Annotated in this window: 121 protein-coding genes, 1 tRNA gene and 6 pseudogenes (2 of these 128 cut by a window edge); 54 read left to right on the top strand and 74 right to left on the bottom strand. The window is 53.9% G+C overall.

What is annotated here, in order from left to right:
- A protein-coding gene (locus HB779_RS14280; protein WP_188343009.1) for a DsbA family oxidoreductase crosses the window boundary here: on the bottom strand, positions 1–265 show its 5' portion. It extends 401 nt beyond the left edge of the window; 265 of the gene's 666 nt are visible here — the first part of the coding sequence; it begins with the start codon at positions 263–265; its stop codon lies beyond the left edge, outside the window.
- Positions 266–274: 9 nt separating this feature from the next.
- Positions 275–1,999 (bottom strand): ABC transporter substrate-binding protein, encoded by a 1,725-nt coding sequence (locus tag HB779_RS14275; RefSeq protein WP_371823929.1) that lies wholly within the window; start codon positions 1,997–1,999, stop codon positions 275–277.
- Between the two features lie 366 nt (positions 2,000–2,365).
- Here HB779_RS14275 and HB779_RS14270 point away from each other — a divergent pair, with 366 nt between their 5' ends.
- Positions 2,366–2,986, top strand: coding sequence for an invasion associated locus B family protein (locus HB779_RS14270; protein ID WP_188343008.1), 621 nt, complete (start codon positions 2,366–2,368; stop codon positions 2,984–2,986).
- A 57-nt stretch (positions 2,987–3,043) separates the two neighbouring features.
- On the opposite strand, the gene hspQ is transcribed toward HB779_RS14270, so the two are convergent.
- Positions 3,044–3,382, bottom strand: coding sequence for a heat shock protein HspQ (gene hspQ, locus HB779_RS14265; RefSeq protein WP_188343007.1), 339 nt, complete (start codon positions 3,380–3,382; stop codon positions 3,044–3,046).
- 102 nt (positions 3,383–3,484) lie between these two features.
- On the opposite strand from hspQ, the gene HB779_RS14260 reads away from it, so the two are divergent.
- From HB779_RS14260 to HB779_RS14250, 3 genes are all read left to right on the top strand, one after another.
- Positions 3,485–4,432, top strand: coding sequence for an AEC family transporter (locus tag HB779_RS14260; protein WP_188343006.1), 948 nt, complete (start codon positions 3,485–3,487; stop codon positions 4,430–4,432).
- Between the two features lie 49 nt (positions 4,433–4,481).
- A complete protein-coding gene (locus HB779_RS14255) occupies positions 4,482–5,123 on the top strand; it encodes a methyltransferase (protein WP_244642372.1) in 642 nt (213 codons plus the stop codon).
- A gap of 137 nt (positions 5,124–5,260) precedes the next feature.
- Positions 5,261–6,607, top strand: a complete 1,347-nt coding sequence (locus tag HB779_RS14250) for an Nramp family divalent metal transporter (protein WP_188343005.1) — start codon at positions 5,261–5,263, stop codon at positions 6,605–6,607.
- Here the strand turns inward: HB779_RS14250 and HB779_RS14245 are convergent.
- A complete protein-coding gene (locus HB779_RS14245; RefSeq protein ID WP_188343004.1) occupies positions 6,604–7,803 on the bottom strand; it encodes a UbiH/UbiF family hydroxylase in 1,200 nt (399 codons plus the stop codon). The genes HB779_RS14250 and HB779_RS14245 overlap by 4 nt on opposite strands.
- Before the next feature lie 152 nt (positions 7,804–7,955).
- Between HB779_RS14245 and pcsA the strand changes: the two genes are divergently transcribed.
- The 6 genes from pcsA to HB779_RS14215 all read left to right on the top strand — a co-directional run bounded on the left by pcsA (position 7,956) and on the right by HB779_RS14215 (position 14,546).
- The gene (gene pcsA, locus HB779_RS14240) at positions 7,956–8,708 is read left to right on the top strand and encodes a phosphatidylcholine synthase (protein WP_188343003.1); all 753 of its coding nucleotides are present in this window, start codon (positions 7,956–7,958) and stop codon (positions 8,706–8,708) included.
- Positions 8,708–9,685, top strand: a complete 978-nt coding sequence (locus HB779_RS14235) for a quinone oxidoreductase (RefSeq protein WP_188343002.1) — start codon at positions 8,708–8,710, stop codon at positions 9,683–9,685. The genes pcsA and HB779_RS14235 overlap by 1 nt, the downstream gene beginning before the upstream one ends.
- Before the next feature lie 141 nt (positions 9,686–9,826).
- Positions 9,827–11,410 (top strand): ABC transporter ATP-binding protein, encoded by a 1,584-nt coding sequence (locus tag HB779_RS14230; RefSeq protein ID WP_188343001.1) that lies wholly within the window; start codon positions 9,827–9,829, stop codon positions 11,408–11,410.
- Entirely contained in the window at positions 11,410–12,501 is a 1,092-nt protein-coding gene (locus HB779_RS14225; RefSeq protein WP_188343000.1) for an ABC transporter permease, read from the top strand. Before HB779_RS14230 ends, HB779_RS14225 begins: the two co-directional genes overlap by 1 nt.
- Before the next feature lie 3 nt (positions 12,502–12,504).
- Entirely contained in the window at positions 12,505–13,425 is a 921-nt protein-coding gene (locus HB779_RS14220; RefSeq protein WP_188342999.1) for an ABC transporter permease, read from the top strand.
- Positions 13,426–13,478: 53 nt separating this feature from the next.
- Entirely contained in the window at positions 13,479–14,546 is a 1,068-nt protein-coding gene (locus HB779_RS14215) for a BMP family ABC transporter substrate-binding protein (RefSeq protein ID WP_188342998.1), read from the top strand.
- A gap of 66 nt (positions 14,547–14,612) precedes the next feature.
- On the opposite strand, the gene bfr is transcribed toward HB779_RS14215, so the two are convergent.
- The 12 genes and pseudogenes from bfr to HB779_RS14155 all read right to left on the bottom strand — a co-directional run bounded on the left by bfr (position 14,613) and on the right by HB779_RS14155 (position 19,699).
- Positions 14,613–15,098: a bacterioferritin gene (gene bfr, locus HB779_RS14210; RefSeq protein WP_182551885.1), complete on the bottom strand. Its 486-nt coding sequence runs from the start codon at positions 15,096–15,098 to the stop codon at positions 14,613–14,615.
- Positions 15,064–15,375 (bottom strand): (2Fe-2S)-binding protein, encoded by a 312-nt coding sequence (locus HB779_RS14205; RefSeq protein WP_188342997.1) that lies wholly within the window; start codon positions 15,373–15,375, stop codon positions 15,064–15,066. The genes bfr and HB779_RS14205 overlap by 35 nt, the downstream gene beginning before the upstream one ends.
- A gap of 423 nt (positions 15,376–15,798) precedes the next feature.
- A pseudogene (locus tag HB779_RS14200) lies at positions 15,799–16,114 on the bottom strand (antibiotic biosynthesis monooxygenase).
- Positions 16,115–16,189: 75 nt separating this feature from the next.
- Positions 16,190–16,651, bottom strand: a complete 462-nt coding sequence (rirA, locus tag HB779_RS14195) for an iron-responsive transcriptional regulator RirA (protein ID WP_188342996.1) — start codon at positions 16,649–16,651, stop codon at positions 16,190–16,192.
- 145 nt (positions 16,652–16,796) lie between these two features.
- Entirely contained in the window at positions 16,797–17,042 is a 246-nt protein-coding gene (locus HB779_RS14190) for a hypothetical protein (RefSeq protein WP_091876864.1), read from the bottom strand.
- Positions 17,043–17,355: 313 nt separating this feature from the next.
- A complete protein-coding gene (locus tag HB779_RS14185; protein WP_188342995.1) occupies positions 17,356–17,664 on the bottom strand; it encodes a hypothetical protein in 309 nt (102 codons plus the stop codon).
- Between the two features lie 83 nt (positions 17,665–17,747).
- Entirely contained in the window at positions 17,748–17,987 is a 240-nt protein-coding gene (locus HB779_RS14180; protein ID WP_188342994.1) for a hypothetical protein, read from the bottom strand.
- Between the two features lie 101 nt (positions 17,988–18,088).
- Positions 18,089–18,451, bottom strand: coding sequence for a putative quinol monooxygenase (locus tag HB779_RS14175; protein WP_188342993.1), 363 nt, complete (start codon positions 18,449–18,451; stop codon positions 18,089–18,091).
- 126 nt (positions 18,452–18,577) lie between these two features.
- Positions 18,578–18,757: a hypothetical protein gene (locus HB779_RS14170; protein WP_188342992.1), complete on the bottom strand. Its 180-nt coding sequence runs from the start codon at positions 18,755–18,757 to the stop codon at positions 18,578–18,580.
- A 205-nt stretch (positions 18,758–18,962) separates the two neighbouring features.
- Positions 18,963–19,121 carry a hypothetical protein gene (locus tag HB779_RS14165; RefSeq protein WP_188342991.1) on the bottom strand — a complete coding sequence of 53 codons (159 nt, stop codon included), beginning with the start codon at positions 19,119–19,121 and terminating at the stop codon, positions 18,963–18,965.
- Positions 19,122–19,303: 182 nt separating this feature from the next.
- Positions 19,304–19,495, bottom strand: a complete 192-nt coding sequence (locus HB779_RS14160) for a hypothetical protein (RefSeq protein WP_188342990.1) — start codon at positions 19,493–19,495, stop codon at positions 19,304–19,306.
- A gap of 48 nt (positions 19,496–19,543) precedes the next feature.
- A complete protein-coding gene (locus HB779_RS14155; RefSeq protein ID WP_188342989.1) occupies positions 19,544–19,699 on the bottom strand; it encodes a hypothetical protein in 156 nt (51 codons plus the stop codon).
- Positions 19,700–20,301: 602 nt separating this feature from the next.
- Between HB779_RS14155 and HB779_RS14150 the strand changes: the two genes are divergently transcribed.
- The gene (locus HB779_RS14150) at positions 20,302–20,841 is read left to right on the top strand and encodes a flavin reductase family protein (RefSeq protein WP_188345934.1); all 540 of its coding nucleotides are present in this window, start codon (positions 20,302–20,304) and stop codon (positions 20,839–20,841) included.
- A gap of 5 nt (positions 20,842–20,846) precedes the next feature.
- Here the strand turns inward: HB779_RS14150 and HB779_RS14145 are convergent, their stop codons facing one another.
- The 12 genes from HB779_RS14145 to HB779_RS14095 all read right to left on the bottom strand — a co-directional run bounded on the left by HB779_RS14145 (position 20,847) and on the right by HB779_RS14095 (position 30,056).
- On the bottom strand, positions 20,847–21,092 hold the full coding sequence (locus HB779_RS14145) for a hypothetical protein (protein ID WP_188342988.1): 246 nt from the start codon (positions 21,090–21,092) through the stop codon (positions 20,847–20,849).
- A gap of 109 nt (positions 21,093–21,201) precedes the next feature.
- Positions 21,202–21,618 carry an SMR family transporter gene (locus HB779_RS14140; RefSeq protein ID WP_188342987.1) on the bottom strand — a complete coding sequence of 139 codons (417 nt, stop codon included), beginning with the start codon at positions 21,616–21,618 and terminating at the stop codon, positions 21,202–21,204.
- On the bottom strand, positions 21,615–22,793 hold the full coding sequence (locus HB779_RS14135; protein ID WP_188342986.1) for a GNAT family N-acetyltransferase: 1,179 nt from the start codon (positions 22,791–22,793) through the stop codon (positions 21,615–21,617). The genes HB779_RS14140 and HB779_RS14135 overlap by 4 nt, the downstream gene beginning before the upstream one ends.
- A complete protein-coding gene (locus tag HB779_RS14130; protein ID WP_244642371.1) occupies positions 22,774–23,592 on the bottom strand; it encodes a carboxylesterase in 819 nt (272 codons plus the stop codon). The genes HB779_RS14135 and HB779_RS14130 overlap by 20 nt, the downstream gene beginning before the upstream one ends.
- The gene (locus tag HB779_RS14125; protein ID WP_188342985.1) at positions 23,579–24,454 is read right to left on the bottom strand and encodes a fatty acid desaturase; all 876 of its coding nucleotides are present in this window, start codon (positions 24,452–24,454) and stop codon (positions 23,579–23,581) included. Before HB779_RS14125 ends, HB779_RS14130 begins: the two co-directional genes overlap by 14 nt.
- Positions 24,451–24,804, bottom strand: coding sequence for an EamA family transporter (locus HB779_RS14120; protein WP_188345932.1), 354 nt, complete (start codon positions 24,802–24,804; stop codon positions 24,451–24,453). Before HB779_RS14120 ends, HB779_RS14125 begins: the two co-directional genes overlap by 4 nt.
- 11 nt (positions 24,805–24,815) lie before the next feature.
- Positions 24,816–25,769: an arginase family protein gene (locus HB779_RS14115; protein WP_188342984.1), complete on the bottom strand. Its 954-nt coding sequence runs from the start codon at positions 25,767–25,769 to the stop codon at positions 24,816–24,818.
- 4 nt (positions 25,770–25,773) lie between these two features.
- The gene (locus HB779_RS14110; RefSeq protein WP_188342983.1) at positions 25,774–27,195 is read right to left on the bottom strand and encodes an aspartate aminotransferase family protein; all 1,422 of its coding nucleotides are present in this window, start codon (positions 27,193–27,195) and stop codon (positions 25,774–25,776) included.
- Between the two features lie 23 nt (positions 27,196–27,218).
- Entirely contained in the window at positions 27,219–27,902 is a 684-nt protein-coding gene (locus HB779_RS14105; protein ID WP_188342982.1) for an MtnX-like HAD-IB family phosphatase, read from the bottom strand.
- A 123-nt stretch (positions 27,903–28,025) separates the two neighbouring features.
- The gene (locus HB779_RS25765; RefSeq protein WP_371823859.1) at positions 28,026–28,646 is read right to left on the bottom strand and encodes a sensor histidine kinase; all 621 of its coding nucleotides are present in this window, start codon (positions 28,644–28,646) and stop codon (positions 28,026–28,028) included.
- 16 nt (positions 28,647–28,662) lie between these two features.
- The gene (locus tag HB779_RS25760; protein WP_371823858.1) at positions 28,663–29,403 is read right to left on the bottom strand and encodes a sensor histidine kinase N-terminal domain-containing protein; all 741 of its coding nucleotides are present in this window, start codon (positions 29,401–29,403) and stop codon (positions 28,663–28,665) included.
- A complete protein-coding gene (locus tag HB779_RS14095) occupies positions 29,400–30,056 on the bottom strand; it encodes a response regulator transcription factor (RefSeq protein ID WP_188342981.1) in 657 nt (218 codons plus the stop codon). The genes HB779_RS25760 and HB779_RS14095 overlap by 4 nt, the downstream gene beginning before the upstream one ends.
- A 286-nt stretch (positions 30,057–30,342) precedes the next feature.
- Between HB779_RS14095 and HB779_RS14090 the strand changes: the two genes are divergently transcribed.
- On the top strand, positions 30,343–30,714 hold the full coding sequence (locus HB779_RS14090) for a hypothetical protein (RefSeq protein ID WP_188342980.1): 372 nt from the start codon (positions 30,343–30,345) through the stop codon (positions 30,712–30,714).
- Between the two features lie 74 nt (positions 30,715–30,788).
- On the opposite strand, the gene HB779_RS14085 is transcribed toward HB779_RS14090, so the two are convergent.
- Positions 30,789–31,808, bottom strand: coding sequence for a Tim44 domain-containing protein (locus HB779_RS14085; RefSeq protein ID WP_188342979.1), 1,020 nt, complete (start codon positions 31,806–31,808; stop codon positions 30,789–30,791).
- Between the two features lie 229 nt (positions 31,809–32,037).
- Here HB779_RS14085 and HB779_RS14080 point away from each other — a divergent pair, with 229 nt between their 5' ends.
- From HB779_RS14080 to HB779_RS14060, 5 genes are all read left to right on the top strand, one after another.
- Entirely contained in the window at positions 32,038–32,589 is a 552-nt protein-coding gene (locus tag HB779_RS14080; protein WP_244642653.1) for a tetratricopeptide repeat protein, read from the top strand.
- A 60-nt stretch (positions 32,590–32,649) separates the two neighbouring features.
- The gene (locus tag HB779_RS14075; RefSeq protein WP_188342978.1) at positions 32,650–33,258 is read left to right on the top strand and encodes an RNA polymerase sigma factor; all 609 of its coding nucleotides are present in this window, start codon (positions 32,650–32,652) and stop codon (positions 33,256–33,258) included.
- Positions 33,258–34,061 carry an anti-sigma factor gene (locus tag HB779_RS14070; RefSeq protein ID WP_244642369.1) on the top strand — a complete coding sequence of 268 codons (804 nt, stop codon included), beginning with the start codon at positions 33,258–33,260 and terminating at the stop codon, positions 34,059–34,061. Before HB779_RS14075 ends, HB779_RS14070 begins: the two co-directional genes overlap by 1 nt.
- A gap of 113 nt (positions 34,062–34,174) precedes the next feature.
- Positions 34,175–35,428: a cyclopropane-fatty-acyl-phospholipid synthase family protein gene (locus tag HB779_RS14065; protein ID WP_188342977.1), complete on the top strand. Its 1,254-nt coding sequence runs from the start codon at positions 34,175–34,177 to the stop codon at positions 35,426–35,428.
- A 180-nt stretch (positions 35,429–35,608) separates the two neighbouring features.
- The gene (locus HB779_RS14060) at positions 35,609–36,586 is read left to right on the top strand and encodes a GAF domain-containing protein (protein ID WP_188342976.1); all 978 of its coding nucleotides are present in this window, start codon (positions 35,609–35,611) and stop codon (positions 36,584–36,586) included.
- Positions 36,587–36,999: 413 nt separating this feature from the next.
- Here the strand turns inward: HB779_RS14060 and HB779_RS14055 are convergent, their stop codons facing one another.
- Positions 37,000–37,884, bottom strand: a complete 885-nt coding sequence (locus HB779_RS14055; RefSeq protein WP_188342975.1) for a LysR family transcriptional regulator — start codon at positions 37,882–37,884, stop codon at positions 37,000–37,002.
- An 88-nt stretch (positions 37,885–37,972) separates the two neighbouring features.
- Here HB779_RS14055 and HB779_RS14050 point away from each other — a divergent pair, with 88 nt between their 5' ends.
- The 3 genes from HB779_RS14050 (at position 37,973) to HB779_RS14040 (ending at position 38,803) form a co-directional block, all read left to right on the top strand.
- A complete protein-coding gene (locus HB779_RS14050; RefSeq protein ID WP_188342974.1) occupies positions 37,973–38,146 on the top strand; it encodes a hypothetical protein in 174 nt (57 codons plus the stop codon).
- Positions 38,147–38,418: 272 nt separating this feature from the next.
- Positions 38,419–38,509, top strand: a tRNA-Ser gene (locus tag HB779_RS14045).
- A gap of 99 nt (positions 38,510–38,608) precedes the next feature.
- The gene (locus HB779_RS14040) at positions 38,609–38,803 is read left to right on the top strand and encodes a hypothetical protein (RefSeq protein WP_188342973.1); all 195 of its coding nucleotides are present in this window, start codon (positions 38,609–38,611) and stop codon (positions 38,801–38,803) included.
- Positions 38,804–39,015: 212 nt separating this feature from the next.
- Here HB779_RS14040 and HB779_RS14035 read toward each other — a convergent pair whose 3' ends face one another.
- From HB779_RS14035 to HB779_RS14020, 4 genes are all read right to left on the bottom strand, one after another.
- On the bottom strand, positions 39,016–39,216 hold the full coding sequence (locus tag HB779_RS14035; RefSeq protein WP_188342972.1) for a hypothetical protein: 201 nt from the start codon (positions 39,214–39,216) through the stop codon (positions 39,016–39,018).
- Positions 39,217–39,227: 11 nt separating this feature from the next.
- Positions 39,228–39,920, bottom strand: a complete 693-nt coding sequence (locus tag HB779_RS14030) for a sensor histidine kinase (RefSeq protein WP_188342971.1) — start codon at positions 39,918–39,920, stop codon at positions 39,228–39,230.
- A gap of 533 nt (positions 39,921–40,453) precedes the next feature.
- Positions 40,454–40,798, bottom strand: coding sequence for a VanZ family protein (locus HB779_RS14025; protein WP_244642368.1), 345 nt, complete (start codon positions 40,796–40,798; stop codon positions 40,454–40,456).
- Between the two features lie 89 nt (positions 40,799–40,887).
- Positions 40,888–41,406 carry a DedA family protein gene (locus HB779_RS14020; RefSeq protein WP_188342969.1) on the bottom strand — a complete coding sequence of 173 codons (519 nt, stop codon included), beginning with the start codon at positions 41,404–41,406 and terminating at the stop codon, positions 40,888–40,890.
- 769 nt (positions 41,407–42,175) lie between these two features.
- On the opposite strand from HB779_RS14020, the gene HB779_RS25660 reads away from it, so the two are divergent.
- The 9 genes and pseudogenes from HB779_RS25660 to HB779_RS13975 form a co-directional block, all read left to right on the top strand.
- Positions 42,176–43,471 carry a septal ring lytic transglycosylase RlpA family protein gene (locus HB779_RS25660; RefSeq protein ID WP_188342968.1) on the top strand — a complete coding sequence of 432 codons (1,296 nt, stop codon included), beginning with the start codon at positions 42,176–42,178 and terminating at the stop codon, positions 43,469–43,471.
- A complete protein-coding gene (locus HB779_RS14010; RefSeq protein WP_244642367.1) occupies positions 43,440–44,669 on the top strand; it encodes a D-alanyl-D-alanine carboxypeptidase family protein in 1,230 nt (409 codons plus the stop codon). The genes HB779_RS25660 and HB779_RS14010 overlap by 32 nt, the downstream gene beginning before the upstream one ends.
- A gap of 53 nt (positions 44,670–44,722) precedes the next feature.
- Positions 44,723–45,427 carry a dTMP kinase gene (gene tmk, locus HB779_RS14005; RefSeq protein ID WP_188342967.1) on the top strand — a complete coding sequence of 235 codons (705 nt, stop codon included), beginning with the start codon at positions 44,723–44,725 and terminating at the stop codon, positions 45,425–45,427.
- Complete coding sequence (locus tag HB779_RS14000; RefSeq protein WP_188342966.1) at positions 45,424–46,482, top strand: DNA polymerase III subunit delta'; 1,059 nt, start codon at positions 45,424–45,426, stop codon at positions 46,480–46,482. The genes tmk and HB779_RS14000 overlap by 4 nt, the downstream gene beginning before the upstream one ends.
- 94 nt (positions 46,483–46,576) lie before the next feature.
- Positions 46,577–48,128: pseudogene (gene metG, locus HB779_RS13995) on the top strand (methionine--tRNA ligase).
- Between the two features lie 18 nt (positions 48,129–48,146).
- Positions 48,147–48,935, top strand: coding sequence for a TatD family hydrolase (locus HB779_RS13990; RefSeq protein ID WP_188342965.1), 789 nt, complete (start codon positions 48,147–48,149; stop codon positions 48,933–48,935).
- Positions 48,928–49,737 (top strand): MBL fold metallo-hydrolase, encoded by an 810-nt coding sequence (locus tag HB779_RS13985; RefSeq protein WP_188342964.1) that lies wholly within the window; start codon positions 48,928–48,930, stop codon positions 49,735–49,737. The genes HB779_RS13990 and HB779_RS13985 overlap by 8 nt, the downstream gene beginning before the upstream one ends.
- Positions 49,734–50,204, top strand: a complete 471-nt coding sequence (locus HB779_RS13980) for a YbaK/EbsC family protein (RefSeq protein WP_188342963.1) — start codon at positions 49,734–49,736, stop codon at positions 50,202–50,204. Before HB779_RS13985 ends, HB779_RS13980 begins: the two co-directional genes overlap by 4 nt.
- A gap of 133 nt (positions 50,205–50,337) precedes the next feature.
- Positions 50,338–50,853, top strand: a pseudogene (locus HB779_RS13975) (IS30 family transposase); the annotation flags it as partial.
- Positions 50,854–50,896: 43 nt separating this feature from the next.
- On the opposite strand, the pseudogene HB779_RS13970 reads toward HB779_RS13975, so the two are convergent.
- Positions 50,897–51,368 (bottom strand): annotated as a pseudogene (locus tag HB779_RS13970) (GFA family protein).
- A 472-nt stretch (positions 51,369–51,840) separates the two neighbouring features.
- Here HB779_RS13970 and HB779_RS13965 point away from each other — a divergent pair.
- The 4 genes from HB779_RS13965 (at position 51,841) to mazG (ending at position 56,148) form a co-directional block, all read left to right on the top strand.
- On the top strand, positions 51,841–53,709 hold the full coding sequence (locus tag HB779_RS13965) for a hypothetical protein (RefSeq protein WP_188342962.1): 1,869 nt from the start codon (positions 51,841–51,843) through the stop codon (positions 53,707–53,709).
- Positions 53,710–53,887: 178 nt separating this feature from the next.
- On the top strand, positions 53,888–54,910 hold the full coding sequence (locus tag HB779_RS13960; RefSeq protein WP_188342961.1) for a hypothetical protein: 1,023 nt from the start codon (positions 53,888–53,890) through the stop codon (positions 54,908–54,910).
- A 78-nt stretch (positions 54,911–54,988) separates the two neighbouring features.
- The gene (locus tag HB779_RS13955) at positions 54,989–55,225 is read left to right on the top strand and encodes a hypothetical protein (protein WP_188342960.1); all 237 of its coding nucleotides are present in this window, start codon (positions 54,989–54,991) and stop codon (positions 55,223–55,225) included.
- Between the two features lie 101 nt (positions 55,226–55,326).
- On the top strand, positions 55,327–56,148 hold the full coding sequence (gene mazG / locus HB779_RS13950; RefSeq protein ID WP_188342959.1) for a nucleoside triphosphate pyrophosphohydrolase: 822 nt from the start codon (positions 55,327–55,329) through the stop codon (positions 56,146–56,148).
- A gap of 19 nt (positions 56,149–56,167) precedes the next feature.
- Here mazG and HB779_RS13945 read toward each other — a convergent pair whose 3' ends face one another.
- The 13 genes and pseudogenes from HB779_RS13945 to HB779_RS13885 form a co-directional block, all read right to left on the bottom strand.
- Positions 56,168–56,881 carry an HAD family phosphatase gene (locus HB779_RS13945; RefSeq protein ID WP_188342958.1) on the bottom strand — a complete coding sequence of 238 codons (714 nt, stop codon included), beginning with the start codon at positions 56,879–56,881 and terminating at the stop codon, positions 56,168–56,170.
- Between the two features lie 22 nt (positions 56,882–56,903).
- Entirely contained in the window at positions 56,904–58,274 is a 1,371-nt protein-coding gene (gene hflX / locus HB779_RS13940) for a GTPase HflX (RefSeq protein ID WP_244642650.1), read from the bottom strand.
- Between the two features lie 53 nt (positions 58,275–58,327).
- Positions 58,328–58,573: an RNA chaperone Hfq gene (hfq, locus tag HB779_RS13935; protein WP_091885912.1), complete on the bottom strand. Its 246-nt coding sequence runs from the start codon at positions 58,571–58,573 to the stop codon at positions 58,328–58,330.
- Positions 58,574–58,693: 120 nt separating this feature from the next.
- The gene (locus HB779_RS13930) at positions 58,694–59,560 is read right to left on the bottom strand and encodes a D-amino-acid transaminase (RefSeq protein ID WP_188342956.1); all 867 of its coding nucleotides are present in this window, start codon (positions 59,558–59,560) and stop codon (positions 58,694–58,696) included.
- A 12-nt stretch (positions 59,561–59,572) separates the two neighbouring features.
- The gene (locus tag HB779_RS13925; RefSeq protein WP_188342955.1) at positions 59,573–60,676 is read right to left on the bottom strand and encodes a lactonase family protein; all 1,104 of its coding nucleotides are present in this window, start codon (positions 60,674–60,676) and stop codon (positions 59,573–59,575) included.
- A gap of 8 nt (positions 60,677–60,684) precedes the next feature.
- Complete coding sequence (locus HB779_RS13920; protein ID WP_188342954.1) at positions 60,685–61,449, bottom strand: MBL fold metallo-hydrolase; 765 nt, start codon at positions 61,447–61,449, stop codon at positions 60,685–60,687.
- A 23-nt stretch (positions 61,450–61,472) separates the two neighbouring features.
- Positions 61,473–62,849: a Trk system potassium transporter TrkA gene (gene trkA, locus HB779_RS13915; protein WP_188342953.1), complete on the bottom strand. Its 1,377-nt coding sequence runs from the start codon at positions 62,847–62,849 to the stop codon at positions 61,473–61,475.
- The gene (locus tag HB779_RS13910) at positions 62,849–63,253 is read right to left on the bottom strand and encodes a RidA family protein (RefSeq protein ID WP_188342952.1); all 405 of its coding nucleotides are present in this window, start codon (positions 63,251–63,253) and stop codon (positions 62,849–62,851) included. The genes trkA and HB779_RS13910 overlap by 1 nt, the downstream gene beginning before the upstream one ends.
- Positions 63,254–63,376: 123 nt before the next feature.
- Positions 63,377–64,738: a sigma-54 dependent transcriptional regulator gene (locus HB779_RS13905; protein ID WP_188342951.1), complete on the bottom strand. Its 1,362-nt coding sequence runs from the start codon at positions 64,736–64,738 to the stop codon at positions 63,377–63,379.
- Positions 64,728–67,004, bottom strand: a complete 2,277-nt coding sequence (locus tag HB779_RS13900) for a PAS domain-containing sensor histidine kinase (RefSeq protein ID WP_188342950.1) — start codon at positions 67,002–67,004, stop codon at positions 64,728–64,730. Before HB779_RS13900 ends, HB779_RS13905 begins: the two co-directional genes overlap by 11 nt.
- Positions 67,005–67,096: 92 nt before the next feature.
- A pseudogene (locus tag HB779_RS13895) lies at positions 67,097–67,497 on the bottom strand (nuclear transport factor 2 family protein).
- A 382-nt stretch (positions 67,498–67,879) separates the two neighbouring features.
- Positions 67,880–69,064, bottom strand: a complete 1,185-nt coding sequence (locus HB779_RS13890) for a Hint domain-containing protein (RefSeq protein WP_188342949.1) — start codon at positions 69,062–69,064, stop codon at positions 67,880–67,882.
- 60 nt (positions 69,065–69,124) lie between these two features.
- Positions 69,125–69,829: an outer membrane protein gene (locus tag HB779_RS13885; protein ID WP_188342948.1), complete on the bottom strand. Its 705-nt coding sequence runs from the start codon at positions 69,827–69,829 to the stop codon at positions 69,125–69,127.
- Positions 69,830–70,197: 368 nt separating this feature from the next.
- On the opposite strand from HB779_RS13885, the gene HB779_RS13880 reads away from it, so the two are divergent.
- Entirely contained in the window at positions 70,198–71,157 is a 960-nt protein-coding gene (locus tag HB779_RS13880) for a helix-turn-helix transcriptional regulator (protein WP_188342947.1), read from the top strand.
- A 32-nt stretch (positions 71,158–71,189) separates the two neighbouring features.
- On the opposite strand, the gene HB779_RS13875 is transcribed toward HB779_RS13880, so the two are convergent.
- Positions 71,190–72,470 carry a hemolysin family protein gene (locus HB779_RS13875; RefSeq protein WP_188342946.1) on the bottom strand — a complete coding sequence of 427 codons (1,281 nt, stop codon included), beginning with the start codon at positions 72,468–72,470 and terminating at the stop codon, positions 71,190–71,192.
- A 266-nt stretch (positions 72,471–72,736) separates the two neighbouring features.
- Between HB779_RS13875 and HB779_RS13870 the strand changes: the two genes are divergently transcribed.
- Genes HB779_RS13870 through HB779_RS13860 form a run of 3 tightly spaced genes read left to right on the top strand, consistent with a single transcriptional unit; the run spans position 72,737 to position 74,251 of the window.
- Positions 72,737–73,462, top strand: coding sequence for a hypothetical protein (locus HB779_RS13870; protein WP_244642366.1), 726 nt, complete (start codon positions 72,737–72,739; stop codon positions 73,460–73,462).
- 22 nt (positions 73,463–73,484) lie between these two features.
- Complete coding sequence (locus HB779_RS13865) at positions 73,485–73,961, top strand: DUF2127 domain-containing protein (protein ID WP_188342945.1); 477 nt, start codon at positions 73,485–73,487, stop codon at positions 73,959–73,961.
- 5 nt (positions 73,962–73,966) lie between these two features.
- On the top strand, positions 73,967–74,251 hold the full coding sequence (locus HB779_RS13860) for a hypothetical protein (RefSeq protein WP_188342944.1): 285 nt from the start codon (positions 73,967–73,969) through the stop codon (positions 74,249–74,251).
- 70 nt (positions 74,252–74,321) lie between these two features.
- Here HB779_RS13860 and HB779_RS13855 read toward each other — a convergent pair whose 3' ends face one another.
- The 4 genes from HB779_RS13855 to HB779_RS13840 all read right to left on the bottom strand — a co-directional run bounded on the left by HB779_RS13855 (position 74,322) and on the right by HB779_RS13840 (position 78,686).
- Complete coding sequence (locus HB779_RS13855) at positions 74,322–74,675, bottom strand: DUF1428 domain-containing protein (RefSeq protein WP_188342943.1); 354 nt, start codon at positions 74,673–74,675, stop codon at positions 74,322–74,324.
- Between the two features lie 146 nt (positions 74,676–74,821).
- The gene (locus HB779_RS13850; protein WP_244642648.1) at positions 74,822–75,721 is read right to left on the bottom strand and encodes a substrate-binding domain-containing protein; all 900 of its coding nucleotides are present in this window, start codon (positions 75,719–75,721) and stop codon (positions 74,822–74,824) included.
- A 122-nt stretch (positions 75,722–75,843) separates the two neighbouring features.
- Complete coding sequence (locus tag HB779_RS13845) at positions 75,844–77,160, bottom strand: ABC transporter permease (protein ID WP_371823857.1); 1,317 nt, start codon at positions 77,158–77,160, stop codon at positions 75,844–75,846.
- Entirely contained in the window at positions 77,157–78,686 is a 1,530-nt protein-coding gene (locus HB779_RS13840; protein WP_371823928.1) for a sugar ABC transporter ATP-binding protein, read from the bottom strand. Before HB779_RS13840 ends, HB779_RS13845 begins: the two co-directional genes overlap by 4 nt.
- A gap of 95 nt (positions 78,687–78,781) precedes the next feature.
- Here HB779_RS13840 and HB779_RS13835 point away from each other — a divergent pair, with 95 nt between their 5' ends.
- Positions 78,782–79,555 carry a GntR family transcriptional regulator gene (locus tag HB779_RS13835; protein ID WP_188342940.1) on the top strand — a complete coding sequence of 258 codons (774 nt, stop codon included), beginning with the start codon at positions 78,782–78,784 and terminating at the stop codon, positions 79,553–79,555.
- A gap of 25 nt (positions 79,556–79,580) precedes the next feature.
- Here the strand turns inward: HB779_RS13835 and HB779_RS13830 are convergent, their stop codons facing one another.
- Positions 79,581–80,225, bottom strand: coding sequence for a VOC family protein (locus HB779_RS13830; protein ID WP_188342939.1), 645 nt, complete (start codon positions 80,223–80,225; stop codon positions 79,581–79,583).
- 215 nt (positions 80,226–80,440) lie between these two features.
- Here HB779_RS13830 and HB779_RS13825 point away from each other — a divergent pair, with 215 nt between their 5' ends.
- The gene (locus HB779_RS13825) at positions 80,441–81,760 is read left to right on the top strand and encodes a hypothetical protein (RefSeq protein ID WP_188342938.1); all 1,320 of its coding nucleotides are present in this window, start codon (positions 80,441–80,443) and stop codon (positions 81,758–81,760) included.
- 47 nt (positions 81,761–81,807) lie between these two features.
- Here HB779_RS13825 and HB779_RS13820 read toward each other — a convergent pair whose 3' ends face one another.
- Positions 81,808–82,101: a hypothetical protein gene (locus tag HB779_RS13820; protein WP_188342937.1), complete on the bottom strand. Its 294-nt coding sequence runs from the start codon at positions 82,099–82,101 to the stop codon at positions 81,808–81,810.
- Between the two features lie 301 nt (positions 82,102–82,402).
- Between HB779_RS13820 and HB779_RS13815 the strand changes: the two genes are divergently transcribed.
- The 4 genes and pseudogenes from HB779_RS13815 to HB779_RS13800 all read left to right on the top strand — a co-directional run bounded on the left by HB779_RS13815 (position 82,403) and on the right by HB779_RS13800 (position 86,783).
- Positions 82,403–83,413 carry an iron ABC transporter substrate-binding protein gene (locus HB779_RS13815; RefSeq protein ID WP_188342936.1) on the top strand — a complete coding sequence of 337 codons (1,011 nt, stop codon included), beginning with the start codon at positions 82,403–82,405 and terminating at the stop codon, positions 83,411–83,413.
- Between the two features lie 194 nt (positions 83,414–83,607).
- Positions 83,608–85,150 (top strand): annotated as a pseudogene (locus HB779_RS13810) (ABC transporter permease).
- On the top strand, positions 85,147–86,214 hold the full coding sequence (locus HB779_RS13805) for an ABC transporter ATP-binding protein (RefSeq protein ID WP_188342935.1): 1,068 nt from the start codon (positions 85,147–85,149) through the stop codon (positions 86,212–86,214). The pseudogene HB779_RS13810 and the gene HB779_RS13805 overlap by 4 nt, the downstream one beginning before the upstream one ends.
- 56 nt (positions 86,215–86,270) lie before the next feature.
- The gene (locus HB779_RS13800) at positions 86,271–86,783 is read left to right on the top strand and encodes a DUF1993 family protein (RefSeq protein WP_188342934.1); all 513 of its coding nucleotides are present in this window, start codon (positions 86,271–86,273) and stop codon (positions 86,781–86,783) included.
- 10 nt (positions 86,784–86,793) lie between these two features.
- Here HB779_RS13800 and HB779_RS13795 read toward each other — a convergent pair whose 3' ends face one another.
- Positions 86,794–87,156: a DUF6481 family protein gene (locus HB779_RS13795; RefSeq protein ID WP_188342933.1), complete on the bottom strand. Its 363-nt coding sequence runs from the start codon at positions 87,154–87,156 to the stop codon at positions 86,794–86,796.
- A 309-nt stretch (positions 87,157–87,465) separates the two neighbouring features.
- Between HB779_RS13795 and HB779_RS13790 the strand changes: the two genes are divergently transcribed.
- On the top strand, positions 87,466–87,792 hold the full coding sequence (locus HB779_RS13790; protein WP_188342932.1) for a hypothetical protein: 327 nt from the start codon (positions 87,466–87,468) through the stop codon (positions 87,790–87,792).
- A gap of 23 nt (positions 87,793–87,815) precedes the next feature.
- Here HB779_RS13790 and HB779_RS13785 read toward each other — a convergent pair whose 3' ends face one another.
- From HB779_RS13785 to HB779_RS13775, 3 genes are all read right to left on the bottom strand, one after another.
- A complete protein-coding gene (locus HB779_RS13785) occupies positions 87,816–88,736 on the bottom strand; it encodes a helix-turn-helix domain-containing GNAT family N-acetyltransferase (protein ID WP_188342931.1) in 921 nt (306 codons plus the stop codon).
- A gap of 103 nt (positions 88,737–88,839) precedes the next feature.
- Complete coding sequence (locus HB779_RS13780; protein WP_188342930.1) at positions 88,840–90,615, bottom strand: serine hydrolase; 1,776 nt, start codon at positions 90,613–90,615, stop codon at positions 88,840–88,842.
- A gap of 165 nt (positions 90,616–90,780) precedes the next feature.
- Positions 90,781–90,990 (bottom strand): molybdopterin-binding protein, encoded by a 210-nt coding sequence (locus HB779_RS13775; protein ID WP_188342929.1) that lies wholly within the window; start codon positions 90,988–90,990, stop codon positions 90,781–90,783.
- A gap of 292 nt (positions 90,991–91,282) precedes the next feature.
- Here HB779_RS13775 and HB779_RS13770 point away from each other — a divergent pair, with 292 nt between their 5' ends.
- From HB779_RS13770 to HB779_RS13755, 4 genes are all read left to right on the top strand, one after another.
- Complete coding sequence (locus HB779_RS13770; protein WP_244642647.1) at positions 91,283–92,032, top strand: transporter substrate-binding domain-containing protein; 750 nt, start codon at positions 91,283–91,285, stop codon at positions 92,030–92,032.
- A gap of 69 nt (positions 92,033–92,101) precedes the next feature.
- A complete protein-coding gene (locus HB779_RS13765) occupies positions 92,102–92,773 on the top strand; it encodes an amino acid ABC transporter permease (protein WP_188342927.1) in 672 nt (223 codons plus the stop codon).
- The gene (locus HB779_RS13760) at positions 92,770–93,429 is read left to right on the top strand and encodes an amino acid ABC transporter permease (RefSeq protein ID WP_188342926.1); all 660 of its coding nucleotides are present in this window, start codon (positions 92,770–92,772) and stop codon (positions 93,427–93,429) included. The genes HB779_RS13765 and HB779_RS13760 overlap by 4 nt, the downstream gene beginning before the upstream one ends.
- Positions 93,407–94,132 carry an amino acid ABC transporter ATP-binding protein gene (locus HB779_RS13755; protein WP_188342925.1) on the top strand — a complete coding sequence of 242 codons (726 nt, stop codon included), beginning with the start codon at positions 93,407–93,409 and terminating at the stop codon, positions 94,130–94,132. Before HB779_RS13760 ends, HB779_RS13755 begins: the two co-directional genes overlap by 23 nt.
- A 55-nt stretch (positions 94,133–94,187) precedes the next feature.
- On the opposite strand, the gene HB779_RS13750 is transcribed toward HB779_RS13755, so the two are convergent.
- From HB779_RS13750 to HB779_RS13740, 3 genes are all read right to left on the bottom strand, one after another.
- Positions 94,188–95,063, bottom strand: coding sequence for an aldo/keto reductase (locus tag HB779_RS13750; protein ID WP_188342924.1), 876 nt, complete (start codon positions 95,061–95,063; stop codon positions 94,188–94,190).
- 166 nt (positions 95,064–95,229) lie between these two features.
- Positions 95,230–96,810 (bottom strand): bifunctional diguanylate cyclase/phosphodiesterase, encoded by a 1,581-nt coding sequence (locus HB779_RS13745; protein WP_188342923.1) that lies wholly within the window; start codon positions 96,808–96,810, stop codon positions 95,230–95,232.
- Between the two features lie 161 nt (positions 96,811–96,971).
- Positions 96,972–98,225: a hypothetical protein gene (locus HB779_RS13740; RefSeq protein WP_244642365.1), complete on the bottom strand. Its 1,254-nt coding sequence runs from the start codon at positions 98,223–98,225 to the stop codon at positions 96,972–96,974.
- A gap of 261 nt (positions 98,226–98,486) precedes the next feature.
- Between HB779_RS13740 and HB779_RS13735 the strand changes: the two genes are divergently transcribed.
- Entirely contained in the window at positions 98,487–99,209 is a 723-nt protein-coding gene (locus tag HB779_RS13735) for a class I SAM-dependent methyltransferase (protein ID WP_188342922.1), read from the top strand.
- A 10-nt stretch (positions 99,210–99,219) separates the two neighbouring features.
- On the opposite strand, the gene HB779_RS13730 is transcribed toward HB779_RS13735, so the two are convergent.
- The 5 genes from HB779_RS13730 to HB779_RS25750 form a co-directional block, all read right to left on the bottom strand.
- Positions 99,220–99,495, bottom strand: coding sequence for a hypothetical protein (locus HB779_RS13730; protein ID WP_188342921.1), 276 nt, complete (start codon positions 99,493–99,495; stop codon positions 99,220–99,222).
- Between the two features lie 416 nt (positions 99,496–99,911).
- The gene (gene copD / locus HB779_RS13725; protein ID WP_188342920.1) at positions 99,912–100,796 is read right to left on the bottom strand and encodes a copper homeostasis membrane protein CopD; all 885 of its coding nucleotides are present in this window, start codon (positions 100,794–100,796) and stop codon (positions 99,912–99,914) included.
- A complete protein-coding gene (gene copC, locus HB779_RS13720) occupies positions 100,796–101,167 on the bottom strand; it encodes a copper homeostasis periplasmic binding protein CopC (RefSeq protein ID WP_188342919.1) in 372 nt (123 codons plus the stop codon). Before copC ends, copD begins: the two co-directional genes overlap by 1 nt.
- A gap of 98 nt (positions 101,168–101,265) precedes the next feature.
- Positions 101,266–101,580 (bottom strand): histidine phosphatase family protein, encoded by a 315-nt coding sequence (locus HB779_RS25755; RefSeq protein ID WP_371823856.1) that lies wholly within the window; start codon positions 101,578–101,580, stop codon positions 101,266–101,268.
- Positions 101,468–101,896, bottom strand: a complete 429-nt coding sequence (locus HB779_RS25750; protein ID WP_371823855.1) for a histidine phosphatase family protein — start codon at positions 101,894–101,896, stop codon at positions 101,468–101,470. The genes HB779_RS25755 and HB779_RS25750 overlap by 113 nt, the downstream gene beginning before the upstream one ends.
- Positions 101,897–102,074: 178 nt before the next feature.
- On the opposite strand from HB779_RS25750, the gene HB779_RS13710 reads away from it, so the two are divergent.
- The 4 genes from HB779_RS13710 (at position 102,075) to HB779_RS13695 (ending at position 104,258) form a co-directional block, all read left to right on the top strand.
- The gene (locus tag HB779_RS13710) at positions 102,075–102,284 is read left to right on the top strand and encodes a CbtB-domain containing protein (protein WP_188342918.1); all 210 of its coding nucleotides are present in this window, start codon (positions 102,075–102,077) and stop codon (positions 102,282–102,284) included.
- Positions 102,285–102,296: 12 nt separating this feature from the next.
- Entirely contained in the window at positions 102,297–103,037 is a 741-nt protein-coding gene (locus HB779_RS13705; RefSeq protein ID WP_188342917.1) for a CbtA family protein, read from the top strand.
- Positions 103,038–103,159: 122 nt separating this feature from the next.
- A complete protein-coding gene (locus HB779_RS13700) occupies positions 103,160–103,792 on the top strand; it encodes a hypothetical protein (protein WP_188342916.1) in 633 nt (210 codons plus the stop codon).
- A 115-nt stretch (positions 103,793–103,907) separates the two neighbouring features.
- Complete coding sequence (locus HB779_RS13695; RefSeq protein ID WP_188342915.1) at positions 103,908–104,258, top strand: DMT family protein; 351 nt, start codon at positions 103,908–103,910, stop codon at positions 104,256–104,258.
- A gap of 16 nt (positions 104,259–104,274) precedes the next feature.
- Here HB779_RS13695 and HB779_RS13690 read toward each other — a convergent pair whose 3' ends face one another.
- The 3 genes from HB779_RS13690 to HB779_RS13680 all read right to left on the bottom strand — a co-directional run bounded on the left by HB779_RS13690 (position 104,275) and on the right by HB779_RS13680 (position 107,369).
- Positions 104,275–105,291, bottom strand: coding sequence for a hypothetical protein (locus tag HB779_RS13690; protein WP_371823854.1), 1,017 nt, complete (start codon positions 105,289–105,291; stop codon positions 104,275–104,277).
- A 190-nt stretch (positions 105,292–105,481) separates the two neighbouring features.
- Positions 105,482–105,940 (bottom strand): hypothetical protein, encoded by a 459-nt coding sequence (locus HB779_RS13685; RefSeq protein ID WP_188342914.1) that lies wholly within the window; start codon positions 105,938–105,940, stop codon positions 105,482–105,484.
- A 19-nt stretch (positions 105,941–105,959) separates the two neighbouring features.
- The gene (locus HB779_RS13680; RefSeq protein WP_188342913.1) at positions 105,960–107,369 is read right to left on the bottom strand and encodes a peptidase; all 1,410 of its coding nucleotides are present in this window, start codon (positions 107,367–107,369) and stop codon (positions 105,960–105,962) included.
- On the opposite strand from HB779_RS13680, the gene HB779_RS13675 reads away from it, so the two are divergent.
- A protein-coding gene (locus HB779_RS13675; RefSeq protein ID WP_188342757.1) for an IS3 family transposase occupies positions 107,352–108,511 on the top strand; the annotation gives its coding sequence in 2 pieces (ribosomal slippage) (positions 107,352–107,616 and positions 107,616–108,511; 1,161 coding nt in all). The two genes, HB779_RS13680 and HB779_RS13675, sit on opposite strands and share 18 nt — an antisense overlap.
- Positions 108,512–108,513: 2 nt before the next feature.
- On the opposite strand, the gene HB779_RS13670 is transcribed toward HB779_RS13675, so the two are convergent.
- From HB779_RS13670 to ntrC, 4 genes are all read right to left on the bottom strand, one after another.
- Entirely contained in the window at positions 108,514–109,056 is a 543-nt protein-coding gene (locus HB779_RS13670) for a hypothetical protein (protein ID WP_188342912.1), read from the bottom strand.
- Between the two features lie 502 nt (positions 109,057–109,558).
- Positions 109,559–110,314 carry an FkbM family methyltransferase gene (locus HB779_RS13665; RefSeq protein WP_188342911.1) on the bottom strand — a complete coding sequence of 252 codons (756 nt, stop codon included), beginning with the start codon at positions 110,312–110,314 and terminating at the stop codon, positions 109,559–109,561.
- 509 nt (positions 110,315–110,823) lie between these two features.
- Positions 110,824–112,191: a hypothetical protein gene (locus HB779_RS13660; RefSeq protein ID WP_210302592.1), complete on the bottom strand. Its 1,368-nt coding sequence runs from the start codon at positions 112,189–112,191 to the stop codon at positions 110,824–110,826.
- Between the two features lie 372 nt (positions 112,192–112,563).
- Positions 112,564–113,200 carry the 3' end of a nitrogen regulation protein NR(I) gene (ntrC, locus tag HB779_RS13655; protein WP_188342909.1) on the bottom strand. It continues 830 nt past the right edge of the window, so 637 of the gene's 1,467 nt are visible here — the last part of the coding sequence; its start codon lies beyond the right edge, outside the window; it ends in the stop codon at positions 112,564–112,566.

Below are 113,200 nucleotides of genomic sequence, written 5' to 3'. Positions count from 1 at the left end.
CGATGCCTTCTTCCTTACCAAGTTCAATCAATTGCTGATGAACCTCAAAAATTCGGTCTGAATTGCCGAATTTCTCGGTCATGTACTTGTTGCGGTCCTTGCCTTGGCGCGGAAGAGTCGGGTCCAATTGATAGGGTCGCCAGTTCACGGTCACATCCAGCTCAGGATTGAGCGCGAGGGCGCGTTCAAGCCGCTTGCGTCCGACAAAACACCACGGGCACACAACATCCGACACCACATCGATCGTGAATTTCTTCTCGGTCATGATTTCAACCTATCGTTTGTCCGACCACCAGGTGGAAAGCTGGTAGCCAATGAGGGACGTTTTGTCCGGATGTTTCAGATAAGCCCAATGGGCAATCCATTGCTCAGGCTGGTAGTAAATGGGAACCATATAATGGCCGGAGATCAACACCCTGTCGAGGGCGCGAACAATGCTGGTGAATTCTTCCGGTTGGCGCGCTGCGAGCATCTTGTCGATAAGTGTATCCACTGCAGGGTCGGCGACGCCGGCATAGTTGAAGCTCCCTTCGATGTCCTTCGATTGGCTGCCCCAGCGGGCATATTGCTCATATCCCGGTGAGAGCGTGCCCAAATAGGCGCCGAGAATGACGTCATAATCAAAGGTCTGCAGGCGTTTCTGATATTGGGCATCATCAACGGTGCGGACTGTCACGCCAATGCCAAGGCGTTCCAACGTCCGTTTATAGGCGATACCCAGACGTTCTTCCGCCACGGAGCGCGTCAAAATCTCGAAATTGAGGGGATTACCCTTTGGATCGAGCATCTGCTCGTCCTTGATCGAGTAACCACGGCTGATCAACAGATCGTAAGCGCGTTTCATCTCCTTGCGGTCGCGGCCCGAACCATCGGTTGAAGCGGGCTCGTAGGTCCCATCCATGACTTCAGGAAGAACAGCATCGGGGAACTGCGCGAGAATGGCGCGTTCCGTAGCATCTGCAGCTATTCCAAGAGCTGACAAGTCCGAACCCTGCCAATAGCTGCCAAGTCGTTGATAGCGCCCGGCATAAAGATTGCGATTGGTCCATTCGAAATCAAACATCAGAGCCAGCGCTTCGCGCACAGTCCTGTCCTTGAATTCGTCACGGCGCGTATTGAAGGTAAAACCATAGAAGTTCGAAGGTGATTTGGTTTTGAATGTCTCTTTGACTACACGGCCATCATTAAATGCCGGAAAGCCATAGGAGGATGCCCATTTATTGGGATCGCCCTCGGCGAAAACGTCAAAGACACCTTTCTTGAAGGCCTCGAACTGCGCCTGCAGATTGCGGAAATATTCGACACTGATCGTGTCGTAATTGTTGAAACCGCGACGGCTCGGCAAATCTGCGGCCCAATAATTCGGATCGCGCTTGAAAACGATGCGCTGTCCCGGTTGCACCTGAGATACGACATAAGGACCGCTTCCAATCGGAATATTGAGTGGTGACCGGTCAAAATTTTCGGCATCGACGGCGTGTTTGGGCAAAACCGGCATGAGCGCAAGGACCAGCGGAAACTCGCGGTTTGCCTGATCGTTGAATGTGATGCGCACACCATGCTCGCCGACCTTCTCTATCTTGGAGATCAGTTTCATGCGCGTATTAAAAGGTGGGCGACCCTTTTGTGTCAGGATGTCAAAGGTGAATATGACATCGTCCGGTGTCACCGATTGACCATCCGACCATTTTGCCTTGGGGTTGAGGGTAAATTCCACCCAGGTACGGTCAGCGTCGGTCTCGACCTTTTCAGCGAGCAGCCCATACATTGTAAATGGCTCGTCTGCACTGCGCTGCATCAATGACTCATACACAAGATTGCCGAATTCCGGATCGCCAAACATGCCACGAGCATAGGTACGCATGCTTTTAACGAGAAACGGATTCAGACTGTCAAACGTACCGACCACGCCGTAGGTGATCGCGCCGCCTTTCGGTGCGTCGGGATTCACATAGGGGAAGTACTGATAATCTGCGGGCAGGGCGGGTTCGCCGCGCATGGCGATTCCATGTTTTGGCTCGGCAATGGCACCACTCGTTACAAAACAAGTGACGGCCAGCAGCGCCAGAATCTGGAAACTTTTCTTCAGCATCGTTTCAACCTTGCCTTCCCTTGGCAGCATTTCACCTTGATTCGCCCACAAGATTACCATCTCGTGACGATTCTACGGCCTAAGGGGTGTAATCACGTTCGTGAAATCGCAACAGAGGTAAAAGTAGTCTGGATTTGCATTAACATGCAGTGTAACACGGCGTTCGAGACGAAGGGTCACTCTGTTGCCTTATTTGGTAACCAAGCCAGATAGAACAATTCTGAGTGATTAAGATACACTTCGGATAAGTGCGCTGAAAGGAACCAGTTGACCATGTCCAACCCGAAGACATTCGCTGCAACCGCATCTATTGCGGGTGCAATTGCATTACTCGCCGCCGCGGCAGTACCAGCATCAGCCCAGCAGCAGAGAACGCCGCAGGGTTGGTTCAAGGTTTGCTCCAAGCAGGAAGAAAACGATATCTGCAACACGCAGAATATTGTTACGGCTGATAGCGGCCAGCTGCTGACAGCGGTCAACCTCATAGAAATCAAAGGCAAGGTAAATCGCAAGATTTTCCAGGTCTCCGTCCCGACTGGCCGTCTGATCCCTCCGGGTGTTGGTCTGCAGATTAATGGCGGCAAGGTTCAGAAGATCGATTTCGCCATTTGCTTCCCGGATCGCTGCATCTCGGAAGTTGCCATGTCTGACGAACTGGTTGCATCCTTCAAAAAGGGTGCCCAGCTGACACTGACCTCGGTTAACTTCCAGAACAAGCCAAACCCGATCACGGTCGCTTTGACCGGCTTCAGCCAGGCTTTTGACGGCCCGGGCCTGCAGCAGTCGGAAATCGAAGATCGCCAGAAGACACTTCAGGAAGAAGTCCAGAAGCGTCAGAAGGAATTCGAAGACAAGATGAAAGCCGAGCAGGCGAAAGCCAAGTCCGGCAACTAATCGGATTGTGGACAAAGAAAAAGGGACGCTTCAGCGTCCCTTTTTTATTGCTGCAAATCAGTTGATATGCGGGCTCTTCACCCGGTAGACGCCGTTTTGCGGCTTTTCGAACATGTCCTTGATCTGGGGATGGCGTAGTGGCACACCCGTCGTGTCAGGAACAAGGTTCTGTTCCGAGACATAGGCCACATATTCACTATCGGCATTTTCAGCAAAGAGATGGTAAAAGGGCTGGTCTCTGCGGGGCCGGATATCTTCCGGGATGGACTGGTACCATTCCTCGGTATTGTTGAATTCAGGATCGACGTCGAAAATAACGCCGCGAAAAGCGAATATCCGGTGGCTTACCACCTGACCGATCTGAAATTTTGCGTGGCGTATTTGTTTCATCATCACCAATCATTATAGATATCAGAGACATACCTGTCTCTATCAATTCGTGCGGCCACTTCTGGCATCAAGCCATGTCCGGACGCGTTCCAATGGTCAAAGCTCGTCATGCTCAGTGTCTTCAACCTTGTTCTTCCGTTCTTCGGCCTGATCTTTCTGGGATTCATTGTTGCAAGGATTAGCCGGCAGCCGCTTGAAGCCTTGGGATGGATGAATGTTTTCATTGTCTATGTGGCGTTGCCCGCATTGTTTTTCCAGATCCTCTCAAAAACACCCGTCGCCGAACTGAAGCAATGGGCATTTATCATCGGATGCACTGCATCAACATTTTGTGTTTTTCTGGCGATGTTCCTGATTGCCTATGTCAGGACCCGCAAGATTGACGAAAGCACCATTCAGGGGTTGGCGGCTGCCTATGGCAATATCGGCTATATGGGCCCGGGACTGGCCATCATGGCCTTTGGCGCGCCAGCTGCTGTTCCGGTCGCCTTGATCTTCTGTTTTGATAACACGCTGCACTTCGTTATGGCGCCGTTGATGATGGCGCTTTCAGGCAAGGAAAAACGGCGGCCGCATGAGCTGGTGGCGAGTGTTCTGGGCAAGATATTCCTGCATCCATTCATCATTGCGACCATTCTCGGCGTTGCTGCGGCGATTGCTGGTTTCGAGCCGCCAGCGTCCATCGACAAGCTGATAGACCTTCTTGCGAAGGCCGCCGCGCCATGCGCATTGTTTGCTATGGGTGTGACACTAGCCTTACGTCCGTTGAAACGTGTGCCGCCGGAGCTTTATCTCATCGTACCGATCAAGCTGATTTTTCAGCCTTTGCTGATTTATGGCTTCTTGCGCCTTGCCGGTGATTTCCCGCCTGTCTGGATTTATACCGCAATGCTGCTGGCGGCGTTGCCAACGGCCACCAACGTTTTTGTCATTGCGCAGCAATATGGGGTCTGGGTGGAACGTGCATCGAGCAGTATTCTGGCTACGACCCTGTTCTCAGTGGTGACATTGACCTTGTGGCTCTATGTCATGACACATGGGCTAATACCGCTTTGAGAGTAGCATCAGCCGACATGACAATGAGCGCGACACATCTGGAGTATGATTGCTGATCGATCCCAAGGAATTCATCCGGGCGAACATGCCCGTCCTGCCTGTTCCATCGCTTCCGGAAATTGTTCTTCATAGCGCAACACCGGCGAGCGGGCTTCGCCGTCTTATCGCCTCGGATGATAATCCTGATCCGGAGCCGCCGTACTGGGCTTATCATTGGGCTGGAGGCGCGGTTCTTGCGCGTTACTTCCTTGATCATCCTGCGGTTGTGAGAGGCAAGCGTGTGCTGGATCTTGGTTCCGGTTCGGGAGTGGTTGGCATTGCAGCGGCAAAGGCCGGAGCCATCCTCGTTATAGCGGCGGATACAGATCAAAACGCCGGTGTTGCACAACAACTCAATGCTTCACTGAATGGTGTCCGTATGACGTCGATACACGCTGATCTGACGACTGGTCCCGCACTCGACGCAGATATTATCGCTGTCGGTGATCTGTTTTATGCGCCTGATCTTGCGGAACGTGTCCTTGGCTTTCTTGATCGCTCTCTGGTGGCAGGAAGCATGGTTCTGATCGGCGATCCCGGCAGGGCATATCTCCCGAACGACCGGCTCCAGTGCATTGCCGAATATGCTGTGCCGGATTTCGGACAGGTGAGAGATGCCACCGTGAACGCAAGTGTGTTCGCGCTGATTTAAGGCAATCCAGTAACAATCGGTATGCCGATATGGGCTGTTTCGTCGCAGCGGGGCTTTCTCCGGCGCTACTTGTACGATAACGCGTTCTGTAGTTTATTAGTTGCAAATGATTTGCAATTGCGATGAGAGGGTAGTTCATGGATTCCTTGCGGCAGGCAGCCGATACCGATGAAGGCTGGCGGCGCGAACGCGGCGATGCATCGCTTTCCGATGTGCATCGTTCCATTGCCGTAAGAACGGCGGGGCCGGGATGGCGCAGGGCTGCAGCCTTTGTCGGACCGGGATATCTGGTTGCCGTTGGCTATATGGATCCGGGAAACTGGGCGACGTCGCTCGCTGGCGGGTCGAAATTCGGCTACACGCTTCTGGTCGTTGCGCTGATCTCCAACCTCATGGCCGTCGTGTTGCAGGCGCTTTGCGCCCGTCTGGCTATCGGCTCGGGCAGGGACCTTGCGCAGGCCTGCCGGGACGCTTTTCCAAGACCGGTTGCTTACACACTATGGTTCATGGCGGAAGTGGCTATCATTGCCACAGATATTGCCGAGGTTATCGGTACAGCGATCGGCCTTAATCTGATCTTTGGCATACCGCTGGAGATTGGCGTTCTGATCACGGCTCTGGATGTTTTCCTGATCCTTTACCTGCAGAAATTGGGTTTCCGCTGGGTTGAGGCATTGATCATTACCCTGCTTGGCGTGATCGCTCTTTGCTTCGGCATCCAGATCTTTCTGGCCGATCCTGATTGGGCGGCTGTGATCAAGGGATTTGCCCCGACAACTGAAATCGTCACGAATCCGGAAATGCTTTATCTGGCACTGGGTATTCTCGGCGCGACCGTCATGCCGCATAATCTTTACTTGCATTCCGGCATCATCCAGACCCGCGACTACGGTCATACCGTACCGGAAAAGCGGCAGGCATTGAAATATGCGACGTGGGATTCAACAATTGCGCTGACATTTGCACTCTTGATCAATGCCGCCATCCTTATTCTGGCTGCCGCAACCTTCAATAAAACGGGCCAGACAGAAGTTGCGGAACTGGGCCAGGCACATTCGCTGCTTGCTCCATTGCTGGGCTGGGCATTCGCGCCGACACTGTTCGGTATCGCCTTGCTGTGCTGCGGTGTGAATTCGACCGTCACCGCGACCTTGGCTGGTCAGATCGTGATGGAAGGCTTTCTGAAGATGAAGCTGGCACCGTGGCTGCGCCGGTTGATTACGCGAGCCATTGCTATCGTTCCCGCCGTCATCGTAACGATCTGGTACGGCGACAGCGGAACGGCCAAGCTTCTGATCCTGACACAGGTCGTGCTCAGCCTTCAGTTGTCCTTTGCCGTGTTCCCGCTCGTTATCTTTACCGCCAGTAAGACAAAGATGGGTGCTTTGGTTTCGCCAAAATGGCTGACCGCTCTTGCCATGTTCATTGCTGTGGTGATTGCAGTGCTCAACATCAAGCTGCTGATGGACTTCGTTCTCGTCTAAACTCGATCAGCCTCCCGGCGCGGCCAGCGAAAGCCGCTGCCGGGGCGCAGACCTTCGCGCATGACAAAGCTGCGCAGGGGCGAGAATACGCGCAAAAGCTCAAGCCCGCCGCTGCGCACCATCTGTACCGGCAGGAAATCCGACAGCAAGGATCTGTTCAATGCGTCGACGGCGCCAGTGCGGGCAATAATATCCGGGCTGCGCTTGCGATTATAGGTCGAGATGATCTGGGCCGAGCCAAGATCGGTCTCATCAGCGGGAAGCGTTTCCAGTAGTATTTCCACGTCGCGAACACCCAGATTGAGGCCCTGCGCGCCAATGGGCGGAAAAACATGGGCAGATTCGCCTGCAAGAAAGACCCTGTTTCGGGCAAAGGATGTGGGCACAAGGCCTGACAGCGGCCAGCCCTGCGGCGCCACGTCCACGGTGACGGCGCCAAGCATGGATTGCATACGCTCTTCAACCCGGTTTGCGAGCTGTTCAAGGCTCAATTCAAGCAATTCGGCGGCGTGAGCGGGTGTGGTGACCCAGACAAGGCTGGAGCGCTTTCCTGCAAGCGGCACAATCGTGAAAGGTCCGTACTCCGTATGAAATTCCGTTGAAATATCATGATGTTCGCGTGTATGGCTAAAGCTCAGGACAATGGCTGTTTGGTTATATTGCCATGTGCGGGCTGAGATCCCTGCAGCTTCGCGGGCAAGCGACGAGCGCCCGTCGGCGGCAATCACGATATTGGCGCTGAACATTGAGCCATCGCTGGCTTCCACCGCCATGGCAGCTTCCACGGAATGGTAGCGCATTGCGGAAGCCGCGACATGCCGGACGGATGATTGTTTCAGCGCTTCATTGAGTACGGAGGTCAGCGTCGCGTTGTAAATATTGTAGCCGAAGGCTGGTTCATCGATTTCGCTGGCCTCGAATGTCACGGCGGGGCTGCGAACCAGACGGTTGGTTCCATCGAGAATGCGCATCGAATGGATCGGTGCGGCGTGGGGTTCGATCTTGTCCCATAGGCCAATGCGTTGCAGAAAACGGATTGCCGGCATCATGAGAGCTGTTGTGCGTCTATCGGAGCCATCCGGAACGACACCCAGGCTGATAACGTTGTCAAAGCTTTGGCCAAGGGCGATGGCTGCGATCAAACCGACGTGTCCAGTACCTGCAACAACAATCGGGTCCGTTCGTGTGCTGGTCATCATCTATCTCCGCTTTCTGGCTTTCAACAGCTTATATCAACATCATTGCTTGCGCTTTGAGCCATTTTCAAGAAAAGCTGCTCGCAAATCGTTCGTCATGCATAATATAGCGGCGAACGAAATGATTATCATGCAGCAGATTGGCGCGGACCGTGAAAAAACCAACTTTGCCTAGGGGTGTTAAGCCCAAAAAAGTAACGGCACCCCAAGCCAAGGCATTCTCCGTTCATTTGTTGACAGCCTCAGGTTCTTTCCTGGCATTTCTGTCAGTGGTTGCGGCCAGCGAGCAAAGCTGGACGGCCATGTTCTGGTGGCTGGGGCTGGCGCTATTTGTCGATGGTATCGACGGCCCGATCGCCCGTAAGCTCGAAGTCAAATATGTGTTGCCGAACTGGTCCGGCGAACTGCTCGATAACATCATCGACTATATGACTTATGTGCTTATCCCGGCTTTTGCGCTGTATCAGCGCGGGTTTATGGGCGAAGGATTATCGTTTCTGGCTGCGGCGATCATCGTTGTGTCAAGCGCGATTTACTATGCCGATACGGGCATGAAGACGAAGGAAAACTTCTTCAAAGGCTTTCCGGTTGTCTGGAACATGCTGGTTTTCACATTGTTTATCGTCAAGCCGGGCGAATGGGTGGCATTCGCCATTGTTCTTGCCGCAGCAATAGTTTCGTTTCTGCCGATTTATTTCCTGCATCCAGTACGGGTGCAGCGCCTGCGGCCATTGAACCTCACGATCTTTTTCCTTTGGTGTGCCTTCGGAATCGTTTCATTGTACCAGCATCTCGACTCGCCGCTGTGGCTGCGTGTTGGTATTTCGGTCACCGGTATCTATCTGTTTCTGATCGGTGCAGTGATGCAGGCGTTTCCCAATCTCGGACGTACGGAGAAGGCATAATGGTCAAAGCGGTTCGTATCCATCAGACAGGTGGCCCGGAAGTTCTTACCTATGAGGAAATCGATATCGGTGCTCCGGGTCCAGGTGAGGTAAGGGTACGCAACGAAGCCATTGGCCTTAATTTTATCGACGTTTATTATCGCACCGGACTTTATCCGGCTCCAGGCGGTTTGCCGCTGATTCCGGGTAATGAAGGGGCGGGAATTGTTGTCGCCGTCGGATCAGGTGTGACCGACTGGAAGGCGGGCGACCGCGTCGCTTACGTCAATCCAATTGGCGCTTACGCGGAAGAACGCATCATGCCTGCCGATCGTCTTGTCAGGGTTCCCGATGCAATTTCGCTGCAGCTTGCCGGTTCGATGATGCTGAAGGGTATGACCGCGTATTATCTGCTGCGCGAAACATTCCCGGTCAAAAAAGGCGACACAATCCTGTTTCACGCTGCCGCGGGCGGTGTCGGCCAGATTGCCGGCCAATGGGCCAAGCATCTGGGTGCGACCGTCATCGGCACTGCGGGCTCGCCAGAAAAGGTCAAGCTGGCTCTCGAAAATGGCTTTGACCATGTCATCAACTATCGCACAGAGGATTTTGTCGACCGGGTCAAGGAAATCACCGGCGGCAAGGGCGTTGACGTTGTCTATGATTCTGTCGGCAAGGATACATTTGACGGCTCGCTCGACTGTTTGCGCCCGCGCGGTATGATTGTCTGCTTTGGTCAGTCCTCTGGCCCGGTTGCACCGTTTGATCTTGGCATCCTTTCGCGCAAGGGTGCGCTGTATCTGACCCGTCCCACCCTGTTTGTGTATGTCGCTGCGCGTGCGGCGCTGGAAAATGCTGCCCGCGAGCTTTTTGCGCAGGTGGAAAGCGGTGCCGTGCGCATTGATATCGGCCAGACCTATGCGCTCAAGGATGTTGCAACGGCCCATCGTGATCTTGAAGCGCGCAAAACAACGGGTACCACGGTGCTTATTCCTTAAGCCGTTGAAAGAGATGCTTGAATAATGTGCGCAAAAGGCCGCAACCGCCGGTTTTGCACTTCCCAAATTGATACTGCCCGACATAGGATCAAAAACGGTTAGGGACACCCAAGAAATAATCGTCCTGGGCCGTGGGGAACTATGACAAGCATAACCAATAAGAACGGGGCTGGGCGTCCACTTCTGGAAGCAAGCAAGCTCACAAAAATTTTCGGCTCTCTCAAAGCCTGCGACGGGATCGATCTCAGTATCGGTACTGGCGAAATTCATGCACTTTTGGGTGAGAATGGCGCGGGCAAATCAACGCTCGTGAAGATGCTGTTTGGGGCTTTGCAACCAACCTCCGGCGATATCGGCTGGAAGGGCAACCCCGTTACCGTTTCCAACCCTGCCATGGCAAGATCGCTGGGTATTGGTATGGTTTTCCAGCACTTTTCACTGTTTGACGCGTTGACTGCGGCGGAGAATATCGCCCTGTCGTTGGATGAGAAGACCGATCTCAACACGATTGCTGCGCGAGCGCGGCAGATCGGCCAAACTTATGGTCTGCCTGTCGATCCTGATGCACTGGTCGGTGATCTTTCAGTGGGCGAGCGCCAGCGCATCGAGATCATCCGCTGTCTGTTGCAGAACCCGGATCTTATTATTCTGGACGAGCCAACGTCGGTACTGACTCCGCAGGAAGCAGACCTGCTATTCGTAACGCTTGAGCGCCTGAGGTCGGAGGGAAAGTCGATCCTCTATATCAGCCATCGGCTGGAAGAGGTGCGGCGCCTGTGTGATCGTGCCACGGTACTCCGTCACGGCAAGGTTGTAGGCCAATGTGATCCGCGCAAGGAAACGGCCGGCTCATTGGCGCGGTTGATGGTGGGTAGCGATATTCATGTCATTGAACGTCAGCCAGTCGTTGCCGCATCGACAGGGCCAAATAACTTGCTCGAGGTGAACGGTCTGTCGCAGAAGCCACGCGGACCCTTTTCCGTGTCGCTGCACGATATCCGTCTTTCGGTACAGGCTGGCGAAATCTTCGGCATTGCCGGTGTTGCGGGCAATGGGCAGGGCGAGCTGTTCGAGGCCATCTCAGGCGAAGTTTTGCAGGAGCGCCCGGACATTATTCGTATTCGCGGCAAGGACGCAGGACTTTCCGGTATTTCGGCACGGCGCAAGCTCGGTGCAGCCTTTGTGCCGGAAGAGCGGCTTGGGCATGGTGCAGTCCCTGACATGCCACTGACCGACAATCTGCTGCTATCGCGCTATTCGACAGATGGAAAAGTCTTTCTGGCCGGCGGGCTTTTGAAGCTGTTGCAGCAATCCAGCCTGACGTTGGCGGCAAAGCGTATTATCGCGCAGATGGATGTGCGCAAAAGTGCAGAAAACCCAGATGCATCAGCACTTTCGGGCGGAAACCTGCAAAAATTTCTCATTGGACGCGAACTGGATCGCAACCCTTCCGTGATGGTGGTCAATCAGCCGACATGGGGTGTGGATGCGGGTGCTGCGGCCCATATCCGTCAAGCACTGGTTGATCTGGCCCGTGGTGGTTCGGCAGTTATTGTCATCAGCCAGGATCTGGATGAATTGTTTGAAATTTCCGACCGGATCGCCGCCATGGTGCATGGACGATTGTCGGAGGCAGTGCCAATTGAAGCGATGAACATGGAACGTGTTGGATTGATGATGGGCGGCGCGGATACGTCCAACCAGCCAAGCGCGGGAGCGGCTTGATGCGGGTTGAACTGGTTAAACGTCCGCAACACTCAGCGCTGTTCAGCGCCTTGTCGCCGTTCATTGCCTTGTTTCTGACATTGATTGCCGGAGCGATCCTGTTTTCGATCCTTGGCAAAAACCCGGTCTCGGCGCTGTATTACTATTTCGTCGAACCATTGACCGAGGTTTGGTCGTGGCATGAACTGCTGGTCAAGGCTGCACCACTGATCCTCATTGCTGTCGGATTGTCTGTCTGCTTCCTCTCCAACAACTGGAACATCGGTGCAGAGGGGCAGTTGATCATGGGCGGTATCGCCGGATCGATCCTGCCTGTTGTTTTTCCGGATTTTCAGGGCTGGTACGTGTTGCCGGTCATGCTGCTGCTCGGGATGGCGGGCGGGATGGCCTATGCAACAATCCCCGCTTTTCTCAAAGTGCGGTTCAACACCAATGAAATCCTCACCAGCCTGATGCTGGTCTATGTGGCGCAACTGTTCCTCGACTGGATCGTGCGGGGACCATGGCGCAACCCGCAAGGGTTTAACTTCCCGGAGACGGTACAGTTCAATGACAGCGCCATCCTGCCGGCAATCTGGGCTGACTCGGGCCGGGCGCATTGGGGTTTCATTCTGGCAGTGGTTGCAGCGCTGCTGGTCTGGTTCATGTTGTCGCGCACGCTGAGTGGCTTTGAAGTCAAGGTGCTTGGCCGCAGCGCGCGGGCAGGGCGTTTTGCCGGTTTCAGCGCGGGGCGTCTGACTTTCTTCGCGTTTCTGGTTTCTGGAGCATTGGCTGGTCTTGCAGGTATTGCCGAGGTTTCCGGCGCGGTCGGTCAGTTGCGCACGTCGATTTCACCCGGCTATGGCTTTACCGCGATCATCGTCGCCTTCCTTGGCCGGCTCAATCCGCTTGGCATTGTCGCTGCCGGACTGGTGTTGGCTCTGTCCTATCTGGGCGGTGAAGCGGCGCAGGTTTCGCTCGGCATTTCGGAAAAGTCCGCCCGCATCTTTCAGGGCATTATCCTGTTTTTTGTGCTGGCGAGTGACACGCTCATCTATTACCGCATCCGTTTCGTCACCCGGCACAGCGATGCCGCAGCAAAGGGGGCTTAAGGGATGGGAATGTTTGAAGCCATACTTCTGACCGTTGCCACGGCCGCCACGCCGCTGCTGATCGCAGCCATGGGCGAATTGGTGGTGGAACGCTCCGGTGTTCTCAACCTCGGGGTCGAAGGCATGATGATCATGGGGGCGGTTGCCGGATTTGGTGTTGCGCAAATGACCGGATCCGCATGGCTCGGCATGTTAGCCGCCATTCTGGCTGGCGCAGCCTTTTCGCTGCTGTTCGGTTTTTTGACCCTGACGCTTGTGACCAATCAGGTAGCCACGGGCCTGGCGCTGACGTTGCTCGGGCTTGGCGCATCCGCGATGATCGGCGAAAGCTTCGTCGGATTGCCGGGCGTGCGCATGCAATCGCTCAATATTCCATTTTTGAGCGATCTGCCGGTTGTCGGCAAACTTCTGTTTGGACAGGACCCGATTTTTTACATCTCTATCCTGCTGACCATCGGGGTGACCTGGTTCCTGTTCCGCACCCGCGCGGGTCTGACATTGCGTGCTGTTGGTGATAATCACACATCTGCACATGCACTTGGCGTGCGGGTCGTGCGCGTGCGCTATCTCGCGGTCATGTTTGGGGGAGCTTGCGCCGGGCTCGCCGGTGCGCAACTATCCCTCGTCTATGTGCCGCAATGGGTTGAAAACATGACGTCGGGCCGGGGATGGATCGCACTTGCATTGGTCGTGTTCGCATCGTGGCGGCCATGGCGTATCCTTGCCGGTGCCTATCTCTTCGGTGCGGTGACAATCGGCCAGTTGCATGCGCAGGCACTGGGGATCGGCATACCCTCACAATTCATGTCTTCGCTGCCGTATCTGGCAACGATCATTGTTCTTGTTCTGATTTCGCGGAACAAGCGGCTGACACTGATGAATACGCCGACATCACTCGGCAAACCCTTCGTGCCCGACCGTTAAGGTCGGGTGGGGACAAAAAACAGGCATTTCGTTTAACAGAGAGGTGAACACGAATGAAAAAACTGCTTATGGCGCTGACAATGGCTGCCAGCTTTGCTGTCGCAGGCTCGGCGCATTCTGCGGAAAAGCTGAAAGTGGGCTTTATCTATATCGGACCGCCCGGTGATTTCGGCTGGACCTACCAGCACGATCAGGGCCGCAAGGAAATGGAAAAAGCCCTTGGCGACAAGGTCGAGACAACCTTCCTTGAAAGCGTACCGGAGGGCGCCGATGCAGAACGGTCCATCGAGCGGCTGGCTCGCGCTGGCAATACGCTGATTTTCACGACATCGTTCGGCTATATGGATGCGACGATCAAGGTTGCGCAGAAATTCCCGAAGGTAAAGTTTGAGCATGCGACCGGCTACAAGACAGCCGACAACGTTGCCGTGTACAATTCGCGCTTCTATGAAGGCCGTTATGTGCAGGGCGTGATCGCTGCCAAGATGTCGAAGGCTGGCGTTGCCGGTTACATCGGTTCGTTCCCGATCCCGGAAGTGGTGCAGGGCATCAATTCCTTCATGCTCGGCGCTCAGTCAGTCAATCCGAATTTCAAGGTCAAGGTCATTTGGGCCAATTCCTGGTTCGATCCGGGCAAGGAAGCCGATGCTGCCAAGGCTCTGGTTGATCAGGGTGTCGACATCATCACCCAGCACACGGATTCGACTGCACCTATGCAGGTTGCTGCGGAACGCAAGATCAAGGCGTTCGGTCAGGCTTCCGACATGATCAAATTCGGTCCTGAAACCCAGCTGACATCGATCGTCGACAATTGGGGCCCTTATTACATCGAGCGGGCGAAGGCCGTGCTGGATGGCACATGGAAAACCCACAATGTTTTCCACGGCATGCACGAAAATCTTGTCGTTATGGCGCCCTATACCAACATGCCTGACGATGTGAAGAAGCTGGCCGAGGAAACACAGGCCAAGATCACATCCGGCGCTTTGAAGCCTTTCACAGGCCCAATCAAGAAGCAGGACGGTTCGGAATGGCTGAAGGCTGGCGAAACAGCTGATGACAAGACCATTCTCAGCATGAACTTCTATGTTGCGGGTGTGGATGACAAGCTGCCGCAATAGGATTTGACTGATCCAACAGAAAAGGGCGCCAGTGGCGCCCTTTTTATTGACGTGAAAGCGTTTTGCTTATTCAGCAGCGTCAGCTGACACAGCATTCAGCTGGCCATAGTTCTCGACGCCGATACGGCCGAGCAGGTCCAGCTGGGTTTCGAGGAAGTCGATGTGACCTTCTTCGTCCTTAAGCAAGGAGTCGAACAGTTCCTTGGTGACATAGTCACCCAGTTCGGAACAAATCTCGCGCGACTTCTTGTAGGACTTCACGGCGTCATATTCACCGGCAAGATCCGCTTCGAGAACTTCTTTGATGTTCTGGCCGATGCGCAATGCGCCGATCGACTGTAGATTTGGATGACCTTCGAGGAAAATGATGCGCTCGATGATTTTGTCAGCGTGCTGCATTTCTTCAATGGATTCAGCGCGCTCTTTCTTGGCAAGCGCCTTGTAACCCCAATCGTCCAGAAGGCGATAGTGCAGCCAGTACTGATTGACTGCTCCCAACTCGAGAAACAGTGCTTCGTTAAGCCGCTCGATGACCTTTTTGTCGCCTTTCATGCCGTGAACTCCCGTATTCGTGACGCAATGCCCGCACACGATCAATAAACGAGACAGCATCAGAATCGTTTGAACCGTGGCGGAGGTGATATTCTTCCGTCACCTTTATGATGGTTTCAACGACATTTGGGAAGCAGCCGCAGCAGCGGCCGCGCTTATGCATGGCATGGTAGACTTTTGCCGGGACAATGAGTTGCCACGAATCAATATCGAGAAGTTCAATAATAGTATTCTCGATTTCTTTTTGGGTGATTATATTGCAATGGCATACGAGCATGTTGTCTACGCGCCGTATTCTGAAGAATATGCCTCCGCATTTCCTGACGTCTTTACAGACGCAAGACTTGCGGTGATCGCAAAAATTGTGGCGCTTCGTTCAGGTAAACCAGGGATTACTAGCCCATGATTTGAAAATACTATCGAACCAGACAAAGGTTCCTCCAATCGCAAGGGTTCAAGGCCCCAACATTAAAGGTTATGCGTTTTTCGCTACGCTGGTTCTATAAGACCGGTTTGTTCGAATTCTGTCAAATGCCGGCTGCTGAATATGCCGTGATATCAATAACTTAGAATAATTCTAAACTAGGAAAATAATATAACCAATTCAATCATGTTTGGTTATTTATGTGTTTTTAGCCGGCACTCTTTTGTGCCGGTTTGATGTGTGTCAAAACGTCTCATTTGTCGCAAAAAGACTAAATCAGGCGCCTTCAACCACGGAGAATCCCTCGAACTGCGGGTGGCCGATATAGCTCGGCTTCGAGATCTCCCGCTTTATGATGGGCGGCGCGGAAATGTTCTGATTGAGTCCAGGCGGTAAAATCTGCCTGTGTGCTCCAGACCGTATGAGAAGCGTAGAGCGTATATTTCTCGTCTTCGTTCTGCGCGCCACGCAGCAGGTGAAACTCGACAAAACCCGGAACTTCAGCCAGACGAGATTCCCGCGATTTCCAAACATTTTCAAATGTTTCTTCAGAACCGAATTGGATCTTGAAGCGATTCATCGCGATATACATGCTGCAAACTCCTGTTTTCACAATAAAAAACTGACGACGCCCGCATTCCGGTCGTCGTCAGCGCCTTGAAAGGGATTAGCTCGCAGCTGCGAGGCGCGGCGCCAGATTATCGATGCCGAGCAAGGCACGTACGTCGCGGGTTTTAACGATATCATCGATTGAATATTGAGCGAGCACTTCGAAGAAGGCATTTAAGGCCTTGCGCAGGGCGGCATTGAGACCGCAACTGTCGATCAGCGGGCATTCGGCAGCATCATTCTCGAAGCATTCCGCCATCGCAAAATTCTCCTCGGTCACACGCACCACATCAAACAGCGTGATGTCCTTGGCAGGCTTGCCAAGCTTCACACCACCATTGCGGCCGCGCACTGTCTCGATGAAACCATTTTCAACAAGCGGCTGCAGGATCTTGAAGAGGAACAGTTCGGATACCGTATAGGCGTGAGCAATCTCCGCAATCCTGCTGAGATTGCCGTCATTGGCGGCACAATACATCAGGATACGGATGGCGTAATTGGTCTGGCGGGTCAGTCGCATGGGAATATCTCTCTTAAACCTGATATCAGGGCATGCTTACGGGAACATGACTCTACTTTAGAATTATTCTTGATAAAGTAAATAATAATATGAAAGACATTATCATATTTTAAGGTGGCCCGGTGACGCGGACCAGTCATGATATTTAACGTACGAGGACGACGATCGACGCAGTGATAAAACCGGCTGCAACAAGCAGCAGAAACCCATAAACCCGCGGTTTATCGAAGAGGACCGCAAAGCCCGCTGCCCAGACGACGACAGCAGCCGAGAGCGCATAGAGAAATCCGGCTTTATGAACCCAGGCAATATGGACGGCCATAAGGCCACCGATGATAAGGGCACCGAATACGACCATCAAAGCCAGTGCGTATTTCTCGAAATTATCCATTCAGGTAGCTCGCTCTCAACACCCCAGTGCAGAATCAAGGGGCTTAGTCTCACTCTAAAACCCGATCGGTGCCGATCAAGTCGATGTTTCAGTCTTTCATAGATGTTCCGTCCTTCGCGTGCAACAGAAGACCCGTTCAAGTCTCGTCATATGCGCAGTTCTGATGCCGAAAAGACAATAAAAAAGGCCGGGATATCCCGACCTTTCCAGACTTGGTTCAACGCGAGTGCCAGTACATCCGTGGTCAAAGGCGGAACCGAGTTCTTGATACTTAAGTAAGAACCAGCGTTCCTTATTTCAAGGGCCTGACCGGTCAGCGGCGATATGCACTGAGGCCGGCGAGCAAGCCAATGCCGGCGATCGCGGAAATCACAGCAACCGTAACAAGCGGGTTTTCCTTGGCTTTATCGGCAACAACCTGTGCCTCTTCGCCAACATAACGGGCAGCTTTGCGGCCATGTTTCTTTACCGTGTCATAGGTCGAATTTGCCTGATCGAGCAGATCATAGCCCTGATCTGACAGGGATTGAGTGATCCCTGTAAGCTCCTTGCGCAAGGCTGCAATCTGGCTTTCCAGATCGCCTTCAACTGCGTCGCGGGCCTTTGATACGTTCGTTGCCATTCGAGAATTCCTTTCATTTCATGTGCAAGGAACAACGGGGCAGGCGGGGTTTGGTTCCAGTTGCGGGCGAAAAACCGGCGCTATTATTTCCAGCAGCCGTTGGATTGACCGTTGAGATTGTGTGAATCGATATCGATGCCCGCTGAAAAATCATTGCGTGCGAGATAGACCGCCGTTTCCGGTTTGATCCTGATCCGGTTCCAGCCAGCGCATTTGGAAGAGCCCGAAGGTCTTGAGCTTTCATCCATCCAGCGCATAGCGCCGCAATTGGCAATGCCGAGCAGCGCCGGAAGAAGGATTGCAAGTGCCAGTCTATTCTTCACATTGAACCTTCTGTCCGAAATGGCTTCGGCTGGTGATATAAAAGAGGTGTTGTTCATCGCACATTCCCAGCGCTCAACGCTATTCGACGTTAGGCCAAACATTAATCGTCATTGCTGGCGTTTAGTTCCATCGTCGTCATGCCTTCGGCAGGTTTTGCACTCAGCGATTGCGCCAGTATCAACCGGCTGGACTTGAGCAACGGCGCATTCGCGGCGCGGACTTTGGGTATGCGCGGATTGTTTTCATGGGCACGAACTGCAGCCTCGTTGGCATAGAGTTCGTTGACCATGACTTTATTGGGAATGGGTGTGCCATCACGCTCGATGGGTTTGATGACTTCAAAGCGCAGACAACCTGCCTCTTCTTCCAAAGTCTTTCTGGCGTGTTCGCGGATAAGCGTGGTGAATTCTTCTTCGCAACCGTCATTCGTTTCGAATTCAACAATGATTGTAAGCTCGGTCATTAAAAATCAGGCCTCCCATGTCCCATCCATCGGTTCTATCAGCCGCATTCTGACAAATCCAGACATGAGATGCGATGAAGGGCGACTAATGCCTTGTAAAACCTCAAGGTCGGGGCCAGAGCCCTGCTAGTTCTTTTGGGCAAAAACCAGAACGACAACGCCGATGATAATAGTCACCAAGCCAATATAGAGCCAGCGGGTTTGCCCCACCATAAAACTGCCACCAATGATACTAAGGCCCTGCAGTGCCCAGACCGCACCGGCGATCATCAAAAGGATCGCAATAATTGTGAGAATTATTTTCATCGTCAGTTGCTTTCCACAAGCAAAACCCCTGCCGAAACGGTAGGGGTTTCACGGGTTGAGGCTTGATTTGGCTCTAACAAACTGGACTCTGGATAAAAATATCGCGCATCGTTTCAGTGCGGCGCAGGCTCAAGGTACCGCTACACTCAACTTGCGAAAACTTTAACATAGCCACCTTTCAATTCAAAGATGGAATGGTCTTTCGTCAGTTCACTTTTGCTTTCAAGCGGGCGACTTCATCCTCAAGCTGGCGGATGCGATCCTCCAAGGCATTGATTGCCTTGAATACTCCAACACCCATGCTTTTAAAGTCACTGCGATGGATTGCAGTCTCAATGGCTTGTTTGGCGCTATCGATGGACATTGTTTTCTCCGTTCGAACTGTTCTGAACAACAATGCTAATACAAAAAGCCCAATCCTCAAGGGGTATGAGGATTGGGCTGTGTTGGCTTGTGGGGTAAAGCCAAGACTGGTCTGGGGAAACCAGTACCCACGAAATGGTTTTGCAAGCGATTGGTTCCACGGCGGAGGAAAATATTTTTGCCCTATGAAATGGGGCTGACCTTAGTCCACGAGTTCGAGGCTCGGGTAATCCGCGTAACCCTTGGCATCAGACGGTAGTCGGTGGATTTGTCCGCTGCAGCGAGCGGGGCATTGATGTGCCAGCGCTGCGGCAAATCGGGACTGGCAATGAAGGCCTCGCCAAAGGCAATGAGATCAGCCGTGCCGTTTGCCAAAGCGGTTTCGGCATAGTCGCGTTAATACCTGAAAGGCGCCGGGTTTGCCTATGCAGGCAACAGATTGAACAGGACGGCAAGATGAAACGCAAAGGCAGCGGTGAAAACCACGACGATGGCGGCCCGATCTTTCCTCTCGCTCAAGGTGCGGCGAAAACCGGTAGCTGGCGCGTTGCGAGCGGTTGAAAAATCTGTTGAAGCCATCGGGAGTTTTCTCTCTATGCAGGGATGGCTGATCATCTTTCATTTTAAAGACGATTAACACGATAGAGATTATAATTCCGGCGCGGCGACGGGAACGGTTTTGCGTTCAAGGCAAAGACGGCGAAATTAAATTCTCCAGAGCATCACTCTGTTGCGATTGGAGGAATTATCCCACTCAAAATGCTTGAACGGAAAACACTTGGATTTGGTGCAGAATCCGTCAACCAAATGCAACCTGATGTTGATCCTCCATGCGGCGACAATCGACACAGATCCGGTCGTGATTTTGCGGATTTTAGATTTGGTTTCTCGAAAATGAGCAAAATCCCAAAACAAAATTGCCGAATGGTCAGGGCTAGAGCAAAGTACAATCTGGTTTACGGGCATACGAATGTGCTGCAATGCGGATGTGAACAATAGTGCGCTTTGGTGTCTGCGATGATTGAAACTGAGCGCATGCGTTCTCATGTAAAACTGGTCCCTGTCTGTTGGCCAAGATCTGATGATCGGGCTTCCCGCACACTGACTGCAATGATCCTTCTGCCGCTCGAGGTTCTGCCTTTTACGGTGCCTGCCGGAGCGATTGAATGAATGAGGAAAATATGTCCGTCTTTCAGACCGGGGCGCGTGCCGCCCACCATGAACTGACCGTGGAAGCTGATTTGTTCAAGGATTCGATGCGGCACCTCGCGGGTGCGGTCAGCGTCATCACTGTCGGTCGCGGCAGTGATAGGACCGGCTTCACAGCAACTTCCGTTTCCTCGCTGGCAATTGATCCGCCTTCGGTGATTGTCAGCCTCAATCGCGATTCCTCGTCATGGCCGGTGCTACAGCGCCACGGAAGCTTTTGTGTCAATGTTCTGGCGCATGACCAGCGGCATGTGGCGGACAGTTTTGCCGGACGCGGCGGTCGCAAGGGCATCGAGCGTTATCAGGATGGTGAGTGGCAGGAATTGGCCACAGGCACGCTGGCGCTGAAGAATGCACTGACAGTTCTCGATTGCGAGCTGGATGATGCGATTGAGCGGCATTCCCATGGCATTCTGATCGGCCGGGTTCGCGCCATTACGTTGCGCCAGAATGCCGAGCCGCTCTTGTATTGGCACTGCGCTTACCGGCACATTACCTCACCGGTCGAATGATTTCCTCAGGTGACGATGGCGGTAATCGAACAACCGACAAGAACAATGGTTGCTACCAGGATAAGCCCATACAGCTTGGGCTGATTAAAAACGACGGCGAAACCGAGGAAAAAGGCCCCGCACGCGGCCAGGATGGCATACAGGAACGCGTGCATATCGCCCGATGCGATTGAAAACGCCATCAGCCCGGCAAGCACCAGCACGCCAAATGCAATGAAGATCCAGGTTGCAAAGGTTTCGTAGCGATCCATCGTCTGCATTCCTATGCGCGTATGCGTTCTTTTCATGGCAGATTACATCGAAATAGGAGTTCGCAGTCAATTTGGATTGGGGAGATGAGCAAAAGTAATTGCTCAAAATTCAGGATAATTTGTGGGGCAATGCACGGGGCAGGTGCGGTTCAACCGCCTTTTGTTCACCCGATGCCGTTCCGATCAGCCAGACGCCTATCAGAATCAACGTGCTGCCAATAACCTGTAACAGTGAGATGTCTTCCTTGAAGATAATCCAGCTGGTCGCGAGGATCATGACATAGCTGATACCCGTCAGGGGAAATGCCTTGCTCAGGTCAAGCTCAGCCAACGCCTGCAGCCAAAAGACGAAACAGACGGCTTCAGCCGCAATGGCGGCGAGCATCCACGGCGAGGTGGCGGCATGAATAAGCCATGCCATATCAAAACCAAGTCCGGTCATCTGTTCTGCGGCCAGTTTGATGAAGACCTGAAACAGCGTGTTCAGAATGGGTATCGCGAACCAGACGAGATTGAGCGGTTTCATGACGCGTCCTTCAGGGTCTCGTCTGCAGCAAACAGCGGCGAGGCAAGGCGCAACGCCCATTGGACGACCGGGTTACGGTGTTTGAAATACATCGTATTGCGGGTGAGCTGACTGCCGAGACGGATCTTGTTCTCATAATAGGCCTGCCCGCTTTGATAGCGTGTCATCCCCTGTTCGAGGCAATGGCGCAGGTTGGTGAACCAGCTCAGATAGTACAGATTGTGGGCACGGCCTTCGGCACTGTTCATGCAAAAGAATTTGTCGATCAGCGTGTTCTCATTGTGCACAAGCAGATTGCAGGCAAGCAACTGGTCGCCGACATAATAAAATGTGCAAAAAGACCGCCCGTGCATCTGCCGCAGAATACCGGCAAAATATTCCGGCGTCAGCTCTTCGAACTGCCATTCGCTGCGGTTGCGCGTATCATGATACAGCGCCATGACCTGCGGCAACAAATCACCGAAATCGGCTTTGTTTTCGATCCGGACGTGGTCAAAGGACTTCATTTTCCGGCGCATATCCTTGCGTGTACCGGAAGATAAGCGGGCCATATAGGTATCGATGGAGTCAAAATCTACATTGAGCCAGGCTGTCGGCAGGCCGGGAATACCAGCGAAAGCGCGGCTGTTAAAAACAGCTTCAAAGGTTTTCGTCACAGGCTCCGGTACATCCTTGATGCCAATCAGTGAACAGCCATTGGTCCTGGCATAGTGTTCGAAACCTGAGAGCAGCAGGGAAAACAGATCGCTCTTGCGCCGCTCAAGCACGGATGGATGAAAACCGGCAACGCCATTTTCGGTGCAGGGCGAGCCAAGGCATGCCAGTTTGAGCGTTAAAAACCGCGTAAAGTGCTGTCTTATCCGACGAAGGATTTGCCGTAAGCGGCCTTCCTCCAGTGTCGTATCAAGCTGATAGTCCGTGAGAAATGCAGGCATAGCGGCGAGCAATCGGCCATTTTCAACCACGGTGACATAGCGGAATGCAAAACCGGCAATTCCTGCGTCTTCAATGGCGAGCAGGCAATCGTAGTCTTCCACCTCATCGGCAAAACACGCATTCCATGCTTCGCTGCCGATGTCGCGGATCGATTCAAACACGCGCGTCTGCGCTACTGCGCTCAGCTTTGACGAAACTGGAGCGAACTGCAAAGCGTGATCATGCATAGGCTGGAGCATTGTTTGCCTCAAAAAATTCAGCTGTATAATCGCCGACCTTCTGACGTTGCCGGTCGACATGGATCATGTGATAGCTGTCTTCGATCCATTTTAACTCATGCGGCGCGCCAATATGACGGCTGATGTAGCGGGCATGGTTGGGGCTGCTCAAATCGTCTTCTGTCGCATGCAGGATCAGCGTCGGCGTGCGCATGTGCGGCAGGTTCTTTTTGACCTCCTTGCCCAGCCGGTACATCTCGACAATACCTTTGCCGGGAAACTGATCGATAATGCCTTCCGCTTCCATGCTTTCCATCATGCGCCGGATGCGCTCGTCTTTGATGCCGAGTGCCGAGGTTTCATCGAAGCTCAAACGGGCGACCGGAGGAATGTACGACAGCAATTCAATGAACGGCGAAAGCAGCCAGTAATAAAAAGGCACATTCCAGCCATCATAATGGAAGCAGGGCGAATAGATCGCCACTGCTTTGAGGCTCTGCGGGTTCCGGTGGGCCGCCATCATCGACAATTTGCCGCCAATACAAATTCCGGCGGCGAATGTCTGATCCGTATAAGGCGCGAACTTTTGCGTGGCCTGTTCCACGCTTTCAAGCCAATCCTGCCAGCGGCTGCGCACCAGCGTGGCTTTATCGACGCCATGTCCGGCGAGCAGCGGTGCGTAGACGCTGTAACCTTTGCGATTCAGCTGCCGTGCCAACATCTTCATTTCGGCCGGCGCACCCGTCAAACCGTGAATGAGCAGCACGCCTTTGCCATTTGAGCCTTCAAGGAAATAGCTCAATCCATCAGACATCTGCATCGATGATATCCAATTCACGATTTTCCTTGGCCATGAAACCAAGCGCGTGGCACGTGCTGATGACGTGTACGCCAGCTTTATCCTGCTCTTCCTTGATCTGCTCGTGGAAGGTCCGCAGCTTCGTCCAATGGGTTTTGGGGCGATAGTGATGTTCGGCGTGATAACCGTTGCCAAACCATAGCCAGTTGTAGAATGCATTGTGGCTGCTGACGCCCCACGCAATGGGTTCCTCGGGATCACCATGCAGATGTTCGTAATAGCCGTTCAGCGAGGACAGGCAGTTTCCCAGATAATAGAAGGGAACGAAGAACAGCATGGCCTTCCAATCGTAGAGGAAGCCAAGGGCGGCTACGGCCAAGAATGCATAGAGTTCGAAACGTCCCCATTTGGCGTCGAACGGGCGGTTTTTGGCAATGGCCTTGTGAATGTCGCCGAGATTGTCCCGGAAAAAACTTACAAACGTGTAGGACCAGACATTTTCCGGCTCGCCATTCTTGCCGTGACGATAGATTGACAGCCAGTCAATGGTTTCACCCTTTTCATTCGGGCGGTCACTGTTGCCGGAATGATGGCGCATATGAATCCACTGATAGTAAGTTTGGGAAAAACCGATGGTGATGGATTCAATTAAGCTGAACGCATAGTTCATCCAGCGCTGCTTGAAATAGGGTGTATGGATGAAGTTGTGCGAGATGCTGTTGATGTTCCAGGAAATGGAAACAGCATAAAGTGAGCCAAGCACGACCGAAAGCCATAGCGGGCGGCTTTCAAAGCCGACGACGAGGTATACGTTGAAAAGAAGGTGCGCGATTGCTGCCAGTACGGGCGCAATGTCCCACCTTGTATGAGCGAAAAGCTTCATAATCCTGTTGCTCCTACACAAGCCACGCCGGCGGTGATGAACAGCACGCCGGCTGCGTGGCGAAGATTGATTTTTTCTCTGAATATCCATGCTCCAGCGAGCACGATGACGACATAGCTCAAGGCCATCAGCGGAAAAGCGATGGAAAGCGGGACATGTTCCAGTACGATCGTCCAGCCGACGAGTTCCATTCCCCAGAAGATAACGCCGAGCCATGTCATCGGTTTGACAAGCGCGGCCATCAAAGTCTCATCGTCGGCAGAATGTTTGAAACAGACTTCGCGCGCTGTTTCCGTCAAAACGCAGAAAGCGATGAGAGCCAGCATTGGGCCGGTGAGGGTGCCAGTCATGAGAGTTTCGGTCATGCCATTGCCTCAGACAGAACTTCGAGCAATGCATGATTGGCGGAACTGTTGATGTTGGTTGTTTTGCGCGGATCAGGCCTTGAATGCGGCTGATCAATGAGGATTTCCGCGTTCTTGGTGAACCGTGTCCAGAGATTTCCCGTATAGGACGGGATTGAATAGTCCCCAGTCACGTCAGCACCAATGATCTGATGACGTTTGCTGATCTCGGTGATCAGTGACAGCACATAGGGGAGGCGCATTCTGCCCTGATCCCAATTGGTAACGGCATCTTCACGGGCAAGGACATCTTTGTCGATTGTCAGATAGACGGCTTTGGTTTTGATGCGTGACAAGAGTTGGTCGATGAAATTCTGCTCACCGACTTCAGCAATTGTTTTCCAGTTCAGCGCACCGTCTTTCTGTTCGTAGCTGGCGCCCTGACCATATTCCTTGCGAACCCGGCTCGGCGCATGTTCATAGGGGTAAAGTTCGAGCCGTCCTGAAGCCAGCAGGGACAGGTTGGCGCCTTTGCGCTCCGGGCTTTTCAGATCGCTGCTGCAAACACCGACAGTCACGATTTTTTCGAGACTGCGATGCTGCAAAGCGCGGTTTATCCACGAGCCGCAATGCATGCCGTTGTTGAAATGCACCCAGTCCGGATGGTTATCAAAATGGATGAGTGTGGCGGGTTCCGGATTGTTCCCCAGCGCCGCTGCAACCAGAAGCGCCGTTATATGATGGAAATCACCGGATCCCATAAACGACAAATGCGGTGTCTTGCCCTTGCCGACAATATGCCGGGTAAGGCAGTTGCTCAGCTTGTCCAGGGATTGCTGATTGCCCCAGAGACGCACGGCACGGCCATGATCTTCTGCACAGATCTGGCGCGCGCCTGTTCGCATACAGGCGCGCACGAAGTCTGGTTGCAACTCCAGCGCATCATCAAGGTGAAGAAGGAGGAGTTGCATCCGATTATCTCTTGGCTGCACGAACGAACAGCTGATCAAGCAGGTTAAGCGCCAGATCGATTTCTTCGCGGGTAATCAGGAGATTTGGAGCGAGGGTAATGACGTTCTTGTAGTAGCCGCCCACGTCAAGCACGAGGCCGTACTTCTTCGCGCCAACCAGCAGGTCGCCCTTCATGCCTTCATCGGCCATCCAGTCGAGCGTAGCTTTGTCGGGCGTATAGCCGTCTTCCTTGCAGATCTCGACACGCAGTGCGAGGCCAAGACCATCAACATCACCGATGGTGGGATGACGCTTCTGCAATTCTTTCAGACCGTCGAGGAAATAGGCACCTTTTTCCATAACAGCGGCACCGAAGTCTTCTTCTTCGAGCATTTTCATGGTTTCGAGCGCGACCGCGGTACCCATCGGGTTGCTGGCAAACGTGGAATGGGTGGAACCGGGCGGGAAAATGCCTGGATTGATCATTTCTTCCTTGGCCCAGACACCGGAGAGCGGGTTCAGACCATTGGTGATGGCCTTGCCGAAGACCAGCGCGTCTGGCGTTACGCCAAAATGTTCGATGGACCACAATTTGCCTGTGCGGTAAACGCCCATCTGGATTTCGTCGACAACCATCAGAATGCCGTGGTCATCCAGAACCTTCTTCAATTCCTTGAAGAAGTTCATTGGTGGAATGACATAGCCGCCTGTGCCCTGAATTGGCTCGACGTAGAACGCGGCGTATTCAGCCTTGCCGGTCTTTGGGTCCCAAACGCCGTTATACTCGCTTTCGAACAGGCGTGCGAATTTCTGCACGCAGTAGTGACCGTATTCTTCCTTGCTCATGCCCTTGGGGCCGCGGAAGTGATAGGGGAATTCGATAAACTGGGCACGGTCGCCGAAATGGCCGTAGCGGCGGCGATAACGATAGCTGGATGTGATGGCCGAGGCGCCGAGCGTACGGCCGTGATAGCCGCCTTCGAAGGCAAACATCAGGCTCTTGCCGCCAGTATAGTTACGCACCAGTTTGAGAGAGTCTTCGACTGCCTGCGAACCGCCGACATTGAAATGCACGCGGCCCTTGGCACCAAACTTGCGCTCGGCATCCTTGGCAATCATTGCAGCCAGTTCGACCTTCTCGCGGTGCAGATACTGCGAGGCAACCTGGGGCAGGGTGTCCAGCTGACGGTGTGCGGCAGCGTTCAAACGCGGGTTGCGGTAGCCGAAGTTGACGGCCGAGTACCACATCTGCAGATCAAGGAACGGCGTGTCTGCGGCATCGTAAACATAGGAGCCTTCGCAACGCTCGAAAAACATTGGATGGTCGGTGTAGTGAACCGTATCGCCATGCGAGCAGTATTCCTGCTCAAGGGCACGCAGCTCGGCTTCTGACGTCTGCTGCGACGCCGCATTGTCATTCTGCTGGATAGCAAGGTTGGTTTTCATGAAGATTCTCTTTGGTTGGTTTGTTACGCCGTGGCGTAGCGGGGAGCGCTCGGTTGCCGGCGATTGAAATCAGGCAGCGCGTTTTTCAGGCTTTGGGTAAGGTCGGAGAAATTCTGATAGCCGACGAACGGAATAGCCCGTTCGGCGCAGAATTCGGCAAGCTTGTCTTTGGCAAAGACGAGCTCCGGCTTGTCGGAAACACAGAAGTCGGAGCGGCCGTCGCCGATATAAACACGCATATCGAAAGATTCGACCGACCGGCATTTGCAGACACCGGCGGCTGACGAACAATCGATATCGCTGTAAGGCGAACTCAATTCATAGCGTGTATGGCCATTGATACCGCTGATCGTCAGTTTGTTGGCGATAACGGGCAGATAGTCGAGATTGTGCCGGGCGAGGATGCGCTTGATGAAATAATCAACGCCATCGCTGATAATGGTGACCGGAATGCCCTGCGCCCAGCAAAAATCGATGAAGGCAGGGAAGGTCGGGTCGATGGCAATGCCATCAAGCGTATTGTCCAGTTCCTGGCGGGTGGCCTGAATCAGGGCAATCTGACGCGACATGCATTCCGCAGAGCCGATAAGACCCTGCTTCCATTGCTGTTCGATATCTTCCCATTTCGGGCTGGCCAATCGCTCAAGAATGAAATCTGTGGCGTCTTCGAGGGAAATGGTCCCGTCGAAATCACAAAAAACATGCATGCAGACACTCCTCGTGTGAACGTGGAGCAGCTTCTAGCATTCAGGACTGATTGCTAAATTATGCGAAAATGATGCCAAACTGAAATCGGCACAGGCGAAATTAACCATTTTCGCAAATGGAAATTATGCTTTTGGTAGAAGTACTTCTACGAGCAAACCGTTGCCGGATGCGGGGGACTTGAGAGCAATGCTGCCCGACAGACGTTTGATAATATCAGCCACGATCGTCAACCCGAGACCGGTACCCTCAATCTGCGGCGTATCAATGCGGTAGAATCGCTGAAACACCGCTTCCCGGTGATGTTCTGCGATGCCTGGCCCGCTATCGGAAATAGACAGGCGCCAGAAATTGTTGGCAAGCGTGATCGCAACACGAATACGTCCGCCGGATGGTGTGTATTTGACCGCGTTTTCAATGAGATTGCTGGTCATCAGGCGCAGCAATGGCTCATCTGCCCGCACTTCTGCTTTCTCGTCGCCCTCAAGCGACATATCGAGCTGTTTGGCCGTCACGAGGTTTCCCATTTCGGCTACAACGGATGCCACAGTACTGTAGAGGGCAACGGGCTGTAGCTGCATGGGCTGATGACTAACACGCGCAGCACGCAGTAATTGCTCGATGAGATAGGTCGCCTTTTCATTGCTGATGACCAGATCATTGATGATTGACTGGCGTTCTTTCTCACTGTCCGCTTGCGCCAGCATCTGCAACAGAAGCTTCAGGGCAGCTTGCGGTGTCCGCAACTGGTGAGCCGCGTGATCAGCAAAACGGCGCTCGGCTTTCAGCGAGATCGTCGAGATTTTCCAGAAGCTGATTGATCGAGCGGCCCAGCGGCGACAGGTCTCTTGGCAGGGTACCGACCGGAATGGCGGACAAATCATCGGGCGACCGGCTGCGGATTTGCTGCACGAGCATATGGATCGTGCTGAGGCCGCTATTAATGCCGAACCAGATCAATAGACTGATCAGGGGAATAAGGATAAGCAGCGGGAAAATGAGATTCAGCAGAATATTGGACACAAGCGTTTCGCGCATGGCCACTTTCTCGGCCACTTCAATGACGATGTGCGTGTCTGGAATGGGAAGAGAGTAGATGCGCCAATGTTCACTGTCATAGCGAACTGTTGTGAATCCTGCTTTCTGCAAAGGAATTTCCGCCGGAAATGTTGATCCGGAAAACAGAACGATCTTGTTGTCCTTCCAGGCACGGAACATATGCGCATCGGCATAGTCATCCGCGTCTTCATTCAGTGCGAGCTGATTGCCCATGCTGAAATCGATGTCACCGATCTGCGTGGCGGGCCCGCCATTATCATCGTTAAACTGCTTGTTGAGCAGAACCCAGAGCACATTGGCATCGTTGATCAGCTGGGCGTCATAGACATTGTTGATTTCGCGCGTGGCGCTGTTGAAGGCGAAGCCGCCGATAACGGCCATGGTGACAAGGATTGTCGGTGTAATGCGAAAGAACAGTTTCCGGGTAAGGGTGGGCCTGCTCATGCGTCCACCATATAACCCACACCACGGATGGATTTGATGAAATCACTGCCAAGTTTCTTACGCAGGTTATAGATCGTGACCTCGGTCGTGTTGCTCTCGACAGCGCTTTCGGCGCTATAAAGCGCATATTCGATGTCGCTTTTGGTGACATATTTGCCCGCGCGCTCCATCAGAAGCTTCAGAAGCTGGAACTCCTTTGCGGTCATCATGACCTGTGTTGAAGCTTTCCGCACCACCTTGGCAGCCGGATCCACTTCCACATCGGAGCAGCGCAGAATGGTGTCAATACGGCCTTCGCGCCGACGGACCAATGCGCGCAACCGCGCCAGCAATTCATCCAGATCGAACGGTTTGACGAGATAGTCATCGGCGCCGCTGTCCAGACCTTCCACCTTGTGCAAGGGCGTATCGCGTGCCGTCAGCAGCAGAATGGGAACAAGGTTCTTGTCGCGTCGCGCGGCTTTGAGCACCTCAAGACCACTCATCTTTGGCAGGTTGACGTCAAGAATAACCACGGCAAAACTTGAATCCTGCAGCGCAGCCAGCCCGGATTCACCGTCCTGCATCCAGTCAACGCCATAGGCATGCTTCTCCAGCGCCTTCTTCAGTGAAGAGCCAAGCATCATATCGTCTTCAACAAGCAGCAGTCGCATTTTCGGATCAATACTTTTGCACGTTGGGAATGGGATCGTTTTTCAATGGAGGCAGATAATATTCAATTTCGTCTTTTTCAGGCACACATCTTTGCTCCATAAGAGCCTCGAAAATCAATACGCTGTTTTTGCAAGCTTACAAATCGTTGCAATCCTTGATCTGCGCTTCTTCAACCTGCCTCAATTCGGATCAGAATTGATTGCATCGTCATCATGGGCGAACATCGTTCGTCTAAAAGGTAAAGTTCGGCGTTCTGCCGGTAAAACCGGTTAGGGAGTGAAATCAATGAAAACACTGCTAATTGCAATGAGTCTTCTGGCTGCCACGACCCTGTCTGCTTACGCTGCTGAACCAGCGAAAATGGTTGAAACGAAGCTTGGCAAGGTCCTTGCTACTGAAAAGGGCATGACGCTCTACAGTTTTGACAAGGATACAAAAGGCAAATCCAACTGTGACGAAAAATGTCTGAAGAACTGGCCGGCATTTCCCGCCGATGCCAAGGCGAAAGCCGACGGCAAATGGTCACTCGTCAAGGATAGCGCAGGCAAAGACATGTGGGCCTATGACGGCAAACCACTTTACACGTTCGCCAAAGACACCAAAGCGGGTGAGACAACCGGTGACGGCGTCGGTGGCGTCTGGCACGTGGTGAAATAAGCTTTCAAACGCATTCGGCGCAGAAGAGGTTCTCCTGCGCCGAATTCCAAGTCTATGAATGAGCTGGGGTTGCTTTAAGCAGCCTGAATGGCCGAAAGCTTCCAATCATCACCATCCTTGCGCACGAACGTCCAAACTTCTGTGGATTCGGATGCTTTGGTATTGTCGCCATGGACAAGCTTACCCGTCGTCCGGTCGAGCATGGCGTCTACACTCGAGTAGCGCATTGCAAGCGTCGCGAATTCCGCATTACCCTCACGCCAGGATTCAGCAATGTCACCCTGCAGCAGTTTGACATCCGAAACGCTGTTGCGCACGCCATTCGTGGCATTTTCACCCAGCTCTTCCGCGAGATACGACATGGCTTCTGGCGTGGTGAGAGCGCGGAGAGCTGCGTAGTTTTCCTTGCCATAGGCGGTTTGTACATCGGTCAGCAGTTCTTCGAACTTATTGAGATCCTTCTCAGATAGTCCAAGCTCGTCGGTGGACTTTGAAGCCACTTGTGCCGGGCGCGGCGCGGCTGCCGGACCTGAGCCAAAGCCCGAACCTCCGCCCGATCCAATTGTTGGAATACGGAAGGATGACGATGTTGACTGGTCCGCCTGCCGGCCAAAACCCTGGCTCGAAGATGGGCCGGATGCCGTCGCCAGGGGCGACTGTTGACGCCGGGCAAAAAAGCGCATTGCCAGCATGACGGCGCCGATCACAAGGCCAATCTGCAACAGCATGGCGAGGAAGCCGAAGCCGCCGCCAAATCCGCTACCCAGCAATGTGCCGATGAGGCCACCGACCAGCAGACCGCCGATCATTGAACGGCCGAAGCCGCCGAACAGGCCGGGACGCTGTGCGTTCATCTGTGGCTGCATGGCCGATGGCTGGCTCGCCTGCGGTGTCATGGAACGCTCAATGGGCGCGGCTGTTGATGGAGCCGTGCGTGTGGTTGCGGGCGCATCGAACGTGCGCGAGCCACGGCTGCCAAATCCGCCACCACCGGCCCGCCGGGCATCAGCAATATCGAAAGCGCTCAGAGTGACAGCCAGGGCCAAGGTGATCAAGACGACGATGCGAATGACGCGGGAAACGGTACCAGACATAAATTTCTCCTGTTACGAGTTCGGCAAATTTGAACGCGCACGTCGCATATAGAAAGCACTGGTAACAATTTTAAGTACCGGCTGTGCTGAAACAGCCAACTTTGATGTGAAAACACCGATTCTTTTGAAATTTTATTCCCAGCAACAAAAATGCTGGCTGTACCGAATAAGTTCTGCATCTGGGGTGTTCTCTCTTCGCAAACCCATTCTTGCAGGAGCGAACACCATGATGAACACAGGCAAAATGCTATCCGGTGCCGGGATCTATCCAGCACTCATGCTCGGCGCATGCCTTGCAATCGCAACGTTCTCCAGCCCGGTCTATGCGGCAGGCGAAGATACAAGCACAACGCCGACTTGCCCGAAGGGCGAGGTCTGGAATCCCAAGACAAAGAAATGCGTCAAGCAGGAGGGAAGTTTGCTTCCGGACTCTGACCTGACAACTTATGCCTATGCGCTTGGCAAAAGCTGGCGCTATGAAGAAGCCCTTGCTGTGCTTGATACGTTGAAAAATCCCAACACCGCCATCGCACTGAATTATCGCGGCTATTTTACCCGCAAGCTCGGACGTACCGATGAAGGCATTGGTTATTACATGAAATCGGTTCAGCTTGATCCGCAATACGCCAAGGTTCGCGAATATCTCGGTGAAGCCTACGTGATCAAAGGTCAGATTGATCTGGCCAAGGAACAGCTTGGGATGATCAAAGGTATCTGCGGAACCAATTGCGAGGAATATCGCGATCTGGCGGAAGCTATTGAAACGCCTTCGAAAATCTGAAGGAACCCGCGACCCTGAGCAGGGGCAACGATAATCATGGCAATTCAGAACGGATTTATTATGTCTGTCGCATATTTGGTCGTTTCTGCTTATAGTTGTGTGACACGAAATACAAAGTCACCGGACCGTGTTTCCCGGTCCGGGACGGAGGCGATGATCGCAAACGAACAGGAAATCAGGGCAGGGCTTAGCCAGTACCTTACGCGGCTCTGGCGCTATGCGGTGGTATTATCGCATCAGCGTGACGTAGCGGATGATCTGGTTCAGGCGACCTGTGTGCGGGCGCTGGAGCGTGCAAGCCAATTTGTGCCTGGCACACGGCTCGACCGGTGGCTCTTTTCCATCCTGCATTCGATCTGGCTCAATGAAGTTCGCTCGCGGCGTGTGCGCATGGGGCAGGGCTTTGTCGATGCGGATGAGTCATTGGTCTTTGATGGGGCAAGGGATACGGAAACCCATATATTTGCCAATCAGGTGCTGCGGCAGGTTCAGGCATTGCCGGAAGCACAGAGAACAGTGGTTTTTCTCGCCTATGTCGAAGAACTTTCCTATCGCGAAGTTGCCGACCTTCTGGAAATACCAATCGGCACCGTGATGAGCCGTCTGGCAGCGGCGCGGGCAAAACTGGCCGCATCGGCCGGAGTGAATGCATTGGAGGGCAAGGGATAATGACCGAACCCAGCCGCGATACCGTGCCCAGCGACGAGATACTGGTGGCGTTTCTGGATGGAGAGCTCGATCCGGACAAGCGCAGTCAGCTTGAGCACCTCGTTGAGACGGATGAAGCCGTTGCCGAGCGCATGAGCTTTCTTGCCTCCAGCAACCTGCCATTCCGTGACGCATTCGAGCCATTGCTGCACAAGGCACCCAAGGCTGAACTTGAAACGATGCTTGCTGATGTTCTGCCACCCCTGCCGGTTAAAGAACAGGCGCGTGGCTGGAGCCGTCGCAGTTTCCTGGCCGCTTGCGTTGGTTTCATCGCCGTGGGAATCGCCGCGGACCGCACATTTCTCGGCGTTCAAGCCAGCCTGCGGGATGAGCCTGATGGAAGTGACTGGCGTTCTGCTGTGGCGCAATACATGTCGCTTTATACGGCGGATACGCTCGGAACCGGCCCCGTTGATGTCGCGCTACAGACCAGTCAGTTGCGTACGGTCGGGTCAAAACTTGGCCTGACATTGACTCCGGATCAGGTGCAACTGCCGGGTGCAACGCTTAAACGCGCCTGGATGCTGGCCTATGAGGGCAAGGCGCTGGCGCAAATCACCTATCTCGACGCCAATCAGGCGCCGATGGCCCTGTGCATCGTCCAATCGCCGAAAGGCGCAAAGGCTCCGGAGATAGAACAACGTCATGGTATGAATGTCGTCTATTGGTCATCGCCCACACATGCCTTCATGCTGATCGGCAAGGAGCCGCTTGAAGACATCAAGGCGATGAGCGAAGAGCTGCGCCGTTCGATTACCGTGTAATGCAACAGCGTGCTCCAGTGGTCCGCCATTTCAGTTTCGCATCATACTCACGTAATCCTGCAATCATGATTGAGTGCTAGAAGCGCCACACAGTTTGCATCAGGAGTGTCTGCATGCTTGTATCCTTTGCGGACAAAATCCTTCGCGCCGCTTTCTCCCGTATCGTGACCAAAGGTTCGTTGACCATTCTGACGGCAAGCGGTGCACGGCTTGTGTTCGGTGATGGAACCGGCGAGCCCGTGACGGTTCGCTTTACCGATACGCGCGCGCAATGGGCATTCCTTCGGGATGCGGACATGCAGCTCGGCGAGCTTTACATGGACAAGCGTTTCATCGTTGACGAGGGTACGATCTACGATTTCCTGTGTCTGGTCCTGCGCGAGGCGCAAAACACCACCCATCCACTGCCCACGCGGATTATCGATGCGGTGCGCGCGCGTTTTCGCGGATTCAGACAGCGTAATCTTCCTGCCCGCTCCAAGCGCAATGTCGCGCATCACTATGATCTGGATGGCCGGCTCTATGGCCTGTTTCTGGATGCCGACCGGCAATATTCCTGTGCCTATTTCGAACATCCGGAGCAAAGCCTCGAAGATGCGCAGCTGGCAAAGAAACGCCATTTGGCTGCAAAGCTTCTGGTTGAGCCGGAAAGCCGCGTCCTTGATATCGGTTGCGGCTGGGGCGGTCTGGCATTGCATTTGGCAGCCGAAGCCTCCGCAGGGCAGGTGCTGGGTATTACTCTTTCAGAAGAGCAGCTGGAATTTGCCCAGAACCGGGTTGGAACCAAGAATTATGCGGGCCGCGTGAATTTCGCCTTGCAGGATTATCGCAGTCTCAAGGGAACTTTCGACCGTATCGTTTCTGTCGGTATGTTCGAACATGTCGGTGCCGCATCGTATGGGCAGTTTTTCAACAAATGCGCAGACCTGCTTGATGAAAATGGCGTGATGGTTCTCCATACCATTGGCTGCTCCGCCACGCCCGGCTTCACCACTCCGTGGCTCGACAAATATATTTTCCCGGGCGGCTACATTCCTTCATTGTCCGAAATCCTGCCGGAAGTGGAGAAAGCCGGTTTGATGGTCAATGACGTGGAAATCCTGCGTCTGCATTATGCTTCGACCCTTTCCGCATGGCGCGAGCGGTTCATGGCCCATTGGCAGGACGCAGCAGAGCTCTACGACGAGCGGTTTTGCCGGATGTGGGAATTCTATCTCGCAGCAGCAGAGTCAGCATTCCGTTATGAAGACCTCGTGGTTTTCCAGCTGCAACTGACGAAAAAGAACGATATTGTTCCGTTGACCCGCGATTATATCGGCGCTCATGAACAAAGCAGTGCAAAAATCTTGCATGCAGTGGCCAGCTGAAACCCGTATTTGGACCGATCCAAAGCGCCAATGACCGGTTATGACTATTTATTGACGTAACCCATGTCGTTTTTTGCAGGACATTGCCCGAATGACCTTCATATATTAGCCGAAAGTGTGGACTTGACCGTGGGGATAGCTCGCCCATAGTCTGGACCGTACTCGGCCTCGGAGGGGACCATGGTAACGCTGCAAGGCGGTTTGCACGCTGAACAGATTGAATCAGCGCTTTCTTCTGGTAACGCCGCCGCGCAATCGGCTCTGATCGCATCCTGGCGGCGGTCGATGCGCCTCTATGGCCTCAATCCGGTTGAAGGCAAGGGTCCCAATGTTGTCACGGATTATGAACTGAATCAGGCGCGTGAACGGCTGGGTTCGCTGATCATGACGGCGCAATCCAGTCTTGACCGGCTTTACGCAGCCGTCGGCGGCGCTGGCTGCTGCATTCTGTTGGCCGACAAGAACAGTGTGCCGGTGGATCGACGTGGCTATGTCGGCGATGACGAAACCTTTTACAGAATGGGCTTGTGGACGGGCTCCGTCTGGAGCGAGGAATGCGAGGGAACAAATGGTATTGGCACAGCGATTGCTGAACAACGCGGGCTGACCATTCATCGCGATCAGCATTTTCGCAGTAAAAACACGGCGCTATCCTGCACAACTGCACCAATATTTGATCATCGTGGCCGGCTGGTTGCAGTCATTGACGTCTCATCCGCCCGGCATGATCTCACCGATGATTTTGTCAGATTGATCTCCATTGCCGTTACCGATGCGGCGCGGCGTGTCGAGGCGGAAAATTTTCGCCTGGCGTTTCCCAAAGCCCGTATTCTTCTGGCGCCTCCGGGCGACGGCGGCATGAGTGAGCGGGCGATGAATGCGCTGATCGCGGTTGATGAAGATGATCTGGTTATCGGCGCGTCACGTTCAGCGCGCCAGATTCTTGGATTGACCGATGAATCGCTCAGTGCATCCTTGCCGGCAGCAGATCTCCTCGGCCAACATCAGTCTGCCGCACGTGATTTCGCCACGGCGGAGCGTGGTGCTATTCAACGGGCATTGGCGCGTACCGGCGGGAATGTATCGGCCGCAGCGACTGAGATGGGCATTAGCCGCGCCACTTTGCACCGGAAACTGAAACGGCTCGGCCTTTCCTGATCCATTTTTTGATTATTTTGCCTCTATTTGTCGCAAATCTGCGACAGATCGCGAAAACGCGTGAAATTACGGGGCTGACACACTGTAAATACTGGGTAATTCTCTGGGTAACGCCGCAGAGTCGGTGATAATTATGCTGGGAGAATTTAAAACGGGGTGGATCCAACCAATGCCGGAACCACGTTCGGGAACGTCATGGCAAATCCCTAGAACAGGCGACCCGCCAATATCCGGGTTGGGGCGTTGTTCGATGCCATATTCGTTTCAGATCATCGGGTGGCAGTGCGTCAGGTAACCGCACATTTTCCCTTATTTTGCCAATGCGGGCATCGTCTTTGCTACGCGGGTGGAAACAACAGAATTCCAACAGGCAGGCTCCTGACCAGGGCTTGCTTCGTCGGTGGCGCTGACCTTCATCCAGCGCCACCGGCGGCCTCTGCCCAAGGTTTTTGACCGCCTAAAAGGCCGGCATTTCCCTTGAGAAAATCTGTCATGCGATTAACAACCGTCCTGATCTCGGGTCTGTGCCTGTCTTCATTGTTCATGACAATCCATTGGCGATGACGCAGTTCGCTGATTTCTTCACCGGCGCGTTGCAGACGGGGGTCACGATCACCGACGAAGCATGGCAGGACACCCATTCCTGCACCTGCGGCTATAAGGTCTCTCAGCGCCCAGGGACGATTGACTGTAGCCGTGACCGCTCCATGAACATGGGGCCAACGCAAATAGGCGGAAATCGCATCTTCTTCTCTCAACGCAACCCAGCGTCCGTGTGTTGCCGGATCGCTATTTCTGGCGCGATAGGCGGCATAAGCCACATCCGGAACCTTGATTGAAGCCAGATTTGTTTCCTCTGGTTCAAATGCCCGAATGCCGATATCGCTCGTTCGGTGAGACAGACTTGCCCGCTGTTCGGATATGAAAAGATCGATGCGAAACTTATCGGTTGCATTGCAGATGGAGGAAAAGTTTTCACTCAAAAAAGAAGCGATCCAGGTGCCGGCAGAGATCCGAACCAGCACCGACCCGCGATAATCCTGCCGCCAGCTATCAATCTTGCGGGCGGCGCCTTCCATTTCCTTGAGCCGCTCATAAAGCGCATTGCCGTCTTCAGTCAGCGCATAACCGGACTGGCTGCGGATGAAGAGCGAACATTCCATCTCCCGTTCAAAATCCAGCATGCGCCGGCCAATGGTGGCACCGCTCAGACCAGTTGCCGTAGCAGCCGCTGTCAGTCCGCCGTGCCGCGCAACGCTCAGAAATATCTGATAGGCATCCCAGGTGATGTTTTTCATTTGTGAAAGACGTAACGCATTCTTGCAGATTCAGAACATGATTTTTTGTGTGTAATTAAAGGGATGGTTCCAGGAAGGAAACATCACCATGCACGATATATTCATTCTCCAGATTATCAAACTCATGAAACGCCACCCCGCACCCGACAGAGATTCGCGCTACGCCGAAGACCGGTTTTACGAAGCGTTCGGCCATGAGCCGTTGTCGCAGCATCGCCTTTGGAAACAATTTGCCACTCTTGTGACGCTCATCAGAAATTAAGGCAAAACAATTCAAGGGGTAGGGACTGTCAAGTCCGAATACTGGTTATCGCAAGGCGGGGTCCGTAACCATTTGATCCGAGGTGCAGTTGCTGGATAGGCCGCGCTTCACGCCGGTCCGGCAGCTGCCGTTTTCCGGCGATTCCAACACGCTACAGAACATCATCGACACAGCTGGTTGACGGCGCAATGCGAATAGTTATAAAGGCGTCCGAATACCTCGGGCGCTTGCAGCAAATGAACCGGTTTGCTGAAACTTGCAGCGCCTGCGATGGAGGGGTGGCCGAGCGGTTTAAGGCACCGGTCTTGAAAACCGGCGTAGGTGAGAGCCTACCGTGGGTTCAGAATCCCACCCCCTCCGCCATTTCCTTTTTCTGAGCTTAATGGCCACAAGCCTTTGAAAGTTTGCGGGTGAATATCGTCGCCACTTCCATTGTTCTGCCTGAGAGCGTATTAAGCGCGCATGTCCAGCCAATTATCCTCGTTAGAGAACGCCACCAAATACCTCACGCCTGCCGACAAGGATCAGTTCTTTAGGATCAAACGTGAGATGGAAAAGGCCGGTGCTTCCAAGAAAAGCATCGAAGAGCGCCTGCATGCCTTTATGTGGGAAGTCGTTGAGTCCGACGATGAGGATGAAGACGAAGGAGACGCATAAGCTCTGCCTGCTTCAGCGCTTGGCACGCATTTCATGGTATCGGGGAGAGTGAGGCCCGGCCATGGGTGATGGGGGGAATATCGCCGGGCCTCGCGTTGTCCGAAGGAGACAACGCCCGGTTGATATCAAAGGAAGCTGAGCAGAAGATTATGCCAACATGATGCGAAACTGAGGTGGAAATTTGCCATCTTGGTAAAGCGCAGTAATCGCTCTTATGGCCTATGACCTTTATTGCGCAGGATTTCGTATTCCGCACGCAAGGCATCCCGTTCGCGTTTTAAATTGGTGATTTCTTTATCCTGCGCCCGGATTGCCGCTGCAGCTATGTTCAGCAAATGGCTGACGCCAAGAGAAACGGCCGCGTCTTCGAGTGCGAACATCTCAAGATCATCCGCCAGCAACTGATCGCTCATTTGCACCATTCCTATGCAAGCCGCAAAGGCATTGTCAGCAACGCGCGAAACCGTGATGGCGACACGGGTCCGGCCACCAATGTACCCGCCTGCGGAAAGCGGGTCTGAATCCGGTGAGCAACGTTCAATAGGCCGATCCCGAGGCCCTGTCTTTCAGTTCCGCCACGTTTGCCGATGGTTCTGGAGCTGTTCTCGACCAACAGTTTGAGGGATTGTCCCTCCTGGGAGGCGCTAATGGTGATCTCTAAATTCCCGGAAAAACCCAGACCATGTTTCACCGCGTTTTCGACCAGTGGCTGCAGAATAAGACTGGGAACCAGAGCATTCTCAAGCTCGTGCGGAACATGCAATGTGACTTTCATGCGATCTGAAAACCGCTCGTTCTCAATCTTGAGATATTCAGCCTGGAGTGCCAGTTCATCGGCGAGCGGAAGGTCGCGCAGGGGATCAAGCTCCAGTGTTGTACGCAGAAATGATGAAAGCGACATAATCATTCGGCTTGCACTGGCAGGCGAGCCTTCTTCGATCAGTCCGACAACGGAATTCAGGGTATTGAAAAGGAAATGCGGATTGATCTGATAGTGCAGCGCTTGCATTTTCGCATTCAACGCCTCTTCGCGCGATGCCGCCAGCCGCCGCTCGTGCGCACGTATTTCCAGATTATAGAGATAGGCGACAAAAAAGCAGGACCAGCCAAAGAACAATGACAGACCGTAAAACAGCGTGTAGCTGAAATTCGCCAGATCGTACTGAATGGAAATAGGGGGGATTGAAGCGGGTAAAAAGGTAGTAGTCGAGCGCGGTTGTCATTGTTGAAGCGCCAATAGACACCAGGAAACAGATAAATATCTGAACGACGAGATTTATGTTGCGCAAGATCACTATGAGATAGGTGATTATTGCGGTCAAAAAAATCGAAGCACAGGTCAAAACAACCTTCACGAGAAGGAAATCCATCGGGTTGAGACCGAGCATGCTCCATATCAGGCTGCACAGAACTGACTCCGTTAGCCAGAAGCCGATAATAAGCAAAAAGGTAGTACGGAACATGTCGTGTATTCCGCCGAAAAGATCTTTCATATCGATTGCTCCCCGCCAGTTTCGCAAAACAGCGCGCCACCTGCACGGCTTTTGTATTTCTACTCGGTCACGCAATCAACCATGCTGAACCATTGTTGCCGGCGCCAGCGGGCGGGGTAACGATCGTTTGTTCAAAATCAAGGAGTTAGCAGTAAACTTACTTGGTTTGTCGATGGCCTATCAAGATGTGAATGATGGCGGCCGAGATTACTCCGGCAAAGCCGCCTGCGGCTTTCACCACGGCATCAAGCAATCTGGCATGTCTTGTCGGTGCCAGCATCTGCGCAAGTTCGAAGGCAAAAGCCGCGCCAATGACCAATGTCAGGATCAAAATCCAGTGCCGGGGATAGGCGATTGCAAAGACAAATCCCATGACGGCAAATGCAAGAAAACGCTCGACATTCACAGGCAAACCGCTGTCAGGCCGCAGATTGATGGGATCGACGGTGACGAAAAGGATGGCCGCGAACAATAGCCAGGCAATGATTTGTGCAAGCTTCATAGAGTCCCAATACTGCATTCGCGGCGTTGTTCCAATCACGATCCTGTCAAGAATTGGATCACGGAATACGAATCCGGCCCGGCCGATGTCTAAAGATATTGCCGCAGGGCGAGCGCACCGGGTGCAAGCAGCACAAAGGCCCAAAGGAATGCAGAGGAAATGTTCGCCAGCTGGAACTTGATCGAGGGCATTGCAAAGATCCCGGCGAGAAGTGGTACGACAGCCCGCAATGGTCCAAAAAATCTGCCGATAAACACCGCCCAAGCGCCCCAGTGGTCGCAAAAATCTTGACCCTTGGCTACCATTTCAGGATTACGCGACAGCGGCCAGATTTGTGTTGCCCGCCCCTTGAGACGGAAACCAATGGAATAGGAAAGCCAATCGCCTGCGGCTGCACCCAGCGAGGCACCGATCCAGATCGGAATGAAATCAAGTCCGCTCACACCGACAATGGCGCCTATGCCGATCAGGATACCCCAGCCGGGTACCAACAGCGAAATGAAGGCCATGGACTCCGAGAATGCCACGAGGAACGTAATATAGGGCGCCCATTCGGAATGCTGGCGCGTGAACGAAATTGCATCGGTAACGAGAGTTTCAATGTTCATTTGAAGCGATAGCCATCAAGGTTTGCGTAATTGAATGAAGCAAGGGAACGGTATGATTTGAAATAAGGGCAGAGTCAGGACGAATAATCAGCGGACCGCATTATTACGGACTGCCACATCCGATGAACAGGGGATTGTTGAGGGTCCGGATACGCGATGGTTTTTCCCGCGAAGCCGCATCGGCGCAAGATCGCCACCTTGCCAATCAACTGCAAGCTTATGTTTAAGGCGATTCCTTGCCGATAGGCTGGGTACAATTGGTAAAAACTCTTCCGTTGATGTCGGAAGGGTTATCGCAATAAACCAGCGGGCTGATATGACCTGAAGCGGCGCAGCTTGTCATGAGCAAAAGGGTCAAAATGACTGCCGGGAGGTGCCTTGGCATTTGCTACGTCCTTACCGGTTTCCGGGGTTGGAGGAACAGATTGAGATGATCGTCGCCGGTGACTTTCAGATGAGAGATAAGGATAGACCGGACCGGGCTCAATGCCGGCCAATACAGTCTTTGAATCCGCAGCACATAAAATGTGATTGCAGGAAAATGTCCTGTTAACCAAAGTCACCTGAACTCAGCAATATCAACCTATTCTGTTAAGGTGCTGTCAACCTATCGGTGACAGTTATAGAACTGGTGCAATACTCCATGATGGGTTCTGGAATTGTGCCGCGTTCTTGTTGAGTATCGATGTGTAAACGTGTGGGGACGGCGTTCAGCCGGTAATTTGCATTGTCAAAGGCCAAAGCTTTTCGAATTGCCGGAGTTGTAGCGATGGGCGCCTTGATGGCTGCCTGCGCATCCTCGCCCAAGGTAAAAGTTGGCAAGCGCTCCCACGGCAAGGAATATTTCGCTGAATCGGAATATGGCGTCAAAGCCAGTCCGCGTGTTGTCACGGATTTTCGCAATATGCCGCGCGGCGGCGGCCGGGATCAGTTGGGTCGACCCTATCAGGTTCGCGGCAAGTGGTATTACCCCAAAGAAGAACCCGGCTATAAACGTCAGGGTCTCGCATCCTGGTACGGTTCGGCCTTTCACGGCCGCTTGACCGCCAATGGCGAAGTCTATGACATGAACCACCTGTCGGCAGCGCATCCGACCATGCCTTTGCCGAGCTATGCGCGCGTCACCAATCTTGCCAATGGCAGTTCGGTCATCGTGCGTGTCAATGATCGCGGGCCTTATCACAGCAATCGCGTCATCGACCTGTCGCAGAAGGCCGCGACCATGCTGGATTATCAGCATACCGGTACGGCCGATGTGAAGGTCGAGTATGTCGGGCGGGCCCCGCTGGAAGGCCGTGACGACGCGTTTCTTCTGGCCTCCTATCGTGGCCCCGGTGCGCCCGATCCTTGGGGGCAGCCTGCATCCGGCGTGATGATTGCCATGAACGGGTCAACGCCGACGCAGCGTAATACCGTCGCCATACCGGGTATGCGGCAGCCGCGTGTTGCGGGCGTTCAGGTTGCCAGTCTGGATGTTCAGCCGGTATCGTTCAACGATCAGGCTGCCAATCTCGGTGCGCCAATGCCACGGCAGTCACAACAGCAGATGCAACAGGCACCGGCTGAAATGCAGGGCTCTGCAGCGCCATTCAACTACGGCGCAGATCCGGTCCTGCCGATGGTCGGCCCCTATATTGATGACAAGCCGGCGATGCTGCTCGGGTCGTATAAGGGCACCACCAAGCGCGTAACACCATTTGCCAGCTCCTATGCTGACGAGCGCATAGCCAGTGCCAATGCTACGGCCGATGCCATGAACAGCCTGATTTCACCCGTGTCGTTGTCCGATGCGTGGAAGGTTCAGAATAAATTGGACAATGTCACGGCACCGGCCGGTGAATATGTCGATGTCGGCCTCTTCAAGGACAAGAGCACGGCTGCCCGTGTGATGGCCGCTTTGACGCCATTGGGTAAGGTCGATCTTTCCGAAGTCAACAGCCCCGAAGGTATGCGCGTCGCGTTGATTGCCCGTGCCAAAACAACAAAGACCACTGACGCGCTGCTGCAAGCCGCCTGGAAGGCGGGGGCAGGTGATGCCTTTGTCGTTCGCGATGATGGCAATTGATTTTCCGCACCATAGGAATTCTTTGAAACTGCCGTTCCGTATGCTTGCCGCAGGCATCGTTGCCGTTTTTGCATTTTCGGCTGCGGCACACGCGCAGGAAACGTTGTTCGATACGAAAGCCAAGCAAGCTTTGATGCTTGAAGATCAGACCGGTTCAATTCTTTATGCCAAGGCGCCCGATACATTGATCGAGCCGGCAGCTCTGGCCAAGCTGATGACCATGGAACTGGTGTTTCACCAGCTGAAAACCGGCAAGATTGCGATGGATACCCAATATGTCGTCAGCGAGAATGCCTGGCGGACGGGTGGGGCGCCTTCCGGCGGTTCGACCATGTTTGCCAAGCTCAAATCCTCAATCAGTGTTGGCGATCTCGTTCAGGGCGTTATCGTGCAGTCCGCCAATGACGGTTGCATTATTCTGGCGGAAGGCATTGCCGGATCAGAGTCGAATTTCGCCACCATGATGAATGAGCGGGCCAAGGAGATTGGCCTTACCAGCTCGACATTCCGCAATTCGACCGGGTTGCCCGATCCGCAACAGAAAGTGTCATTGACGGATCTCGTCACACTGGCCCGCTACATCAAACACGAATATCCGGAATATTACCGCACCTACGCGCAGGAGAGCTTTACCTGGAACAATATTTTCCAGCGCAACCGAAATCCGCTGCTGCGTTTGGACATCGGCGCTGACGGCATGGGTACGGGCTATACGGAACAGTCCGGCTATGGCCTTGTCGGTTCTGCTGAACACAATGGCCGCCGTTATATCGTCGCCTTGAGCGGCCTTGCCAGTGACAAGGAACGAGCCGAAGAAGCCAAGAAGGTTTTCGAATGGGCGTATAATGCCTTTGAGGAAATCAGCATCTTTGCCGAAGGCGAGACTGTGGGCGAGGCCAGCGTGTTTGGCGGCGTCAAATCCGCCGTTGCCCTGAAAGCGCATGAAAAGATCAGTCTGCTGGTGCCGACTGCCAACAAGGACCGCCTGAAAGCCCATGTGGAATATAGGGGGCCGCTGATTGCTCCGCTCAAAGCCGATGAACAGGTTGGTACGTTGAAAATCTGGATCGGTGATGCACTCGCACAGGAAACGCCGGTCTATACGGCAGAAGCAGTTGAATCTGGTGATTTGCAGAAGCGGTCGCTGGACGCAGTGCTGGAACTGACGACCGGCTGGATGCGGCGCTTGAAGCTTTGACAGTTTCCCGCCTCGACCTTTTCATTCTCAAACGCTAGAACCAGATTTGACGAATGACTCTGCATCGAAAGACGGCTGACGGCGTGCAACAAGGACTGTTCATTACCTTTGAAGGCGGCGAGGGTGCTGGAAAATCCACACAGATCACCCGTCTGGCTGAGCATCTGCGCGCTGCGGGTGATGATGTGCTGGTAACGCGCGAGCCCGGCGGTTCACCCGGCGCGGAGGCCGTCCGGCATGTGATTTTGAGTGGCGCTGCTGAATCCTTTGGTCCGGCGATGGAAGCGCTGTTGTTTGGCGCTGCCCGCAATGATCATGTGGAACAGGTCATGCGGCAGGCGGTCAACACCGGCACCATGGTGCTGTGCGATCGTTATATCGATTCCAGCCGCGTCTATCAGGGCGTTACCGGTGACCTCGATCCCGGTTTGATGCGCGCGATTGAACGCGCTGCAATCAATGGCTTGATGCCGGACATGACGATCATTCTCGATCTGCCTGCCGAAACCGGCCTGCAACGCGCCAATGCGCGCCGCGGAGCCGAAACGGCTGACCGTTTCGAGAAAGAGACCATTGAAACCCATCGCAAGCGACGCGACGCCTATCTCGCGATTGCTGCGGCAGAACCACGGCGTTGCAAGGTGGTGTCTGCCGACCGGTCTGTTGAAGACATTGCTGCGGATATTGCCAATCTCGTTGATCAGCTGAAAGCCAGCCGGGCAATCAAGATGAAATCCAAAACCGGAGCGGCAAAATGAGTGATGCTGTTCTCGACGTTCCGGCCACACACGATTCAATTGACGGCATCCCCGCACCTTCCGCCAATCCCGCATTGTTCGGGCATATGGCGATCCGGGCTTTTCTGGCGCAGGCCTATCAATCCGGCCATATGCATCACGCGTTGCTGCTCGAGGGGCCGCAAGGCGTCGGCAAGACCACACTGGCATTCCATCTTGCCGGACATATGCTGAAACATCCCGTTCAGCAGGAAGCGCCGCTGGCGCTGGCCGAACCGGACTATGCCGTCGCGCCATACCGGCAAATTGCCACTGGAACGCACCTCGCCATCCTGCATATCAGCCGCCCACTCGATACCAAGACTGGAAAATTCAAGACCGGGATTACTGTTGATGAAGTGCGCCGCGTGACGCATTTTCTCAACCGGACTGCACATGATGGTGCTTGGCGCATTGTCATTGTCGATCCTGCTGACGACATGAATCGCAATGCTGCCAATGCGTTACTGAAGACTCTTGAAGAGCCACCGCAGCGTACTTTGTTTATTCTGATCTCGCATTCATCCGGACGCCTGCTGCCAACAATCCGCTCACGCTGCCAGTCCATCCGTTTTGAAGCGCTGGATCGCGGGGATCTTTTGTCGGCTCTGGCCACGATCGGTCTCGGCGCGGATCAGGTGACGGATACCGAGGCGCTTGTCGCCCATGCGGATGGCAGCGTGCGCAAGGCAGCCCTGCTGCTGGCATTCGGTGGCCTCGAAATCTCGCAAACGGTCGAAGTAATCCTGACCAAGCCAGTTTTCGACGTGCCGAAAGCCCACGCGCTGGGTACTGCTTTGTCGGGGCGCGATTCCGAGATCCAGTTCGATCTTTTCCTCGAGGATATCTTTGCCCGTATCGCAGCGAAGGCGAGGGATGCCGCCGACAGGGGCGCTGTCGGCGAAGCCAATCAGTGGTCCAATCTCTGGCAGGAGATGCAAACGGAAGCGCGCGACTCCGATGCTTTCAATCTTGATCGCAAGCAGACTGTTCTTATCTTTCTCGACAGGATGCATCGCGCCCTTACTGGCCGTTGATACACCATTGCCGGTATAGCAATCAGGCTGGACATGGGTTATGTCAGCCTGACGCCTTCCCAAAATACCAATTCCGAAGCAAATCAGGTTACGTATGAGCCGCGAAACATTTTACATCACAACTGCCATTTCCTATCCGAACGGCAGTCCGCATATCGGTCACGCTTACGAGCTGATCGCAACGGACGCGATTGCCCGTTTCAACCGTCATGACGGCAAGGATGTGTTCTTCCTCAGCGGGACGGACGAACATGGCATCAAGATGCTTCAGACGGCGCGTAAAGAAGGCATTACGCCGCGTGAGCTGGCAGACAGAAACGCCAAGCTTTTCCGTGACATGGGTCATGCTTTGAATGCGTCCTATGATGACTTTATCCGCACCACTGAGGAGCGGCACCACAAGGCATCGCAGGCCATCTGGCTGAAAATGGTGGAAGCGGGGGATATCTACAAGGCATCCTATAACGGCTGGTATTCCGTGCGCGACGAAGCCTATTATCAGGAAGAAGAAACTGAGGTTCGCGCCGATGGCGTACGCTACGGTCCGCAGGGCTCGCCGGTCGAATGGCTGGAAGAGGAAAGCTATTTCTTTCGCCTGTCCGCCTATCAGGACCGCCTGCTCAAGCTCTATGCGGATAATCCCGGTTTTGTCGGCCCCGATGAGCGGCGCAATGAGGTCGTATCCTTCGTCAAATCAGGTCTGAAAGACCTGTCCGTATCGCGCACGACATTCGACTGGGGCATTCCTGTTCCCGGCGATGAAAAGCACGTCATGTATGTCTGGGTCGACGCGCTGACCAATTATCTTACCGCAGCCGGTTATCCGGACGAGAATGCCGAGCGCTGGCGCTACTGGCCGGCCGATGTGCACATTATCGGCAAGGACATCATTCGCTTTCACGCCGTCTACTGGCCAGCATTCCTGCTATCCGCCGGGATTGAACTGCCAAAGCGGGTTTTCGGCCACGGATCTCGTGTTCAACCGCGGTGAGAAAATGTCGAAGTCTGTCGGCAATGTCATTGATCCTTTCTCACTGGTCGACCATTATGGTCTCGATCAGGTGCGTTATTTCCTGCTGCGTGAAGTGCCGTTCGGTCAGGATGGCAATTACAGTCACGAAGCCATTGTCAACCGCACCAATGCCGATCTTGCCAATGATCTTGGCAACCTTGCCCAGCGTTCGCTGTCGATGATCAACAAGAACTGTGAAGCGAAAGTTCCGCAGCCGGGTGATTTCACTGACGCGGACAAGGCGATCCTCAATCAGGCGGTGGCGGCATTGGAAACAGCCCGCAAGGCTGTCGGCACGCAGGCGATGCATCTGGCGCTTGGCGCGATCTTCGCGGTCGTTGCGGAAGCCAACCGCTATTTCGCGGCGCAGGAGCCTTGGGCACTGAAAAAGACCGATCCGGCCCGGATGGAAACCGTTCTTTACGTGACGGCGGAAGTTATCCGGCGCATTGGCATTCTTTGCCTGCCGTTCATCCCGGGATCAGCAGCAAAGCTGTTGGATGTTCTCGCGGTACCGGCAGACAAGCGCAACTTTGTCAATCTGCTGGGCGGCAGCGAACTGGTGCCCGGCGCGGATTTGCCCGCGCCGCAACCGATTTTCCCGCGCTATGTTGAGACCGACAAAGAAGCCTGATCAGGAACCGGATATTCAATGCTTGTTGACAGCCATTGCCATCTGGATTTTCCGGATTTTGCCGAGGAACGCGATGCCATTGTTCAGCGTGCGCTGGACAATGGCATTGAACGGCTGGTGACGATCTGCACCCGCGTCCGCCGCTTTGACCAGATCATCGCGATCGCCGAACACTATGACAGCGTCTATGCTTCTGTCGGTACGCATCCCAACAGTGCGCATGAAGAGCTTGATATCACCGCCGACGACCTGATCCGGTTGTCACAACACCCGAAAGTCGTGGCAATTGGCGAAGCCGGGCTCGACTATCACTATGATTATGCGCCGCAAGAAGCACAGCAGCAGGGCTTTCGCACCCATATTGCTGCGGCACGCGCCACAGGCCTGCCGCTGGTTATCCATGCCCGCAGTGCCGACGAGGACATGATTTCGATCCTGCGGGAAGAAAGCGGGAAGGGGACCTTCCCTTTCATCCTCCATTGCTTTTCGTCCGGGGCTGAACTGGCGCGTGTTGGTGTCGAGCTTGGCGGCTACATCTCGTTTTCGGGTATCCTAACCTTCAAAAATTCTCCTGAGATTCGTGAGATTGCCAAAAATGTGCCGCGTGACCGTCTGCTGGTCGAAACGGACGCGCCATATCTTGCGCCGATGCCGCATCGGGGCAAGCGCAACGAACCGTGCTTCGTCACCCACACGGCGGCCGTTCTGGCTGAAACCATTGGCGTCAGCGCGGAAGAAATTGGCACCATAACCTCTGATAACGTGTTCCGTCTGTTCACCAAAATGCCAAGGCCTGCTCATGGCTGATCGTTTGCGCTTCACCATTCTTGGTTGCGGATCGTCTCCGGGCGTGCCGCGTGTCAATGGTGACTGGGGCAATTGCGATCCGGACAATCCAAAGAACCGCCGCCGCCGTGCTTCGATGCTCGTAGAACGCATTGCCGAACATGGCGGCGTTACCACCGTGATCATCGACACCGGGCCGGATTTCCGCTCGCAGATGATTGATTTTGGCTCCGGGCGCCTCGATGCGGTTGTCTACACGCATGCCCATGCGGATCACATTCACGGCCTCGACGATTTGAGGACCTTTGTCATCGATCGCCGCAGTCTCATGGACATTTATGCCGATCAGATGACACAAAGCCGGCTCGTTGAGGGCTTTGGATATTGTTTCAAAACACCGGCCGGTTCCAGCTATCCGCCGATCCTGCGGCCGCATGAAATCATCCATCATGAGGCGTTCGAAATCGAAGGTGCGGGCGGTCTCATCCGCTTCCTGCCGCTGCCGCAAGTGCACGGCGATATCCTGTCACTGGCCTTCCGTATCGGCGATGTAGCCTATTGTTCCGATGTTAGTGCGTTCCCGGATACGACATCAGCCCAGCTTTTTGGCCTCGATGTATTGATTATCGACGCATTGCAGTACCGTCCGCATCCAAGCCATTTTTCTCTCGATGAATCAATGGAATGGATCGGCAAACTAAAGCCGCGTCGAGCCATTCTGACCCATATGCATGTGCCTCTGGATTATGGAACTGTCCTGCGCGATACGCCAGATCATGTTGAACCGGCCTATGACGGCCTGTCATTCGAGGTTGATGTATGAGCAAGAGTGTCGAACGCGTCCGTCAGGCTGCCCATGCGGCGGGTCTGGAGATCGTAATCCGCCAGATGGCCGATTCAACCCATACGGCTGAAGATGCGGCAGTCCAATGTGGTGTGACCGTAGCCCAGATCGTCAAGTCATTGATCTTTCAAGGCACTGACACCGATAAGCTCTATTTGTTTCTGGTGTCAGGACCGCGCCAGCTTGATCTTGCCAAGGCTGCAAAGCTTACAGGAGAAACGCTGCACCGGGCTGACCCCAAACATATCCGCAAGGAGACAGGATTTGCGATTGGCGGCGTATCGCCATTGGGGCATCTCATCGATATCAAGGCTTATGCAGACGAGACGCTGATGCAGTTCGATATTGTCTGGGCAGCAGCAGGCGGCACCAATTTTGTTTTCCCGGCAGAACCACAGGCTTTGATGCGGGCCGCAAAGGCCGAAATCGCCGATATTACGGACTGATCGGCCCATTCCCTTATATTATTCAGTTCCATAATCTATCTTATGCGACTTTGATTTGTAGCAGGGGTGGGTTCAAGGATGAAGTGCGACTTGCAATAGATAACAATGGTTTATCCAATGCAAGGAACCACCCGTGGAACGCACCTACTCCCAGATTGACATGGATGAACGCCGCAAGATCGCTCGCTGGCGAGATGGAGGCGTCAAGGTCGACATCATTGCTGAGAAACTCGGGCGTCATCGTTCGACGATTTTCCGTGAGCTTAGACGCAATACCTTTATCGACGTGCAAATGCCCGAACTTAACGGGTATTATTGTCTGACGGCAAACGACAAGGCGCTTGAACGACGTGCCAAGCTACGCAAGCTGGCACGGTTCGCACATCTGCGCCAATCAGTGATCGAGCGCATCATGCATGGCTGGTCGCCGCAACAGATAGCCGGTCGGCTGCAACTGGAGCAGCATCCGATTTGTGTGAGCCACGAGACGATCTACAAGTTCGCCTATTCGCCGGACGGCCATGCGATCAAGCTTTGGCGGCACCTGCCGGAGCATCGTGCCCGTCGGCGGCCGAGGCATGCCAGACGGCGTCATGGCCGCAGGTTCAGTCCAGACGTCAATATCCTGCACCGCCCGGATGTCGTGGCACATTCTATTTTCAACTGCAACTGATACTAAACCCTCTTTGTTTTCAGGCAGATGCAATCCCCTGCAATTGCTGTCTGTTGAATGAGCACAAACACCGCTTGAGCGATGCGTTATATATAAGACCTTCCTGGAAGTGCTCGACCTCGTCTGCAAGATTTACCCAAGGATGTTTGGAGTGCTCAAAAATAGATAGAGTTGGCGCCGGAAAGTTCGGATCAGCCAATGCGCCGACAGCGACGCCAATCATTGTGGGCGCAGCATCCGGTTTCCAATAAATCGTCGAACCCACAGTCCGGGCAAAAATACATGCGGACATTGCGGCCGCTTTCGGCAACGCGAATGAACTCCTTGGCAGATCCCAAAACTTCGACAGCATCAATTGCATAGAACGCATTGACGCTGAACGATGTGCCAGTTCGCCGCTGAAAGGCCAAACAATGGCATATGGCAACCAGTTTTGCTGGCTCTCGCAGGGTAAGTCTAAGTGCGCCGAAGGCGCATTGAGCGTCGGCCATGGAAAATCCTCCGTCTTTATCGGTAAAGCAACTTTGCGATGTGGTGGGGTTGGCGCAGATCGAACCGCTGTCGAAGACAGGCGTGCATAGGACGTGACCCTGTCAAGGATCAGGGTGCGCAATACCAATAATAGTTATACTTCGTCGCGGAACTGTCAACGAAAGCATATGTCCGCAAACGCATTGGCGCGATTGCATAAATTTCACACAAACAATACTATCCGTCTAAATATTATGCACACAGTGGATCGCGGTCGCCCTCTTCCGTATAATCTAATTGCCAATTCAATTTATCAATTCACCTTAACTTACTGATTTTTATTGAATTTTATTATCTTTTCGAATTTTACCAACATTGTCAGCATTTGGCATGAAGTTTGCTCGTTTAATATTATGGGAGATTTTTCCCAAATATCGACGCTCAACAATAAGAGCAATTATCATATTTTAGTGATTTTAAAGAGGTATACAGGTGAAAATCAATTTTGAAAAATGCAGAAATCTGTCTTCAAAGATTAATCAACCTTCGCAGATGCGACGCGCCCTCCTCATGAGCTGTGCATATCTTCCTGCATTGCCGTTATTGGCGATGTTGGGCGGATGCAGCGAAGGAGAAAGCGAGAGTGCGGATGCGTCTGCATCCACATTCGGAACAATGACCGAGACAACGACAGCCGATGAAGTTACATCAACGAGTTCAGGGCTATCGATACCGTTGCCGCCGTACAAAACAACGGACACCGTACAGCTTCCTACTCAGCCCACCGGACCTCAGCCGGACACTGTGCCTGTAACCCATATTCCGCAACAGGTGCCACCACCCGCACCGGCCAACCCGACCAAAATGAAGGTTGGAATATTTAATCTTGAATACAATTCGTTTACGCAGGTCTCCACACGCAGTGTCGTGAAGATCAATATTCAAGGTGCTTATGAAATAACCGATCCGAAGGATTCCAAAAAGACTATTTCCTTTAAAGACAAGGAAGAATACCTGAAATATGCGGCATACAATAAAATAGCACCGGCCATCATGCCGAAGTCCGTTACTGTCATTGATCCCGTCGACCAGACCAAAACTATTTATGAAGGCATTGAAACCTATCTGGCGCGGGCTCTGGACAATAGATTTGCTCTTTTTTATCGGGCGATGGTGACCGCCTTTACTAAACATTCACCAAAGGAGTTCGACGTCAGTTTTTTTACTGCTCCGGAGTTCTACTGGAACATCCCCTTTGGTGATTTCCTCAATGAGCCCGAGTTGCAAGTCTCTGCGGATATCTTTCTGAATACAGTCACGCGCAATGCCAGAGCGTTGATAGCGAAGTTCCCGGCAAACAAATACGGCAATATCGTCCTGTTGCCCGGTACAGTTGCGACCCTAAAGCCAACGGCTGATGCCGCCGCCGCTGACGGTACTTATGCCGGAGGAGCGAAGACTATTTACGAAGCGACCAATCAACTCGTATGCACACACAATCTGCCTTTGGACGATGTCAAGAATCCTCGGCCAGCCTATATGATTTGGCCCAAGCGAATGGTTTCTGCCATCGACTATATTGATGAAGAACACGTCTGGAAGTGTAAATCCGGGAACAAACTGGCACCAAATCCAATCGATCCCAAATATTCCAGTACGTTACTAAGCTGCACGCTGAACGCTTCAAAGGATCTAACCTTATTGATCAAGCCCGTAAGTTCAGCGGTTGCAGAATCGTTCGATACTGATGGGAAATCACTCTCCAAAACTTTCCAGAACGACATCATTAATGGCCTGCCCTTTGGTATTGATCTTTGTCTGGATTATTTTTCCGCCAGTGTCCAGAAAGATGAACACCGCATGGCTCAACTCGATGAACATCACTTCAAACTGGACTTCCTTATTTCTGCAGGTATGTATTTCGACCTCAATAATTACACCGCTACCCCTTTTATACAGTATGTTATCCAGAATGAAGGTTATGATGAATCTACCGGTTTCACGGGGGCCTGGAAATTAACTTACTCCGCGAAGAAAGAATCCATTCCTGTGCAGAACGAATTCATCGCTGCGTCACTAGGATATGTAAGCCAGAAACCTTTGACGCCGCTCGATGCGCGATCCCGCTTCGATGAAAATGGTGAGATCGTTGTTGACGAAACAGACAGCTTTGTTGCGCCAAGCGATGCGGATTCCAAAGGCATCCCCATTGTTGCCGATAGAATGAATCGCGGGCTTGTCCGCATCTGGTCACTGGATGTCGATGTTTCCGATACTGCAAAAGACACGGATACGATCATCGCCAGTCGTTCCACTGCGGCTAAAACAACTCCAGCCAGTGATATTCAATTCGTGCAATAATTCCGGATCGTCGGCCCTGAGTAGTCAAATGTAAGGGCGGGGGCTCATTGAAGCCCCTGCCCGATTTGCCCATGTTGCTGCTAAAACTCATTCCTCGCCAAACGTCATCCCCGCCGCTAAGCTTCGTTCCGAGTCGCACTCGCGCTCTGGACTTGTCGATGCAAGAAAGGATGACCCTGTGGATTTAAAAACCGTACGTTCCCTGAAAGCCGAGATTGCCAGCGAGATTATACGTCCGCTTGTCAGCGAAATACGCTCGGAAGCCCGCATTGTCCGTTCAACCGCGACGCGTCGGCTGACGGGTGTCGAAGGCGGTATTGCCCTTGGGATTGCCGCAGGCGAAGGCAAAAATGATTACCGTCTGGCTGTACGTGTGCAGCGGCGTGCACTGGAGAACAATGCGCGTCTGCGCGAACAGATCGAAGAAGCTGCCCGCCACAAGGCCGACATCACCTATATCGGCACCGTGTTCAAAGGCGGCGCAGTGGCTGCGCCTGCAGCCTTGCCCTGGCACCAGTTGCGGCAAAGACCGCTGCTGATCGGCTGCTCCATCGGGCATTATTCCATAACAGCAGGCACGCTTGGCGGCTTTGCCCATCATGTCGAGAGCGGCAAGACTGTTATTCTCAGTAACAATCATGTGCTGGCAAACGAGAACAAGGCCAAGGTTGGCGATGCGATCCTGCAGCCCGGCTCCTATGATGGCGGTAAAAAGAACAAGGACAAGGTCGGTGCGTTGCTCGGCTTTGTGCCTGTCACCGCCGGCACCAACAATCTGGTTGATGCGGCTGTGGCAAGCATAGATGAGGGCATCGAATTTGACGCTGTTACCCTGACCGGTGCCGGCAAGCTGAAAGGGCTGCGCAAGACGCCTCTGCGGCCCGGCGACAAGGTCTTCAAGGTCGGCCGGACAACCGGCGTGACCCAAGGCATTGTGACGGCCATTGAAGTGGACGACGTCGTCGTCAGCTACGAAATGGGTGAGCTCAGCTTCGACAGCCAGATTGAAATCCAGACTTCGGGGAGCGGTCCATTCAGCTCGGGCGGCGACAGCGGTTCGGTGATCATGGACGAGAAAGGCTATGCCTGTGCGTTGCTGTTCGCTGGCAGTGATCAGGGCGGCAGCAATGGCAAGGGCGTCACCTTTGCCAATGATCTTTCCATCGTTCTGAAGCAGTTGGGCCTCACATTCGAGGTTTAAGCGGCCATTTCCGCCCTCACCCGCATTTAATCCGGCGTTGCACTAGAAGCTGTGCGCCGGATGGACTAAATTAGAGGCATGAGCATCTCCATCGAGCAGGCACGTCGTGCCAAGCCGAAAGCCAAGGAAATTGCCGGATCGTGTGCCGCTGTTGTTGGCGTCGGCCTGATCCGCATCGGTGACTCATACGCAATCAAAATCAATCTTCGAGACCAGACACCTGCTTCGGCAGATTTGCCCGACACTGTCGATGGTGTGCGGGTCGTTTATGAAGTCATCGGCCCGATCTCGCTGCATGCGGTCGGTGACCGCTAGAGGCGTTATTCCGATACGTCATTGACCGATCCTGTGGACAAGCCAGCGGCCACTGCCCTCGGTCATATCAGCCGCCCTCCTCCTGTCCTAGTGTGGTCTCCATGAAACCATCACGCGATATCACCCGCCTCCTTGAGATCATGACAGCGCTGCGCACGCCGGTCACCGGCTGTCCCTGGGATCTGGAGCAGGATTTCAAATCCATTGCGCCCTATACGCTGGAAGAGGCGTTCGAGGTGATCGATGCCATCGAACGCGACGATATTGATGATTTGCGCGAGGAACTCGGCGATCTCCTGTTGCAGGTGGTCTTTCATGCCCGCATGGCTGAAGAGATGCAGGCGTTTGATTTCGGCGATGTGGTTCAGGCCATCACCCACAAGATGATCCGCCGGCACCCGCATGTATTTGGGGATGAATCCGCGCGCGGCGCCGGCATGGCCAAGGGGATGTGGGACAAGATCAAAGCCGAGGAAAAAGCGGAGCGGCGCGAACGCCGCGCGACAGTCAATCCCGGCACTGTCGAGTCGACCGGCTTTCTCGATGATATTCCGCACGGTTTTCCCGCCTTGATGCGCGCATTGAAGCTGCAGCAGAAGGCAGCGAAGGTCGGGTTTGACTGGTCAGAGGCGGCTCCGATCCTCGACAAGATCGAGGAGGAGATCGGCGAGCTGAAGCAGGCCATTGCCAATGGTGATCAGGAAAATACCGAGGAAGAATATGGCGACCTGCTCTTTGCCATGGTCAATCTCGGCCGCCATCTCAAGCTCGAACCGGAAAGTGCCCTGCGCGGAACCAATGAGAAATTCCGTTCGCGTTTCCACTACATCGAACGCAAGTTAAGCGAGCAGAAACAAACGCTTGATGCCGCTACGCTCGATGAAATGGAAGCATTGTGGCAGGAAGCAAAGACTGCCAAATAACGCGCTATCCGCGCGCAGGTCAGATGCGGGCGGACGAATGATCGATGAACAGCTGATGTCCGGGCTTGCATGCGATAATGGAGGTGCCGGACTCATCCGTTTTCTGCACTTTCACACCCTCGAAGTCAGGGATGATAATCTTCGCACCGGCATGTAACAATTCTTCGCCACCAATGCCAACACAGTAAGCACCGGCAGCAACCGCCGACGTGACGCCACTGATGGCGTCCTCGAAGACCACCGTCCTTGAGGCGGAAATGCCCAGCCGCTCCGCTGCCAGAAGGTAAGGATCGGGATAGGGCTTTCCGCGTACGAAATCATCGCGGTGAACGATCACCGAGAAAAACGACTGGGCGTCCAGCAAATCAAGCACGCGATCGATTTTATATTGCCATCCGCTTGTGACGAGGCCGATCGTGACTCCGGCCGCGTGGAGGCGGGCAATCGTCTGTTCAACACCCGGAATTGGCGCGTAATCTGCGGTGTTCTCCACATGGATAACGTGTGCCTGGACTTTTTCCTGGTCAGAACGCGGGAGGTCATGGAACAGCGTACGGATCGTATGCGGTCCAGGCTGACCGTGGATGTGGTGGTGAATATCATCCTCGGTGATTTTGCGCTCATAGAGCTGAGCAGCCTCACGCCATGCACGCTCGATGACTGCTCTGGAGTCAACCAGAACACCGTCCATGTCGAACAAAACCGCCGATACTCTTACCGGAGCTTCATTCATCTCATCCTCATTGATAACGGGTTTAACTGTTGTTCCGGCGCAGCAATTTCTCGTCGAGGCTGGCGTGGGATGCGATGGTCATGTCCATGGTCAATGACACCGATCCGTCATCCAGATCCTTGCGCTTTACATTGCTGGAGTGCTGGTAGACCCAGTCCATCAGCCGCATCTGGTCGGGCCGCAGGGTAATTTTGACATGCTCAAGCTTGCCGGCAATGCGGTTTTCGATTTCCTTGAGCAGGGTTTCAACGCCCTCACCCGTGATCGCAGAAACCGGGATCGGATGCTCGTTGCCTTTAACAGCTGCGCTCAGGCGCTGTGCGGACTCACGACCTGCTTCATCCAGCTTGTCGACCTTGTTCCAAACTTCGAGAATGCGCTTTGCATCGCCCCGTTCAATGCCAAGACTGGTCATGATGGCGTGCACGTCTTCGGATTGCGCAGCGGTATCCGGATCCGAAATATCGCGGATATGCAGGATCAGGTCGGCTTCAACAACCTCTTCCAGCGTCGCCCGGAAGGCAGCAACCAGATGCGTCGGCAGGTTGGAGATGAAACCAACCGTATCGGACAGGATGATTGTCTCGCCGTGTTCCAGCCGGATACGGCGCAAAGTCGGATCAAGTGTCGCAAAGAGCATGTCCTCGGCCACGACCCCTGCTCCGGTCAGCCGGTTGAACAGCGTTGACTTGCCCGCATTGGTATAGCCGACGAGCGCGACGACCGGATGCGGCACCTTTTTGCGCTGGCTGCGATGCAATGTGCGGGTACGCACGACTGTTTCCAGTTCGCGCTTGATACGCAGGATTTTTTCCTGCAAGGCGCGTCTGTCGGCCTCGATCTGTGTTTCACCGGGACCGCCGAGAAAGCCGCCGCCGCCGCGCTGCCGTTCAAGGTGGGTCCAGCTGCGGACGAGACGGCCCTTCTGATAGGTAAGATGCGCCAGCTCAACCTGCAGCGCGCCTTCCTTCGTCTGGGCCCGCCGCCCGAAAATCTCAAGAATGAGTCCGGTCCGATCCAGAACCTTGGCATTCCAGGCTTTTTCCAGATTGCGTTGTTGCACAGGTGTCAATGAATGATCGACGATCACCAGTTCTGCGTGGGATGCCTCGATGATCTCGTGAATGGTTTCGACCTTGCCGGTGCCCAGAAGCGTTGCAGGACGCGGCTTGGAGACCTGCACGATATCGGAATGCACGATCTCAAGATCGATAGCCCGGGCCAGCCCTTCGGCTTCTTCCAGCCGTGCATCGTCGCTGCGCTGAAATTCGGGCTGATGCTTCATCCGCCCGTGGTCGTCACCCTTGCCGCCGTCATTAAAACGTGTCGGGAGAACAGGCACAATGACAATTGCGCGCGTGGGTTCTCTGGCGGTCTCACCGTTATCGGCAATACCGCCAGGATTCTGAGCGTTGTTACGCCTTGTCTCGTTGGTCAAATGTTATCTCAGTCGCTGTCTTCGGCCTCAGCTTCGAACATCTGTACAGGCTGGCTCGGCATGATAGTCGAGATGGCGTGTTTGTAAACGAGCTGGGAATGGCCGTCGCGGCGCAACAGCACGCAGAAATTGTCGAACGAGGTGACAATACCGGTCAGTTTGACGCCGTTAATGAGGAAAATTGTCAGAGAAATCTTCTGTTTTCTGACGGAGTTCAGAAAAAGATCCTGAAGATTCTGCGATCGTTCAGCCATTGTTTTTGTCCTTTTATGCGATCAGCAAACGTGTCTCATACAAAATTCGGCAACGGGAGCAGAAAGTTCTACTCCTGCAGGAGGTGAAAAATAGCTTCTGTTAGTCCCCTCATACTCCGGTTAACAGGATGGCGTTTTTTCCGCAATGTCAAAAAACGCTTCCCGCAACGAAAGTGTGATCGTCCCCGGGTGTCCATTTGCCACCGATTCGCCGTCAATCGCAACGATTGGCATGATCACTGTTGTTGCAGCGCTCATGAATACCTCGCGCGCTTTCTTGGCCTCATTGACTGAAAATCCGCGTTCTTCGATTTTCAATCCCAGCTTTTTGGCCACGTCGAAGATGGTTGTGCGGGTAATTCCACGCAAAATGCCGGTTTCTGCTGGCCGCGTGACCAAAACACCGTCCATGGTAACGATCCACGCATTTGTGGCCGCGCCCTCTTTAACAGTGCCGTCAGGGTCGACAAACCAGGCTTCCTGAGCGCCCTGCTCTTTGGCCTGCTGGCGGGCCATAACATTTGGTAAAAGCCCGACAGATTTGATGTCCACACGCTCCCAGCGGTTCTCTGGAACGGTAATGACACTGATGCCTTTTGCGGCGCGGGCAGCCGATACGGCCGGATCTGTGCGTTTGGCGGTGATGACAATCGACGGCGGCGTATCGGCCGAGGGAAATACGTGATCACGCTTGGCAACGCCGCGTGTAACCTGCAGATAGACCATGCCGTTATGGACGCGATTGCGCCTGACAACTTCGACGATGACGCGCAGAAGTGCCTGGCGGTTCATCGGCCAAGCGATCTTCAACTCAGACAGGGAGCGGCCGAGCCGGTCCAAATGGCGCGTCATATCCATGATATTGCCGCGCGCAATTTCACAAACCTCGTAGACGCCATCGGCAAATTGATAGCCACGGTCCTCAATATGCACGGTAGCATCGGAGTGCCTGACATACTGGCCGTTCACATAGGCGATGCGGGACATCGTTGGAACTCCTTATTCGAACTTGCCGAAGACGATGCGCATGGGTGTCGGCAGGTCTACGCGTTTGCCGGTGTCTTCAAGTGCTCCGGTTTCGACATCGCGCTTGAACACGGCAATGCCGCCACCCTTCTGGTTGGCAACGAGCATGAATTTGCCGGACGGATCGATGACAAAGTTGCGTGGCCCAAGCCCCTGTGACGGTGTCCAGCCGATCAGCGAAATACCACCGTCTTCAGCAATGGCATAGCTGACAATGCTGTTGTGTCCGCGATTGGAACCGTAGAGGAAGCGCCCGTCTGAACTGACGGCGATCTCGGCGCAGGTATTTGTATCCTCAAAATCAGCGGGAATGGACGGCAGCGTTTGTCCGAGTATCAGTTCAGAATTTGCCGCGTTATAATGCAGAACTGAAACAGTGCTGTTCAATTCGTTGATTACATAGGCAATTGTCCCATTTGGATGGAATGTGAGATGGCGTGGCCCAGCTCCCTCCGGCAATTGTGTGAACGGCGTTGCCGCCAGCTCAAGTCTACCGCCCTTGCCCGGAACCTTATAGGCCAGAATGCGATCCAGCCCGAGGTCACAGACAAAAACCGTGCGATTATCCGGGCTGACAACCGCGCAATGGCCATGCTGTCGCTTGTCGGTTGGCAGAATTGCGTTCTTGCCCTCATGGATAGCAGCGGCAAAAGCTGGCTCCAGCCCGCCATCGGCGCGGATGGCAAAAGCGGCAACGGCATTGCCCGGACGTGCGCCGAGATCAGAAACCGTATAGTTCGAGGCAAAAATGGTCTCGCCTGTCTGGTCAAAGCCGAGATGGCAGGTTGTATTCCCAAGGGTTGGCTGCATGTTGATATAGGACAGCGCACCCGTCTCCGGATCGATATCGAACGCAATGGCCATGCCTTCATTCCATGCGGGTATTTCCACCGCCGCATAGAGACGTTTGCGCTGCTGGTCGATGGCAATATAGCCCGGATTGTCGATCGCCAGATATTCGCTGACGAGGGTCAAGTCACCGGTTTTGTCATTGAATTCGAAGACGCTGATTCCCTTCCCTTTATCCGGCAAGGCGTTGCGATTCAGGTTGCCGACAAAAGCGTAAGTCTTTGACATTGTTGATCTCATAAGCTGGGGGCTGTGAGATGGAGGATTTCTCCATCAAAAGGAATAAGCAGTCTATGCCTGTCGATATTCTGTGTCTGCGCATAGGCTATCAGATCGTCGCGGGTGACTGTTGCGTGGTCAAGCGCTTCCATGTGCGTGGCGATGACTTTTGATTTGGGTGGAGCAATACGGCAGACCTCTGCGGTCTGCTCCGCATCCATGACAATCAGCACGCCGTCCCATTTGGCGCCACAGGAGTGAGTGACGATTATATCGGGCTGGGTTGTCTTGATGGTCTCGATGACCGGGGGATAGAGGATCGTGTCCCCGGTCCAGTATATCGATGGTTCGTTCTCTGCCTCGATGGTGAACCCCATGGCATTTCCCATGAGGCCGAGCACAGTACCACTGCCATGGTTACCGTCCCGCCAGGTCAAACGAATGTTCTTCCATGTCAGTTCATCCGTCAGCGGCGTCACGTCGGTAAAGCCGAACGCGCGGATCTTGTCCTCGTCGCCCGGCTGGCAGATCAGCGGTAGGTTCTTTGGGGTCAGTTCCTGCGCTACAGGGTCAAAATGGTCCGCATGGAGGTGCGAAATTAGCACAAGTTCGACCCCGTCAAGAATTTCGTCGGTTAAAACCGGAAGGTCAGTCATTGGATTAGGGGAACGGCCGGTGAAAGAAGGACGGCTGTGCTTGGGCGCAAAAAACGGATCGATCAGAATGGTCGAGCCGGCATAATCGAGTTTCAGCGTCGCATTTCTAAGGAGTTGCATTTTCATAATTGTATCTGGCTTTCTGCGGATCAGAAGAATTCAAGGCTGACACGGAACATCTGCTCAACCTGCTTTACGGCTTCAGCAGTGGCAAAAATCACCACACGGTCCTGCGGTTTGATGCGGACTGCGCCATCTGGCCGGATCACCTCGCCCTTGCGGTAAATGGCGCCGATGCGCAATCCATCGGGTAATTCGAGATCACGCAGCGGCGCGCCGACGAGTGGGGACGTCTCAAGCGCTTCCGCCTCAATGATCTCGGCCCGGCCCTTCTGCACGCTGTGCACGGCACGGATACGGCCACGGCGCACATGCTGCAACACACGCGAAACGGTGACGCTGCGGGGGCTGATATGAGCATCGATACCGAGCGATTTGCTCAGGTCCAGATAGTCGGGATTGTTGATCAGCACGAGGCTGGACTTGCAGCCAAGCCGCTTGGCCATAACAGCGGCCAGCATATTCACCTGATCATCATTGGTCAGGGCAACCAGCAAGTCAGCATCCTGAATTTCCGCCTCGTAGAGCAGCTTTTGATCAAGTGCGCTGCCATTCAGCACCATGGACCGCCGCAGCCCGTCGGCGATCACATTGGCCCGCGCCAGATTGGGTTCAATCAGTTTGACCTTGATCTTCAACTGCTTGGTTTCAATGGTCTGGGCGACGTAGAGACCAACATTGCCGCCACCGGCTATGATGATGCGTGTTGCTTCCGGTTCTTCATGGCCGAACAGAGCCAGTGTGCGGCGCACCTGTGATTTCGTGGTCGCGACATAGGCAATGTCCCCCGCCAAAAGTTGGTCCGCCGAGCGAGGAATGAACAGTTTGTCATTGCGGATAATCGCCATCACTGTCGACGGCAGATCGGGAAAGAGTTCGCTCAGCTGGATCAGCGGCGTGTTGATGACCGGACAATCTTCCAGGCATTCAATCGCCATGACCACAATGTTCTCATCGGCAAAGCGCACGACGTCGCTCACCCCCGGCAGCGCGATGCGCCGCAGCACCATGTCACCCACTTCAAGTTCGGGCGAAATGATGACGTCGATCGGCATGTGATCGCGCGAGAAGAGGTCCTGGTAGTGCGGCTGCAGATAGGCCTGCGCCCGGATACGTGCAATCTTGGTCGGCACATTGAACAATGCGTGAGCAACCTCGCAGGCGACGATATTGACCTCGTCGTAGAGCGTTGCGGCAATGATCATGTCTGCCTGTTCAGCGCCCGCTGCCGCAAGAACATCCGGGTGTGCGCCATGCCCGACGAAACCGCGCACATCAAGTGTGTCGCGTATCACCTGAATAAGTTCGGCCGATGTATCGATGACCGAAATATCATTGCCTTCAGCCGCCAGCCGTTCGGCGATACCGTAACCAACCTGTCCTGCGCCGCAAATGATGACCCGCATCAGGCTGACATGCTTTCAGGAATTACGGCCATCGCTTCCACTTCGATCAGCACATCCGGATTAAACAGCGCTGCAACGCCGATCAGGCTGCTGGCTGGCGGCTGCTCCGTGTTGACCCAACGATCCCGCACAGCGCGGATATCGGGCAGCATACTCTGGTCGAGATCGCAGACATAATAGGTCAGGCTGATAAGACCGTTAAAGTCAGTGCCGGCTGCCTTCAGCGTTTCGCCAATATTGGCAAAGACCTGATCAAGCTGCTCGGCAATACCGCCCGGCACAACCTTGCCTTCCGAATCGAAAGGCACATGACCCGACAGGACAAGCAACTTGCCGCTTTCGACCAGCATGGCCTGCGAAAGACCCGGAATACGGGGGCCGGATGGATTGATTGGGCGCAGCATTCCTCACTCCCATGATGAAGGACCATTGCCGGAGAGCAAAGGCTGGCAACTTTCCCGCAAAACCTGCGGAGCCGCAACCAAATACTGCTGCACAGCACGTATTTGGTCGCGACTTTCCCTTGGTTAAACGCCGAGGGATTTCAACTTGCGGTGTAGTGCGGAGCGTTCCATGCCGACAAATTCCGCAGTCCGGGAAATGTTGCCGCCAAAGCGGTTGATCTGCGCAATGAGATATTCCTTCTCGAAGCGCTCACGTGCCTCCCGCAGCGGCAAGGCCATGATGTGCTGATCGGATTCTGTTGGCGCCTTCGGCAAGGTATCGCCGATTTCCGCAGGCAGCAGATCCGCAGTGATAACCGCTTCAGGATCATCGCCACGCGCCAGAATGATGAGCCGCTCAATGTTGTTGCGCAACTGACGGATATTGCCCGGCCAGGAATGCGATTGCAGCACCGCCATGGCATCAGGACCAATTTTACGCGGTTTGATGCCTGCCTGATCGGCAATCTGCGTCATGAAGAACTCAACGAGTGCCGGGATATCGTCGCGCCGGTCCGCCAAGGGCGGCACGATAACGGGAACAACGGCCAACCGGTGGAACAGGTCTTCACGGAAACGGCCTTCGGCAATCATAGCCTCAAGGTTCTGGGCGGTGGAGGAAATGATGCGCACATCCACCTTGATCCGCTTGGTGCCTCCAACCCGTTCAAACTGCTGATCGACCAGAACACGCAGGATCTTGTTCTGCGTTTCGCGTGGCATATCGGCAATTTCATTGAGATAAAGTATGCCGCCATGCGCTTCTTCCAGTGCGCCAACCTTGCGCTCGCCGCCATCGGATTCAGTGCCGAAAAGCTCGACTTCCATCCGCTCCGGCGTGATGGTCGCGGCATTCAGATTGACGAACGGTCCTTTGGAACGGGCCGACAGCGCATGGATGGCACGCGCGGTGAGTTCCTTACCCGCACCGGATGGTCCGGTGATCATGATACGACTGTTGGTTGGCGCGACACGCTCGATGGTCTGGCGCAAATGGTTCATCGAAAGCGATGAACCGAGCAGTTCGAAGCTTTCGGTTGAACGCTTGCGCAGGTCAGAAACCTCGCGGCGCAGTTTCGACGTTTCCAGCGCCCGTTCGGCAATCAGGATCAAACGATCGGCTTTGAAGGGCTTTTCAATAAAGTCATAGGCGCCGCGCCGGATGGCGGAGACGGCGGTTTCGATGTTGCCGTGGCCGGAAATCATCACGACTGGAATATCGGGATGACGGCTCTTGATCTCGTCCAGCAAGGCAAGACCGTCAAGGCGGCTGCCCTGCATCCAGATATCCAGAAAAATCAGGCGTGGAATGCGATCATCGATCGCCGCCAGCGCGCTGTCCGCGTCGGACGCCACGCGTGTTTCGTGGCCTTCATCGCTCAATATTCCTGCAACAAGCTCGCGGATGTCGACTTCATCGTCGACGACAAGAATGTCAGATGCCATTTGAATTCACCTGTTTCGCCGATTGGTTGTTGTTTTCGGCTGTCTGTGTAGCGGTATGTACTGTTGGAAAGACCATGCGGATCATCGCACCACGACCCCCGTAGAAATCTTGCGGCGCGTCATGCAATTCAATTTGACCGTCATGTTCTTCAACAATCTTTTTGACAATTGCGAGGCCAAGGCCGGTGCCTTTTTCGCGTGTGGTCATATAGGGTTCGAGCAAACGCTGCCGGTGTTCGCGTGGCAGGCCTTTGCCATTGTCGGTAATTTCAACAATGAGAGAGTCTTCGTCCTGCCGAGACCGGACGCGGATATGCCCCTCGCCCAATCCTTCTTTAACAACGGATTCTATTGCTTCCGCTGCATTCTTGATGACGTTTCCAAAGGCTTGACCGATAAGGCGGACGTCAAACTGTCCGATAAGCGGGACATTGCCAAAGTCGCGTTCGAAGCGGATATCGCTGCGGCTGACTTCCACAAGAAACGAGGCTTCCCGCAGCGCTTCGCGCAGGTCCACCGCCTTGATTTCCGGCTTTGGCATGCGGGCAAAGGATGAAAACTCGTCAACCATGCGGCCGATATCGCCAACCTGCCGGATGATGGTTTCCGTACATTGGTCAAAGACCTCACGATCCTCGGTGATCACCTTGCCATAGCGGCGGCGAATGCGCTCGGCGGCAAGCTGGATTGGTGTCAGCGGGTTCTTGATTTCGTGGGCGATACGCCGTGCCACATCGGCCCAAGCCGATGAGCGCTGTGCCTCGACCAGATCGGTAATGTCATCGATTGTCACCACGTAGGAGTGATCGATCAGGTCGGCATCTTCGACGGTGATTTGAACATTGAACGTGCGCGCACTGCCGCGGCGCGACATGGAAACCTGCTCGCGGTATACGGATCGGCCCGTGGCGTGGGCGACTTCGAAGACGAGCCCAATTTCCGGAACAAGCGCCGTCAGGTTCTTGCCCACCGCCGTCAGGGGATCAAGCTCGAACATGGTTTCAGCGGAACGGTTCATAATGCCGATCGCGCCATCGCCGTTCACGCTGATTACGCCGGCAGTCACGCCGGACAGCACAGCTTCGGAAAAGCGCCGCCGTTCATCGATCTGATCCTTCGCCGCGACAAGATCGTGGCGCTGTGTTCCCAGCTGACGCACCATCGTATTGAAAGTCTGCGATAAAGAACCGACATCGCCGTCGGACCGGCGGACCGGCACGGCAACATCAAGATTGCCGGTTGCGACATCGTCCGCAGCGCCGATCAACAGGCGAATGGGGCGCACCAGCCTGTCTGCCACGGCAATGCCGGTCCAGATGGCGGAGAGCAGCAGCGTCAAGGTCAAGCCGAAATACAAAAGCGCAAACAGGATCTGGGTGCTGAAACCATTGGCAACAGGCTTTTGTGACTCCGGCGTGTTGGCCTCCATCGCGCGCATGGAATTGAGAATGTCACCATCCACAGGACGTACCGTATAGAGGAACATATCCGGTATTTCCTGCAGCTTGATCACTGCACTCAAAAGATTGGTCTGTTCCGGCGGTATCAAAACCGGCTTCCCATCCTCGGCAGTGTTGAGGATCGATTTGGCGACCGCAGGAATGGTTATCGTCGTGGGGATATTGGCGCGCACGGCCGTATCGCCATTTGACCGGATAAGGGACGCGGCAATCAATCCGCGCCCCAATGCCTGTTGCGTCAGGAAGCGGGTGAAATTGCTGCGATCAAGATTATACAGGCTGCGTTGCGAATCGACGTCGCTCACCATCTCCAGAGTTGTGCCCTGAAGATTGCGGGCGCTCTCCTGAATATAGGAATTGGCGAGACTGATGGATGAATTGACAATTGTCGTGGTCCGCATCTCGAACCAGCGGTCGAGCCCGAGGTCAAGCGTTACCGATGCCACAATGGCAACAAGCATTGCCGGAACCGCCGCCACGAGCGAGAACAGCACAACCAGACGCACATGCAGGCGCGCCGCAGCCTTGCCTCGATTTCTGGCCTGGCTGATCCGGTAAATTTCGCGGCCAATCAATATGATCAGTGCGAGAATCAGTATCGCATTGATACCGGTCAAGAAAAACGTGACCCGACTTTCTGGGTGAACCGGCGTCATTCCTGTGAGAACGAAAAATGTGACGCCTGTTGTCAGCAATGCCAGAATAACGGTCACAATTCCGATGCGGGAATAAAAGCGCTGTGTGTTGCCGCTTGACGCGGTGCCCACAGAACCCCCGAACAGATTGACCGAATTTGATAAGAGCATCGCTTATGTCATCCCAACCACGTTGCACTCATGCAACACATTGTGGCGGAAATGCAACGCCCCCTCCTCGAAAATTGTGCGTAAGTGATTCACTAGCTCAATTCTGACGCTGCGACCCCATCGGCCTTGTCCTGAACATCGACGCGGATAATCTTTCCATTCTCATTGAAAATGATGGTTTCGGACCGGAGCGTCTGGATATCTCACCTGTTTCAAAGTGTGTTGCCGTGAGCCTCCAAAGCGAACGGGCGGCATGGGATGATAGGGATTCGATCAGGTCATCTTCGGCAACCTGATCGGAAAACACCGAGAAATATTTCCGAAAGGCCGCCATTATCGATTCTCTACCGGCGATCTCGCCGATGCCGTTTGAAACATACAGCGCATCTGGCGCGAACCAGCCGCTGATGACATCGAAATCAAACTGGTTGATGGCCTCGTGGTAGCGCCGGACCGCCTCAACGGGATTAAATAATGTATCTGCTTCCTTCATGATTTGACGGATTGGTCCTTGTATCGAATTACCGGATTGTGCCCGTCAAACTTAAAGGACTCAATCGGAAGCGCACAAGCTTCAACAGCGACATTCTGACAGCTGTTCACCAAGAGGTGTGCCCCAATCGCCATTGGAGGCCGACTTGGCCCACGGAACTGCCTTCAACACCATAAGAAATACGGATAGTACCGCAACCGCAATTCCCTGTGCCATGGAAACCCTCTCCAATTCACGTTTCCGGAGCTTAGCTATGGGTGGAACGGCATGGCAACGGGAAATCCATCGTCCTGCACGTTGTCTTGCGATAGTTTTGGCGGGACAAAATCAAATAGGCCGCGCCGGTTTTTACGGCACGGCCTATGACTGATTGCGCGGGCTTTTACGACGCTTTCGCTTCCTCTACGCCATAGCCGAGAATAGGCTCCCGTTCGGCGAGCAAGGCGCGGGCATTGTCAACTGCTGCCCCCCAATAGGCAAAGGGATAACAAGCTTTTACTGCCTTGGCATTCTGCGATGTGAATTGCAGCACGCCGGGTTCGAGGAATACATTTCTGTTGCCAAGATCAAGATAAGTCTCGGCCTGTGCCCCCTCCGCCCAAATCACATCATGTTCTTCGAGTTCGACGTGGAAATAATCGATCGGGTTGAGGATAATAGGTTGAGTAACAGTCGTGCCATTGATCAGGAGCTTGGCGGGCACAAGTGCCCCGTCAATGAACATGCAATGGTCAGGTGAAACGAACAGATCGCGATGCGGCGTATTCTCCGCGATTGCTCCGGCTTGGAAACGGACCGGCAGTTCATCGCGGGGTTTGTCCATTGCCTTTGGATCAAGCGTCCTGCTGCCGATCCATTTCACCGCCACGGCTCCATGGTTCAAACTGAGTACAAGATCACCTTCCCTCAGATATTCCACGGGGACCTCGCCAGCAGGCGTTGCGATCATTGTACCGCGCAGGAAGCATGGTGTGAGGAATGTCAAAGTATCAGTGGTATTGTTATAGGAATATGTTGCCCCAGGAGGAATGGCATAGGAAACGCTTCCGAGCCCCAGAAGTCCGACGCCGTTGAATGTAATCGTGTCGTTGACCCTAGTGACGCTGCTTGCGCCGACGACAGTAACCTGATCGCCGTTTTGTACATTGACGATGGTTGGAACCAGGCTGAGGGGCAGTGCCAATACGGTGGACGGCGAATAGGTGAAATGCCCCGTTCCTGCAGCGTTGGCAAAATCCACGATTGCTGTTTGCAGAACTTCAACGCTGATAGCGGCCGCATTGATCGTCAGGGAGCTGCCTGCGCCAATCTGGTAGTTGAATGTGGAGCCGGCACCGATAGAAGCAAGTTGAGCGCTGACAGTCAGGTTGGCGCCATTGACAACCTGCAACGTCGTCGATGAAAGACCACTGACGCCTGCAAAAGATGTAATATCCACATTGACGCCGTCAACGATAAGCGTGGCGTTTGAAACCAGACCAAGGCTTACGGTGTCACCCGAACTGGCATTGGTGGAATCTATGGTGGTGGTAGACCCATTCAAGAGTTGAACGTTTAAAAGAGCCATAGCTAATCCCTCTCTGTTAAGAGTTACGAGTTTGTTGTTTCGTCCCTAGAATTGGCTGGTTCAGAACTTGTAGTTCAGACCGATGCGTACGCTGTGGAAGTCAGACGTTGCCTCTGTCGACAATACGTCGTCACCGATCTTGCGGCTGCCCAAATTGATGTACTGATATTCAAGTTTGGCGGTCAGATGATCTGTGAATGCATGCTCAGCCCCTGCCCCGGCAGTCCAGCCCGCACGCGTCTTGCTGCTTTCGATGTCATTCACATCGTCAATGGAAACGGAGTATTTGACATTTCCGTAGGCCAAACCGCCCGTGCCATAGATCATGGTTCGATCAAACGCATAACCAAGACGGGGACGGACGGTGCCGAACCAGTTGATTTTGGAATGGGCATCGACTTCCGATCCCAAAAATGCCGTCGAGAGATCATCGTTGATGTCGCCGCCTTGAAAATCGGCTTCGAGACCCAGAACTATATTGTTGATCTGATAGTTGTAGCCGATTTGGGCGCCGCCAAGAAAACCGCTATTTTCCAGGTCACCGATACTACCGCGAAATATACCGCCGGTACGAAGACCAACACGATCATCACCGCCAAAACCATAGCCCGCATTCACACCGGCATAGAAACCTGTCCATGTAAACGAAGGTTCGGCAAGCAGTGGTTCCGGAGAAGCAGTATCTGCAACAGCATCCGCAGCATAAACTGTGGAGGGCGATAATAGACACAGGAACAACAATCCTGATAAAATTGATTTATTCATGACCCACCCTTTAGTATCAACAATCACTATTAGAAAAATACATAAAGAGAATCATATTGATAGAATTATATGAGTATTACTGATGAAAATAGAATCGTTATATGTAGCACAATGACCACAAATCGTATTGAAATATGAATCGAAATTTATAGTTCACAATTACATTCACAATATCGTGAATTATATATTTTGAGGTGTAAAATTATTCATTTACGTCATACATTGAATATGATCTTATTAGTTATATTAAGTTCATCGTGTGCATAACAATAGTTACGCGCATCTCTCTGTTAATTACTCTTAATAATACACTGGATTACATGCGTTATCGTAACGATACGCAGTGTTTATGGGATGATGGAGAGTGCATGTACGATAATTCTGGTGAATGTACTTTAAATTCTCTTTCGGGAAAGCAAAGAGAAGCTTGGCAATGGCCCGCTCATACACACAACCAGAATATCAACAGCTACAGGCATCACGGGCTTACGCTGCTGCAAACCTCGATCCTCCACGGTGAGACGATCGAAAGCCTTGAAGTTCTTTCGAATGGTGCCTCTTCCACATTGAGTTTCATTTTTATGCTCAAGGGGGCACTTGAGCTTGTTGATACGAAAAGCCGTAAAATTCAGATTGTTAAAGCTGGCACTGCGACGAAAGTTATCGACCATACGGATATCAAGGCACGGATACATCCCGGCAGCGCCTGGATCATTTACCGGGTCCCTCTACCGACGTTGCGCGTTCATTTCGAACGGTTAATGCGGCGGCCCTATATTCAGGACAGTGCTTTTGCCCCGCTCTATGAATTTCGTGCTGGTGGCGCAACCGCTCTCTACCAGACATTGTGCCACGTGAGCGAAGATCTTTCCTCAGCCACGCATTCGATGCGCGAGGCTTTTAACGGTGTGTACGAACGCCTGCTTCTGGCAAAGCTTGTTATGACGCGTCCAGATACTCCAGGCGCAACGAGCAAATCCGGGATCAAGCGGATAGCACCACGCTCGGTGACGCGGGCCGAGGCATTCATGCGCGCGAATATGCGCACCGCCATTACGCTGGATCAAATCGCCGATGCTGCCGGATGTAGTCCCCGCGCGCTTCAGCACGCGTTTAAGGAGCATTGGGATAAAACCCCGATGCAGCTTTTGTGCGAATACCGGCTATCGATGGCCTATGACGCTATTCTAGGCGGCAATGTCACCAGCATGGCTGATCTGGCATTTCAGCTTTGTTTTTCCAGCCCGAGCCGCTTCTCTTTACTCTACCGCAATGCCTATGGAACAAGTCCATCGGATATGATCCGCTTTCGCGACAAGCACATATAGGCAATTGGCCCTGAGGCAGTTTTATTGCCATCTCATGAAGGCAAGCGCGACGCCAAAACCTTGTCCACGCGGCGATGATCGAGATCAACCACTTCAAAACGCCAGTTTTCATACGCAATGGCTTCGCCCGTATGCGGAATTCTTTCAAGATGGTGGATCACAAACCCCGCAACGGTTTCATAATGCCGTGTTTCCGGTATCGAAATATCAAGCAGATCCGCCATTTCGTCGGCTGGCATCCAACCCGCCAGCAGCCATGATCCATCCTCGCGGCGAACGGCTTCGGGTTCAGCCTGATCCTCGTCGGAACGGAAAGCACCAGCAATCGCATCCAGAATATCAGCGGGCGTCAATAGACCTTCGAAGTGACCATATTCATCATGAACGAGCGCCATCGGCACATCGGCTTCCCGAAGTGCCTTGAGGGCATCCAATGCATCGAGAGTATCAGGTATCACCGGCGCGTTGCGGACATATTGCCGTATCGAAATGGCGGAACCCGAGAGCATGGGCTCGATCATATCTCTCAACATGACAACCCCGATAACATTGTCGCGGTCATCATCAAAGGCAGGAAGGCAGGCGTGGTTTGCCCCGATCAACTTCAACTTGATGGACGCAGTGTCTTCGTCGACACCGATCATCTCCACTTCCGTGCGCGGCGTCATAACGGCGCGAACACTGCGATCACCGAGGCGAATGACGCCCGAGATCATGGAGCGTTCGGCTTCTTCGATCACCCCTGTACTGCCGGCTTCCGCAACGATCGTCAGGATTTCCTCGTCGGTAATTGCACTTTGCGAGGCTGTCGAAATGCCGAGCAGCCTGAAGACGCCGCGCGTCGATGCATCGAGAAGCCACACGGCGGGTGCAGCGACCCGCGACAGAATATTCATCGGACGCGCAATAAAGCAGGCAATCCGCTCAGGGTTTTTCAGCGCCAAATGTTTGGGAACCAGTTCCCCGATAATAACCGAGAGATATGTGATGATGCCAATAATGAGGATATACCCGCCAATCTCGGCAATATCTGCCCGAACGCCAAAGGAAGCGAGAACTGCACTCATGCGGGAGCCAAGGGTTGCCCCGGAAAAGGCACCGGCAATAATGCCGACAAGTGTTATGCCAATCTGAACCGTTGACAGAAACTTGCCCGGATTCTGCGAAAGTGCAATTGCGGCGTGTGCACCGGCAATGCCGCGATCCGCAAGCATCTCAAGGCGCGCCTTTCTGGCCGAGACGACCGCAAGTTCGGAAAGCGCAAAAACACCATTGAGAACAATCAGGAATGCAACGACAAATAATTCAAACATCGGTCTTAAAAGCGCCTCTCGGACGGGATCATCATAAGTCAGAAAGATTATCCCCCTGACTCGCGGTAATCTATGACCTCGGTTGACTTAAACCAAGCATTTCATTTGGCCTAATCACGTTCTCTGCACGATGATGGCCCTTCGTGCACACGCCATATTATTGGCCTGATTTGGGCGTTCGTCGCTGTTTTAGAACATCTGGCCTGCCTACCCTTTTTAAAGCCCCTTCATCATCCAGCTGTTTTCCAGCGTAAAGGATCACAAACGTGCAAACAGCGAATGCCGATTATCGTCAGAAGCATATGGCGCTACGCACCCACGCGCTGGATTTCTGGATGGCCCGAGGCTCTGTCGTCGTTGTGGCGGCATTGCAATTGTTGCTGGTCAATGACTTTTCATGGGGCCCGCGTTGGCTTGCCCCTCTCGTCGAGCTGCTTTTGCTGGCGCCGCTCTCGGTGGCTACTGCATGGGTGCAGACACAGGCCAGTCAGGCAACGACGGAAGCGCATTTTCATCTTGTCAGCCGGTCCCGCAGGCTCATTCGACGCGCGGCTCTCGCCTTGACGGTACTGATTACGGTCATGAATTTTGTTGCTCTGTATTTTCTGGTCCAGGCATTGCTCGGCGGTCATGCCGGGTCGGCGCAAACCCTGCTGATCGATGCTGTGAATGTATGGGTCACCAATGTCATCGCGTTTACGCTGTGGTTCTGGAGCATCGATCGCGGCGGTCCGGCCAGTCGCGGGCTGTCTTCGAAACCCTATGGTGATTTCCTGTTTCCGCAAATGTCGATCCCTGACGAGCACTTCAAGGATTGGTCACCGGGGTTCATCGACTATCTCTACCTGTCCTTCACCAATGCGACGGCGTTTTCTCCCACCGACACAATGCCCCTATCGCCACGTGCAAAACTGTTGATGATTGCGGAATCAGGGCTGTCGCTTTTGACGATTGCTCTTGTCGCGGCCCGGGCGGTGAATATCCTCGCGTGAACAGGCCGCAGCGGAAAGATGCATGAACGAGACACGCATTCATCAAATTTTTCAGATCAGCATTCTATTCAAGGGTACACATGCGCTGATCGAATGCATTGGCGGTCTGCTGCTGGTTTTTATCAACACCGCACGTATCAGATCGCTCGTGGACACATTTACGCAGACGCGACTGGTCAATGACCCGGATGACTATATTGCCACTCATCTTATGAAAATGGCGGAGGGTTTCTCCGTCAGCAGTCAGCATTTCTACGCGTTCTACCTTCTGAGCCACAGACTGATCAAGGCGTTGCTGGTGATCGCCCTGCTGAAAAACAAACTCTGGGCCTATCCGCTCTCACTCTTCGTTCTCGGGCTGTTTATTGCTTATCAACTCTATCGTTACTCCTATACCCAGAGCAGCGTATTGCTCGTGCTGACTGTCTTCGATCTGTTCATCATGGTATTGATCTGGCACGAATATGGATTGGTTCGGCAGCGTAAAACTTTGAGTTGAGCGGCATGGTGACAAAAGCATTGATGATATTGGGCACTGTTGTCTGCCTGCTGCTGCTTCCACTTGCTGTCCTCTTTGTTGGCTTTTCGGTTATGGCAAGCGATGGCGGCGTCACCCGTGAAGCGTTGATATTTTTCTACACAATGTGCGGCTGGCCGGTCTGCGCCCTCGCCGGCCCGATCGGTGCATGGCTCACTTTTAAAAAGCTGGGTGCGTGGGCGCTTCTTTGGTTCATTCCGTGTCTGGCCTATGCCGTTGTAATTATCGGCTTAAACCTGATCGGTAGCTAGACAAGTCAACAACGAACGCAACCCGGCCACTGGCCGGGTGACAGATACGCATCACGTAATAAAGTCTGGCCTAAAGTTCGACGAAAGGCCGGAAGCCGCCATAGATCATACGCTTCCCGTCGAACGGCATATCCCATTTGTCCGGTGCCATGCGCGGATCGGTCATCACCTTCTTGTTGATCTCGTCGCGCTCTTCGCGGGAATTATAGACAATCCACGAGAACACAACGATCTCATCGTCCGTCGCCTGCACGGCACGCGGAAACGATGTGAGTTCGCCATAAGGCACATCGTCGCCAATGCACTCGACATAGGCAAGCGCGCCAAATTCTTTCCAGACATCGCCTGCTGCCCGGGCCATTGCCTTGTAGGCCTCAATCTTTTCCTTCGGCACTGCGAGTATGTAACCATCGACATAGGACATATCAGTCTCCTCTTTTCTTCCTCTGTTGAGTATAAGACGATTGAGGACATGCAGTTCCGACAGGCAGTCTGAAATTTTTTCACCAATGAAGATCAATACCCGCCTCCATGGGAAGCGGGTACTGCTCTCAACTGGGCTGCGGCCTGTTAAAGTCCGTTCTTCTTCAAAATATCCGGAGCATTTTTCTTGGTGATGGTCTCGGTCGGCAGAACGATCTTCTTTTCCACCTTCTCACCTGCCAGCACCTTCAACGCTTGCCGCAATCCTTCAGCGCCGGGTGTCGGATAAAGGAACGTGGCGGCGAGTTCCCCCTTGTTGACCCACTGCACGCCTTCATTCGGCAGGCCGTCGACGCCGAGGAACAGGATGTTCTTCTCGCGGCCCGCATCCTTGGCAGCGAGATAGGCACCATAGGCCATCGGGTCATTGTGACCGTAGACGAGACTAATGTCCTCGTGATTGCGCAGGGCTGTTGCCATGATGTTATACGCTTGGTCCTGCTTCCAGTCGCCGGATTGCTTGTCCAGAAGATAGGTGATGCCCTTCTCCGCATCGGTATATTTATGGAAACCGTTGCTGCGATCATGGCTGGCCTGGGTTCCCAGACCACCCCATATCTCGACAACAGTTCCTTTGGCCTTGCCTTTGCCACCAAGCAATTCCACCGCATGTTGTCCGGCCGCTTCGCCGATGACGACATTGTCGCCGCCGATCCACTGGGTATATTTTTCGGTATCGACGTTACGGTCGAGCACGATGACAGGGATTCCTGCATCCATGGCCTTTTCCACAACGCCGGTCAGTCCGGCGGATTCCTTTGGCGAAATCAAAATGGCATCAACTTCCTGCCGGATGAAGTTTTCGACGTCTGCCACCTGTTTTTCGGTCTTGTCCTGACCGTCGGCAACCAGCAGTTCCACATTCGGATGGTTCTTGGCCTCAGCTGCCAGATCCTTGTTGAACTGTACCCGCCACGGCTCAACGGTGGTGGTCTGGCTGAAACCGATAACGTATTTGTCCTTGGCTTGCGCCACGGACATATGCATCGCCAGCGGCGCGATAAAAGCGGTAGCCAATGCCAATTTGGCAAAATGTCTGCGCGTCAAAGTCATGATCTTCCTCCCTGATTTTCTCTCATTTCCATTGATTCACCCCGCGCCCTTGCCGGTTACTTCTGCCGGCTCTCTGGCTTGTCAGGCGCGGATTTCTTCGAAGGACTGGCTGTCATGACCTGGGAGAGGAAGAACAGCCATCCGCTGGAGCGGCGCTCCTGCAGCAGCACGGCGACAATGATGATGATGCCCTTGAGCACCAGTTGCGTATTGCTGTCGATATTGTTGAGTTGCAGAATATTGCTGAGAAAGCCGAAGATCAGCACGCCAACCAATGTGCCAATCATCGAGCCGCGTCCGCCCATCAGGCTGGTTCCGCCAATGACAACTGCGGCGATCGCATCAAGCTCCAGCCCCATTCCTGCATCGGGTTTGCCCTGCCGGTATTGCGCGACGTAGAGAATGCCGGCCAGCGCCGCGAGATAACCTGAAATAGCGTAAACGGTGATTTTCACCCGCCACACGGGCACACCTGCGAGGCGCGCAGCCTCTTCGTTGCCGCCAATGGCATAGATATAACGTCCGAATTTCGTGTATTTGAGCACGATCCAGAACAGGATGATGATCCCGGCGAAAATCAACCCCGGCACAGGGATCAGGCCAAAGATCAGCGAACGCAGAAATTCGAAATCCGCCGTTGCATTGCTGCCGGTATAGACGGGCCAGACGGCGGTGTTTTGACCGGCCGTCAGCCGCGCAATGCCCAATCCGGCCACCATCATAGCCAAGGTCACGATAAACGGCTGCAAGCGGCCTCCCACGATGACCAAGCCATTGACCATGCCCAGCAGGAACCCGACGGCCGGAACCACAAGAAGGACGAGCAACACACCGGCTTTGATCTGCGAACCCGATGCGACCCACCAGGCAATGGCCGCAGCGGCAACGAGCGCGATCAATGCAACCGTGCCGATTAACTGTGGCTGGTCATCCTGCAGCTTGCCGGCAGCGTGGCTGCGTGCCCTGACCAGAAACAGCGCAGTTCCAAGAATGACGAGAAATGCCAGGACAAAAATGGCGGGGACACCGATGGAATAGGCGGCTGACCAGCCCTCATTGGTCAAAAGCATGGCGCAGACAACGGAACCAAGCGCGAGAACTGACCCAACCGAAAGATCAATACCGGCAATAAGGATCACCAGGGTCATGCCGACAGCGGTAATTCCGGTCACGGAGATTTGCCGGAATACATCGGAAATATTGCCGTAGGACAAAAAGATATTGTGCCCCTTGGAGGAGAGCGGCGACGAGAGCACGCCGACAACAAACAAAAGTACCAGTCCCCAGTAGAGTTTGGTTGCATTCAATATGCGTTTGAACCGGTCGAGGTTGTTGTGCGGTGTTGGCATTGTCTGCTCGCTTGTTTCGGTCATGCCGCGTGCCTCGACAGTGCCGCGCCCAGAGGTGTTGCCAGTTCCATCACCCGCTCTTCGGAAAACTCGGCACTTTCGATAATACCGGTGGCCTTGCCCTCGCACATCACAAGGATGCGGCTGGACAAAGCCAGAAGCTCCGGCAATTCCGAACTGACCATGATGACTGCAACGCCCGATTGGGCCAACTTTTTCAGAAGCTCGTAGATTTCATCCTTGGCACCCACATCGATACCGCGTGTTGGTTCATCCAGAAGCACAACGTTAGGCCGCGTTTGCAGCCATTTGCCCAAGACAACTTTTTGCTGATTGCCGCCACTCAGTTGATCGATCCGCTGCTGCGGTCCGTCGCAGCGCACGCGCATGGCCTTGATCACACGCTCGGCCACCGGATTTTCGCGCAGGCGATTAACCCAGCCGAACGGCGCAATCCATGGCAGGGACGGCAACACAGCATTGGACCGGATATCAGCATCCATCAGGAGGCCTGTGCCCTTACGGTCTTCGGTCAGGAAAGCGATGCCCTTTGCCACCGAACGGCGCGGCGTCAGCGAACGGGCGTCGATGCTCGCACCACTCCGTATCACTGTGCCAGTCCGCTCTCCGCTCGCCGCACCGAAAATCAGCTCCAGCACTTCCGTCCGTCCGGAGCCGAGCAGTCCGCCAATGCCGAGAATTTCTCCCGCATGCAGGTCGAAACTCACATCATCGACCACATTGTGCATGCTGCCGCGCGAATTGGGACGCCTGAGGCCGAGATTGCGTGCGGATAACACCACCGGCCGGTCCGAGATGTCAGGTTTGGGTTCTGGTGCTGCAAGTTCGCGGCCGACCATCATGCGGATCAGATCACGCTCGCTCAGATCCTGCGCCCGTCTTGTGGCGATGAAACTGCCGTCGCGCAGAACTGTGATCTTGTCCGCCAAGGCAAAGATTTCATTCATTCGGTGCGAGATATAAACAATAGCAACGCCATTGCGCGCCAATTCCCGGACGAAACTCGCCAGCCTTTGCGCTTCGGATTCCGACAAGGCCGAGGTCGGTTCGTCCAGCACCAGAACATCGGCCTTGAGCGACAGCGCCCGGGCAATCTCCACAAGCTGCTGCTCGCCGACACGCAGGTTTTCAACATCCGCGCGTGGATCAATATCGATACCGAACCTGTCAAGCAGTTCGGTGCTCTTTTTCTCAATGCTGGTTCTGTCGATGAACAATCCGGCAATAAGCGGCTCGCGCCCGAGAAAGATGTTCTCGGACACAGTCAGGCTTGGAATAAGATTGAGTTCCTGATGGATGATGGCGATGCCATTGCGTTCAGCCTCCTTGGGCGATGCGAAATCGACTTCCCGGCCCCGCACCAGCATTTCGCCGCCGCTGCGGCGGTGGACGCCACTAAGGATTTTCACAAGCGTCGACTTGCCCGCGCCATTCTCGCCCATGATCGCATGAATCTCGCCCGGATAAATGTCGAGATCGATGCTGCGCAGGGCAACAATATGAGCGAATGACTTAGCGATGCCGCGCATCGACACGATCGGCAGCTGACTATCCAAAATGTTCCTCCCAAAACATTCTTTCAAGTTAATATGTAACATGTTAGATGTTATTGGACAGGAGTCAAATGCTTCGTTTGCCGGAAAGACAAACGAAGCGGACAGGCGTTGAACCGGGCGTTTTGGGGGCTTTGGACGTGCAATTGGGATCGAGCGGCAAGAGTTTTAGAGAGCAGAAAGTCGTCGCGGTCACCCGCAAAGACCAGGTCTATTCCATCCTGCGCCAAGCCATCATCTCATCACAGCTCGCGCCGGGTGAAGCCATCCGCAAGGAACTTGTTGCCCTGCAGCTTGGCGTGTCGCGCACGCCTGTCAGCGACGCCATTGCCCGCCTCGCCGATGAAGGTCTCGTCGAGATTTATCCGCAGACCGGCACATTCGTCGCACGCTTGCGCCTCGACAAGATCGAGACTGCCCAGTTCGTGCGCGTCGCACTTGAAACCGCAGCGATCCGGCGCGCCGCCGAGCGTAGTTCTGCTGCTGTTGTCGCACAGCTCCAGAACAATCTGAAAAATCAGCGTAAGGCCGCGGATATTCAGGATTTCGAACGGTTTTACGCCTTGGATGAAGAACTGCACGACATGATCTGCGATGCGGCCGGGCTTGTTGGCTTGCGCGAAATCGCCGCCAAAGAGCGCAGTCAGATTGACCGCGTCCGCCGTCTGCTCCTGCATTACGAAACGCGCATGATCGAAACCTTGAAGGAACATGAGGCGATTGTCGCTGCCATTGCCGACAGCAGCGTTGAGCGCGCCGCAGTTACGATGGAAGATCACATCTCCAAGATGGGTAAAATGCTTCTGCAATTGCAGGCCAAACGGCCGGAGCTATTCGCCAGCTAATACCGTTGCTGAAGTCCCTGGTCTTTTATTCCGAAGGCCCGGCAAACAGGATCAGATTTCCGTCCAGATCCAGAACAATGAAGTTCCGGGCACCCCATGGTTCTTTGCGCAGTGTCTGATGAAACGAAACGCCCGTCGCCTGGAACTCCAGGAACAGACGCTTGATTTCATCAGCCGTATCAACCGTAATTGAAGCGGAGAGCAGGTGTTCCCGTTGCCGTATATCGCCAGCGAAAACCGGCTCGCAGACGAACCTTAAGGCAAGTCGTGCGCTATCGCGGATCACCTGCCCGTAGAATGGCGGCTCGCCATAGACAAAATCCACGGTGAAACCAAGCTTTTCGACGAAGAAATCGCACGATGCCTTGATATCAGATACGAATAGTTGCGCCGAGGTTGAACTGAGAACAGGGCGGGCGGCAGGTTTGACTTGCGTATGCATGGTATGGGCTTCTGATTTGAGCGTCTGCCACGCCTCGAAGCCCATTTGGCGGGCCACCAGTTCCTGCGCATCGCTGAGCTTGAAACTTGCCGCCAGTATCTGGTTGTCATCGAGATGCTGGAATCGTGGCAAAGCAGCCCTGATTTCTGCGGCAACCGGAAAATACCGCTCGCGATGCCAGCGCAAATATTGCTTGGCCTGTTTTTTGAGGTTTTCGAGGTTCGACATGGGCGCATCTATGGTTACATGACGAAGGTGGGCATTGCCCTTTCGACCCAGCGTCGATGCGCCCTACGCAGCATGAAAATGGTATGTCAGCCTGTGCTTGATTGTCAATCACAGCCTCTGGGCATGATATTGTCGGCTGGAAATTCCGCGCATTATCGGCAATGCTGCCACCGACAGGCCGAATCCAAACCAGTTTGGCCGTAGGGAGAAACTGGATGTTGCGTCGTTTGATCCTGTTGGCCACCGTCACCTGCGCTTTTGGACTATTTGCCGGCCCGTCGGGGGCGCAGCAGTCAGCCCAATGTCCGGCAAAACTGCCCGCAGATACGGATTGTTATTCCGGACAGGATAAAAATGGTGCCTTTTATTGGATTGCCCGCCCCAAAAACTGGAACGGCATTCTTGTACTTCATACCCATGGCGGACCACGTCTTTCCCGCCCGAATATTGATGATCCAGTCGAGGATCTTGAACGTTTCGCTGTTACGGTCAGTGAAGGCTATGCCTGGGCTGGTTCCAGCTACCGGCGTGAAGGCTATGGCGTGCGCATGGCCGCCGAGGACACGGAAAACCTTCGTCTGATCGCGTGGGACAAGCTGGGCCGCCCTCGCCTCACCCTCCTGCACGGTCAATCCTGGGGCGGCAATGTTGCTGCCAAAATCGCCGAACTTTATTCCATCAACGGTGCTGGTGACCGGGTCTATAATGGCGTGGTTCTGACAAGCGGCGTTCTGGCAGGCGGAACCCGCGCCTACGATACCCGTGCTGATTTGCGCGTTGTCTATCAGTATTATTGCCACAACAACCCCAAGCCGGACGAACAGCAATATCCGCTTTGGCAGGGATTGCCGAAAGACGTGCACATGCCGCGCTCGGAACTGGATGCGCGGGTGAATGCCTGCACCGGCGTCGATTTGCCGGTTGAGCAGCGTTCGCCTGAACAGAAACAAAACCTCGCCAATATATTGGCCATTGTTCCGGTGCCCGAAAGAACACTCGCTGCTCATCTTGCCTGGGGCACGATGACATTCAAGGACATGATCTGGCGTCGGCTCGATGGTCATAACCCGTTTGACAACCAGACGGCGGAATATAAGGGCTCAACCGATGATGCGGCCCTGAACAAGGACGTTGAACGTTTCACGGCTGATCCTGAGGGTGTGCGTCTGCTCGCCTATGACAGTGATCTGACCGGCCAGATTGTGCTGCCGACCCTGACCATGCATGCCAAGGATGATCCGACAGCGCCTGTCGAATTTGAAAATGTTTATCGTGATACGGTCACCAAAGCCGGCAACGGCGATCTGCTCGTCCAGACATTCACTGACGAACATGAACATAGCAAACTTTCGACCCCGCAATATGCCGCGCTGTTCCAGTCAATGACCGATTGGATTGACAAGGGCACGAAGCCCACGCCTGTGTCAGTCGATGGCATCTGCCAGCAGAAAGCGCCGACCTATGGTGAACCGTGCCGGTTCGACACAAAGTATTATCCTGGCCCCTTGTCTGTGCATGGCGCCAAAGTACCCTGACCAGCAGCAAGAGACCGGCAAAGGCAGTGCCTGTTTCAGATCACTGTTCAGGAGTGAAGCGTATTGGGGTGTTTTTCCGCAGGTTGATAGCGAAAGGGCTGCCGAAAGTGCCCGTGTTCGGCCAGAACATTTAGTTCGCGGTTGGCGGCCATAACCGCCAGTTCGTCAATATCGCGTACACCGCTTTCGTAGATAGCGATGACAATCTTGGCGAGGTGATTGCAACGCGCATGGGTTTTCGGGCAGCGATCGAGCATTTTTGATGCCTGATCATGTGCCTTCTGCATGATGTTCCAATCCGTGGTGGAGTGGATGCGTTGGTCTCTGCTGGAAAAAGGCATGACTCACTCCCTGATTTTATGATGTTTTTTGGCAGATTTCTGTCCGGATAGTGCGAACGCCATTGGCCTTGGCGGTAACAGAAAAACGGACAATTTGAGTAGATTCCTCTTTCACTGATATAGCAAATCACAGCAGCCAAAGCTTAGTATAACATTTGCGTGATCCTTGTTTCACTCCGCAAAAACCGATCAAAGATTGTTGACCTCTGATGTCATGTTTTGTATGGCTCCATCATTCCGGTGTCTGTTGCTGGCGTGACCGAAATTTGCCCTGCAAGCCATACAAATCAAAGAGGTTTTCATGAAAATCACCTTCCCGACATTTGCGAGCATTGCTGCGCTAGCGGTTACACTGATTGCCGCTCCCGCTCTCGCGCAAAATGCCGATGGCATTGTTGTCTATAACGCCCAGCACGAAAGCTTGACCCAGGCATGGGCTGACGGTTTCACCAAGGAAACCGGCATCAAGGTCACGATCCGCAATGGCAAGGACATGGAGCTTGCCAACCAGATCGTTCAGGAAGGCGCTGCATCGCCTGCCGATGCGTTCCTCACGGAAAACTCGCCAGCCATGGTCCTGGTCGATAATGCCAAGCTGTTCGCGCCGCTGGAGCCAGCCGTGCTTGAACAGGTACCAGCCAATTTCCGCCCGGATCATGGCCGCTGGACCGGCGTTGCCGCCCGTTCCACTGTATTTGCCTATGACAAGAACAAGCTGACCGAAGACAAGCTCCCAAAGTCGCTTCTCGATCTTGCTGATGCCAGCTGGAAGGGCCGTTGGGGCGCAGCGCCAGCCGGTGCTGATTTTCAGGCCATCGTCAGCGCATTGCTTGAACTGAAAGGTGAAGAAGCAACAGCCAAGTGGTTGAAAGTGCTCAAGGAAAATGCGACTCCATACAAGGGAAACAGCGTTGCAATGAAGGCCGTCAATGCGGGTGAAATCGAAGGCGCGGTGATTTATCACTATTACTACTTCGGTGATAAAGCCAAAACCGGCGAAAACACCAAGAATGTATCCCTGCACTACTTCAAGCATCAGGATCCGGGCGCATTCGTCAGCATTTCAGGCGGCGGTGTTTTGGCTTCCAGCAAGCACAAGGAAGATGCCCAGAAATTCCTGAAATGGGTCACAGGCAAAGATGGTCAGGCCATCCTCAAGGACGGCGATTCCTTTGAATATGCCGTTGGCAAGGATGCGGCATCTAATGCTGCTCTTGTGCCGCTTGCCGATCTGCAGGCACCAAAGGTCGAACCTTCCAAGCTCAACAGCAAGAAGGTTACAGATCTGATGACAGCGGCCGGCCTGCTGTAATCAAAGGTATAAAACATGGCCAGACACCCCCTGCACGGACATTTGAGCCCTGCAGGGGGTGTCGTTTTATTTCTCTTCGGCTAAAGAGTGCGTTGATCACTCTGTCCCATCGCGGTCATGCGTATGAAAGCAAAAGCAAATTGTCGTTCAACCCACCAACTCTTGGCGCTTATTCCACTCCTGCAGCGCAGCCGTTGGTTTCTTTGAAGCGGTCGCGAAGATTGCCATTTCTGCCGGTTTTCATTTTGGCCGGGCTTGTTGCCCTCATTAGTCTTCTGCCCCTTGGCTTTGTCATCTGGGTTACCATTCAGACCGGCTGGGATACCGTCGTGGAACTGGTGTTTCGTGCCCGTGTCGGCGAGTTGCTCATCAATACGGTTCTGCTTGAAGTCTGGACAATTCCACTTTCGATTATCCTTGCTGTCAGTCTTGCGTGGCTGACGGAACGGACCGATCTGCCCGGCGCACGCATCTGGGCGTGGCTGGCCGTTGCGCCTTTGGCCGTTCCAGCTTTCGTCCACAGCTATGCCTGGATCAGTCTTGTCCCCACCCTGCACGGTCTGCCTGGCGGCGTGCTGGTTTCAGTCCTGGCTTATTTCCCGTTTCTCTACCTGCCAGTTGCCGCACAACTGCGCCGCGTCGATCCGGCGATGGAAGATGTCGGATCGTCGCTGGGTCTTGGACCCTGGCGGGTATTTTTCCGCGTGCTGCTGCCGCAATTGCGCTTTGCCATTTGCGGCGGATCGCTGCTGATCGGCCTGCATCTTCTGGCGGAGTACGGCCTTTTCGTCATGATCCGCTTTGACACATTCGCGACAGCCATCGTCGATCAATTCCAGTCGACCTTCAACGGCGCCGCAGCGAACATGCTGGCGGGCGTGCTGGTATTGTGCTGTGCGGCTCTGCTGGGACTGGAAGCCCTCGTGCGCGGCAATGAACGATATGCGCGTGTTGGCTCCGGTTCGGCCCGTCCCGCTACCAAACAGCGATTGGGCTGGCTCACACTGCCATGTCTGCTCATTCCCCTTATCACAACGGCGCTGGCGCTTGGTGTCCCCCTTTGTCACGCTCGGCCGATGGCTGATTGCTGGCGGTACATCCGTATGGAAACTGGATGTGATCGGTACAGCGTTCGGCTCGACGCTTGTACTGGCCGTTGCCGGTGCTGTGCTCGCAACAATTGCCGTTATCCCCATGGGGTGGCTGTCCGTGCGGGCCACGGGCCGTTTCCAGCGTATTCTTGAAGCCTGCCACTATTATGTCGGCTCCCTGCCCGGCGTTGTCGTAGCACTGGCGCTGGTGACAATCACTGTCCGCGTTGTGCTGCCGCTGTATCAGACCGCAGCAACGCTGCTGCTAGCCTATGCATTGCTGTTCCTGCCGCGTGCTTTGGTGGGTCTGCGATCCAGTATCGCGCAGGCACCGGTCGAGCTTGAACGCGCGGCTATGGCGCTGGGCCGCACGCCGGTGCAGGCCGTCTCGCAGATCACCATGCGGCTTGCTGCGCCCGGTGCTGCGGCAAGTGTGGCACTCGTTGCGCTTGGCATCACCAATGAATTGACGGCAACCCTGATGCTGGCGCCCAACGGCACCCGCACGCTGGCAACAGAGTTCTGGGCACTGACGAGCGAGATTGATTATGCCGCCGCAGCGCCCTATGCGCTGATGATGGTCGTATTGTCCCTGCCGCTCACCCTTTTGCTATATGCTCAATCGAAACGGATTATTGGACGATGACTATTCTTGCCATAGAGCGGACCAGCAAACGTTACGGGCCGGTATGCGCCGTTGATGATATCAGCCTGACAGTTCCATCTGGCAGCCGCACTGCGATTGTCGGTCCATCCGGATCAGGCAAGACCACGCTCCTGCGCATAATTGCAGGTTTTGAAGCACCAGACAGCGGTTCGATCCGGCTCGACGGTGAACTTCTGGCCGACGGGCCGTCGATCATCCCGGCACACCGACGCGGCATCGGGTTCGTGACGCAGGATGGTTCCTTGTTTCCGCATTTGAGTGTTGCCGACAATATCGGCTTTGGCCTCGAACGGCGCAGTCCGGATCGCCACAAGCGCATTCTTGAACTCATGGATACGGTAGAACTGGATCGGATCATGCTGGACCGGCGTCCGCATCAGCTTTCCGGCGGACAGCAGCAGCGCGTTTCGCTGGCGCGGGCTTTGGCGCGCGAACCACGGCTTATGCTGCTGGACGAGCCCTTCTCGGCGCTTGATACAGGATTGCGGGAGAACATGCGCAAGGCCGTGGCGGCAGTTCTGAAGAAAACCGGAATTACCACGATTCTGGTGACGCATGATCAGAATGAAGCGTTGTCCTTTGCCGATCAGGTGGCCGTGCTGCGCCAAGGCAAACTGGTTCAGGCCGGGTCGCCGCGCGAGCTTTATCTGAAGCCGGTTGATCCCGTCACTGCAGCCTTTCTTGGCGATGCGATCATTCTGCCTGCTGAACTTGGCGATGGCTGGTCACAATCGGCGTTTGGCCGCGTGGCCGCCGATACGGGTGACCGGCGTGGAGCCGCCGACATCATGTTGCGCCCGGAACAACTCAAACTGACCGCTGTCGCACAGGCCGAAGCACTGCAAAATTCTGATGCCCACACGCGCTATGCGAAAGTGTCCGATATCGAGTTCGGCGGCGCAGTCTGCAATGTGGTTCTGTCCGTTCTTGGTGCAGATAACGCGTGCCCACCGATGCAGATCAGGAGTTCTGCGATCAATCTTCCGGCAATGGGCGATCACGTACGGATTGATGTCACTGGCAAGGTGCATATATTTGGCTAGACCGTAAGTTACAGAGCCTGCAGAACAGGTCGGTTACAACGCCAGAAGGAACGCCCATGCCAATATCAATGTACCAGATTTCAGTCCCGGTCTTTATCCGCGGCTTTTCCATTCTTTCATCGCTGATCGCGAAGGCCGAGGCCTATGCGACAGAAAAGAAGATCGATCCATCCGTGCTTTTCAGTGCGCGCCTTGCCCCTGACATGCTGCCCTTCGCCGGACAGATTCAACGCGCCAGCGACACGTCAAAAGCCACTATCGGCCGTTTGACTGACGTCAAAACACCAAGTTTTCCGGACAATGAAGCAAGCTTCGCCGATCTGAAAACCCGAATCGCCAACACTGTGGCATTTCTTGAGGGATTGGATGCGACGGTGCTGGACGGGAGCGATGACCGGGAAGTCACGCTTAGTTTTGGAGAGAACAAGGCGCATCTGAATGGGCATGGCTATATGTTGAAGTTCGCTTTACCGAACTTCTTTTTCCATATCACCACGGCCCACGACATCCTGCGCCACAATGGTGTTCCCATCGGCAAACTGGATTATCTCGGCGCTTACACCGCCTGATTGTTCGGGCTTAACGCTGCCTGGCTTTCCGGGCAGCGTAACGCCGGTCGCGTTCAGCCTTGCGCTCGGCTTCATCAGCAACGACACGGGCAATCCGGTTGCTGGCTTCAGCCTTTTGTGCGTTCGCTTCAGCAGCGGCCGCCTCGGCAATTGCTGCCGCCTCCGCCAGCTTGCGGTCCTGTTCTTCCTGCTTCAACCGTGCGCGTTCAGCATTGCGTGCTTCGCGCGCGGCCGCGATGGCCTCCCGTTCTGCACGCTTTGCCTGCATTTCCGGATCAGTCGGCTTGGGAGCCGTTTCAAACTTTTTGAGAAGCAATTGCTTGGCCTCAGCCGCAGCTTTGCGGCGATCGGCAAATTCATTGAGGTGTTTCAATCGGGGGTAGTCCTTGTTTAGGTCGTTGTATATCCGCTGGCGGCATAGAGAGCATTTGCTCTTTAAGCTGCGGCGCGCCGCTTTGTGCGGCAAGGCAGATTTACTCCCTGTAACCTACCCGGCTCGTCATGACAACAAACAGCAGGCTTAAACGCTGATTGAATTATCAATATTTCCGGCTCATTGTAATATCCGGTGTCGATGGATGCAGAAAAGAACGGGTAAACCGTCGAGCCAGTTACCATATGTCTGGGACTAGCAAGGCCGTAAAAACTGCCAATCTCGGCAGATGGCTATGGGGAGAGCACAATGGCTCACTTTGAATACCGACTGCATGCATTTGATCTTGATAGTAAATTTGGCTTTGCTGATGGTAATATGTTCGGCGCGCTGTTGCGCGAAAAACTGGGCAAGCTTGCTCCCAACAAGCGCGAAGTGCTGGTCGAATGCGTCAAACGCTATCTGCTTCCAGCGATACCACGCCGCGTGCGCACGATGATTGTTGCCAGAGGCCACAACCCGATCCGGCTTGTTGATGGCGAAACCATCGATGATGTCGAAGATGTGACCGTGGGTATTGCAGAAAAAGACGTGCTGCGCGTGGCACGCGAGCTTTTGAGCCGCATGAAAAAATAGTCAGCGCTTGCGCTGGCTTTCTTCTAGAGATCAAGCATCCACGTCTGACCGACAAGATCGTGTCCGAAGGAATGGTGCCTTTCTTCGTGGACAAGCTTGAACCCGGCCTCAAGATAAATGCGCCGGGCTGAAATCAGAAAATCGTTGGTCCAGAGGGTCATTTGGAGATAGCCGAGTTCGCGGGCACGTTCGATACAGGCTTTGACCAAAGCTGAACCGATGCCCAGGCCCCGTGCACTTGGTTCGACATAGAGCATGCGTAGTTTTGCAATCTGTGGATCATCAGTGCGCATAAGAAAAACCGATCCCGCTATCTCGCCATTACGGTCGGCAATCCACGCCTGCTCTTTTTTGGGATCGAAATTCGCGACGAAATTGCCGATAATTCCGGAGATCAGGCCCTCAAATGTCCAATCCAGCTCGTGTTCCTGTTTGTAAAGCACCGCTTGCCTGTGCACGACCCAACCAAGGTCGCCGGCTCTAGGATCGCGCAATGTGAATGTCTTGGGCGATTGCTCCGGTTCTCCACCAAGGATTGACCTTATTTCCCGCATCGATTTCGTCAGCCGTGTCGTCGTGGCGGGATCAAGCGGCGTCAGCACCTCTTTGGCTTGTTTCACGGCGCTTTTGTCCAACGCGGCAAAGGCAGCGCGGCCAGCCTCGGTCAACGACAAAATCCGTTGTTTGGCATGATCGGTGCTGACTGTGCTTTTAACGAGTTGCCGTGCCCGAAAACGGGTCAATATCCGGCTGATTTGCGCTGTATCCATGTTGAGCAAACGCGAAAGATCAGCAGCCGTTTTTGCCGTCTCGTGCGCCAGTTCATAAAGGATACGTGCTTCCGGCAGCGAGAATGGGCTGTTGGTGAGATGTTCGTCCAAAAGGCCGATAATGTGGGTGTAGAAACGGTTGAAACTGCGTATCTCAGCGATTGGTTGCGACATCGGTGTATCCTTCTTCCATGAAGGATTTAAGTATTGACTGAGTCAACACTAATGGCAAGGCAGCCGACCTGCACCCACCTGTGAAATTCAACGAGGCGCCGGTCTATTGGCAGAAATTCACCAGCTTGTCGGCAGTCCCCGCCAGACTGCTCATATCCGATGCTCCCGCATTGCCATCCCAATCCTTGGCCAGCCGGATCGTGGTCACACCCTTTGGCATAAGCGAGACAAAATTCATGCCCCAGCCAGACATGACCGGATAGCTTACCGAACAGCCATTGCCCGACTGCAACTGGCCGCGCCAGAAAGCCTTGTGATAAAATGGCCGCTCGGCTGATCCTGTGGGAAGGCCTACCGGTTGCGCAGACGGCAATATGTCAGCGAGTTTTTCCGCATTCAGGATTTGTGTGTCACCGAGCTTGCCGCCGTTCTGATAGAGCCTGGCTATTTTCACCAGATCACCGATGGTTGGATAATAACCAAAAGCCATCAGCGGCTGATCATCAGTGGGATTGGCCTCAATGGTCTTGTTGATTGCCGCCACATGGATGCCGATTGGCTGATAAACCTCTTTCACGAGGAAATCCCAGACATTGGCCGATGGGCCTTCCTTTTGCTTGAGAAAACGCGTCATCGCAACGCCCAGCAAAAACATGTCCTCGTCGCGGTAGCGTGCTATCTTGCCTGGTCCCCAAGCATAGGGTTTTGCCTGCTTCAACAGCGTAGCAATCTTGTCTTTTTCCGTCCGTGCCTCGAACCAAGGTGCATAGCCGCCATTGCCGAGCGGTTCGGTAATACTGACCGGTTCAGCATTGGGCGAACCGTAGCCCATCCCGGTCGCCATGTTCAGCGCGTCGCCGAACGTCACAGTCTGCCAGCCGGGCACATCCTTGGCCTCGCTTATGTAGTCTGTGATTTTCGTGTCGAAGATTTGCGGCCCATATTTTTCCGCAATCCGGAGCATGGCAACGGCATTGGCTGCTGCCTTGGTTACTGACCACACGCCAAAGCGCTGCCGGTTACAATAGGGCAATTCCCCCATGGGGGTCGGACAGGATTTCAGATAAAAGATATTGTCCAGCATCAACCCATCAAGCACGAGTTCATTTGGTGGGATCGTACTGTCAAAGCCCTCGAGCTTTTCCTTGCCGACTTTGGCTTCCAGCTCAGCCCATGTGCCAAGCTTTTCCGCATCCGCCTGTGCCCGCGCATAGGCGTCACGCGCATCAGAGGAAGCCGCGATGTCATCACCATCATATGTTACCCTGAGATAACCAGCTGCGGTGAAATAGTCTTCGACATAGAACGGCGCAGTCTGCTGCACGATCTGGTAGCGCAGATTGGAAATTTCGCCCTCCTTGTACAGGAACAGGGCAATGCCGGTATGGGTTTCCCCTTCGAGCGAATTGACCAGCTGGAACGGGAACGAAGCACGCGACCAGCCATCATCGTCCGGTTCCGACCAGACCTTTCCCGGCTGCACGATCATATCCCAGAAGCTGCGCCCGTTGGCGGTCGAGCCGATGCGTATAAGGTCCTGCTGGACCGGAACCAGATCGCTCTCATAGGTAATGAAAGACAGGGACACTGCCGGAAATATTTGCGGGTCCTTGCCCAGAACGGCATTGCTTTTGAACTTTGCCGGTTCGGTGACCATGGCTGCTTCAGGGATATTGATGGTACCCGTGAACGGCAAATAGGCTTCTGCCGCATCAGCCGATGGCAGGAACGACACATTAGCGACGAGCTTGGTATCCCCGTTCCCCGCCGTCATCTGCGCAACAGAGACTTGTGTTGGCAAATCCTGTGCTCGCGCTGTCCCCGACAATGCCAAACAGGCAGCCAGCGTGCATGCGGATATCCATCGGATGCGAACCATCAACCACTCCCTGTTTTGCTGCGCATGGCTGTGGCTGGGCCTGCACGTCCGGTGAGCTTATCAGGACAAGACGCGATTGCTTGTCGAATTCCGAAGTTCGTTTCACATAAATCGAATGATGCCGCGCATGGCGGCACCTTTCATTTTGTCGGCAGATTGCAGCAATCAGTCGTCGACCGCAACCATGACATCCGATGCCTTCACCACAGCATAAGCGCTGCCGCCAGCCTTCAACCCAAGCTCGTCAACAGCTTCGTTGGTAATCGATGCGGTGACAATCGAACCGCCGACGTCAATACGGACATGGGCAGTTGTTGCGCCCTTGGTAACCTCAACGATGGTTCCTTTGAGGCGATTGCGTGCGCTGATTTTCATGATGTTTCTCCTTTTGCCGCCACCTTAGTTGGCTCTGCGGCCTTTACAAGATTGATCGCGCGCTTTGCAGGCATAAACGTTGCGATACAATTTCGCATAAACCTTGGGCAATTACGGCTTGTTGCCTATAAAAACTGCATCTTCGTCATTTTCATCAGCCAGCACCCCAAACACAACTTATGGTTTTGCGCTTGGCACAGGACTTGCTTCGCGCTGTCTGACAATCATTGCAACGGGAAACTTACAGATGAAACGCAGACAATTGCTCACAGGTTTTGGCACCGCGATCCTTATGCTGGGATCACTATGTATTGCGGGAACAGCCTCGGCCGATGCTTTGAGCGAAATCACAGCTCGCGGTGTGCTTCGCGTGGCGGTACCACAGGATTTCCCGCCTTTTGGCAGTGTGAGCAGCGACATGACCCCCATGGGGTATGACATCGACATGGCCAAACTTATTGGCGATAAGCTGGGCGTCAAGACGGAACTCGTTCCGGTGACCAGTGCCAATCGCATTCCCTATCTCCAGACCAACAAGGTTGATCTGGTAATCTCCAGCCTTGGCAAGAACGCTGAGCGTGAGGCCGTCATCGATTTCACGAAGCCCTATGCCCCGTTCTTCAATGGTGTCTTTGCGCCGGCAAGCGTGACTGCGTCCAAGGCAGAGGATCTGGCGGGCAAGACAATCGGTGTCACCCGCGGTGCCATCGAAGATCTGGAACTTACCAAGATCGTGCCTGCCGACAGTGTGATCAAGCGCTACGAAGACAATAATGGCACAATCTCAGCCTTCCTGTCCGGTCAGGTGGAAATTGTCGCGACGGGCAATGTGGTTGCCGCGGCAATTCTCGCCAAGAACCCGCCCAAGCGGCCGGAACTGAAATTCCTGATCAAGAACTCGCCCTGCTATATCGGTCTCAACAAGAACGAGCCGCAGCTTCTGGAAAAGGTCAACGGCATCATCGCGGCGGCCAAGACAGATGGTTCGCTCAACACCATTTCGCAGAAATGGCTGGGCGCTGCCATTCCTGCCGACCTCTAAGCGCCTCGCGCGCACCATCCTGCCCCGGCGGGATGGTGTTTCATTCATTCAAGCGGACGGGGTGTCCTATTGAAATATGTGTTTGATTATAGCTGGCTGGCGCAATATTGGCCGGTCTTCGTCAAGGGCCTGCTCATCACCATCCAACTGATCGCCATCGGTGCTGTCGTCGGCATCGCGCTGGGTATCGCCTGTGCCTGGGTGCGAAGTCTGGGTCCGAAATGGCTGCGTCCGCCTGTCACCGCCTATGTCGAGCTGATCCGTAACACGCCGTTTCTGATCCAGCTGTTTTTCATCTTCTTTGGGCTGCCGTCGCTCGGCGTGCAGATGAGTGAATTACAGGCCGCCAATCTGGCCATGATCATCAACCTTGGTGCATATAGCTGTGAGATCATCCGGGCGGGGATACAGGCAACGCCGCGCGGGCAGTTCGAAGCCGGGGCCAGCCTTGCCATGTCGCCTTTCGAAACGTTTCGGCATGTGGTGCTTGTGCCATCGCTGGAACGGATCTGGCCGGCGCTGACATCACAGGTCATCATCGTCATGCTCGGTTCTTCAGTGGTATCGCAAATCGCGGCCGAAGACCTGACATTTGCCGCCAATTTCATCCAGTCCCGCACATTCAGGGCTTTCGAGGCCTATTTCATATCAACAGCAATCTATCTGGTTCTGGCTATCGCCCTAAGGCAAATCCTTGTTCTTACCGGCAAGTTGATATTCCCGAGGAGGGTGCGCCAATGACCGAATTCTCCCTCTGGGACATTGTCCGTAATCTGCTGCTTGCGACCCGTTGGACGGTGCTGCTTTCGCTCGTCTCCTTTATCGGCGGCGGGCTGGTTGCGACATTGCTGTTGTTCATGCGGATCGGACGGCGGCGCGTCTTTCAGTTCATTGCCAAATATTATGTCGAACTGTTTCAAGGCACGCCTTTGCTGATGCAGCTGTTTCTGGCCTTCTTTGGCCTTGGCCTCTTTGGTGTGGATGTGCCCGCATGGCTTGCCGCCGGTTTCGCCCTCATCCTCTGGTCTGCCGCGTTCCTCGCCGAAATCTGGCGCGGCTGCGTACAATCAGTTGCCAAGGGCCAATGGGAAGCCTCGGCCAGCCTTGGCATGGGTTATGTTCAGCAAATGCGCTACGTCGTCATCCCGCAGGCGCTGAAGATCGCGGTGCCACCGACGGTTGGCTTTTCCGTACAGATCGTCAAGGGCACCGCCCTCACCTCGATCATTGGTTTCGTTGAGCTGTCGAAGGCCGGAACCATCGTCACCAATGCCACCTTCCAGCCGTTCACCGTCTATGGACTTGTCGCCCTGATCTATTTTGCCCTGTGCTGGCCGCTGTCGAAATGCAGCCAGATTCTGGAGAGGAAGCTCAATGTCGCTCATCGAAGTCACTGAAGTCCGCAAGAGATTCGGATCAAACGAAGTGCTCAAGGGTATCAACATCGATATCGATCCCGGCGAGGTCATCGCCATTATCGGCAAGAGCGGATCGGGCAAATCCACGCTGCTGCGCTGTATCAATGGTCTGGAAATGATCGATGATGGCTCCATCGCCGTGGCAGGGGCACAATTGTTGCCGGATGAGCTGCATCTCAAAGCATTGCGGCTGAAGGTCGGCATGATTTTTCAGCAGTTCAATCTTTTCCCGCATCTGACGGCGGGCGGCAATGTCATGCTGTCACAGATGGTGGTCAAGAAAACGCCAAAAGCGGCGGCCGAAGCGATGGCCCGCAAGATGCTCGAGCGCGTTGGTCTTGCGCACAAATATGATGCATTTCCCGACGAATTGTCGGGCGGGCAGCAGCAACGGGTGGCCATTGCCCGGGCCTTGGCCATGCAGCCTATCGCCCTGCTTTGCGACGAGATCACTTCGGCGCTTGATCCCGAACTTGTGGCCGAAGTGCTGGCGGTCGTGCGCGAACTGGCGTCGGAAGGCATGACTTTGCTTATGGTCACGCATGAAATGAAATTTGCCCGCGATGTCTGCAGCCGGGTGGTCTTCATGCATGAGGGCCGTGTGCATGAGATCGGCAAGCCGGAAGATGTTTTTGCTAATCCAAAGACACCGGAACTCAAGCAATTTCTCGGCGTGCACTGACTATATTGCCGTAAATAAAAAGGCCCCGCTCAAACGGGGCCTTCTCAGATAAAAGCTAGCGTCCGGAATACGCCTTACCCTCGCGGTCCAATGCCTCAAACTCGTCGTCAGAGAGCTTGATTTTGGCAGCATCGATATTTTCCTCGAGATGCTTGACCTTGGACGTGCCGGGAATAGGCAAAATGACCGGACTGCGCTTGAGGACCCAAGCCAGCGCGATCTGACTTGGCGTTGCCTCGTGTTTCGCCGCAATTGTATCGAGCAGAGAACCAGGTTTTGCCAGATCGCCCGCAGCCAGCGGATACCAAGGGATGAAGCCAATGCCCTGCTTGGTACAATATTCCAAAACCTCTTCACTTCCCCGATCGACGAGATTGTACCGGTTCTGCACTGTGGCTACTTTGAAGAACTTCGATGCGGCTTCAATCTCCGCTACGGTCACTTCGCTCAGGCCCGCGTGGCGAATCGTGCCGTCATCGAGCAGCGACTTAATCGCACCGAATTGGTCATCACGCGCCACTTTTGAATCGATCCGGTGCAGTTGCCAGAGGCCGATCTGCTTGACGCCAAGTTTGTCGAGACTCTTATGCGCTTGCTGGATCAGATAATCCGGCCGGCCATCGGGCGCCCAACGGTCCGGACCGGAGCGGGTAAGACCAGCCTTGGTCGCCACGAGAATATTGCCATAGGGATGCAGTGCTTCGCGGATCAATTGTTCGGATACATCCGGCCCATAAGAATCTGCCGTATCGATGAAGTTTACGCCGAGTTCCGGCAGGCGCTGCAAGGTGCGGATCGCTTCGGCCCGGTCAGCCGGTTCGCCCCAGATGCCGCGGCCGGTGATGCGCATGGCACCAAAGCCGAGCCGGTTGATCTGGATGTCGCCGCCGATTTTGAATGTACCGGATTGGGATGCTGTAGATTGAGACATGGTCACAGCTCTTTCGTTTGAATTTTGATGCTCAATGAAAATGAGGAAAATCTGTCGAGAGCCGAAAGCTTGCAGATTGAACGAGCATAAACACGAATACGCAGCCAGCAGCATTGCCGCATCGTATCGTGCGCTCTCGATACATATAGGATGGTTGGAGACGGATTTAAGCCTTGAAGAATCTTTCAGTTTCTTCGAGGGTCACAAAATCACCGGAAGACTGCCATTGATCGACGCCGGATTTCAGCAGAGTCTCGCTGTTGGCGCTGCCCTCCAGCCCGTCAGCGCTGACCACCAGACCCAGCCCCTGCCCGAGGCCTGCCAGCGCCCGTACCATTTTGGCCGTCTCTTCCTCGTTCATGTTCTCGATGAAGCGCCGGTCGATCTTGATCTTGTCGAGCTTGAATTCCTGAATATGGTAGAGATTGGAGTAGCCGGTGCCGAAATTGTCGAGCGTCAACCGCACACCGGCGGCACGCAACGGCCCCAGCGCCAGCTTTGCCGCTTCCAGATCCTGCACGACAAGGCTTTCGGTGATTTCAATGTCCAATTGCCGGGCAGACAAGCCGGTCGATTGCAAAAGCTCGAGGATGGTTTTGCCAAACTCGCGGTCGCGGAGTTGACCCGGCAGCACGTCGATCGAAAGGGTAACATTCGACGGCCACTGTCTGGCTGCAATGAAGGCTTTTTCAAAAATGCGCTGACCAATGGCATAGATCAGCCCCGTTTCCTCAGCGACCGGCAGAAAGCGGTCCGGCGGCACTTCCGTGCCATCGGCGGTCATCCAGCTTGGGACAGCCTCGAAACCGATAACCTTGCCGGAGCGCAGATCGAATGACGGGCGAAAGCGCACATTGATCTCGTCGGCGGCGACGGCCGCGCGCAAATCCCGTTCCAGTTGATCGCGTTCCTGCACCAGCCGGTCCATATCTTCTTCAAAAAACCGGAATGCTGAACGGCGCTCTGTCTTGGCACGATATAAAGCAACGTCGGCCTTGCGGACGGCTTCGTCGCCGGACTGAGCGTCCATCGGCAACAATGCGATGCCGATACCGGCACCCGCTTCATAATGGATCGAACCAATCTTTATGGGCTCACGCAATTCTTCGACGATTCGCATGGCAATATTGGCGGCAGCTTCCGGCCCCGCAAGATGCTGAGCCAGAACAATAAATTCGTCGCCGCCAAGGCGTGCGAGAAGATCACCCTCACGAATGGCTCTCTGCAATCGTTGACCAATGATGACGAGCACATCGTCGCCAACACCATGACCATAGGCGTCGTTGATCTGCTTGAAGCCGTTGAGGTCAAGTATGATCACCGCATGCGCCGCGCCGGAGCGTGGTGGTGAAGCGGCGATTATCTTCAAGGTTTCCTTGAATTGCCGGCGGTTTGCCAGACCGGTCAGCGGATCCTGATAGGCCAGAATACGCACTTCCTGTTCCGCTTTGATACGGCGCACAGTCTCACGCTTTTGCGCGATGTAGCGGCGTGTAGCGAACACAAGCAGCCCAAGTGCAAGAAAGCAGCCCAGCAGCAGTGATTCATCCAGCTCGATCATAAGCTCGCCGGAACTGACCGAGCCTTCAGTTTCAAAGATATCGATCTGAAATGCCACATAGGCCAAGACCAGAAGGACAGCCAGCAGAAGACCGAGATCCTGTATGCTTACGCGGTGGCGCACGATGAAATTCCAGAAACGTGAAGAAGCCCGTGCGGGGCCATTGGGTTGGTTTCCATGTTGCATGCCTATTTAGGGTCCTGCCTTTCCGGCTTTGGATAAGGTTTGCGCTACATATTCTATACCCAACACATCGGGAAGCCATCACAAGGTCGTATGGGAATGGCTAATTTCACATACGAACGTTGCAATGGCCGCCGACAATCTGTGTCTGTGCTGTTACTGGCTCAGTTAAAATAAAACGCGTAAGAGGCAAAATTTCCTTCAAAGATACCTGTGATCCGGCTCCAGTCGCCGCTGCTCATTGCTGGTCCGTCCTGAAGGTAGGGTACGGCGGCAGGACCGGTTACCCAAAGTACCAAATCAAAAGGACGGGGATCGTCAAATATTTTGGCAAGATTGATGCCTTTGTCGAAGCGCCAGTGCGGCACAAGAACCTTGCCGTCGAGCGCAGCTTCAAACTGCGTCAGCACGGCAAGCCACGCCTGAATTCGCTCGGGTGTAACGTCGAATGACGGCAGGACGCCGCTCTTCTGCTTTGGTCCTGGCAGCCATTCGTGGTCGTCATCGGTTTCCTTGTCGATCAGAGCCCATGTCTCCCGGTTCAACTGGATGACCTTTTTCAGATGGCCGCGAACCTCGCTCCACATGACCTTATCCGCGACGGGCCAGCGTATCGTATGCACGAGCGTGATGAAGTCGGCGATATCATCGGCCTGGGCTTTGTTGACGCCGAACATGGTTTCTTCTTCGGCACCTTTGCCATTGGCCTCAGCCATGGTGGAGACAGCCTTCGGGAATACGACACTGAAACTGCCGTTCCAGCTTTCGGAAAAGTCATGCGACAGCCACGCCTTGGCAACAGCCATCATGATGTTGCAATAGCCCTGCAGCCATTTCGCATCGGCCGTGTCGAAACCAACAATGAAAGGCTTTATATTACCATTCTCATCATGATCCGAGATTGCCATGCCGAAATGATCTTGGGGACCAACCTGCCCGTCACCGTTCCAGTCGAAGCGCGCGACAGAAAGATCAACCTTCAGCTTTGCCGGCTTGTCACCGACGGCAGCAAGCGCCTTGTCGGCAGAATCGAGGTCGGCAATGAACGTTGCCAGAATGCCGCGAAACTGCTCGTAGGTGATTGGTTCAGGATTGTAGTTCCTGGCAATTTCGCCTGAACCCCGGCCAAAATACATTTCATAGCCATCAGATTTTGAAGCAAAGCCGTAGCGATATAGCGATTGCGAGAGCTTTTCGAAGGCACGCGCCGAGCGAACCAGACCAAGGCCGAGCTGCGCATCGGCATTGTTGCTGGCCTTTGCTGCAAGCGCCAGCAATTGCTCGTCTGCCTCGCCAATACGGCCATTGCCAAGATATTTCTGGAAGAGTTCGGTTGCCGTATTGTCCGCCCGGGCGGTGACCGAAAGGCTGAGGCAGGCGAAACTCGCGGCCACAACCAAGGAAATAAGTTTTTTCACGCAGATTTTCCGTTGTCATTGATCCTGACAACGACTGATAAGCTTGTGGCAGGCGAAAGTCTGCTAAATACAATCAACTAACCCGATTATTCACGCCTAGATTGCAGGCGTCAATTTGGCTGCCTCTGCTCTGTGGGACCGGAATACATCGGCGTTGACCTGACAATCTTGTTTCTGGGTGAAAAGTGTACGACCGTAATGGCTCTTTCTGGTTAAGTCGGGAATGCCTCATTCGTTGTATTCCCTTCATGGAGAACGTGGATGTCTCAAACAGATCAAGCCGCCAAAAAATTCGATAGTTCACGAGCTGCCGAATACGAAACTCAGAGCCGTATCGCTTTGGCTGGCTATGAGGCTTGCCATGAGCTTGCGGCCTGTATCCTGGCTGCGGCACTCGGTACTGGCGGAGATCGGCGTATTCTGGTTGTGGGTGTCGGCGGCACGGCACAGGAAGTAATTGCGGTTTCCCGGATCGAACCAACATGGACATTCGTTGGGGTCGATCCTTCGGAACCGATGCTTGCACTTGCCACTGAGCGTCTCAAGGCGCAGGGACTCAGCGACCGGGTTGAACTGAATCTGGGCACACTTGATAAGCTGGCAGAAGATGCGGCCTTCGACGGCGCCATGATGCTTGGGGTCCTGCATCATTTGCCGGGTGACGAGGCGAAAAGCGCCATCCTGAAGGCCATTGCAAACCGCGTCACGCCAGGTGGTCCGCTTATTCTCGCCGGAAATCGTTATGCCTACGCCAGTAAGCCACTGCTGCTCACCGCTTGGGGGGAGCGCTGGCGAATGCACGGTGGGAAGAGCGAGGAAGTCAAAGCGAAGATCGGCAAAATTCTGCAGGGCGCCGATCCGCCGCATTCCGAAGATGCGGTTTTCAAATTGCTTGATGGTGCGGGTTTTGAGCGGCCGGAATGCTTTTTTACAAGTCTGTTCTGGGGAGCGTGGTTTGCCTGGCGAAAACAGCTATCGTTTTGAAATGCCCGTTCTAGCTGTGGTCCCCGTGATCCTCGACTGAAATGGTGTTTTGCTCGACCGACTGCAAGGATTCCTGTGCGCGATCGAATGTCCGCATCGCAGCAAACAGCACTTCCCGGTCCCGCTGATGCGCTTCGAACAGCGCAACAAAGGCCGGGTTGGTGATTTCGTGCGGCTTCGGCGCAGACTTGGCCCGATTGAGACTGTCATCGGCGGCGCGTCTTGCCTTCTCAACTTCATTTCTGGCGGCATCAACATCCGACAAGATCTTGAAATATTGGCTCATTGTGCGCTTCGATGATTTCTTTGAATGCCTGACTCTGCTCGCGAGCGCCAATTGCGGGTAATGGAGCGCCGCCGTGCCGCCTTCAGGCTTTTCTTGAGATCGAATGGTCATGGCGGCTATACTTTTCGTTGGCAATCCACTTGCGATGATCCGGAGCATAGGGCATCGGCGCAATGGCGGAAACGAAAGCACGGTTAAAACAGCGGCCAATACGGGCACTGGATTCCGGTTCTCCGGACCATTCTAGAACATGATTGCGTTTTGGGTGGGAAGGCGCGGCACCGGTAGTCTGCCAACAAACGCTGGGCTGTCGAATCGAGCAGAAGCAAGCCGCCGTTGAATGTCTGCGCCGAAGATGATTTGGGACAGCCAAATGTGACACCAGCACCAATTTCACCTGTACCCTGGCGAGACTATCAGACAGGTTCGAGCATACCAAACCATGCAACGAGGCCGATGACGACGAAACCGAGCGCGATTTCCGCTATCGTTCCATAGGCAATAGCCCGGACAGAACTGCTTTCGTGGATGCGCATACGGGGAACAAAAACATAGCGATTGATGATCGCAAGCCCCACCAGAATGGCCACCAGAATAATTTTCAGCGCAAGCAGCGCCTGATATGACGATGACCAGTCTGTTGGAAAACGTCCGAGAACAAGAAATGTATTGATAAGACCGGAGGCGATCACCAGCGCCACGGCGATATGGCCAGCCCTAGAAAACCGCATCAATGCGCTCTGCGCTTCATCGCGCAATTCGGGCTGGCGCAAATTGCGCAGAACCAGCATGACCGGAACGAGTGCTCCAAGCCATGCGCCACCGGAAAGCACATGGACGATATCGTTGATACGATGAGCAAACCCGGTCCAGCCCTCCTGCATGGTCGCATGTCCGGTAAAAGCCAGCCCCGCCAGCAGCAAACCTGATGCTGCGACGGTCACTTTATGCGCCTTGCGTAGTGGCAGGAGCAGTGCCGGCAATAGCAGAAGTGCGGCAATGGCTTGTATCAGCCAACCGTGACCGACACTGGTTTCCAACAGGACGGCGCGGATCGTTGTGATATCGACTGCATCGATCCACCCGTCCCCAATCAACCCGGCCTGCAGCGGCAAAGCCAGCGCCGTCGTCAGAACAGCCGTAATGATAGCGATATTCCGGCTGATTTGCAGACGCTGGCCGATATCGAAAGCGAGGTCTTCGGGAACAAGCAATGTCACATACGCGAACGCGCCCCACAGGAACAGCGCAGACACATTGTGCACGAACCTGCAAAGAATGAGCGCGGCTTCGGGATTCATCAGGGTTTTACAGTAAAGCTGTAGCTGCCTTTGCTTTTATGCCCATCGGTCGAAAGTGCGTGCCAATCGACGGTGTATTTGCCCGCTGACAATGGCTTGGTGACGGGAACCACCAAAGTCATGTCATCGCCGGCGGCAAGCTTGGCCAACCCGATTGAGACAGCCGTCTTATCCGAGCTCGATACAGTGGCGCCGGAGAATTTAAGATTGATACCTTCTGAAAATGTCAGATCGATCTCGTTCGGTGAGGCTGTAACCGTGGCATTTTCGGCCGGAGTGGCCGATTTCAGGTGGGCGTGGGCCAAAGCCTCGCCTGCCAGTCCGGTGCTGACAATGGCTGCAACAGCAAAAATACGGGCGAGCTGCGACATGAAAATTCCTTCTGAATGATGGCAATGTTGTTTAAAGCGCAATACAGGCGCGACGCTAAGTTGGAGTATGGTCCGGATCATGTCGGGCGCGCCTCATTTTATGGCGGCGAATTGGCGCAGGCCCGCAACATCCATCGTCTGCCATCGCTGCCCATATGTGTCACGCTCAACGGCTCGATATCCACCCGCCAGAATGCGGCGGCAGGCGCTTGCAGCGCATGCACTATGGCTGCCCGAACCACAGAGGCGTGAGTAACGATGATCGTATGACCGCCATCATCCCCATGGGCGGACATCCAGTCAGCAATGCGTGCAAGAAATGTGGTCAGGGATTCGCCGCCATGCGGAGCCGAGATCGGGATCACTGAGCCAAATGGCAATATTTTCCACTTCATCCGCGTGAATATCGGCAAAACCCCTTCCCGCCCATCGCCCGTAATCAATATCTGCAAGCATCATTTCGACGCTTGCCTCAAGTGCAAGCGTTTCAACCGTTTGCTGTGTTCGCAATTCCGGGCCCCTGAAAACCCGGTGTGCACGGCGCAATTGACCGGCAATATTCTGCACACGCTGAAATTCCCCGGGTTCGAGCGCTTCATCCAGCGGAAACGCGCCGGATCGTGTTGCTGACGTGGTGCCATGGCAAACAAGGGTCAAACGTGTCGCTTTAGCCAAAATATGCCTCGAAAACCCTTGAGAAAACACGGAAATAGCAACTTGCCCGTTCATTGACAGTCAGCGGCACGCACAGATATAACCTTGGTGTTGCGGGTTTGGAAGCCGGTGAAATTCCGGTGCGGTCGCGCCACTGTGATTGATCAGCATTTTCTGCGCTGGTTGAAAGTCAGACCCATACTGCAATTACTTTAATTCCGTCATCGAACGCGTCATTCTGGGAGAAAGTTTCATGTCCGATATCACTCTAGCGCCAGGAACCGGTGTAACGCCAATTCCTCTTGGTGAAGTTTTGCCTTGGGCCATTTTCGGCGGCCTTATTCTGCTTCTCGCTATTTACTTCGTTGGTGCTGAAGAAGGCGCAACCTCGCTCTTCTCGGGCATGTATGTGCATGAATTCGTCCATGACGGCCGTCATCTCCTGGGCTTTCCTTGCCATTAAGGGGATCGATCAATGACAAGAGATCTTTTGATCCGCGGCATGATCGTGGGTGTGATCGCTGGTTTGCTGGCTTTTGGTTTTGCCCGGGTATTCGGCGAACCGCAGGTTGATAGCGCCATCGCCTTCGAAGAAAAGATGAGCCAGGCGGCCAATGAAGCGGCCGAACCCGAACTCGTTACCCGCGCAACCCAGGCCGGTATTGGCCTTTTCACCGGCATCGTCGTTTATAGCGCCGCTCTCGGTGGACTGTTTTCACTGGTCTTTGCCTTTGTCTACGGGCGCGTCAGTTCGTTTGGTCCACGCAGTACCGCTGCTCTGCTGGCCTTGGCCGGCTTCATTGCGATTGTGCTCGTGCCTGATATCAAATATCCGGCGAACCCGCCTGCGGTGGGCAACCCTGATACGATCACGGCTCGAACGGAGCTGTTCTTCGTAATGCTGGTCTTGTCAGTGGGTAGTCTTGCCGTTGCTGTGGCCTTTGCCCGGCGCCTGCATGCCCGGTACGGGGCGTGGAATTCGACGCTCATTGCCGGTGCAGCGTTCGTCGTCTTTATCACACTGGTGCAGTACCTCCTGCCTGCTATCAACGAAGTTCCTGAACAGTTCTCACCGAACGTTTTGTGGAACTTCCGCATTGCTTCGCTTGGGATCCACGCGATTGTCTGGGCAACGCTTGGCCTGCTCTTCGGTGCATTGGCTGAACGGCTGATGGTAAAACAGCAGCCACGCTACCGCCTGCAGACTGCACGCTAGGCCATTTCCGAATTGCCCGAACGCTGTCATACAGCGTTCGGGTTTGCTTTTTGCAGCATATCCCGTCTCCGGATAATTGGATTGTGATGAGACCGGCCTCCAGCCAAATACATCTGTGCTCCGTGAAAAACGGGCTAATCGCTGCTTTGGCGGCGTGCGTCTGTCTGCTGGTTCTCTCTGTCTCACCAGCTGACGCGCATCGCAGTGGCCCGGCAGGTCCGACATCCGGCATTTCCATCCCGGCACTTTCCCATGGCGAAATGGCCATCATTGCCGAATACCGCAAACCGATCCTCGATCTGGCTGCACGTATGACCCGCAACGATGAAACATTCCGGCGGCTCGTCAACTATAGCAACATTCAATACAGCTACTGCCTGTGGGGTGTCGTTCCGGGCAGCATCACGGATGAAGAAAGCCCGTTCAACGAATGCTCCCATGCCTATCTCGCTGCTACAAAAGCCGTGCTGGTTTACATGCGCGACATGCCTGAAAACACCGAGGCGGTGGGCGCCCTGATCTCCAAGCTGGATGCGGATCTGGTGCGCAGCGGCGGTTCCTTTGTCATGTGCCAGTTTAGTGGTGATCCGTATAACACGGCGGATATTCTCAGCCCGCGCTGGCGCGATGTTCCCAGCCACTTGGTAAGCCTGATGAGCTTTGCCGGTTTTGCGCTAATGCTCACTGCTGGCGTTTTCGCGCTGCTGCGATTGACGCGTGCGCCGCAGCCGAGCGCACAGACGTTCGCATCATAACGGCTTTTCGCCATTGAAAAAGTAACGTAGAGCAATCTGGAACAATTTGGCTGGAAACCCGTTCCTGCCATCCTTCCTATCCACCTGCTTCCAAACCCGTTGCCAAGGACGCCTCATGCCATCGTTCGATTATATCCGCCCCATCCTGCTGCTGCTGGGCTCCAATGTTTTTATGACTTTCGCCTGGTATGGCCACCTTAAATACGAGAACAAGCCGCTTTACCTCGTCATTCTGGTCAGTTGGATGATTGCCTTTGCGGAATATTGCCTGGCGGTCCCCGCCAACCGCTATGGTCATGAGATTTATTCCGCCGCCCAGCTCAAGACGATGCAGGAAGTCATCACGCTGCTGGTGTTTGCCGGTTTCTCTGTCATGTATCTCGGCGAGAAAATCACCATCAATCATTTCGTTGGCTTTGCCATGATCTGCGGCGGCGCATTCTTCGTCTTCAAAGGTCCTCTATGAGGCTGGCCTGAAGGGATTATGCTGCGCGCGGCGTGTTGGCGCGCGCAATATCGGCAAGCCCCTCCAGCGCCTTGTCTTTCAGATCACGAAAGGCCTCGGATGTCTCGTTCAGGCGCTCTTCCCATGCGGGATCAAGTGCCTGTCCTTCAATAGCTTTGAAATAGACGCCCATCAGCGCGGCAATGGCGAAAGGCTCGAGCAAAGCCATCTTCAGTGCCAGAGATAAGCCAATGGCGAAGAAAAAAGCATAGCCGGAGCTTGGGCCCGGAATCCAGAAGATCAATGCTGCGGCCGGCGCCAGCAGACTGATGAACACAATAATGGTTAGCACCCACACGATCACCGAAAGCCAGATCGCGTTTTTCACCATGATCTTGCTGTTTTGCGCGTAAAGCACAATACCGCGCAAACCGTTCTGAAACGGCGAAACATCCGCCATGCGGATGTTATAGCCAAGGATGATTTCATCCACATAAGTGACAGAGGCGCGGATGAAATGGTTGAGCAGGCCAACCGCTGCTGTCAGCCCCGGAAGCGGTATAAGCGCCGCCAACCCTGACGTGACGGCACTTATCGAGTCGAGAGTTCCTTTGATGAGCTGATCCAGAACAAAGAAAACGTTGGCTTCGACAAAGCGTTCGACGACAACTTTGCGCGCATAGGTCAACTGGCGTTGTCCGCCGGGAACCGGTCTGCCTTCAACCAGATGCACCAGAACAGCAATGTGACCGGCCTTGACGATGTAGAGAACATATTCACGCAAACCATACATCAAGGCGGTGGCGGCAACCATGCCGATAAGACCGCCTATTCCGGCGCAACGGGCCGGAGCCTCTGCATCGGCCAGAATAAAAATATGGCCAATCCCGAAACCTACACCCGCTCCGCAGGCGATGATCAAACAAAAGGCCGCAGGCACGGCCGTATAGATGAACACGCGCAGGAAAATGAATGGCCACGTCCGCGCCGTGATAACAAGCGTACGGCCAATACTGAAATCCCACATGACGAATGCCTCGATGCGCTGTTTCACACAACGCATCGATTGCATTATTATCTAGTAAAACGCAATAGTGTCATTTCAGTATGACCATTGCGCTCGCATCCCTGCATCGAAAGGAAGGCTAGCCGTGCGGTGCTGGCTGTTACACCCAATGGTGTAATATTCAATCAATCATCTGGAGCTGTTTAGTAAATTCTACTCCATCCGTTGACGCTGTTTCCTAATGAACGATCTGTATGGCCTTTATCGAAGCTGCCGGGCGCGGCAGTGCTATTCGGGCAGTGCGGCTGACATAGTTGAGCACATCGTCGAGGCTGACCGCCCCCCTCTTCTGGCTGTCGATCGCGTCAAAATGATCGGCAGCCCATCCCCAGCCGCTGTCTGCTGCCGCTTGTTTGGTCAAGATATGGTCTGACGAGCCAGTTGCTTTTTCGAACTCCGTTTGCAGGTTTGTCACAATGGCGTTCTTAGCGACTTCGGGAGAGCGTGGTTCAGGTTGCACGCCTTTGTGGAGTGGCCGGCGTTCGAACCGCTCTCCCACCCGGATGATCGCCGCGCGTTCGGGCAAAGCTGCCCGCCAGGCAGACGATGAAAGCGTGGCAGCTTGAGCCACATTAAAACCCAAGCCCAACATCAAGGGAAAGGAAAGTAATCCAATAGTCAAAAGTTTGCGTTCCATAATAGTGTTTCCCTCAGGTTTAGCGCACTGCGGCAGATGGTGTTGTCAAAGACGCTGTCGCTTTGGGACCCTGATAGAAGTCGTGAAGGTCCAAGCTCATTGCAATATGTGACTTGGTATCCGTGTAAGACATATGCCCGCCATCATAATCTTTGACCGAAATTCTATTTGCGAATAGCGGCAGTGCACCACCGTCGGCCAGATCAATTTCCGACTGAAAAAACGTGCATATGTCATCATGATACCCATGCACCACCATAACGCGCAGTTCCGGCGACAGCGTCAGGGCTTCCACAAGATCGGGCACGCTTGTATCGCCTCTATCTCCGTTATGATTATGGGTCCAGCTATAGAAGGCAACGTCCGTTCCATAGAGCTGTGTCGCATCCAGATTCTGGTAATTGAACTGTTCAAGCAGATAAGGCTTGATGGCGCCATAGAAGCCAGCATTTTCGTAGCTGTTTATACTGTAATTGAGTTCTATACCTTTGCTCATGCGAAGGTCATAATCATTGAAAGAAACATGGGATGAATACGGATATAAAGTTTTCCCGAAAAGAGCTTTGAAAGGGAACGCCGTGCCAAAAAAGAATCGCACAAAATCGTCCTTCATTGAATTGAGAAAACTCTCTATTTTCAAAAGTGGAACGCCGGTTATGGAACCGAGCGTTATTTTGAACTCATCGGATGCGGGTGTAGAGTTATCATCAACCACCGGCTTGTATTGTTTTGTTGTAAAATCTCGCAGATAATTTGCATAATCTGTTTCCGACATGATCCCACGTGCAGCGCCTTTGCCATAGTAATCCGCCGTCAAGCCAAATGTTGGAAGATCGTTACCGCCGCTATTGTAGTCGAGAGCAGGTGATTGGAGCGTAAACCCTGAGAGGACGATTGCAGGCTTTCCGGATGGGTCTGGTTCATAGCGACTAGTCCCAGCCTTCACCAGAAGATCGGCAACAATTGGCGTGCGGATGCCGCTATAGGATTCACCATAAAGATATTTGGGAGAGCTTTGTCTTTTGTAGCAGTTGATATAGGCTGTGATAAAATCACTGAATATCTTCGCATCGGAATCGGTGTTCCACCAATCCTTGTTCTTGTGCGGCTTGATGGCTTCTGAAAAGCCGCTGCCAACAATGTCAACAAACACCATATCGGTCTGGTCAAGCAATGTTTGCGGATTATCCGCGAGCGGAAAGCTGTCAGGTATATCAGGCCCATCCGGCAGGTTCGGCGCATTGACTTGCAGATATTTTGGGGCCCATGAACCAAGATGAAGCCAGATTGAAGGCTCACCCGGACCGCCATTGAAGAAAAATGTAACGGGGCGCTGATCTGCCGGTGGCCTGCCCCCTTGAAAGTGGTCCTTTATGAAGTATGGCTTTTGAGCCGATAAAGGATATTGAGAATGCCAAGCAAACGACACAAGCCCGAAGAGATTGTCATGAAACTGCGTCAGGTAGATGTTCTAAGTTCGCAGGGGAAGTCGATGGCAGAAGCCATTCGATCGATAGGTGTGACGGAAGTAACATATTACCGGTGGCGGGCCGAATACGGCGGCTTGAAGGGTGATCAGGTCAAGCGGCTGAAAGAACTGGAAGCGGAGAATGCGCGTCTTCGGCGGGCTGTTTCGGATCTGACGCTGGACAAGATGATCCTTGCTGAGGCCGCAAAGGGAAACTTTTAAGCCCCGCACGCCGCCGTGCCTGTGTGGAGCATGTGGTTGAGGAATTTGACGTGTCCGAACGACGGGCATGCCGGGTTCTTGGCCAGCATCGATCCACACAGCGCAAGCTCTTGAAAACACCGGACGATGAAGCGGCACTGACCGCCGACATCATTGCACTTGCTCTCCAATATGGCCGCTACGGATATCGCCGCATCACAGCGATGCTGCATCGTGCGGGTTGGGTGGTGAATGTGAAACGGGTTGAGCGGATATGGCGGCGTGAGGGGCTCAAAGTTCCACACAGACAACCCAAGCGCACACGTTTATGGCTGAATGAGAGTTCGTGCATCCGGCTTCGACCGGAATACCCCAACCATGTCTGGTCCTATGACTTTGTTGAGGCTCGCACGCACAATGGAAGGAAAATCCGTATGCTCAATGTGATCGACGAATTCACACGGGAATGTATTGCCATCAGGGTGGACAGAAAGTTGAAGGCGACGGATGTCATCGACGTTCTGTCTGATCTGTTTATCCTGCGCGGCATTCCTGGTCACATCCGGTCCGACAATGGCCCTGAATTCATCGCCAAGGCCTTGAGAGAGTGGATTGCTGCCGTCGGTGCCAAAACCGCCTACATCATGCCGGGTAGTCCATGGGAGAACGGCTATTGTGAGAGTTTCAATTCAAAGCTTCGGGATGAACTGCTCAACGGAGAAATCTTCTACACACTTAAGGAGGCACAAATCGTCATCGAGAATTGGCGACGGCATTACAATACTATCCGACCCCACTCATCCTTGGGTTACAGATCACCTGCTCCCGTGGCTATTGTCTGGCCGTCTCAAAATGGGCCAGCCTCAACGCCAGTGATGGCAATCAGACCAAGTCTGCACTAACATTAAACCCGGATCGCCTCATGGGGGCAGGCCACCGGAATATCTTCACGTGTATAGGACATATAAAAAATTGAGGCCTCAGCATCTCTGGCTGCTTGAGGATTTGCCGGGTCGGCGGGTGCATAGGCAATAAGGTGTCCGGCTTGGGCCGTGTAATCGATCGCCTGACCGTTAATGCTCAACTGCTGATGTTTGCTGGACGGCGTTTCATCAACCGCGCTCAGATCGAGGCCCGCAGCTGCAATGTCATCAGTGGTGTCACCGGCCCCGCCATTGGGGCCGCTCTTATATGCAGCACTGTGGAGTGCTTCGGAGTCCTCCCCTTCGTAATAGTGGTTTGGATCGATAACCGCATGGTCAACAGGCCAGACAAAAGCTGCCACGGTGTTTTGTGGCGCGGGCGCATCGCTTACCGGTGGCGCAGGTTGAACTGTTTGAACCTCACCGAATGTCGGCGGTGTATTTTCTGCTTGTTTCTGGTTCTCACCATCATCGCATCCGGCAAGAACCATCAAACCGGTGACACACAGTGCCTTGAGTTTCATTATCGACTTATCCCATCTGTTGTATAGCTTACATCGCCGCCGTTTCACGAAGCGCTTCAGCTGCTGCCTGTTATTTAGGCGCTAGTATTGATGTGTAGAAAAATAAATCAATTCGACATAAGTCTATGATTTTTCTGAAGCCGGACGATGCCAGCCAATTAAATATGGAAGATAGGCTGGCTAATATTGAGCGCTGTGAAGGGCAGATCAATGCGAGCGTGGGTGATGTCAATTATTTCCTGAAAATCCCGGGGTCCGCGGCATGGCGGATTTCACCCGGATTCATGGCAGTCAGATGATTCCGCCCGCCCGGCATCCGCCGGACGTTCGGATTTTAGTCATGAGGAAGTTATGGACAACACACCGCTGGATTTTTGAGTAAAACCGCCGCTCGAGATGTCACCGTATCGCTCTTGCCGTTTATTTAAGCCGCGTTTTTGGGTCTTCTTGCAGCCGCGAGAAGCAGCCAAATGGGCTGCTTCTCATTTCAGTACTACCGGTTCTAAACCGGTGTACAAAAAATTTGTGCGAATTTGAAGCTGGTCAACCAGGCAACATCGAGGGACGTGCCAACGTCGACAACTTCCTTGCCATCGTAGCCATCCACCTTGAAGCTGTATTCCAGATCCTCAAATATCTCGACGATTTTTGAGGTAGTCTTGGCTGGATTGTCGAAGAGGTAATTGTGTATCTCAAGGTTGATGAAAGGCCGGTCAGATAAAATCTTCGGTGCGCCGAGCATCACTTCGAGTTCAGCCCCGTCTACGTCGATCTTCAGAAAATCAACTTTTCTGGAATGGTCGTAATCATCGTCCAGCCTGACGACTTTCACTTTGTTCGACATTCTTGGATCCTGGTCCGAGGAGAGAACCACAAAAGCACCATGATTATCCCAAACCGGCAAGAACCCTTTCCTGTCACCAGCCGCGTGGGGGTGTACAACGACATTCTGAAGTTTGTTCAACTTTGCATTGCGCACAATCATTGCTGCATTGCTAAGTGACGCCTCCCAGGCGTGAACCACGCCGGTTGGCCCGGCACATAGGGCGAGGAGAACGGTGGTCAGACCCTGATGGGCACCGCATTCGAGGACTGTCGAACCTGGTTTGATGGAGTCGATCCACCATTGCCGCTCAATCTGCCATTGATTGGGATAACCATACCACTGGCGCGCTAAATCATCTTCAATATGGACATCAAATTTATACTGCCCAACAATTCTCTCTCTGGCGATAAATGGTTCAAAGACTTCAGACATGTATTGCGCACCCTCACTTAGCACTGCTGTGTTTAACTGAAAGAAAGCCTACCGTAAGCCTTTGCAGTCATACATGATCATTTGGGGTCAAGCAACCATCGGGATTATGTGTTATTTATTAAATAAGTATATTATATTTTTATGTATTGTGTACAACAATTTCAATGGCTTAATAAAACATCTTAAGTTTGTTTGTATGTCTATTTTATCAACATAAATACAGAGAACTTTCTCCAATTAATGAATGTAATATTGCGAGATTAGTGCGATTAAAAATGTTATAATAATTACAATTTCATCGCCATACTGACGATATTCAAAAACTTCCCTGATGAGAGATAATAAACAGGATTCGCAATTCAATTAACTTCCGTATTGGAAATTGGCTGCCGCATTCCCACGCAATCATGGCAGCGCACCGCTCGATTTCTCAGCGGTGCGTTGAGACTCAGGTGTCCGTCATCCGTTCCAATTCATCTTTGCTGATATCACAGAGAATATCGTCACTCTCATAACACGTAGCGCAGGGGTAGCTCAGGCGCATCCGCAGGAATTGAAACGAGTGATGTATTGAGCCAAGGCTGCGGTTTTCCCTTCGAACGGGCGTATGCACCCACATAGGGCATCATACGCGTCGTCTGATAGACTTGGGGCGTCCAACCGGATGGTGCGAGGAAAATTGATGTGGCCCGTTTCTCACTATACGCCGAGGCGCCATAGGTCGAAATATTCCATAGCGTTTTTTTATAGGTGTTAAAATCAGTTTGGTGCCGCGCCCCACCCGATTGCCACCCCTCAAGCTGAATGAACGTGTTGTATGTGCCGGGGCTTGAAAGCAAATTGTTGACCGTACGGCCATACAGGAAGGACAACATCAATCCGCAATCCTCTGGAGCGAAATCTCCATCGATGTTTAAGTAATACTTACCCGTCAGATTGACGAGCGAGGCATATTGCGAGTTGCCAATATCCACCTTGGTCTGCAGATCGCTGCCGCAAACATAGGTATCGAATGCCTGCATTGACGTTCCAGATGGCAGATCTTTCGTGGCGCTGATCGCGACAAAGTGGGAACCCGATGCAAGAAGTGTGAGAAATGCCGAAACATTGTCTTCTTGCCAATTGCCGCTGGCATCCGCGAACGCAAACGACCGGTACTCAGTCAGTTCGAATATTGCGGGTTCTGTGTTGGTGCGGTAAGTAATCTGCGGCACCCACATCGTCAGCGGCCCTGTATTAGCAGCGCTCTTTGTATAGCTCTTCAACAGGTCAATCAGTTGTGCGTCCTGCATCGGCAAACCGGCATAAGTGTCGCCCTTAAGCCAACGTTGAAGCCATTGCGCGACGAAACCGGCAAGCTGCCCTCCTGTGAAATCGGCTGGCGGCACAAAACCTTTGTCTGTCGTTCCTGTATAGGCAGCCTGAATCGCAGAAACATCTCGAACGGTACTGCCAAACATGCTGTTGGCAAAGTCTTGGCAATTGTTGCGTGCAGGCGTCTCTAGCAGTGCCAGCGGAGCTACCAATCCTTCCTTGCCCGTGGCTACACCACGATAGAGTTTGATCTTCGCAAGCGAATTGTGGCCGGGGAAAGTCGCGGCATTGGCAAATGACAAATAACCTTCGGAAGGTGTCACACCGACTATCGTCGCTTGTGGGCCAAGTGGATGAACATAGGATACGGCAAATGCCGCATCGGCACTCTCTAAGTTGAAGGATCCCGTACAATCCTTCCATTTACTGGATGCGCGTACAGACGTATTTTTGCCGGTTTCAATCTGTGCTGGCAAAGCTTGCGGCAGTGAACCACTCTGGCTCATCGCATTGTCAAAGCGGAGCGTCATATCTGGAATATGGTTGCTGAGTTCGATCGTCATGGATCGGTCACCTCCCAGCAAATTCGTTGCAAAGCTCGCGTTGGAACCTTCGAATGTGCTGACCAACGGTGATAGCGCAAGTGCCAGACCCGACTTGATAAAACTTCGACGGCCAGTGGCAAGTGATTGATAAATTGTATGCCGAGTCATGAAAATCCTAATTTTTCCAATAAAATCAATATGGATTACAATATTGCGTGATGGGTAATCCGGGCGATATTTAAATTAAATATTAAAAAACCATTTGCACGCGATCATCCGTTGACTGATCGAGCTACAACCTCAATCGATCTCAGATACGTGCAAACAGATGGTTATCAAATAAAGATCACGCTTAAATGACGATCAATCGTCGGAGCTTTTTTCGCTCCTTCAACGCCCCATATCGCTCTTGGTGTTCTTGTAAATATTCACGCCAAGCTCGCGGATCTTTTTGCGCAATGTGTTGCGGTTAAGGCCGAGCAATTCCGCAGCCTTGATCTGGTTGCCATGCGTGGCCGTGAGACACGACAGGATCAGCGGATATTCCATCTCTTCCAGCACGCGCTGATAGAGGCCGACTGGCGGCAGGTCATCTCCGTAGGACAGGAAATAGCGCTGCATGTTCAGCTCGACCGCCTGGCCGATGCTGATGTCTTCGTTGGACATGGATGAGGAAGAAGGTTCAGTCGGGCGCAAGTCGGCCTTGAGCTCGGCCTCGATCACATCCGCATTGATTTCTTCCTGCGGATAAAGCGCCGCCAGACGCCGCACGAGGTTTTCCAGCTCGCGCACATTGCCTGCCCATGGATAGCGGCGCATCAGGTCTAGACCATCGGCGGTGATGCGTTTTTCCGGCAGTCCATCCTTGGCCGCCATCTTGAAAAAGTGCCGGACGAGATCGGGAATATCCTCGCCGCGTTCGCGCAAGGGTGGCAGGCGCAACGGCACCACATTGAGGCGGTAATAAAGATCCTCACGGAACATGCCCTGATTGATCAGCGTGCGCAGATCCTTGTTGGTCGCAGCC

The organism is Phyllobacterium sp. 628, from assembly GCF_014189505.1.
Taxonomy (GTDB): domain Bacteria; phylum Pseudomonadota; class Alphaproteobacteria; order Rhizobiales; family Rhizobiaceae; genus Phyllobacterium.
The sequence above is the reverse complement of the archived record's forward strand: the minus strand, read 5'-3'. Positions and strand labels throughout refer to the sequence as shown.

Bases quoted from the DNA above. Each gene is read 5' to 3' on its own strand.
- HB779_RS13770 (WP_244642647.1), top strand. From the start codon at position 91,283: ATGCTGGGATCACTATGTATTGCGGGAACAGCCTCGGCCGATGCTTTG.
- HB779_RS14120 (WP_188345932.1), bottom strand. From the start codon at position 24,804: ATGACTGGCACCCTCACCGGCCCAATGCTGGCTCTCATCGCTTTCTGC.
- HB779_RS25760 (WP_371823858.1), bottom strand. From the start codon at position 29,403: ATGAGCAGGCCCACCCTTACCCGGAAACTGTTCTTTCGCATTACACCG.
- HB779_RS13685 (WP_188342914.1), bottom strand. From the start codon at position 105,940: ATGGAACGCAAACTTTTGACTATTGGATTACTTTCCTTTCCCTTGATG.
- HB779_RS13860 (WP_188342944.1), top strand. From the start codon at position 73,967: ATGGTGACAAAAGCATTGATGATATTGGGCACTGTTGTCTGCCTGCTG.
- HB779_RS13705 (WP_188342917.1), top strand. From the start codon at position 102,297: ATGACAAGAGATCTTTTGATCCGCGGCATGATCGTGGGTGTGATCGCT.
- HB779_RS14220 (WP_188342999.1), top strand. From the start codon at position 12,505: ATGGGAATGTTTGAAGCCATACTTCTGACCGTTGCCACGGCCGCCACG.
- HB779_RS14085 (WP_188342979.1), bottom strand. From the start codon at position 31,808: ATGTCTGGTACCGTTTCCCGCGTCATTCGCATCGTCGTCTTGATCACC.
- HB779_RS14245 (WP_188343004.1), bottom strand. From the start codon at position 7,803: ATGACCAGCACACGAACGGACCCGATTGTTGTTGCAGGTACTGGACAC.
- HB779_RS14140 (WP_188342987.1), bottom strand. From the start codon at position 21,618: ATGAAACCGCTCAATCTCGTCTGGTTCGCGATACCCATTCTGAACACG.
- HB779_RS14145 (WP_188342988.1), bottom strand. From the start codon at position 21,092: ATGGATCGCTACGAAACCTTTGCAACCTGGATCTTCATTGCATTTGGC.
- HB779_RS14165 (WP_188342991.1), bottom strand. From the start codon at position 19,121: ATGTCCATCGATAGCGCCAAACAAGCCATTGAGACTGCAATCCATCGC.
- HB779_RS13980 (WP_188342963.1), top strand. From the start codon at position 49,734: ATGAGCAAGAGTGTCGAACGCGTCCGTCAGGCTGCCCATGCGGCGGGT.
- HB779_RS14225 (WP_188343000.1), top strand. From the start codon at position 11,410: ATGCGGGTTGAACTGGTTAAACGTCCGCAACACTCAGCGCTGTTCAGC.
- HB779_RS14090 (WP_188342980.1), top strand. From the start codon at position 30,343: ATGAAAACACTGCTAATTGCAATGAGTCTTCTGGCTGCCACGACCCTG.
- tmk (WP_188342967.1), top strand. From the start codon at position 44,723: ATGACTCTGCATCGAAAGACGGCTGACGGCGTGCAACAAGGACTGTTC.
- bfr (WP_182551885.1), bottom strand. From the start codon at position 15,098: ATGAAAGGCGACAAAAAGGTCATCGAGCGGCTTAACGAAGCACTGTTT.
- HB779_RS14190 (WP_091876864.1), bottom strand. From the start codon at position 17,042: ATGGATAATTTCGAGAAATACGCACTGGCTTTGATGGTCGTATTCGGT.
- HB779_RS13875 (WP_188342946.1), bottom strand. From the start codon at position 72,470: ATGTTTGAATTATTTGTCGTTGCATTCCTGATTGTTCTCAATGGTGTT.
- HB779_RS13790 (WP_188342932.1), top strand. From the start codon at position 87,466: ATGGCTCACTTTGAATACCGACTGCATGCATTTGATCTTGATAGTAAA.
- HB779_RS13945 (WP_188342958.1), bottom strand. From the start codon at position 56,881: ATGAATGAAGCTCCGGTAAGAGTATCGGCGGTTTTGTTCGACATGGAC.
- HB779_RS13925 (WP_188342955.1), bottom strand. From the start codon at position 60,676: ATGTCAAAGACTTACGCTTTTGTCGGCAACCTGAATCGCAACGCCTTG.
- HB779_RS13865 (WP_188342945.1), top strand. From the start codon at position 73,485: ATGAACGAGACACGCATTCATCAAATTTTTCAGATCAGCATTCTATTC.
- HB779_RS14270 (WP_188343008.1), top strand. From the start codon at position 2,366: ATGTCCAACCCGAAGACATTCGCTGCAACCGCATCTATTGCGGGTGCA.
- HB779_RS14230 (WP_188343001.1), top strand. From the start codon at position 9,827: ATGACAAGCATAACCAATAAGAACGGGGCTGGGCGTCCACTTCTGGAA.
- HB779_RS13830 (WP_188342939.1), bottom strand. From the start codon at position 80,225: ATGTCGAACCTCGAAAACCTCAAAAAACAGGCCAAGCAATATTTGCGC.
- HB779_RS13885 (WP_188342948.1), bottom strand. From the start codon at position 69,829: ATGAATAAATCAATTTTATCAGGATTGTTGTTCCTGTGTCTATTATCG.
- HB779_RS13695 (WP_188342915.1), top strand. From the start codon at position 103,908: ATGCCATCGTTCGATTATATCCGCCCCATCCTGCTGCTGCTGGGCTCC.
- HB779_RS14130 (WP_244642371.1), bottom strand. From the start codon at position 23,592: ATGCAGATGTCTGATGGATTGAGCTATTTCCTTGAAGGCTCAAATGGC.
- trkA (WP_188342953.1), bottom strand. From the start codon at position 62,849: ATGCGGGTCATCATTTGCGGCGCAGGACAGGTTGGTTACGGTATCGCC.
- HB779_RS13710 (WP_188342918.1), top strand. From the start codon at position 102,075: ATGTCCGATATCACTCTAGCGCCAGGAACCGGTGTAACGCCAATTCCT.
- HB779_RS25750 (WP_371823855.1), bottom strand. From the start codon at position 101,896: ATGAACGGGCAAGTTGCTATTTCCGTGTTTTCTCAAGGGTTTTCGAGG.
- HB779_RS13835 (WP_188342940.1), top strand. From the start codon at position 78,782: ATGCTTCGTTTGCCGGAAAGACAAACGAAGCGGACAGGCGTTGAACCG.
- HB779_RS14000 (WP_188342966.1), top strand. From the start codon at position 45,424: ATGAGTGATGCTGTTCTCGACGTTCCGGCCACACACGATTCAATTGAC.
- copD (WP_188342920.1), bottom strand. From the start codon at position 100,796: ATGAATCCCGAAGCCGCGCTCATTCTTTGCAGGTTCGTGCACAATGTG.
- HB779_RS13890 (WP_188342949.1), bottom strand. From the start codon at position 69,064: ATGGCTCTTTTAAACGTTCAACTCTTGAATGGGTCTACCACCACCATA.
- HB779_RS14150 (WP_188345934.1), top strand. From the start codon at position 20,302: ATGTCCGTCTTTCAGACCGGGGCGCGTGCCGCCCACCATGAACTGACC.
- HB779_RS14025 (WP_244642368.1), bottom strand. From the start codon at position 40,798: ATGAAGCTTGCACAAATCATTGCCTGGCTATTGTTCGCGGCCATCCTT.
- HB779_RS13845 (WP_371823857.1), bottom strand. From the start codon at position 77,160: ATGACCGAAACAAGCGAGCAGACAATGCCAACACCGCACAACAACCTC.
- HB779_RS14250 (WP_188343005.1), top strand. From the start codon at position 5,261: ATGGATTCCTTGCGGCAGGCAGCCGATACCGATGAAGGCTGGCGGCGC.
- HB779_RS14050 (WP_188342974.1), top strand. From the start codon at position 37,973: ATGCACGATATATTCATTCTCCAGATTATCAAACTCATGAAACGCCAC.
- HB779_RS13760 (WP_188342926.1), top strand. From the start codon at position 92,770: ATGACCGAATTCTCCCTCTGGGACATTGTCCGTAATCTGCTGCTTGCG.
- HB779_RS14275 (WP_371823929.1), bottom strand. From the start codon at position 1,999: ATGCGCGGCGAACCCGCCCTGCCCGCAGATTATCAGTACTTCCCCTAT.
- HB779_RS13905 (WP_188342951.1), bottom strand. From the start codon at position 64,738: ATGGCATCTGACATTCTTGTCGTCGACGATGAAGTCGACATCCGCGAG.
- HB779_RS13850 (WP_244642648.1), bottom strand. From the start codon at position 75,721: ATGCATATGTCCGTGGCGCAAGCCAAGGACAAATACGTTATCGGTTTC.
- HB779_RS14095 (WP_188342981.1), bottom strand. From the start codon at position 30,056: ATGCGACTGCTGCTTGTTGAAGACGATATGATGCTTGGCTCTTCACTG.
- HB779_RS14135 (WP_188342986.1), bottom strand. From the start codon at position 22,793: ATGCTCCAGCCTATGCATGATCACGCTTTGCAGTTCGCTCCAGTTTCG.
- HB779_RS13785 (WP_188342931.1), bottom strand. From the start codon at position 88,736: ATGTCGCAACCAATCGCTGAGATACGCAGTTTCAACCGTTTCTACACC.
- HB779_RS13805 (WP_188342935.1), top strand. From the start codon at position 85,147: ATGACTATTCTTGCCATAGAGCGGACCAGCAAACGTTACGGGCCGGTA.
- rirA (WP_188342996.1), bottom strand. From the start codon at position 16,651: ATGCGACTGACCCGCCAGACCAATTACGCCATCCGTATCCTGATGTAT.
- HB779_RS14055 (WP_188342975.1), bottom strand. From the start codon at position 37,884: ATGAAAAACATCACCTGGGATGCCTATCAGATATTTCTGAGCGTTGCG.
- HB779_RS13825 (WP_188342938.1), top strand. From the start codon at position 80,441: ATGTTGCGTCGTTTGATCCTGTTGGCCACCGTCACCTGCGCTTTTGGA.
- HB779_RS13910 (WP_188342952.1), bottom strand. From the start codon at position 63,253: ATGCTGCGCCCAATCAATCCATCCGGCCCCCGTATTCCGGGTCTTTCG.
- HB779_RS13985 (WP_188342964.1), top strand. From the start codon at position 48,928: ATGGCTGATCGTTTGCGCTTCACCATTCTTGGTTGCGGATCGTCTCCG.
- HB779_RS14060 (WP_188342976.1), top strand. From the start codon at position 35,609: ATGGTAACGCTGCAAGGCGGTTTGCACGCTGAACAGATTGAATCAGCG.
- HB779_RS13880 (WP_188342947.1), top strand. From the start codon at position 70,198: ATGTACGATAATTCTGGTGAATGTACTTTAAATTCTCTTTCGGGAAAG.
- HB779_RS13665 (WP_188342911.1), bottom strand. From the start codon at position 110,314: ATGTCTGAAGTCTTTGAACCATTTATCGCCAGAGAGAGAATTGTTGGG.
- HB779_RS13780 (WP_188342930.1), bottom strand. From the start codon at position 90,615: ATGGTTCGCATCCGATGGATATCCGCATGCACGCTGGCTGCCTGTTTG.
- hfq (WP_091885912.1), bottom strand. From the start codon at position 58,573: ATGGCTGAACGATCGCAGAATCTTCAGGATCTTTTTCTGAACTCCGTC.
- HB779_RS13775 (WP_188342929.1), bottom strand. From the start codon at position 90,990: ATGAAAATCAGCGCACGCAATCGCCTCAAAGGAACCATCGTTGAGGTT.
- HB779_RS14155 (WP_188342989.1), bottom strand. From the start codon at position 19,699: ATGGCTTCAACAGATTTTTCAACCGCTCGCAACGCGCCAGCTACCGGT.
- HB779_RS25660 (WP_188342968.1), top strand. From the start codon at position 42,176: ATGGGCGCCTTGATGGCTGCCTGCGCATCCTCGCCCAAGGTAAAAGTT.
- HB779_RS14235 (WP_188343002.1), top strand. From the start codon at position 8,708: ATGGTCAAAGCGGTTCGTATCCATCAGACAGGTGGCCCGGAAGTTCTT.
- HB779_RS13900 (WP_188342950.1), bottom strand. From the start codon at position 67,004: ATGCTCTTATCAAATTCGGTCAATCTGTTCGGGGGTTCTGTGGGCACC.
- HB779_RS13990 (WP_188342965.1), top strand. From the start codon at position 48,147: ATGCTTGTTGACAGCCATTGCCATCTGGATTTTCCGGATTTTGCCGAG.
- HB779_RS14115 (WP_188342984.1), bottom strand. From the start codon at position 25,769: ATGCAACTCCTCCTTCTTCACCTTGATGATGCGCTGGAGTTGCAACCA.
- HB779_RS13670 (WP_188342912.1), bottom strand. From the start codon at position 109,056: ATGAAACTCAAGGCACTGTGTGTCACCGGTTTGATGGTTCTTGCCGGA.
- HB779_RS13660 (WP_210302592.1), bottom strand. From the start codon at position 112,191: ATGACGATCGAACTCAGCAACCATATTCCAGATATGACGCTCCGCTTT.
- HB779_RS13745 (WP_188342923.1), bottom strand. From the start codon at position 96,810: ATGCAACATGGAAACCAACCCAATGGCCCCGCACGGGCTTCTTCACGT.
- HB779_RS14070 (WP_244642369.1), top strand. From the start codon at position 33,258: ATGACCGAACCCAGCCGCGATACCGTGCCCAGCGACGAGATACTGGTG.
- HB779_RS13730 (WP_188342921.1), bottom strand. From the start codon at position 99,495: ATGAGCCAATATTTCAAGATCTTGTCGGATGTTGATGCCGCCAGAAAT.
- HB779_RS13735 (WP_188342922.1), top strand. From the start codon at position 98,487: ATGTCTCAAACAGATCAAGCCGCCAAAAAATTCGATAGTTCACGAGCT.
- HB779_RS13840 (WP_371823928.1), bottom strand. From the start codon at position 78,686: ATGCGCGGCATCGCTAAGTCATTCGCTCATATTGTTGCCCTGCGCAGC.
- HB779_RS14105 (WP_188342982.1), bottom strand. From the start codon at position 27,902: ATGCATGTTTTTTGTGATTTCGACGGGACCATTTCCCTCGAAGACGCC.
- HB779_RS14075 (WP_188342978.1), top strand. From the start codon at position 32,650: ATGTCTGTCGCATATTTGGTCGTTTCTGCTTATAGTTGTGTGACACGA.
- HB779_RS13755 (WP_188342925.1), top strand. From the start codon at position 93,407: ATGTCGCTCATCGAAGTCACTGAAGTCCGCAAGAGATTCGGATCAAAC.
- HB779_RS13920 (WP_188342954.1), bottom strand. From the start codon at position 61,449: ATGAAAATGCAACTCCTTAGAAATGCGACGCTGAAACTCGATTATGCC.
- HB779_RS13930 (WP_188342956.1), bottom strand. From the start codon at position 59,560: ATGTCCCGCATCGCCTATGTGAACGGCCAGTATGTCAGGCACTCCGAT.
- HB779_RS14010 (WP_244642367.1), top strand. From the start codon at position 43,440: ATGCCTTTGTCGTTCGCGATGATGGCAATTGATTTTCCGCACCATAGG.
- HB779_RS14040 (WP_188342973.1), top strand. From the start codon at position 38,609: ATGTCCAGCCAATTATCCTCGTTAGAGAACGCCACCAAATACCTCACG.
- HB779_RS13820 (WP_188342937.1), bottom strand. From the start codon at position 82,101: ATGCCTTTTTCCAGCAGAGACCAACGCATCCACTCCACCACGGATTGG.
- HB779_RS14185 (WP_188342995.1), bottom strand. From the start codon at position 17,664: ATGGCAACGAACGTATCAAAGGCCCGCGACGCAGTTGAAGGCGATCTG.
- HB779_RS14110 (WP_188342983.1), bottom strand. From the start codon at position 27,195: ATGAAAACCAACCTTGCTATCCAGCAGAATGACAATGCGGCGTCGCAG.
- HB779_RS13800 (WP_188342934.1), top strand. From the start codon at position 86,271: ATGCCAATATCAATGTACCAGATTTCAGTCCCGGTCTTTATCCGCGGC.
- HB779_RS14125 (WP_188342985.1), bottom strand. From the start codon at position 24,454: ATGAAGCTTTTCGCTCATACAAGGTGGGACATTGCGCCCGTACTGGCA.
- HB779_RS13855 (WP_188342943.1), bottom strand. From the start codon at position 74,675: ATGTCCTATGTCGATGGTTACATACTCGCAGTGCCGAAGGAAAAGATT.
- HB779_RS14170 (WP_188342992.1), bottom strand. From the start codon at position 18,757: ATGAAAATAATTCTCACAATTATTGCGATCCTTTTGATGATCGCCGGT.
- HB779_RS14215 (WP_188342998.1), top strand. From the start codon at position 13,479: ATGAAAAAACTGCTTATGGCGCTGACAATGGCTGCCAGCTTTGCTGTC.
- HB779_RS13815 (WP_188342936.1), top strand. From the start codon at position 82,403: ATGAAAATCACCTTCCCGACATTTGCGAGCATTGCTGCGCTAGCGGTT.
- HB779_RS14175 (WP_188342993.1), bottom strand. From the start codon at position 18,451: ATGACCGAGCTTACAATCATTGTTGAATTCGAAACGAATGACGGTTGC.
- mazG (WP_188342959.1), top strand. From the start codon at position 55,327: ATGAAACCATCACGCGATATCACCCGCCTCCTTGAGATCATGACAGCG.
- HB779_RS13750 (WP_188342924.1), bottom strand. From the start codon at position 95,063: ATGTCTCAATCTACAGCATCCCAATCCGGTACATTCAAAATCGGCGGC.
- HB779_RS14035 (WP_188342972.1), bottom strand. From the start codon at position 39,216: ATGAGCGATCAGTTGCTGGCGGATGATCTTGAGATGTTCGCACTCGAA.
- HB779_RS13955 (WP_188342960.1), top strand. From the start codon at position 54,989: ATGAGCATCTCCATCGAGCAGGCACGTCGTGCCAAGCCGAAAGCCAAG.
- HB779_RS14080 (WP_244642653.1), top strand. From the start codon at position 32,038: ATGAACACAGGCAAAATGCTATCCGGTGCCGGGATCTATCCAGCACTC.
- HB779_RS14205 (WP_188342997.1), bottom strand. From the start codon at position 15,375: ATGCTCGTATGCCATTGCAATATAATCACCCAAAAAGAAATCGAGAAT.
- HB779_RS14260 (WP_188343006.1), top strand. From the start codon at position 3,485: ATGCTCAGTGTCTTCAACCTTGTTCTTCCGTTCTTCGGCCTGATCTTT.
- HB779_RS14020 (WP_188342969.1), bottom strand. From the start codon at position 41,406: ATGAACATTGAAACTCTCGTTACCGATGCAATTTCGTTCACGCGCCAG.
- HB779_RS14065 (WP_188342977.1), top strand. From the start codon at position 34,175: ATGCTTGTATCCTTTGCGGACAAAATCCTTCGCGCCGCTTTCTCCCGT.
- copC (WP_188342919.1), bottom strand. From the start codon at position 101,167: ATGTCGCAGCTCGCCCGTATTTTTGCTGTTGCAGCCATTGTCAGCACC.